General features: G+C 65.9%; 101 protein-coding genes, 1 tRNA gene, 1 pseudogene and 3 riboswitches (2 of these 106 only partly in view). Of the genes and pseudogenes, 73 read left to right on the forward strand and 30 right to left on the reverse strand.

The genetic code is table 11. The features are described 5' to 3' along the window. Positions 1-95: the 5' end (the start) of an MFS transporter gene (locus ACTAQI_RS20815; protein ID WP_457948426.1), read on the reverse strand. 1462 nt of this gene lie to the left of the window's left edge; the window shows 95 of its 1557 coding nt (coding positions 1-95); the start codon lies at positions 93-95; its stop codon lies beyond the left edge, outside the window. A gap of 84 nt (positions 96-179) precedes the next feature. Here ACTAQI_RS20815 and ACTAQI_RS20820 point away from each other — a divergent pair, with 84 nt between their 5' ends. From ACTAQI_RS20820 to ACTAQI_RS20835, 4 genes are all read left to right on the forward strand, one after another. Then, positions 180-716, forward strand: a complete 537-nt coding sequence (locus tag ACTAQI_RS20820; protein ID WP_457948428.1) for a TetR/AcrR family transcriptional regulator — start codon at positions 180-182, stop codon at positions 714-716. 94 nt (positions 717-810) lie between these two features. Next, positions 811-908: riboswitch (glycine riboswitch) on the forward strand. 190 nt (positions 909-1098) lie between these two features. Next, a complete protein-coding gene (gene gcvP / locus ACTAQI_RS20825) occupies positions 1099-3957 on the forward strand; it encodes an aminomethyl-transferring glycine dehydrogenase (protein ID WP_457948429.1) in 2859 nt (952 codons plus the stop codon). 12 nt (positions 3958-3969) lie between these two features. Continuing rightward, positions 3970-5118 carry a glycine cleavage system aminomethyltransferase GcvT gene (gene gcvT, locus ACTAQI_RS20830; protein ID WP_457948431.1) on the forward strand — a complete coding sequence of 383 codons (1149 nt, stop codon included), beginning with the start codon at positions 3970-3972 and terminating at the stop codon, positions 5116-5118. Positions 5119-5607: 489 nt separating this feature from the next. Beyond that, on the forward strand, positions 5608-7047 hold the full coding sequence (locus ACTAQI_RS20835) for an L-serine ammonia-lyase (protein ID WP_457948432.1): 1440 nt from the start codon (positions 5608-5610) through the stop codon (positions 7045-7047). A 50-nt stretch (positions 7048-7097) separates the two neighbouring features. Here the strand turns inward: ACTAQI_RS20835 and ACTAQI_RS20840 are convergent, their stop codons facing one another. Then, a complete protein-coding gene (locus ACTAQI_RS20840) occupies positions 7098-7643 on the reverse strand; it encodes a TspO/MBR family protein (protein WP_457948433.1) in 546 nt (181 codons plus the stop codon). A 120-nt stretch (positions 7644-7763) separates the two neighbouring features. Between ACTAQI_RS20840 and ACTAQI_RS20845 the strand changes: the two genes are divergently transcribed. The 3 genes from ACTAQI_RS20845 (at position 7764) to ACTAQI_RS20855 (ending at position 11868) form a co-directional block, all read left to right on the forward strand. Continuing rightward, the gene (locus ACTAQI_RS20845; protein WP_457948435.1) at positions 7764-8897 is read left to right on the forward strand and encodes a lipid II:glycine glycyltransferase FemX; all 1134 of its coding nucleotides are present in this window, start codon (positions 7764-7766) and stop codon (positions 8895-8897) included. 132 nt (positions 8898-9029) lie between these two features. Beyond that, positions 9030-10346: a peptidoglycan bridge formation glycyltransferase FemA/FemB family protein gene (locus ACTAQI_RS20850; RefSeq protein WP_457948437.1), complete on the forward strand. Its 1317-nt coding sequence runs from the start codon at positions 9030-9032 to the stop codon at positions 10344-10346. A gap of 34 nt (positions 10347-10380) precedes the next feature. Continuing rightward, positions 10381-11868, forward strand: coding sequence for a threonine/serine ThrE exporter family protein (locus ACTAQI_RS20855; protein ID WP_457948438.1), 1488 nt, complete (start codon positions 10381-10383; stop codon positions 11866-11868). 25 nt (positions 11869-11893) lie between these two features. Here the strand turns inward: ACTAQI_RS20855 and ACTAQI_RS20860 are convergent, their stop codons facing one another. Beyond that, positions 11894-12733, reverse strand: a complete 840-nt coding sequence (locus ACTAQI_RS20860) for a siderophore-interacting protein (RefSeq protein ID WP_457948439.1) — start codon at positions 12731-12733, stop codon at positions 11894-11896. Between the two features lie 13 nt (positions 12734-12746). Next, positions 12747-13517, reverse strand: coding sequence for a uracil-DNA glycosylase (locus ACTAQI_RS20865; RefSeq protein ID WP_457948441.1), 771 nt, complete (start codon positions 13515-13517; stop codon positions 12747-12749). Between the two features lie 137 nt (positions 13518-13654). On the opposite strand from ACTAQI_RS20865, the gene ACTAQI_RS20870 reads away from it, so the two are divergent. The 5 genes from ACTAQI_RS20870 to groL all read left to right on the forward strand — a co-directional run bounded on the left by ACTAQI_RS20870 (position 13655) and on the right by groL (position 18130). Then, entirely contained in the window at positions 13655-13984 is a 330-nt protein-coding gene (locus ACTAQI_RS20870; protein ID WP_307430469.1) for a DUF3263 domain-containing protein, read from the forward strand. Positions 13985-14035: 51 nt separating this feature from the next. Then, positions 14036-14680 carry a LytR C-terminal domain-containing protein gene (locus ACTAQI_RS20875; RefSeq protein ID WP_457948442.1) on the forward strand — a complete coding sequence of 215 codons (645 nt, stop codon included), beginning with the start codon at positions 14036-14038 and terminating at the stop codon, positions 14678-14680. Positions 14681-14745: 65 nt separating this feature from the next. Then, positions 14746-14952 carry a cold-shock protein gene (locus ACTAQI_RS20880; protein ID WP_457948444.1) on the forward strand — a complete coding sequence of 69 codons (207 nt, stop codon included), beginning with the start codon at positions 14746-14748 and terminating at the stop codon, positions 14950-14952. After that, complete coding sequence (locus tag ACTAQI_RS20885; RefSeq protein ID WP_457948445.1) at positions 14952-16205, forward strand: ABC transporter substrate-binding protein; 1254 nt, start codon at positions 14952-14954, stop codon at positions 16203-16205. The genes ACTAQI_RS20880 and ACTAQI_RS20885 overlap by 1 nt, the downstream gene beginning before the upstream one ends. Before the next feature lie 290 nt (positions 16206-16495). Continuing rightward, the gene (gene groL, locus ACTAQI_RS20890) at positions 16496-18130 is read left to right on the forward strand and encodes a chaperonin GroEL (RefSeq protein ID WP_015936112.1); all 1635 of its coding nucleotides are present in this window, start codon (positions 16496-16498) and stop codon (positions 18128-18130) included. A 101-nt stretch (positions 18131-18231) separates the two neighbouring features. Here the strand turns inward: groL and ACTAQI_RS20895 are convergent, their stop codons facing one another. Beyond that, a complete protein-coding gene (locus ACTAQI_RS20895) occupies positions 18232-19542 on the reverse strand; it encodes an ABC transporter substrate-binding protein (RefSeq protein ID WP_457948446.1) in 1311 nt (436 codons plus the stop codon). A gap of 191 nt (positions 19543-19733) precedes the next feature. Between ACTAQI_RS20895 and ACTAQI_RS20900 the strand changes: the two genes are divergently transcribed. Continuing rightward, a complete protein-coding gene (locus ACTAQI_RS20900) occupies positions 19734-20798 on the forward strand; it encodes an RNase H family protein (RefSeq protein ID WP_457948448.1) in 1065 nt (354 codons plus the stop codon). A gap of 9 nt (positions 20799-20807) precedes the next feature. Here the strand turns inward: ACTAQI_RS20900 and ACTAQI_RS20905 are convergent, their stop codons facing one another. The 7 genes from ACTAQI_RS20905 to ACTAQI_RS20935 all read right to left on the reverse strand — a co-directional run bounded on the left by ACTAQI_RS20905 (position 20808) and on the right by ACTAQI_RS20935 (position 28422). After that, positions 20808-21095, reverse strand: a complete 288-nt coding sequence (locus ACTAQI_RS20905) for a WXG100 family type VII secretion target (RefSeq protein ID WP_457948449.1) — start codon at positions 21093-21095, stop codon at positions 20808-20810. A gap of 107 nt (positions 21096-21202) precedes the next feature. Further along, complete coding sequence (locus ACTAQI_RS20910; protein ID WP_457948450.1) at positions 21203-22714, reverse strand: sensor histidine kinase; 1512 nt, start codon at positions 22712-22714, stop codon at positions 21203-21205. Between the two features lie 2 nt (positions 22715-22716). Further along, the gene (locus ACTAQI_RS20915; RefSeq protein WP_457948452.1) at positions 22717-23427 is read right to left on the reverse strand and encodes a response regulator transcription factor; all 711 of its coding nucleotides are present in this window, start codon (positions 23425-23427) and stop codon (positions 22717-22719) included. 73 nt (positions 23428-23500) lie between these two features. Then, positions 23501-24001, reverse strand: coding sequence for a DUF427 domain-containing protein (locus ACTAQI_RS20920; RefSeq protein ID WP_457948453.1), 501 nt, complete (start codon positions 23999-24001; stop codon positions 23501-23503). 42 nt (positions 24002-24043) lie between these two features. Beyond that, the gene (locus ACTAQI_RS20925) at positions 24044-25690 is read right to left on the reverse strand and encodes a DNA repair helicase XPB (protein ID WP_457948455.1); all 1647 of its coding nucleotides are present in this window, start codon (positions 25688-25690) and stop codon (positions 24044-24046) included. Between the two features lie 13 nt (positions 25691-25703). Next, complete coding sequence (locus ACTAQI_RS20930; RefSeq protein ID WP_457948457.1) at positions 25704-28178, reverse strand: helicase-associated domain-containing protein; 2475 nt, start codon at positions 28176-28178, stop codon at positions 25704-25706. 10 nt (positions 28179-28188) lie between these two features. Next, complete coding sequence (locus ACTAQI_RS20935; protein WP_457948458.1) at positions 28189-28422, reverse strand: hypothetical protein; 234 nt, start codon at positions 28420-28422, stop codon at positions 28189-28191. Between the two features lie 224 nt (positions 28423-28646). Here ACTAQI_RS20935 and ACTAQI_RS20940 point away from each other — a divergent pair, with 224 nt between their 5' ends. Both ACTAQI_RS20940 and ACTAQI_RS20945 read left to right on the forward strand, forming a co-directional pair. Then, positions 28647-29030 (forward strand): cold-shock protein, encoded by a 384-nt coding sequence (locus ACTAQI_RS20940; RefSeq protein WP_142131045.1) that lies wholly within the window; start codon positions 28647-28649, stop codon positions 29028-29030. A gap of 6 nt (positions 29031-29036) precedes the next feature. Continuing rightward, the gene (locus tag ACTAQI_RS20945; RefSeq protein ID WP_457948459.1) at positions 29037-29549 is read left to right on the forward strand and encodes a DUF3027 domain-containing protein; all 513 of its coding nucleotides are present in this window, start codon (positions 29037-29039) and stop codon (positions 29547-29549) included. Between the two features lie 99 nt (positions 29550-29648). Here the strand turns inward: ACTAQI_RS20945 and serC are convergent, their stop codons facing one another. After that, positions 29649-30779 (reverse strand): phosphoserine transaminase, encoded by a 1131-nt coding sequence (serC, locus tag ACTAQI_RS20950; protein ID WP_457948460.1) that lies wholly within the window; start codon positions 30777-30779, stop codon positions 29649-29651. Positions 30780-31073: 294 nt separating this feature from the next. Here serC and ACTAQI_RS20955 point away from each other — a divergent pair, with 294 nt between their 5' ends. From ACTAQI_RS20955 to ACTAQI_RS21000, 10 genes are all read left to right on the forward strand, one after another. Next, positions 31074-31775, forward strand: a complete 702-nt coding sequence (locus ACTAQI_RS20955) for a metal-dependent transcriptional regulator (RefSeq protein ID WP_457948461.1) — start codon at positions 31074-31076, stop codon at positions 31773-31775. A 138-nt stretch (positions 31776-31913) separates the two neighbouring features. Then, positions 31914-32124, forward strand: a riboswitch (cyclic di-AMP (ydaO/yuaA leader). A gap of 10 nt (positions 32125-32134) precedes the next feature. After that, positions 32135-32956 (forward strand): M23 family metallopeptidase, encoded by an 822-nt coding sequence (locus ACTAQI_RS20960; protein ID WP_457951120.1) that lies wholly within the window; start codon positions 32135-32137, stop codon positions 32954-32956. Between the two features lie 128 nt (positions 32957-33084). Then, a riboswitch (cyclic di-AMP (ydaO/yuaA leader) is annotated at positions 33085-33263 on the forward strand. 70 nt (positions 33264-33333) lie between these two features. Beyond that, positions 33334-34014: a C40 family peptidase gene (locus ACTAQI_RS20965; RefSeq protein ID WP_457951121.1), complete on the forward strand. Its 681-nt coding sequence runs from the start codon at positions 33334-33336 to the stop codon at positions 34012-34014. Positions 34015-34176: 162 nt separating this feature from the next. Beyond that, complete coding sequence (locus ACTAQI_RS20970) at positions 34177-34944, forward strand: NlpC/P60 family protein (protein ID WP_457948463.1); 768 nt, start codon at positions 34177-34179, stop codon at positions 34942-34944. A gap of 260 nt (positions 34945-35204) precedes the next feature. Further along, positions 35205-35705 (forward strand): HNH endonuclease, encoded by a 501-nt coding sequence (locus tag ACTAQI_RS20975; protein WP_056331149.1) that lies wholly within the window; start codon positions 35205-35207, stop codon positions 35703-35705. A gap of 54 nt (positions 35706-35759) precedes the next feature. Next, positions 35760-36473, forward strand: a complete 714-nt coding sequence (gene mobA, locus ACTAQI_RS20980) for a molybdenum cofactor guanylyltransferase (protein WP_457948464.1) — start codon at positions 35760-35762, stop codon at positions 36471-36473. Further along, positions 36470-36763 carry a DUF6457 domain-containing protein gene (locus tag ACTAQI_RS20985; RefSeq protein ID WP_457948465.1) on the forward strand — a complete coding sequence of 98 codons (294 nt, stop codon included), beginning with the start codon at positions 36470-36472 and terminating at the stop codon, positions 36761-36763. The genes mobA and ACTAQI_RS20985 overlap by 4 nt, the downstream gene beginning before the upstream one ends. Then, positions 36760-38178 carry a molybdopterin molybdotransferase MoeA gene (locus tag ACTAQI_RS20990; protein WP_457948467.1) on the forward strand — a complete coding sequence of 473 codons (1419 nt, stop codon included), beginning with the start codon at positions 36760-36762 and terminating at the stop codon, positions 38176-38178. Before ACTAQI_RS20985 ends, ACTAQI_RS20990 begins: the two co-directional genes overlap by 4 nt. 81 nt (positions 38179-38259) lie before the next feature. Further along, entirely contained in the window at positions 38260-39138 is an 879-nt protein-coding gene (gene fdhD / locus ACTAQI_RS20995) for a formate dehydrogenase accessory sulfurtransferase FdhD (protein WP_457948469.1), read from the forward strand. Positions 39139-39263: 125 nt separating this feature from the next. After that, positions 39264-42296 carry an alpha-mannosidase gene (locus ACTAQI_RS21000; protein WP_457948470.1) on the forward strand — a complete coding sequence of 1011 codons (3033 nt, stop codon included), beginning with the start codon at positions 39264-39266 and terminating at the stop codon, positions 42294-42296. A gap of 216 nt (positions 42297-42512) precedes the next feature. Here ACTAQI_RS21000 and ACTAQI_RS21005 read toward each other — a convergent pair whose 3' ends face one another. Together ACTAQI_RS21005 and ACTAQI_RS21010 are read right to left on the reverse strand one after the other, a co-directional pair. Further along, entirely contained in the window at positions 42513-43250 is a 738-nt protein-coding gene (locus tag ACTAQI_RS21005) for a hypothetical protein (protein ID WP_457948471.1), read from the reverse strand. Then, positions 43247-43978 carry a hypothetical protein gene (locus tag ACTAQI_RS21010; protein ID WP_457948472.1) on the reverse strand — a complete coding sequence of 244 codons (732 nt, stop codon included), beginning with the start codon at positions 43976-43978 and terminating at the stop codon, positions 43247-43249. The genes ACTAQI_RS21005 and ACTAQI_RS21010 overlap by 4 nt, the downstream gene beginning before the upstream one ends. A 251-nt stretch (positions 43979-44229) precedes the next feature. Between ACTAQI_RS21010 and ACTAQI_RS21015 the strand changes: the two genes are divergently transcribed. Beyond that, the gene (locus ACTAQI_RS21015) at positions 44230-45891 is read left to right on the forward strand and encodes an ABC-F family ATP-binding cassette domain-containing protein (RefSeq protein WP_457948473.1); all 1662 of its coding nucleotides are present in this window, start codon (positions 44230-44232) and stop codon (positions 45889-45891) included. A gap of 2 nt (positions 45892-45893) precedes the next feature. Next, the gene (locus ACTAQI_RS21020) at positions 45894-47807 is read left to right on the forward strand and encodes an ABC transporter ATP-binding protein (RefSeq protein ID WP_457948475.1); all 1914 of its coding nucleotides are present in this window, start codon (positions 45894-45896) and stop codon (positions 47805-47807) included. A 22-nt stretch (positions 47808-47829) separates the two neighbouring features. On the opposite strand, the gene ACTAQI_RS21025 is transcribed toward ACTAQI_RS21020, so the two are convergent. From ACTAQI_RS21025 to ACTAQI_RS21035, 3 genes are all read right to left on the reverse strand, one after another. Then, entirely contained in the window at positions 47830-48246 is a 417-nt protein-coding gene (locus ACTAQI_RS21025; protein ID WP_457948477.1) for an NUDIX hydrolase, read from the reverse strand. After that, a complete protein-coding gene (locus ACTAQI_RS21030) occupies positions 48243-48731 on the reverse strand; it encodes a DUF6314 family protein (protein ID WP_457948479.1) in 489 nt (162 codons plus the stop codon). The genes ACTAQI_RS21025 and ACTAQI_RS21030 overlap by 4 nt, the downstream gene beginning before the upstream one ends. A 1-nt stretch (position 48732) precedes the next feature. After that, positions 48733-48805 (reverse strand) — tRNA-Arg (locus tag ACTAQI_RS21035). Between the two features lie 85 nt (positions 48806-48890). Between ACTAQI_RS21035 and ACTAQI_RS21040 the strand changes: the two genes are divergently transcribed. From ACTAQI_RS21040 to ACTAQI_RS21050, 3 genes are all read left to right on the forward strand, one after another. Then, a complete protein-coding gene (locus tag ACTAQI_RS21040; protein ID WP_457948480.1) occupies positions 48891-49679 on the forward strand; it encodes a DUF998 domain-containing protein in 789 nt (262 codons plus the stop codon). Positions 49680-49875: 196 nt separating this feature from the next. After that, positions 49876-51234, forward strand: a complete 1359-nt coding sequence (locus ACTAQI_RS21045; protein WP_457948482.1) for an SWIM zinc finger family protein — start codon at positions 49876-49878, stop codon at positions 51232-51234. Next, positions 51224-53893, forward strand: coding sequence for a hypothetical protein (locus ACTAQI_RS21050; protein WP_457948483.1), 2670 nt, complete (start codon positions 51224-51226; stop codon positions 53891-53893). Before ACTAQI_RS21045 ends, ACTAQI_RS21050 begins: the two co-directional genes overlap by 11 nt. On the opposite strand, the gene ACTAQI_RS21055 is transcribed toward ACTAQI_RS21050, so the two are convergent. Next, the gene (locus ACTAQI_RS21055; RefSeq protein WP_457948484.1) at positions 53883-54518 is read right to left on the reverse strand and encodes a hypothetical protein; all 636 of its coding nucleotides are present in this window, start codon (positions 54516-54518) and stop codon (positions 53883-53885) included. The two genes, ACTAQI_RS21050 and ACTAQI_RS21055, sit on opposite strands and share 11 nt — an antisense overlap. A gap of 32 nt (positions 54519-54550) precedes the next feature. Between ACTAQI_RS21055 and ACTAQI_RS21060 the strand changes: the two genes are divergently transcribed. The 16 genes from ACTAQI_RS21060 (at position 54551) to ACTAQI_RS21135 (ending at position 72581) form a co-directional block, all read left to right on the forward strand. After that, positions 54551-55381, forward strand: a complete 831-nt coding sequence (locus ACTAQI_RS21060) for an inositol monophosphatase family protein (RefSeq protein ID WP_457948485.1) — start codon at positions 54551-54553, stop codon at positions 55379-55381. Between the two features lie 93 nt (positions 55382-55474). After that, positions 55475-58036, forward strand: a complete 2562-nt coding sequence (gene pcrA, locus ACTAQI_RS21065) for a DNA helicase PcrA (RefSeq protein WP_457951122.1) — start codon at positions 55475-55477, stop codon at positions 58034-58036. 20 nt (positions 58037-58056) lie between these two features. Further along, positions 58057-58764, forward strand: coding sequence for a hypothetical protein (locus tag ACTAQI_RS21070; protein ID WP_457948487.1), 708 nt, complete (start codon positions 58057-58059; stop codon positions 58762-58764). A 225-nt stretch (positions 58765-58989) separates the two neighbouring features. Next, the gene (gene sucC / locus ACTAQI_RS21075) at positions 58990-60159 is read left to right on the forward strand and encodes an ADP-forming succinate--CoA ligase subunit beta (protein WP_457948489.1); all 1170 of its coding nucleotides are present in this window, start codon (positions 58990-58992) and stop codon (positions 60157-60159) included. 10 nt (positions 60160-60169) lie between these two features. Next, complete coding sequence (gene sucD, locus ACTAQI_RS21080; RefSeq protein ID WP_457948491.1) at positions 60170-61072, forward strand: succinate--CoA ligase subunit alpha; 903 nt, start codon at positions 60170-60172, stop codon at positions 61070-61072. Between the two features lie 179 nt (positions 61073-61251). After that, entirely contained in the window at positions 61252-61983 is a 732-nt protein-coding gene (locus ACTAQI_RS21085) for a FadR/GntR family transcriptional regulator (RefSeq protein ID WP_457951123.1), read from the forward strand. 218 nt (positions 61984-62201) lie between these two features. Then, on the forward strand, positions 62202-63551 hold the full coding sequence (locus tag ACTAQI_RS21090) for an MFS transporter (RefSeq protein WP_457948493.1): 1350 nt from the start codon (positions 62202-62204) through the stop codon (positions 63549-63551). A 9-nt stretch (positions 63552-63560) separates the two neighbouring features. Then, positions 63561-64337 (forward strand): SDR family NAD(P)-dependent oxidoreductase, encoded by a 777-nt coding sequence (locus ACTAQI_RS21095; RefSeq protein ID WP_457948495.1) that lies wholly within the window; start codon positions 63561-63563, stop codon positions 64335-64337. A 110-nt stretch (positions 64338-64447) separates the two neighbouring features. Then, the gene (locus ACTAQI_RS21100; RefSeq protein WP_457948497.1) at positions 64448-65137 is read left to right on the forward strand and encodes a GntR family transcriptional regulator; all 690 of its coding nucleotides are present in this window, start codon (positions 64448-64450) and stop codon (positions 65135-65137) included. Between the two features lie 140 nt (positions 65138-65277). Further along, positions 65278-66276, forward strand: a complete 999-nt coding sequence (locus tag ACTAQI_RS21105) for a sugar phosphate isomerase/epimerase family protein (RefSeq protein WP_457948499.1) — start codon at positions 65278-65280, stop codon at positions 66274-66276. 44 nt (positions 66277-66320) lie between these two features. Beyond that, positions 66321-68042, forward strand: a complete 1722-nt coding sequence (locus tag ACTAQI_RS21110) for a dihydroxyacetone kinase family protein (RefSeq protein ID WP_457948501.1) — start codon at positions 66321-66323, stop codon at positions 68040-68042. A 10-nt stretch (positions 68043-68052) separates the two neighbouring features. After that, on the forward strand, positions 68053-68547 hold the full coding sequence (locus tag ACTAQI_RS21115) for a ribose-5-phosphate isomerase (RefSeq protein WP_457948503.1): 495 nt from the start codon (positions 68053-68055) through the stop codon (positions 68545-68547). Next, complete coding sequence (locus ACTAQI_RS21120; RefSeq protein WP_457948505.1) at positions 68544-69497, forward strand: 3-hydroxyacyl-CoA dehydrogenase family protein; 954 nt, start codon at positions 68544-68546, stop codon at positions 69495-69497. Before ACTAQI_RS21115 ends, ACTAQI_RS21120 begins: the two co-directional genes overlap by 4 nt. A 33-nt stretch (positions 69498-69530) precedes the next feature. Continuing rightward, positions 69531-70298, forward strand: coding sequence for an SDR family NAD(P)-dependent oxidoreductase (locus ACTAQI_RS21125; protein WP_457948507.1), 768 nt, complete (start codon positions 69531-69533; stop codon positions 70296-70298). A gap of 87 nt (positions 70299-70385) precedes the next feature. Next, positions 70386-71732 (forward strand): MFS transporter, encoded by a 1347-nt coding sequence (locus ACTAQI_RS21130; protein WP_457948509.1) that lies wholly within the window; start codon positions 70386-70388, stop codon positions 71730-71732. A gap of 30 nt (positions 71733-71762) precedes the next feature. Then, positions 71763-72581: a triose-phosphate isomerase family protein gene (locus tag ACTAQI_RS21135; RefSeq protein WP_457948511.1), complete on the forward strand. Its 819-nt coding sequence runs from the start codon at positions 71763-71765 to the stop codon at positions 72579-72581. On the opposite strand, the gene ACTAQI_RS21140 is transcribed toward ACTAQI_RS21135, so the two are convergent. Further along, positions 72539-73021, reverse strand: coding sequence for an SRPBCC family protein (locus ACTAQI_RS21140; RefSeq protein WP_457951124.1), 483 nt, complete (start codon positions 73019-73021; stop codon positions 72539-72541). The genes ACTAQI_RS21135 and ACTAQI_RS21140 overlap by 43 nt on opposite strands. After that, positions 72990-73343 (reverse strand): ArsR/SmtB family transcription factor, encoded by a 354-nt coding sequence (locus ACTAQI_RS21145; RefSeq protein ID WP_457951125.1) that lies wholly within the window; start codon positions 73341-73343, stop codon positions 72990-72992. Before ACTAQI_RS21145 ends, ACTAQI_RS21140 begins: the two co-directional genes overlap by 32 nt. 182 nt (positions 73344-73525) lie before the next feature. Between ACTAQI_RS21145 and ACTAQI_RS21150 the strand changes: the two genes are divergently transcribed. From ACTAQI_RS21150 to ACTAQI_RS21190, 9 genes and pseudogenes are all read left to right on the forward strand, one after another. Then, positions 73526-73930, forward strand: coding sequence for a tautomerase family protein (locus ACTAQI_RS21150; protein WP_457948513.1), 405 nt, complete (start codon positions 73526-73528; stop codon positions 73928-73930). 188 nt (positions 73931-74118) lie between these two features. Next, positions 74119-75123, forward strand: a complete 1005-nt coding sequence (gene iolC, locus ACTAQI_RS21155; RefSeq protein WP_457948515.1) for a 5-dehydro-2-deoxygluconokinase — start codon at positions 74119-74121, stop codon at positions 75121-75123. Further along, positions 75120-76058 (forward strand): Cgl0159 family (beta/alpha)8-fold protein, encoded by a 939-nt coding sequence (locus tag ACTAQI_RS21160; RefSeq protein ID WP_457948517.1) that lies wholly within the window; start codon positions 75120-75122, stop codon positions 76056-76058. Before iolC ends, ACTAQI_RS21160 begins: the two co-directional genes overlap by 4 nt. A 29-nt stretch (positions 76059-76087) precedes the next feature. After that, a complete protein-coding gene (gene iolD, locus ACTAQI_RS21165) occupies positions 76088-78037 on the forward strand; it encodes a 3D-(3,5/4)-trihydroxycyclohexane-1,2-dione acylhydrolase (decyclizing) (protein ID WP_457948518.1) in 1950 nt (649 codons plus the stop codon). Positions 78038-78068: 31 nt separating this feature from the next. Beyond that, positions 78069-79583: a CoA-acylating methylmalonate-semialdehyde dehydrogenase gene (locus ACTAQI_RS21170; protein WP_457948520.1), complete on the forward strand. Its 1515-nt coding sequence runs from the start codon at positions 78069-78071 to the stop codon at positions 79581-79583. 84 nt (positions 79584-79667) lie between these two features. Continuing rightward, a complete protein-coding gene (locus tag ACTAQI_RS21175; protein ID WP_457948522.1) occupies positions 79668-80579 on the forward strand; it encodes a sugar phosphate isomerase/epimerase family protein in 912 nt (303 codons plus the stop codon). A gap of 28 nt (positions 80580-80607) precedes the next feature. After that, positions 80608-81621, forward strand: a complete 1014-nt coding sequence (locus tag ACTAQI_RS21180) for a Gfo/Idh/MocA family protein (RefSeq protein ID WP_457948523.1) — start codon at positions 80608-80610, stop codon at positions 81619-81621. Between the two features lie 5 nt (positions 81622-81626). Beyond that, a pseudogene (locus ACTAQI_RS21185) lies at positions 81627-81976 on the forward strand (hypothetical protein); the annotation flags it as partial. Next, on the forward strand, positions 81973-83412 hold the full coding sequence (locus ACTAQI_RS21190; protein ID WP_457948525.1) for a sugar porter family MFS transporter: 1440 nt from the start codon (positions 81973-81975) through the stop codon (positions 83410-83412). The pseudogene ACTAQI_RS21185 and the gene ACTAQI_RS21190, both read left to right, overlap by 4 nt. A gap of 58 nt (positions 83413-83470) precedes the next feature. Here the strand turns inward: ACTAQI_RS21190 and ACTAQI_RS21195 are convergent, their stop codons facing one another. After that, positions 83471-83920, reverse strand: coding sequence for a MarR family winged helix-turn-helix transcriptional regulator (locus ACTAQI_RS21195; protein WP_457948527.1), 450 nt, complete (start codon positions 83918-83920; stop codon positions 83471-83473). A 168-nt stretch (positions 83921-84088) separates the two neighbouring features. Here ACTAQI_RS21195 and ACTAQI_RS21200 point away from each other — a divergent pair, with 168 nt between their 5' ends. After that, positions 84089-85291 (forward strand): MFS transporter, encoded by a 1203-nt coding sequence (locus tag ACTAQI_RS21200; protein WP_457948529.1) that lies wholly within the window; start codon positions 84089-84091, stop codon positions 85289-85291. A 38-nt stretch (positions 85292-85329) separates the two neighbouring features. On the opposite strand, the gene iolB is transcribed toward ACTAQI_RS21200, so the two are convergent. Beyond that, positions 85330-86223: a 5-deoxy-glucuronate isomerase gene (gene iolB / locus ACTAQI_RS21205; RefSeq protein ID WP_457948531.1), complete on the reverse strand. Its 894-nt coding sequence runs from the start codon at positions 86221-86223 to the stop codon at positions 85330-85332. A gap of 16 nt (positions 86224-86239) precedes the next feature. Then, the gene (locus ACTAQI_RS21210; protein ID WP_457948533.1) at positions 86240-86980 is read right to left on the reverse strand and encodes a GntR family transcriptional regulator; all 741 of its coding nucleotides are present in this window, start codon (positions 86978-86980) and stop codon (positions 86240-86242) included. A 281-nt stretch (positions 86981-87261) separates the two neighbouring features. Here ACTAQI_RS21210 and ACTAQI_RS21215 point away from each other — a divergent pair, with 281 nt between their 5' ends. Beyond that, positions 87262-88398 carry an LOG family protein gene (locus tag ACTAQI_RS21215; RefSeq protein WP_457951126.1) on the forward strand — a complete coding sequence of 379 codons (1137 nt, stop codon included), beginning with the start codon at positions 87262-87264 and terminating at the stop codon, positions 88396-88398. Between the two features lie 40 nt (positions 88399-88438). Here ACTAQI_RS21215 and ACTAQI_RS21220 read toward each other — a convergent pair whose 3' ends face one another. After that, the gene (locus tag ACTAQI_RS21220) at positions 88439-89584 is read right to left on the reverse strand and encodes a VIT1/CCC1 transporter family protein (protein WP_457948535.1); all 1146 of its coding nucleotides are present in this window, start codon (positions 89582-89584) and stop codon (positions 88439-88441) included. Positions 89585-89849: 265 nt separating this feature from the next. Here ACTAQI_RS21220 and ACTAQI_RS21225 point away from each other — a divergent pair, with 265 nt between their 5' ends. Together ACTAQI_RS21225 and ACTAQI_RS21230 are read left to right on the forward strand one after the other, a co-directional pair. Continuing rightward, the gene (locus ACTAQI_RS21225; protein WP_457948537.1) at positions 89850-90074 is read left to right on the forward strand and encodes a hypothetical protein; all 225 of its coding nucleotides are present in this window, start codon (positions 89850-89852) and stop codon (positions 90072-90074) included. A gap of 144 nt (positions 90075-90218) precedes the next feature. Continuing rightward, positions 90219-90794, forward strand: coding sequence for a cupin domain-containing protein (locus ACTAQI_RS21230; protein WP_457948539.1), 576 nt, complete (start codon positions 90219-90221; stop codon positions 90792-90794). A gap of 114 nt (positions 90795-90908) precedes the next feature. On the opposite strand, the gene ACTAQI_RS21235 is transcribed toward ACTAQI_RS21230, so the two are convergent. After that, a complete protein-coding gene (locus ACTAQI_RS21235; protein WP_457948541.1) occupies positions 90909-91736 on the reverse strand; it encodes a DUF559 domain-containing protein in 828 nt (275 codons plus the stop codon). Between the two features lie 297 nt (positions 91737-92033). On the opposite strand from ACTAQI_RS21235, the gene speB reads away from it, so the two are divergent. The 10 genes from speB (at position 92034) to ACTAQI_RS21285 (ending at position 105952) form a co-directional block, all read left to right on the forward strand. After that, positions 92034-93098 carry an agmatinase gene (gene speB / locus ACTAQI_RS21240; RefSeq protein ID WP_457948543.1) on the forward strand — a complete coding sequence of 355 codons (1065 nt, stop codon included), beginning with the start codon at positions 92034-92036 and terminating at the stop codon, positions 93096-93098. 3 nt (positions 93099-93101) lie between these two features. After that, a complete protein-coding gene (locus ACTAQI_RS21245) occupies positions 93102-94790 on the forward strand; it encodes a thiamine pyrophosphate-binding protein (RefSeq protein WP_457948545.1) in 1689 nt (562 codons plus the stop codon). A 155-nt stretch (positions 94791-94945) separates the two neighbouring features. Beyond that, complete coding sequence (locus tag ACTAQI_RS21250) at positions 94946-95428, forward strand: MarR family winged helix-turn-helix transcriptional regulator (protein WP_457948546.1); 483 nt, start codon at positions 94946-94948, stop codon at positions 95426-95428. Continuing rightward, positions 95429-97624, forward strand: a complete 2196-nt coding sequence (locus ACTAQI_RS21255; protein WP_457948548.1) for an MDR family MFS transporter — start codon at positions 95429-95431, stop codon at positions 97622-97624. 188 nt (positions 97625-97812) lie between these two features. Continuing rightward, positions 97813-99546, forward strand: a complete 1734-nt coding sequence (locus ACTAQI_RS21260) for an ABC transporter ATP-binding protein (protein ID WP_457948549.1) — start codon at positions 97813-97815, stop codon at positions 99544-99546. Beyond that, positions 99543-101618: an ABC transporter ATP-binding protein gene (locus ACTAQI_RS21265; RefSeq protein ID WP_457948551.1), complete on the forward strand. Its 2076-nt coding sequence runs from the start codon at positions 99543-99545 to the stop codon at positions 101616-101618. The genes ACTAQI_RS21260 and ACTAQI_RS21265 overlap by 4 nt, the downstream gene beginning before the upstream one ends. A gap of 38 nt (positions 101619-101656) precedes the next feature. Beyond that, positions 101657-102073 (forward strand): acyl-CoA thioesterase, encoded by a 417-nt coding sequence (locus ACTAQI_RS21270; RefSeq protein WP_457948553.1) that lies wholly within the window; start codon positions 101657-101659, stop codon positions 102071-102073. A gap of 100 nt (positions 102074-102173) precedes the next feature. Next, the gene (locus tag ACTAQI_RS21275; protein ID WP_457948555.1) at positions 102174-102431 is read left to right on the forward strand and encodes a PLD nuclease N-terminal domain-containing protein; all 258 of its coding nucleotides are present in this window, start codon (positions 102174-102176) and stop codon (positions 102429-102431) included. Positions 102432-102501: 70 nt separating this feature from the next. Beyond that, complete coding sequence (locus ACTAQI_RS21280; protein WP_457948557.1) at positions 102502-104733, forward strand: McrB family protein; 2232 nt, start codon at positions 102502-102504, stop codon at positions 104731-104733. Further along, positions 104720-105952: a 5-methylcytosine restriction system specificity protein McrC gene (locus tag ACTAQI_RS21285; RefSeq protein ID WP_457948559.1), complete on the forward strand. Its 1233-nt coding sequence runs from the start codon at positions 104720-104722 to the stop codon at positions 105950-105952. Before ACTAQI_RS21280 ends, ACTAQI_RS21285 begins: the two co-directional genes overlap by 14 nt. Before the next feature lie 12 nt (positions 105953-105964). Here ACTAQI_RS21285 and ACTAQI_RS21290 read toward each other — a convergent pair whose 3' ends face one another. Next, on the reverse strand, positions 105965-107620 hold the full coding sequence (locus tag ACTAQI_RS21290; protein ID WP_457948561.1) for a sensor histidine kinase: 1656 nt from the start codon (positions 107618-107620) through the stop codon (positions 105965-105967). A gap of 94 nt (positions 107621-107714) precedes the next feature. Between ACTAQI_RS21290 and ACTAQI_RS21295 the strand changes: the two genes are divergently transcribed. After that, positions 107715-108479, forward strand: a complete 765-nt coding sequence (locus tag ACTAQI_RS21295) for a response regulator transcription factor (RefSeq protein WP_457948562.1) — start codon at positions 107715-107717, stop codon at positions 108477-108479. On the opposite strand, the gene ACTAQI_RS21300 is transcribed toward ACTAQI_RS21295, so the two are convergent. Further along, the gene (locus tag ACTAQI_RS21300; protein WP_457948564.1) at positions 108452-108862 is read right to left on the reverse strand and encodes an Hpt domain-containing protein; all 411 of its coding nucleotides are present in this window, start codon (positions 108860-108862) and stop codon (positions 108452-108454) included. The two genes, ACTAQI_RS21295 and ACTAQI_RS21300, sit on opposite strands and share 28 nt — an antisense overlap. 290 nt (positions 108863-109152) lie before the next feature. Here ACTAQI_RS21300 and ACTAQI_RS21305 point away from each other — a divergent pair, with 290 nt between their 5' ends. Next, positions 109153-110334 carry a glycosyl hydrolase gene (locus ACTAQI_RS21305; protein WP_457948566.1) on the forward strand — a complete coding sequence of 394 codons (1182 nt, stop codon included), beginning with the start codon at positions 109153-109155 and terminating at the stop codon, positions 110332-110334. 136 nt (positions 110335-110470) lie between these two features. Here the strand turns inward: ACTAQI_RS21305 and ACTAQI_RS21310 are convergent, their stop codons facing one another. Further along, positions 110471-110914 carry a very short patch repair endonuclease gene (locus ACTAQI_RS21310; RefSeq protein ID WP_457948568.1) on the reverse strand — a complete coding sequence of 148 codons (444 nt, stop codon included), beginning with the start codon at positions 110912-110914 and terminating at the stop codon, positions 110471-110473. Positions 110915-110933: 19 nt separating this feature from the next. Further along, entirely contained in the window at positions 110934-111368 is a 435-nt protein-coding gene (locus ACTAQI_RS21315) for a pyridoxamine 5'-phosphate oxidase family protein (RefSeq protein ID WP_457948570.1), read from the reverse strand. Positions 111369-111553: 185 nt separating this feature from the next. Here ACTAQI_RS21315 and ACTAQI_RS21320 point away from each other — a divergent pair, with 185 nt between their 5' ends. Both ACTAQI_RS21320 and ACTAQI_RS21325 read left to right on the forward strand, forming a co-directional pair. Beyond that, positions 111554-113281 (forward strand): purine-cytosine permease family protein, encoded by a 1728-nt coding sequence (locus ACTAQI_RS21320; protein ID WP_457948572.1) that lies wholly within the window; start codon positions 111554-111556, stop codon positions 113279-113281. A gap of 193 nt (positions 113282-113474) precedes the next feature. Then, on the forward strand, positions 113475-113658 hold the beginning of the coding sequence (locus ACTAQI_RS21325; protein ID WP_457948573.1) for a DUF6318 family protein. The gene runs 500 nt beyond the window's last position; the window shows 184 of its 684 coding nt (coding positions 1-184); it begins with the start codon at positions 113475-113477; its stop codon lies off the right edge, out of view.

The following is a 113658-nucleotide window of genomic DNA, read 5'->3' on the forward strand; positions in this document are numbered from 1 at the left end:
AACATCAGGATCCCCAGCGCAAGCCAGTCGCGCCACGGGCGGCGTGTAGCGGCGCTGTCCGCGTGGGCCGGTGTGTAGCGGATGGAAGTTGTCATGCAATAACTGTACCGTCTGGACGGTATAGTTTGAAACTCGAGCGCATTCCGGTTTCCCACCCGGTGAAGGGCATGATGGAAGGCATGCCCCGAAAGCCTGTAGCCCGTGACGCGGTCCTTGACGCCTTCGAGTCCCTGCTGATCGAAGTGGGGGAGCGCGCCGCAACCCTTGATGCCGTAGCCCGGAAGGCCGGGGTGTCCAAGGGTGGCCTCCTCTACCACTTTCCCAACAAGGAAGCCCTCATAGCGGTGCTGCTTGACCGGTTGGAGGGCCTGGCCCGGGAAGACGCCGACGCTATGGCTGCGGCTACTGAAGGCGCCGCTGCCTACTTCATCCGTTCCTCCGTCTGGGCTGACACTGCGCTGGACCGTGTCATCGTGGCCGCCACCAGGCTTGCCGAAGTGGCGCACGAAGAGACGCGGCGCCGGTTCGCAGCCATCCAGCAGCGATGGCTGGACGAGATTGCGGCCGATGTGGGGCCGGGCCTGGCCAAGGCGGTCCTCTACATGGGGGACGGGTTGTACTTCAACGCCATGTTGTCGGTGGGCCCTGCGCCGGAAGGGGGAGCGGCCGCCGACGTGGAGGAACTCCTGGCCGCTTTGGAGCGGCTCCGGAGGTAGTCCCGGCCATTTGCCGGGAGGGGCTGCGGCGTAGGACAATGGAGAGTTGTGAGGGCTGTCACCGGCCGTCATGATCCAACAAATGAATAGCCTTTGATCTGCGGCGGGAGAGTTCTGCCGGAAGTACAGGCAGGCGCCGTAGGAGCAAATCCTCCCCAGGAATCTCGCAGGCCCCCGTACCGCCGCGGCGAGGCACCTCTGGAAAGCAGCAGGCAGTTTCCTGCCTCCCTTTAGGGAGCGAAAAGACTGTTGTGCTCACCGACGGTGCAAGCGGGTCCTGCCCAGGCAGGCCACGCGGAAACTCTCAGGTCCAATACAGAGTGGGGAGGGACCCGAATAGCTGTGGCGTACCCTGCGCCGCCTGAATAATTGGAGTTCCTTCGTGTCGGTTACCCCAGCCTCCACCACCTTCGTAGACCGCCACATTGGCGCGCGCCGCCAGGACGACGTCGACACCATGCTCAAGGCCGTAGGCTACGACACGGTCGACTCCCTGGTTGACACCGCCGTTCCCAAGGTCATCCGCCAGGAAACCGCCCTCCGACTGCAGGATGCGCTCAGCGAGGTTGAAGTCCTCACCGAGCTGAGGAAGCTGGCCGCCAAGAACAAGACCGCCGTACAGATGATCGGCCAGGGCTACTACGACACCATCACCCCCGCCGTAATCCGCCGGAACATCCTGGAGGCCCCGGCCTGGTACACCGCGTACACCCCGTACCAGCCGGAAATTTCCCAGGGCCGGCTGGAGGCGCTGCTGAACTTCCAGACCATGGTCCAGGACCTGGTGGGGCTGCCCATTGCCAACGCATCGCTGCTGGATGAAGCCACCGCCGTGGCCGAGGCCGTGCTGTTGATGCGCCGCGCCAACAAGGCCAAGCCCGCCGCCGATGGCAAGACCGTCCTGGACATCGACGTGCTCCCGCAGACCATCGCCATCGTCAAGGGCCGCGCCGAGGCGCTCGGCTTCGAAGTTGAGGTCGCGGACCTGTCCAAGGGCCTGCCCGAGGGCGACATCAACGGCATCGTGCTCCAGCAGCCCGGCGCTTCCGGCCGGGTCTGGGACCAGTCCGGCGTCATCGCCGCTGCGAAGGAGCGTGGCGCACTGGTCACGGTGGCCGCTGACCTGCTGGCCCTGACCCTCATCACCCCTCCGGGCGAACAGGGCGCCGACATCGCCGTCGGTTCAGCCCAGCGCTTTGGTGTTCCGCTGTTCTTCGGCGGCCCGCACGCTGCCTACATGGCTGTCCGCAAGGGGCTGGAGCGCTCGCTTCCGGGGCGCCTGGTGGGCGTGTCCAAGGACGACGCCGGCGTTCCCGCCTACCGCCTGGCCCTGCAGACCCGCGAACAGCACATCCGCCGCGAAAAGGCCACCTCCAACATCTGCACCGCGCAGGCGCTGCTGGCCATCGTCGCCTCCATGTACGCGGCGTACCACGGCCCCGACGGGCTCAAGGCGATCGCCGCAACTGCACACGGCCACGCCCGTGCCCTGGCGACCTCGCTTGCCGCTGCCGGCGTTGAGGTCCTGCACAACAGCTTCTTCGATACCCTGACCGTCCGGGTCCCCGGACGGGCTGCAGGCATCATTGCCGACGCCGAGGCGCGGGGCATCAACCTCCGCAGCGTCGACGCCGACACCGTCGGCATCGCCCTCGATGAAACCACGACGCCGGTTATCGTCGCCCAGGTTGCCGACGTCTTTGGCGCCAAGGTTGCCGACAGCCGGGGTGAAGACCAGGGCTTCGGGCTGGAGGCCGCCGTCGAGCGTTCCTCCGACTACCTGCAGCACCCGGTGTTCAACACACACCGGTCCGAAACCCAGCTGCTGCGCTACATCCGCAAGCTTTCGGACCGTGACCTGGCCCTGGACCGCACCATGATCCCCCTGGGCTCATGCACCATGAAGCTGAACGCCACGGCCGAGATGGAGGCCATCTCCTGGCCGGAATTCGCCTCCATCCACCCGTTCGCACCGGACTCCCAGACCGAAGGCTGGCGTGAACTCATCGCCGACCTCGAGGCGGACCTGACCACGATCACTGGTTACGACCAGGTGTCCATCCAGCCGAACGCCGGTTCCCAGGGCGAACTCGCCGGACTCCTGGCGATCCGCGGCTACCACCACTCCCGCGGGGAGCAGCAGCGCAACGTCTGCCTGATCCCGGCCTCGGCCCACGGCACCAATGCCGCCTCCGCAGTGCTCGCCGGCATGAAAGTCGTGGTCGTGGCCACGGCTTCTGACGGCACGATCGACCACGATGACCTGACGGCCAAGATCGAGGCCAACAAGGACGTCCTGTCCTGCATCATGATCACCTACCCGTCCACCCACGGCGTGTACGACGGGGATGTCCGCGAGGTCTGCGATGCTGTGCATGCTGCCGGCGGCCAGGTCTACATCGACGGCGCCAACCTGAACGCCCTGGTGGGGCTGGCGCAGCCGGGCCAGTTCGGCGGGGATGTGTCCCACCTGAACCTGCACAAGACCTTCTGCATCCCGCACGGCGGCGGCGGACCCGGCGTCGGACCCGTGGCTGCCAAGGCCCACCTGGCACCGTTCATGCCGGGCGATGCGAACAAGGCCGCCCACGAGGACGGGCACGGGGTTGCGATTTCCGCGTCCCGCTTCGGTTCCGCGGGCGTGCTGCCGATTTCCTGGGCGTACGTGAAGCTTATGGGCGGTGAGGGCCTGACCGAAGCCACCAAGTCCGCGCTGCTGGCAGCGAACTACGTCGCGTCCCGCCTGAACGAGTACTTCCCGGTGCTCTACACCGGTGAAGGCGGGCTGGTGGCGCACGAGTGCATCCTGGACCTGCGCGAACTGACGGCCAGGACCGGGGTTACCGCCGAGGATGTGGCCAAGCGCCTCATCGACTTCGGCTTCCACGCACCCACCCTTTCGTTCCCGGTTGCGGGCACCCTCATGGTGGAGCCCACTGAGTCCGAGGACCTGGCCGAGATCGACCGGTTCATCGAGGCCATGATCACCATCCGCAAGGAAATCGACCAGGTGGCCAACGGCGACTTCTCTGTCCAGGACTCCCCGCTGCGCAACGCACCCCACACGGCAGCCGCCGTCGTCAGCTCTGACTGGGACCGCGCCTACCCGCGGGAGCAGGCGGCCTTCCCTGCCCATCACAAGCAGGACAAGTACTTCCCGCCGGTGGGCCGGATCGACGGTGCCGCCGGGGACCGGAACCTGATCTGCTCCTGCCCGCCCCTGGAAGACTTCGAAAACTAAGGACCGGCACCAATGACCGAGAAATACACCGCGCTTTACGACGAGCACAAAAAGCTTGGCGCTTCCTTCACGGACTTCGGCGGCTGGCAGATGCCGTTGAAGTACAGCTCCGAACTGGCCGAACACCACGCCGTCCGCAAGTCGGCCGGGCTGTTCGACCTCTCCCACATGGGCGAGGTCTGGGTGACCGGCCCGGATGCCGCCGCCTTCCTGGACTACGCCCTGGTGGGAAAGATCTCCGCCATGGCCGTGGGCAAGGCCAAGTACTCGCTGATCTGCAATGAGGAGGGCGGCATCATCGACGACCTCATCACCTACCGCCGCCCCGCCGCACAGGACGGTACAGACGTCTTCCTGGTGGTGCCTAACGCGGGCAACGCCGCTGTGGTCGCGGCAGCCCTCCAGGACCGGGCCGCGCGATTCAATGTTGTGGTGGATGATGCCTCAGCCCGGACCTCACTGATTGCCGTCCAGGGCCCCAAAGCCCAGGAACTCCTGCTGCGCCTGGTCCCGGCCGCGCAACACTCCCTGGTGACGGAGCTGAAGTACTACGCCGCCGTCGAGGTTCCGTTCCTGGTGGGTGGCGCCGGAAAGGAACTCCTGCTCGCGCGCACCGGCTACACCGGGGAAGACGGGTTCGAGATCTTCGTGGACAACGAAGACGCCCCCGGGCTGTGGCAGGCACTTATCGCCATCGCCGACGACGGGGAACTGACCCCCGCCGGCCTCGCGTCCCGGGACTCCCTCAGGCTCGAAGCGGGGATGCCCCTGTACGGCAACGAACTGTCGCTGCAGGGCGACCCGTTCGCTGCAGGCCTGGGCCCCGTCGTCGCGCTCTCCAAGGAAGGCGACTTTGTTGGCAAGGCCGCGCTGGCCGCCAAAAAGGAAGCCGGCGCCGGCAGCACCTCCGGCCGCCGCCTCGTGGGCCTCAAAGGCAAGGGCCGGCGCGCAGGCCGCGCCCACTACCCCGTCCTCAAGGACGGCGCCACCGTCGGCGAAGTCACCTCCGGCCAGCCCTCGCCCACCCTCGGCTACCCCATCGCCATGGCCTACGTCGACGTCGAGCATTCGGCACCCGGCACCGCCTTGGACATCGATCTCCGCGGCAAGGCCGAACCGTTCGAAGTCGTCGGCCTCCCGTTCTACCGCCGCGCCAAGTAAGGTTTGTGCCTCGCTGTGCCTGGCTGCGGCACCGACGGACCGGACATTTTCGCGCGTGCTGGTCCCTGGTCGCCTTTGTCCCGGTGGGAGCGGCATCCTCCGCGTGCTGCCCCGTGGTCACCTTCGCGACGGCGGACCGGACATTTTCACGCGTGCTGCTCGTTCCTCGCTTTGACGCACGCTTTCGAAAAGTCCGGCTCCGCCGACGCTCGTGGGCATGTCGCCACGGTGCATGGGGCCAAGGTGAGGGCCACGAACAGGAAGAGGGAGGGCGAGGACTAGGTGTGTTTTTCTTTTCCCGGCACTCACCATCGTCGGCCTGCTCGTTGCCTGCTTGCCCTGTCGCTTTGGTGACGGACCCCTGGGTGGCTGGGGGATTCCGGAAGCGTGCGTCAGAGGCGAGGAACGAGCCAGCACGCGGAGGAATTCCGCAGCCGCCCACCCAAGCCGGCCACGCACCTCACCACAGTTTTCAGTAAGGATTTAGTTATGGCAGTCGGAGTTTTTGATCTGTTTTCGATTGGGATTGGGCCCTCTAGTTCGCATACTGTGGGGCCGATGCGGGCTGCTGCTGTGTTCGCGGAGGAGTTGAAGGCCTCGGGGGTGCTGGCTGAGGTGGCTGGGTTGCGGGTGGATTTGTATGGGTCGTTGGCGGCGACGGGTCATGGGCATGGGACGATGACCGCTGTCTTGTTGGGGTTGGAGGGGTTCCATCCGGAGCTGATCCTGCCTGATGAGGTGGAGGAGCGGTTGGCCTCGATCGCGGAGACCGGGACCCTGAACCTGGCCGGCAGTGTGGCGTTGCCGTATGGGGTGAAGGACATGGTGTTGCGGCCGTTGACGGTGTTGCCGCGGCACACGAACGGGATGACGTTCACGGTGTCGGACGCCGGCGGTGCGGTGGTGCATGCGGCGACGTTTTTCTCGGTCGGTGGCGGGTTCATTGTCCGGGAGGGTGAGGAGGACGCGGCGCAGCAGGAACTGGACGCGTCCAAGCAGGAGTTGCCGTTGCCGTTCCGGACCGCGGCGGAGTTGCTGGAGCACTGCGCGGTGACCGGGCTGGGCATCGCCGATGTCATGTTCGTGAATGAGAAGGCGTCCCGGACGGAGGAGCAGATCCGGGAGGGTTTGCTGCATATCTGGTCCGTGATGGAGAACTGCGTGCAGACGTCGTTGAAGCGGGAGGGGGTGCTGCCGGGCGGGTTGAAGGTCCGCCGCCGCGCCCCGGACTGGTACGAGCGGCTGAAGAAAGAAACCGCCCGCCCCGAAGACACCGAACAGGACGGGCAGGACGGGCGGGACCATTACGACCCCAGGTATTGGCAGGAGTGGGTTAACTTGGTGGCGTTGGCGGTGAACGAGGAGAACGCCTCCGGCGGGCGGGTGGTCACCGCGCCCACGAACGGGGCGGCCGGGATCATCCCGGCGGTGTTGTTCTATGCGCTGCACTTCGCCCCGGGCATGGACCAGGCCACCCAGGCCGACCGGGATGCCGTGGTGGTCAAGTTCCTGCTCGCCGCGGGCGCGGTGGGGGTGCTCTACAAGGAACAGGCCTCGATCTCCGGGGCTGAGGTGGGCTGCCAGGGCGAGGTGGGGTCCGCGTCCTCGATGGCGGCCGCTGGCCTGGCCGAGGTCATGGGCGGCACCCCGGCGCAGGTGGAGAACGCCGCGGAAATCGCGATGGAACACAACCTGGGCCTGACGTGTGACCCGATCGGCGGGCTGGTCCAGGTCCCCTGCATCGAACGGAACGCGATCGCTGCGGCGAAGGCCATCAACGCCGCGAAAATGGCGCTCTGGGGCGACGGCACCCACCGCGTCTCCTTGGACGAAGTCATCATTACCATGCGCGAAACCGGCAAAGACATGTCCTCCAAATACAAGGAAACCGCCATGGGCGGCCTCGCCGTCAACGTCGTCGAATGCTGACCGGCTGCTGATGCACCGGCTGCAGGGCCGGCTGACCGGTCTCCGTTCGCCTAGTTGTGCACTGCCGCCCACCAGTTAAGGCTGGCAGCGAACACCAGCCATGAGACGTAGGGCAGCAGGAGCAGTCCTGCCGTCCGGCTGATGGGACCGAAATGCAGCACCGTCACCGTAACCGCAGCAACCAGGGCAACGATAATGGCCAGCCCCAACCACAGGGCTGCCGTGCCAAAGGCGGGGTAGAGGGCGAAAAACACCGGGGTCCAGGCAAGGTTGAGGGCCAGTTGGATGGCGTAGGCCACCATGGCCTGTCGTGTCCCGACTGTACGTTTGCGCCACACGAGCCATGCTGCGAGGGCCATTGCGGCGTAGAGGATGGTCCAGACCGGGCCGAACACGCCGTTGGGCGGGGACCATGGGGCTTTGTCAGCGGTGGCGTACCAGCCCGTGACATTGGCCGCCGATGCCAGCCCGCCCAGCGCCGCCACCAGCAGGGACGCCAACAGGAACCCGGCAAGTGCGGCTGCTTGGACCCCCGCACTGTACGGCTGGTTGCCTCTTCCCTTAGGAGCGGTGCCCTGTTCCCCATCCGGCGTCATACCCCAACCCTTGTAGAACATCCTGAGCTCCGTCAAGGTGGCGCTCCGCAACCGGGCGATCCCGTTCCGGGCGCGCTGGAGAAAAGCCGGGAGCACCTGAGGCTTTAGACTTGAGGCTGCATGTCCGCACGCATCCAGAAGTACCGAAACCGCGCACAAACCCGATTGGACACGGCCCCTTTGCGAGAATTCACCGCACGTTTTGCCACAGCCGAGGAAATTGAGAACTGGGACAAGCACGTCACGGCCAACCCGAACGGCGGCAACATGCTGCAGTCGGCCGCCTATGCATCCGTCAAGAACGGAAGCGGCTGGAAAGTCCGGTTCCTGGTGCTGGAGAGCGGCGGACACTCCAGCTACAACCTGGTGCTGGAGAAGAGCTTCCCCGTCCTGGGACGGTTGTGGTACCTGATCAAGGGTCCTGACCTGGCGGCTGCAGCGGACCTTGGAGCCGCCCTTGAAGCCTGTGCATCCTTTGTCCGCAGCAGCAAGCTGAACGTCTTCACCATCAAAGTGGAGCCGGACATTGTCGATTCCGACGAGGCACAGATGGAACTGCGCGAAGCCGGCCTGGTCAAGGCACCCAATATCCAGTCCAACGACTCCACGGCCCTGCTGGACATCTCGGGCTCCGAGGAGGAAGTCTTCAAGGCCATCTCCTCGCGCGCCCGCAACGCCATCCGGCGCGCCGAGCGCGAGGGCTGCCAGGTGGTCCGGCAGGAACAGGGACCTGAAACCTACCGCGCCCTGTACGACCTCATGGCCAACACCGTCAACGCCAAGGGGTCCATGCCCCTGCGCAGCTACGACTACTACGCACGGTTCTGGGACGGGTTCTGCAACCGCGGCCAGGGAAATTTCTTCTTCACCTATGAGGACGGAAAGCCCAGCGTTGGCGCATTCGTCATCAACTACGGCGCCAAGGCAACGTACAAGGACGGCGGTTCCACCCAGAACCGCAAGCAGTACGGTGACTCGCACTTGGTGCAGTGGGCAGCCATCCGGCGGATGCAGGAACTTGGCTGCACTGAGTACGACTTCTGCGGCACTCCGCCTGCCGCGCGCATCAAGGACAAGACCCACAACCTCTACGGAATGGGCATGTTCAAGACCAGCTTTACCAAGACGGTTACCGACTTTGTGGGCTGCCACGACTACGTCCTGTCCCCGCTTCGGCACAAGCTCTGGGTCAGCGGCGGGGAAAAGGTGTTCCGCCGGATCGAAACCGCACGGACCGGCCAGCAGTTCTACTGACGTGCAGCCGCCGGGGGCCCGTCAAACCACAAGTACCCCGCCGGGCGCGCACGCATCTGTGCTGCCCGGCCCCAACACCGTCCGCCCACCGCGTGCCCACAGGCCGCGACGAGTCCAGAAGAAGGTCACCCCTTGAATCCAGTTTCCGCCGCTACCGGGCTTGAATACGCCAACCTCAGCGACGCCGAATTTGAGGCCTTCGCCCTGAAGCACCCGCAGAACAGCTTCCTGCAGTCCACCGATTTTGCCCGTTTCCAGCGGTCCCGGGGCCAGCAGGTGGAACTCTTCGGGGTCCGCCGCGACGGGGAACTCGTGGCGGCAGGAAAGCTCAACTACAGCACCACCCGCCTGGGCTACACCGTCTGCGAATGCGCCAAGGGCCCCCTCATGGACTACACGGACCGTGAACTGGTCAGTGCCGTCGTCGAGCTTCTCCGCAAGCAGGCGGCAGGACGCAAAGCCGCCGAACTGCGGATCTCGCCGAACATCAGGTACATCGCACGTGACGCCGACGGCGCCGAGCACCCCGAGACCGAGGACAACCGGCCGCTGGTGGCCGACCTGGAACGGCTGGGATTCCGGCACCAGGGCCTGGACATGAACTTCGTCAACGTCAACTGGATGTTCATCAAGAACCTGGTGGGCATCCAGGATGCCGAAGAACTGATCATGAGCACCAGCTACCGGACCCGCAAAGCGATCCGCAAGGCGGAAAAGAACGGCGTCTTCCTGGAACAGGCCACCCTGGAAACCCTGGACGTTTTCTACGGCGCCCTGAGCCGGGCCGGTGACGAAAAAGGATTCGTCTACCGCGAACGCGAATACTACGAACACCTGCTCCGCACCACCTCAGCGGAATTCACCAAGCTGATGATGGCCAAGATCGACATCCCGGCCTACCGGAAGTCCATCACCGAACGCCTGGCGGCGGAGTCAGCCACCGCAGCAGACCTCCGCCGTGAGGTTGAGGAGACCGGCAGCAAGAAAAAAGCCAACCGGCTCAAGGTGGTCCAGGACCTGGTGGACAGCTACGAGCGGAGCCTGAAGGACATCGAGCGGTTCCCTGATTCCGTGGGGACCGCCACCGTGGCAGCCATCCACTTTGTCTGCTATGGCGATGAGGTGGTGTGCGTCATCGGCGGCACCGTCCAGGACTACATCTACTTCAACGGCGCAACCTCCCTTTATTGGGGCATGATGCTGCATGCCCTGGAGAAGGGCTACCCGCGGTACAACTTCTACGGCACGTTCGGCATTTCGGGACAGGACGAAGAAGGCCACGGCGGCTACGAATTCAAGAAGGGGTTCGGCGGGGAGGTGGTCCAGCTGGTGGGAGACTTCGTCCTGCCGGTGCGGCCCGCAGTCTTCCACGCCAACCGGCTCGCCCGGTCCGCTGCCGCGGCGGCCCGCACACTGCTGGGCAAGCTGCCGCTGAAGCGCGCATCCTGACAGACCATTAACCGCGCACAGGGAGGAAACGGGCATGACCAACCGGCCCGAACGGCCAGGGTCCAGGCCGAAAACTGACGGCCTGCCCAAGACCGAACCGCTGACCCCTGCGCAGCTTCGGCAGGATGCTGCCGCCAAGAGAATGCTGCGCCGCCTGGTGCAGGGTGAGAATCCTCCCACCGCTCCCTTGAGCATCGTGGACCGGCTGGCGGGCAGCCCATATGCCAACCCCACCATCCAGGTGGGCGGCGTAGACACGTCCGCCCGCAAGACTCTGGACTTCGCCCTGCATCTGGCTGAGACCATGTTCCGCTATGGCGCCGGCGCCCTGGAGGTGGAGACCAGCATCATTGCCGTCACCGCGGCGCTGGGGCTGAAGAACATTGAGGTGGACATCACCAACCAGTCCGTGGGCATCAACTATGCCCCCAAGGACCAGACACCCATCGCTCTGCTGCGTGTGGTGCGCTCCTGGACCAACAACTACGCCGGCCTGGCCAAGGTGCACCAGCTGGTCACGGAGATCGTGGCCGGCGGTGTGGGCCGTGATGAAGCGATCCGCAGGCTCAACGAGGCCATCACCAGCCCCAAGCCATACCCGCGCTGGATGGTCACGGCGGCGTTCGGTGTTTTCGCGGCAGTGTTCGTCGGAGTGCTGGGCGGCGGTGTCGTATCTTCGGCGATTGCCTTCGTGGCCAATATCGGCATCAGCCTGCTGGCACGGCAGCTGGGACGCTGGCGGGTACCGGACTTCTTCATCACGGCCAGCTGCTCCTTTGTGGTCACCATCCTGGCCCTGCTGCTCTGGCAGTTCGGCCTCACCGCTTCGCCATCCATCGTGGTGGTGGGCGGCATCCTGCTGCTCCTGCCCACCGGCCGCCTGGTGTCCTCGGTGCAGGACGCCATCAACGGCTTCCCGGTGACGGCGGCCGGGCGGTTCCTGTCCACGCTGCTGACCTTCGGCGCGATCGTGGCAGGAATCGCTGTTGCGTTCGTGGTGGGGGAGCTGACCGGGCTGCAGCGGATCGACGTCACGCAGACCTTCCCGCCCGCCTACGATCTGTGGGTCCTGATCGTCTTCGTTGCCGCTGCGGTGATGGCCATCGGCATCACGGAACAGACCACCTGGAAGCTCCTGGTGCCCACGGCAGCCGTTGGCGTGGCAGGCTACCTGGTGCTGCTCGGCTGCGGCCTGCTGGGAATCGGGGACCGTTTTGCCCCTGCCATTGCCGCCGTCGTCATCGGCCTGCTGGCACGGGTGGTGGCCCTGCGGATGGGTGCGCCGCAGCTGGTGGTGGCAGTTCCCGCGGCACTGATCCTGCTGCCGGGCCTGACGATCTTCCGGTCCATGTACGTGCTCACTGTTGAAGAATCCGAAATCCTGGCAGGCGCCGGAGGGATGCTCAGTGCCGGGGCTATTGTGCTGGGCACGGCCGGCGGGATCGTCCTGGGCGACGTGCTGGCCCGTCCGCTGACCCGCAGCCTGGCGAGCAACGAGCGGCGCCGGGCCCGGCGCCGCTAGGCCCGGCCCCCAAGCGCCAGCCCGACTAGATCTGGCCCACCGGGAGTTTCTTTTCGGCCTGGAACATGTCCTCTACCCGGCCCTGCGCCCAGTACCCGGAGAGGGACACCTGCCGGCGTTCCAGGCCCCGCTGCTTGAACAGGATTTCGCGCAGTGCCTTCATGTAGCCGCGTTCGCCGTGGGCAAAGACATCCACGGTGCCGCCGGGCCATTCTGCGTCCGCCACTGCGTTGACCAGCAGGTCGCTGGATCCCGCCGGAGCGCCGTTGCGCGGCAGCCAGGTGATGTCCAGCCCTGCCGGGGCGGAGATGGGCTGGATATCGGCCTCGGAGCCCACCTCCAGGAAGGCCAGCCCGGTTGCCCCTGCCGGCAGGGCCTCGATGCACGCGGCGATGGCGGGCAGCGCCGCCTCATCACCGGCAAACAGGTACCAGTCCGCTTCCGGGTTCGGGTTGAACGCGCCGCCCGGACCGGTGAACGTGAGCGTCTCACCGGGCTGGGCCCTGGCCGCCCATGGACCTGCGAGGCCTTCGTCGCCATGGACCACGAAGTCGATAGCGAGCTCCCGGGCCTCCGGGTCCACCCAGCGCAGCGTATAGGTGCGGGTGAAGGGCCACTGCTCGCGCGGCATGGTTTCCCGGACCGTCCAAAGGTCCAAGGGGGAGGGGTACTCCACGCCGGGCTGCGGAAAGACGATTTTCACGTAGCGGTCCACGAACCCGTTATTCACGAAATCGCTGAAGCCCTCCCCGCCGGCCACGATCCGGACCATGTGCGGGGACAACTGCTCCTTGCGCAGCACGGTGAGGTTGACCTGCGGGCGGCTCTTCTTGGTTGCGCTGGTGTCGGCGGGGACAGTGCTCATAAGGCAAGCCTAGCTAGGGCGACGGCGGGAGTTCCCACGTTACGTCCGGCGCACCTTGATCCCGGAGTAACTGGTTCACGCGGCTGAACGGCCTGGAACCAAAGAACCCGCGGGAGGCGGACAACGGACTGGGGTGAGGGCTGGAGACGGCGGGGGTACCGGCCAGCAGCGGCCGGACAGCCTCAGCCTCCTTGCCCCACAGCACGGCCACCAGGGGTACTCCTGACCCGTCCGGGGACTTGCGGCCGGCCAGTGCGGTGATTGCCGCCGTCGTAATTTCCTCCCAGCCCTTGCCGCGGTGTGAGCCAGCCGCCCCGGCCCTGACCGTGAGCACCCGGTTCAGGAGCAGCACGCCCTGCTCCGCCCACGGGGACAGGTCGCCATGGACGCGCGGGGGGATGCCCAGGTCCGATTCCAGCTCCCGGTAGATATTCACCAGGCTGCGGGGGATGGGGCGGGTGTGCGGGTCGACGGAAAAGGACAGGCCGACCGCGTGTCCCGGCGTGGGATAAGGGTCCTGCCCGACAATGAGGACCTTCACGCCGGCCAGCGGCTGGCGGAAGGCCCGCAGGACGTTCGACGGCGGCGGCAGGAGCTGGTGCCCTGCCGCCTCCTCAGCAGCCAGGAAGGCCAGGACGGAGCGGAGCTTGCCTTCCACACCCTGCAGTGCCGCGGCCCAGTCCGGAGCCATCAGCTCTTCCATCGGCATCTCCGCCAGGTCAGCGAAGCGGAGGGTGTCCGCCGGGTCCTGCTGCAGCTCAAACAGCGCATCCGATTCAAACATCGTTCCATTCTTGCAGGAGCCCGGCGCGAACCGGCCCCGCGTCCCTGGCGGCTGCGGACCAGCGCAAATGACACTGCTGTTATTCGGCGGCTAGCATAGGGGTGAGACATTTACCGTAACCAGCGAAGGAGTGCGCCGTGGCGGAACCGGCCCGGGAACACCTGCCGGAGCAGGATCCACGGAAGTCCCTCCTGGCGGATTTCAGCCTTCGTGAGTCCTCCCTTTCCGAGCGCGAACAGCAGATGCTGGCACTGGAACGGCAGTGGTGGAAGTACGCAGGGGCCAAGGAACAGGCCATCAGGGACTTGTTTGACCTCTCCGCAACCCACTATTACCAGCTCCTCAATGCACTGATTGACCGCGAGGATGCCCTGGCCCACGATCCCATGCTGGTCAAGAGATTGCGTAGACTACGTACGTCGCGCCACCGTGCACGTACTGCCCGGCGCCTGGGATCCGACGCTTAAGACGCCCCAGGCCGGGACAACAGCCGCAATCAACAAGGATGTCCTTCCACCATGACCAGATACGCCCGCGATGAATTCGACAAGGTCCCGGAGGCCGCGTCGCGACAAGGTGTCCACCGGACGGCTTCGGCCCCGTCCCGCGTGCGGCTGTGGCCAATCCTGGCGGTGGGTATGGCAGCCCTCGCCATTGGGTTGGTGTCCTTCCTGATACTCCCCAAACTTGGCTTCAACACCACCGCCAGCCAGGTATCGGCAAGCGTGGAGTCAGCTCCGCTGGCCGGAACCGGGTCCACGCCTTCGGCCACGCAGGCTGCGGCTTCCACCCCTACTGATGCCCCGGCTCCGTCCGCCTCTGCCGGCCCCACCCAGAGCGACGAGCCCGGGTCCGCACCTACGGCCTCTGCCACGCAGCAGGCCGCGGCCGACAGGACCCAGGCAGTTGCCATCTACAACGCCGCCGGCACTGCGGGGCTGGCCAGCCGGGTAGGCGGAACTGTCCAGGTTGACGGCTGGCGGCTCGGGCAGGTGGGCAACTGGTCCGGGGCCCCGCAAAAATCCTCCGTGATTTTCTACGCCGGCCCCCAGCAGCTGGCAAGTGCCCAGGCGCTCGCCGGGCTGCTGAACATCCCCACCGTGGTGAGCAGCACCGAATTCCAGGCACCGCTGGTAGTGGTCCTGGGCCCAGGTTACCGGTAGCCGTACGCCGTCCAGTCACGCCGGTCCGGTCTCCACCTGGCCCCCAACGGAAAGAGTTGTTCATCATGGCACTGGGAACCGTCAAATGGTTCAACGCCGAAAAGGGCTACGGCTTCATCACCGTTGACGGCTCCGGTGAGGATGTCTTTGTCCACTGGTCCGCCATCGAGGGAGAGGGGTACCGCGCCCTGGACGAGGGCCAGCGGGTACAACTGGACGTCGGCGAGGGCGAAAAAGGCCCGCAGGCAGAAAACGTCCGGCCCGCGCAGTGATGCCGGTTCACCGCCCCGGAGCCCGCGTCCTTGCCGTTTCCCTGGCTGCGGTTCTTTCGATGACGGCATGTGCCGGCACCGGCGGCAACGCCCGGGTGGAGCCGGCGGAGGCCTCCGGCGACGGCGTCCTCCGGGTGGGCCTGATCATGGACAACACCGGGGACAACGCCTTCCTTACTGCACCCCAGCTGGCCGCCGCCAAGCTGGCCGTCCAGGAAATCAACGCCGCCGGCGGGCACAAGGGCCGGCCGGTGGAACTGCTCCCGGTGCATGCTGAACGGGAAGCCGCAGGACAGGCGAATGACTTGGTTGCCGCCAAAGCGGACGTGGTCATCGGACCCACCGATTCCAGCCACGCGACCGCCGCTGTGGACGTCCTGTCCCACGCGCGCATACCGCTGATCTCGCCGGCCAACACCGCTGCCGCCCTCTCCGGAATTGCCAGCGGAGGCTACTATTTCCGCACCGCCCCGGCCGACGTCGCACAAGGCCCCGTGCTGGCAAAACTCGCCAAGGACGGCGGCGCTGCCACCATCAGCGTGCTGTACCAGGAAGGCTCCTACGGCAAGGACCTCTCGGCCGCCGTCACGGAGGCTGCGAAAAAATCCGGGCTCACGGTCCTGCCCGGAGCCGCTTTCAAGTCCGGCGCCGCCGCCGAAGCCGCACGCTCCGCCGGAAAAGCCAGACCGGATGCGGTGGTCCTGATCGCCCGCGAAGGCGCGCAGGGCGCCCTGGCCGAGCTGAACAATGCCGGCGTCAGCGGCTCGAAGATCATCCTCAGCGACGGCGCCTTCGCCCGCTACGGATCCGGGCTCGCGTCCAGGGTCCTGGAGGGCGCCCGCGCCGTCGTCCCCGGACAGCTGCCCACTGCCGCCTTCCAGGGAAAACTGCTGGCCGTGGACCCTGCCCTGAAGGACGTTTCGTACGCTGCTGAAACCTATGACGCCGTCACGCTGGCCGCCCTCGCGGCGGCACGTGCCCAGGACGACGCCGGGCGCTCCATTGCCGCCAACCTGGTTGCCGTCTCCGGAGGGACGGCAGGCTCCGGGGCCGGAGCGCCCCCGTGCCTCAGCTACAAGGAGTGCCTCGGCGGCCTTGCGGCCGGCCCGGACATCAATTACGACGGCGAATCAGGCCCGGTTGCCTTCGATTCCAACGGAGACATCACCACAGCGGTCTTCTCCGTATACACGTATGGAGCGGACAACAACCCAACTCTGTCCGGCCGGGAGACGGCTGGACACTCCGGCTGATCGCCCTTAGCGAAGCCGCCGCTTCCTGCGGCCCATCCGCGTCTTTTCGCTTGCACTCTCACCTGGGGAGTGCTAATTATTGACTTAGCACTCTGACGCACCGACTGCTAAAGCAACGCCTGGTTCCACCCGGCGGCGCGCGGCACCGGTCGAGGAGCGAAAGAAACACCTCACTTCAGTGAGATCCCCACCCGGAGGCATACAGAGGCTGCCGGCAAAAGGATCGTCCGTCGCGGGCACTGCAGCGAAGGTTCATTCTTAACGACTGTCCCGAAAGGACTACTGCCGTTATGGCCAAGATCATTGCATTTGATGAAGAGGCACGCCGCGGCCTTGAGCGTGGCCTGAACACCCTCGCCGACGCCGTTAAGGTCACCCTCGGCCCGCGTGGACGCAACGTCGTCCTCGAAAAGAAGTGGGGCGCCCCCACGATCACCAACGATGGTGTTTCCATCGCCAAGGAGATCGAGCTGGACGATCCTTACGAGAAGATCGGCGCAGAGCTGGTCAAGGAAGTTGCCAAGAAGACCGATGACGTTGCCGGTGACGGCACCACCACGGCAACCGTCCTGGCCCAGGCCCTGGTCAAGGAAGGCCTGCGCAACGTTGCAGCCGGCGCCGACCCGCTGTCCCTCAAGCGCGGCATCGAGAAGGCTGTTGACGCCGTCACCGCCGAGCTGCTGAACTCCGCCAAGGAAATCGAAACCAAGGAAGAGATCGCGGCCACCGCCTCCATCTCCGCCGGTGACGACGAGATCGGTGCCCTCATCGCCGAAGCCCTGGACAAGGTGGGCAAGGAAGGCGTCATTACGGTCGAGGAGTCCAACACCTTCGGCCTGGAACTGGAACTCACCGAAGGCATGCGCTTCGACAAGGGTTACATCTCCGCCTACTTCGTCACCGACGCTGAGCGCCAGGAAACGGTCCTCGAGGATCCGTACATCCTGATCGTCAACTCCAAAATCTCCAACGTCAAGGAACTGGTTGCTGTCCTGGAAAAGGTCATGCAGTCCAACAAGCCGCTGCTGATCATCGCCGAAGACATCGAGGGTGAGGCCCTGGCCACCCTGATCGTCAACAAGATCCGTGGCACCTTCAAGTCCGTCGCCGTCAAGGCTCCGGGCTTCGGTGACCGCCGCAAGGCCCAGCTCGCCGACATCGCCGTCCTCACCGGCGGCCAGGTCATCTCCGAGGAAGTCGGCCTGAAGCTGGAAACGGCTGGGCTGGAACTCCTGGGCCAGGCACGCAAGGTTGTTGTCACCAAGGACGAGACCACCATCGTCGAGGGTGCCGGCGACGCCGACCAGATCGCAGGCCGCGTTTCCCAGATCCGCGCCGAGATCGAAAACTCCGACTCCGACTACGACCGCGAGAAGCTGCAGGAGCGCCTGGCCAAGCTGGCCGGCGGCGTTGCAGTCATCAAGGCCGGTGCCGCAACCGAGGTTGAGCTCAAGGAGCGCAAGCACCGCATCGAAGACGCAGTGCGCAACGCCAAGGCTGCCGTTGAGGAAGGCATCGTCGCCGGTGGCGGCGTGGCCCTGATCCAGGCCGGCGCCAAGGCGTTCGCCAACCTGCAGCTGTCCGGCGACGAAGCAACCGGTGCGAACATCGTCCGCGTTGCCATCGACGCTCCGCTGAAGCAGATCGCCTTCAACGCCGGCCTCGAGCCCGGCGTCGTCGTCGACAAGGTCCGCGGCCTGCCCGCCGGCCACGGCCTGAACGCAGCCACCGGCGAGTACGTCGACCTGCTGGCCGCCGGCGTCAACGATCCCGTCAAGGTGACCCGCTCTGCCCTGCAGAACGCGGCCTCCATTGCCGGCCTCTTCCTCACCACCGAGGCAGTTGTTGCTGACAAGCCGGAGAAGAACGCTGCTCCTGCAGGCGGCGACGACATGGGTGGCATGGGCGGAATGGGCGGCTTCTAGCCCTTCCACCCGGGACCTGTCCCGCTGACATAGAGAATGCGGCCCCCTCGTTGCGAGGGGGCCGCATTCTTTGTATGCCTGCCAGGAGCCTGCCCGGGGAGTTACTTCCGCGCCGAATCCAGCATCCCTTGGACTTCCTTCTTGAAGGCTTCGGCCGCAGCCTGGGGGGTCAACCGGTCGTACAGCACTTCATCCGTGTAGCGCTTGATGACGTTCTGGACGCTTCCCGCACCCACCGGAGGAACCGGCGGCGCGTCCTTGATATCCGGTGCAATGTCTTTCAGGAACCCGACCACGGTGGTGTCGGCCGGCTTCAGCGAGGACGTGATGCCGGAAACGATTTCGCTGTTTGTGGGTACACCCCTGTCCGTCATCAGGATGGCGCCGGCCTCCGGGCTGTTGGTCAGATAGTTGATGAACTCCGCGGCCTCCTTGGGATGCTTTGAACGGGAGGAAGCGGACCAGAACATGGTGGGCTTGTAGTACATGCCGTTACTGGCCGATGCGCCGTCGACGCTCGGAGCCCGCAGCATCTTGATGCTGCTGCCGGTGGTGGCCTCGAGCGACCCAAGCTGGTTGGTCCACCACCAGGCCATGCCCACCCGGTTTGTGCCGAACAGGCTTTCCTCCAGTCCTGCCCCCGAGTCCTCGGTGGCCACGGTGGCAGGTGGGCTCGCCTTGGAATCGCGTTGTTCCTTGAGCCGTTCCCAGAAGGACGCGGCCGTGGCGGCCTCGAAGTCGAGCTTGCCGTCCCCGGAGTAGAGATTTTCCCCGTGCTGGCGCAACCAGATGATCAGGTCGGCCTCGTTGCTGCCATAAGCGGCGCCATAGGTCTTCCCATCACCTGCCGCGCTGATCTTCGCAGCGGTGTCCACGAACTCCTTCCACGTCCACGTCTTATCATTCGGGACGGGTACGCCCGCGGCCTGGAACACCTTGGTGTTGGCCATGATGACGTAGGCGTTCTGGCCCGTGCTCAGGCCGTACTGTGCGCCGTCGTACTGGCCGGAGGCGAGTGCTTCCTTGTCCAGTTTTGAAGTGTCGATGCCGCCCTGCTTGGACAGGTCCATGAGAGCGCCGCGGCCGCCGTACTCGGCGATGTATTTCTGGTCCATCTGGATGACGTCAGGGGCATCATTGGCAGCAGTTTTTGTTGCCAGCTTGTCCCAGTAGCTCGACCATTCGCCCGGCTCTGCCTTGATCTTGACGTTCGGGTGCGACGCTTCAAAGGCCGCGATGACCTTGTCCGTCTGTCCGTTCAGGTATTCGTTGCCCCACCATGCGAACCGCAGGGTCACCTGCCCGTTGTCGCCGGAGCCGCCGGCGGCACCGCAGCCCGTGGCCAGGATGGACAGGGCCAGGGCCGCAGCGCCAAGCTGGAACCTGCGCCGGCTTATGACTGGAATCGTCATTGATGTTCCTTCCGGTTGATTTCCAGCACCGCGGCGGTGCGGTTACCCGAACACTCCGCAGCGCAGAAAACGTTTTCTTAAGTAATGCTGTGATTGTTTCGCGCGTTCGGCATCCCCGTCAAGAACTTTCGGTAAACGTTTTCCCAGCCAGTTGACGGCCGAGTGTCAGTTGCTTCTGGCAGGATGGACCGGTGACGATTACTGCAGCGGCTGACGGTTCAGCCTTGGGAAACCCTGGCCCCGCCGGCTGGGCCTGGTATGTGAATGACGATTGCTGGAGAGCCGGCGGCTGGCCGCACGGGACCAACAACCAGGGGGAGCTGATGGCTGTCCTTGACCTCCTGCGTGCCACGGCGCATTTGCCCGGGGAAGACCTGCGCATTCTTTGCGACAGCCAGTACGTGATCAACTCCATTACCAAATGGATGCCGGGATGGAAGCGCAAGGGCTGGCGCAAGGCCGATGGAAAGCCCGTTTTGAACGTGGAAATCCTGAAGGAACTCGACCGCGAGCTGGCCGGAAGGACCTACACCTTCGAGTGGGTCAAGGGGCACGCAGGCCATGACCTGAATGAGGCAGCCGACGAGCGGGCCAGGGCCGCTGCGACCGCATACCAGCAAGGGGTGGCAGCAAGGTCCGGGCCCGGATTTCCCGGTGCCCACCACCCGGCCACCTCCGCGCGCCCCGCGGCCGCGCAGCCTGCCTCCGGCGTCGGCCTTCCGCCCGCCACATTGGATATCCCGGCCGCTGCGCCCGCGCGCCCCGCGGCGGCACCTGCCGGCAAATCGCCTGCGCCCGGCAACGCACCCAAGGCCACTCCCGCACCCGTCTCAGCCTTCGAAGAGCTCGACCTGTTCAGCGAACTGGACAACGAAGCCCTTGAAGTGGCCGAGGCAACCCAGCAGGCTGGGTCCATCCCGCCCGAGGCGCTGGTGGAAGAGCTCGAACGTGAGCTGTTGGGCCCCCTGGTGCGGGGGGACATCGGCCGGACCGCCGTCCTTCTCCACCCGGACTTCATGGAGATCGGCAGTTCGGGAAGGGTATGGACCCGGGACGCCATGATGATGGCGCTCGAAGAGGATCCGGGTGAACGGACCGACATTGAAATCCTGGGCGCCGAGCGGATCGGCACCGGCGCGGTGCTGCTGACGTACCGAAGCTTCGCGCGGTCCGGCACTACGCTCCGCAGCTCCCTGTGGGTCCTTGACGGAGGCAGGTGGCGGCTGCGGTTCCACCAGGGGACTCCGGAGGCCTGACCCGGGGCGTCAGCTGAACCGCTGCGCGTTCCCCTGCTCCGCCTGGGCGTAGGTAGCGGCGGCAGAGGCCAGCGCCCCGTTGATGGACGCCAGCGAAGCCTCCACCCGGCCCTGGGTGATGGTCCATTCGGTGACGAGCGCCTGGAAGTTTGTGGCCGCGGAACCGCGCCATGAACCCTGCAGCTCGTCCAGTCCGCGCTTCATGGTTTGCACGTCAGCGCTGATCCGGTCCACGGTGGCCTGCACGTTGGCAGACTTCAGTTGCAGTAATTCTGTGTCGACGGAAATGATGGTCATGGCTGTGCCTTTCGGATACGCCGGGCGCAGTGCCCCCAAGCCCGGCGCTTCCGGGCTGCTGGGACGAGCCTACGGACCAGTGCCCTGCGGGAGCCATGGCCGGACGGCTATATGTGGATAACCGATCCGTCGCTGCCCTTGGCCCCGGTGGCACTGCCGGCCGCTGCTTCCAGCCCGTCTCCGCCGCCACCGCGGGGTGCGTCCTCACGCCGCGGAAGGCTAACCACCAAGGTGGCGCCGCCGCCGTCGGTCTTTTCCACCCGGACTGAGCCGCCGTGGGACCCCACGATCGCCGCCACGATGGCGAGCCCAAGGCCGCTGCCGCCTGTTTCCCTGGTGCGGGAGGTGTCAGCCCGGTAGAAGCGTTCAAACACCTTGGCTGCGTCCTCTTCCGAAATGCCCGGCCCATGGTCCCGTACTTCGATGACGGACCGCTCTTCGCCATCGGTCGCGCGGACTCCGACCGCGAGTTCGATGGGGCTGCCCTCGGGGGTGTAGCGCAGGGCGTTGCCCACAAGGTTGCCCACTACCTGGCGCAGCTTGGCCTCATCGCCGAGCACCGGCGCAGGGGCCGCCGGTCCGCCGTCGAGCCCGGTCAGCGAGATGACCCTGGAACGGTCGCTGGCCTGGGTATCCACCGCGGCGTCGTGGGCAATCAGCTGCAGGTCCACCGGCTTTTGCTGCAGGGGGCGCTGCTCGTCGAGGCGTGCCAGCAGGAGCAGGTCCTCAACCATGGACCCCATGCGCTTGGCTTCGCTTTCGATCCGGCCCATGGCCGTGGCCACGTCTTCGTCCGTGGCAAGGGCGCCGTGGCGGTACAGCTCGGAGAACCCGCGGATGGTCACCAGGGGAGTGCGCAACTCGTGGGAGGCGTCGGCGGCGAAGCGGCGCATCCTTGCCTCCGAGGCCGTCCGCGCTGCGAACGCGGTCTCGATATGCGCCAGCATGGCGTTCAGGGAGCTGCTCAGCCGGCCCAGCTCGGTGGTGGGGTTCTCCACTTCCACGCGGCGGGAGAGGTCACCGGCGGCAATGGCCGCCGCCGTCTTCTCCACCCTGGCAAGGGGCCGGAAGGACCGTGACACGGTCCAGCTGGCAATGAGCGAGGCCAGCAGCAGGGTCAGCAGGCCGACGCCGGTGACCACCAGGGTGGCATGCTTGAGGACGTCGTCCACGCTCTCCAAGGGCAGCCCGATGACCACCACGGCGGTGGTTGGGCCGTTTTGGACCGTGACGGCCACAACGCGCCAGTTTTCCCCATCAGTCCCGCGCACCTGAAAGGGGGCCAGCCCGCGGGCCTGGGCCTGCTCCACCGTGATGTTGCTGATGTCCGGGTGGTCGTCAGGGTCCCCGCCGAATGTGTACGGCTGCTCGCCCTGGGTAAAGAGCATCAGCGAATAGTCCGTGGGAATGGAGCTGGGCGCCTGCAGCTGCGTGAACGAGCGTTGTTTCCGGGCGGAGTCGACGGCGGCGTTCAGCTTGTCATCCACCTGGCCCTGGAGATAGCTGTGCAGCAGCGTCAGGGTGACCGCGCCGGTCACCGTCAGGGCCACGATCAGCAGGGCCATGATCATGGCCACCAGCTGCGACCTGAGCGAGGCCGACTTCCACCGCTTAAGCAAGGTCAGCGCTTTTCAGCCGTCCGCAGGACGTAGCCCACGCCGCGCTTGGTCTGGATCAGGGCCGGCGCCTCGGGGTCGATGTCCACTTTCCGCCGCAGGTAGGAGATGTAGGACTCCACGATGGACGCGTCGCCGTTGAAGTTGTACTCCCAGACGTGGTCCAGGATCTGGGACTTGGACAGGACCCGGTTGGGGTTGAGCATGAGGTAGCGCAGCAGCTTGAATTCCGTGGGGGAGAGCTCGATGACAGTGCCGCCGCGCCGCACCTCGTGGGCGTCATCGTCCAGTTCCAGGTCGTCCACGCGGATGACCGCGTCATCGTCCAGCAGGGGCTGCGTGCGCCGGAGCACGGCCCGGATCCTGGCCACCACTTCGTCGAGGCTGAAGGGCTTGGTGACGTAGTCGTCGCCGCCCACGGTCAGGCCGGTGACCTTGTCCTCGGTGTCGTCCTTGGCGGTCAGGAAGAGGACGGGGAAATGCTTGCCGGAGGCACGAAGCCGCCGGGTCACGGTGAAGCCGTCCATGTCAGGGAGCATGACGTCCAGCACGGCCAGGTCAGGGGCGTGGGCGTCGGCGGCTGCAAGGGCATCGCGTCCGTTCGCGGCGGAGACCACTTCAAAGCCGGCAAACCGCAGCGACGTGGAGAGGAGCTCGCGGATGTTGGGTTCATCATCGACGACGAGCAGCCTGGCTTCTGGACCGTTCTTGTTCATGCTCCCATCATGCTCCCAGTCTCTGGGAGTTGTCTGGATATTCGTTGTGAGCATGATGAGGGCGGCCTCGCGGTTACCAGTCCATTGTCCCCGGCTCACCCTTGAACGGGCCCACCACGCGGCTGGTGATCCATCCGCCATAGAAGCGGCCCGGCTGTGCCTGCACCCGCTCTCCATCCACTTCGCAGTAATCCATCCGGCCCGGGTAGACGGCCACCCGGTCAGCGAGCGCCTCGAACCCTGACGCAGGCTCGGGATAGGACCATGCGGCGCTGTCCGCTTCCTTGCCGCCGCCGCGTACGGTCAGGTACTTCGCCGAGCCTTTGAACTCGCAGAAGCTGCTGCCAGAGGCAGGTTCCAGCGCACCGGATGCGAATGCTGACTGGAGGACGTAGTACACCGGCGGATGGCTGGTCTCGAGAACGCGGAGCGAATCGGTGGTGTCAAGGATCAGTTCCCCGCCTAAAACGATGCGTATCCGTTCACTGCTGGGCTCGATCCGCGGCGGCCGGGGATAATCCCAGACCGACTCCTGGCCGGGCCCGGGCACGGCGGGAATGATTCGTATGCTCATGCCTCCAGTGTGCGCGCAACGGGTGCTGCGCGCACGGTGCGGCTAATCCGCCGCGTGTACGTCCTTGGCGTCCATGATCCGGTAGGCATACCCCTGCTCGGCAAGGAACCGTTGGCGCTTCGCGGCGAAGTCCTGGTCAAGGGTGTCCCGTGCCACCAGGGAGTAGAAGCGGGCAGCGCGTCCGTCCTTCTTGGGCCGCAGGAGCCGGCCCAGCCGCTGCGCTTCCTCCTGCCGGGACCCGAAGGAGCCGGAGACCTGGATGGCGACGGAGGCCTCAGGCAGGTCGATGGAGAAGTTGGCCACCTTGGACACCACCAGGGTCTGCAACTCCCCGGATCGGAACGCGTCAAAGAGCTTCTGCCGTACCTTGACGGAGGTGTCGCCCTTGATCACCGGTGCCTGCAGGCGCTCGCCGAGTTCGTCCAGCTGGTCGATGTACTGGCCAATCACCAGCAGCTGCTCCCCGGCGTGCCGTGCCACCAGCTGCTCCACCACGTGGGTCTTGGACTCGGACGTGGCGCACAGCCGGTACTTGTCCGCGTCGTCGGCCATGGCGTAGGCAACGCGTTCGTCCTTTGGCAGGTCCACGCGGACCTCCACGCAGTCTGCGGGCGCGATGTAGCCCTGGGCCTCTATGTCCTTCCAGGGCGCGTCATACCGCTTGGGCCCGATCAGGCTGAAGACCTCTCCCTCGCGCCCATCCTCCCGGACCAGCGTGGCGGTGAGCCCCAGGCGCCGGCGGGCCTGCAGGTCGGCGGTCATCCTGAAGATCGGTGCGGGCAGGAGGTGGACCTCGTCGTAGATGATCAGGCCCCAGTCGTGGCCGTCCACCAGTTCCAGGTGGGGGTAGATGCCGCCGCGTTTGGTGGTCAGTACCTGGTAGGTGGCGATGGTCACCGGCCGGACCTCCTTCAGGGCGCCGGAGTATTCGCCCACTTCCTCCTCCGTGAGGGAGGTGCGCCTGAGCAGTTCGTCCTTCCACTGCCGGGCTGCCACGGTGTTGGTGACCAGGATCAGTGTGGTGGTGGAGCCGGTGGCCATGGCCGCGGCCCCCACCAGGGTCTTGCCCGCGCCGCAGGGCAGCACCACCACGCCGCTGCCGCCCGCCCAGAAGTTTTCGCTGGCCAGGCGCTGGTAGGGCCGGAGTTCCCAGCCGTCCTCATTGAGTGAAATCAGGTGCGGGGTGCCGTCCACATAGCCGGCCAGGTCCTCGGCCGGCCAGCCGATCTTCAGCAGCAGTTGCTTGAGCTGGCCGCGCTGGGAGGCGTGCACCACCACCGTTTCTCCGTCGATCCGCGGCCCCAGCAGCGGCGCGATCTTCTTGGCCCGGATCACTTCCTCCAGGACGGGATAGTCGTCCGTCCGCATGACCAGCCCGTGGCGCGGGTCTTTTTCGAGGCGCAGCCGGCCGTACCGGGACATGGTTTCCTCGACGTCGATCAACAGGGAATGCGGTACCGGGAAGCGTGAGTACTTCAGCAGGGCGTCCAGCACCTTCTCGGCGTCCAGCCCGGCGGCACGGGCGTTCCACAGCCCCAGCGGGGTCAGCCGGTAGCTGTGCATATGCTCAGGTGCCCGTTCCAGCTCCGCGAAAGGCGCGATGGCATGCCGAGCCTCGGTGGCCAGCTCGTGGTCCACCTCGAGGAGGATGGTCTTGTCGCTTTGGACGATCAGGGGTCCGTCGGTCACGCGGGGGAATCCTTCACTGGCGCAGTTCCTCTGCGGCCTCGATGTCGATAATGCGGTGCACGGACAGGACCCGCTCAGTGTCCTTGGCAGGATCGAACACGCGCACCCTGCCCCCGCTCACAGATAGCGGAACAACCACTTCCAGGCTGGCATTCCCCAGGCTGTCCACCACGTTCATATGGATCCGCTGCTTCAGCCGGATGGCCCTTTGCAGCGCCTCAAGCCCCAGCTGGGTGGCTGCCTCGCTGCCCGCAGCGGTGCCGGGGTGGTGTCCGACGCCGGGGCCGGCCTGCCGCAGGACGCCCAGTTGGGCTTCAACGTCCTCCGCCGGGGGCGCCATCCGCGGGGCGGTATAGACGGGGCGGGAGCTTTCCTGCGGGGCCGGGGGCCGGCGGAGGTGCGCGGCGGGCTCGGCGCCGTCCACGGACGGGGACAGGCCCAGGCTGCGGAGGGCGGCGGCGAGCTCACGGGGCGGCGACGAGGACGTTACAACCGTGGGGGACAGGCTGGCCAGGCCGAGCTGGGCTGCCTTGGGTCCTGCCAGCAGTTCCCGGAGGGCCGCTTCATCGTCGCTTTGGATAAAGCTGGCGGCCTGGCCCACGCGGAGGCTGCCATGCCGGGATGCGGTGTCCTCCACCAGGTACGCCAGCGGCTGCGGTACGGCGGTGGCGGAGTGTTCCCGAAGAAATGCCAACAGGCCGGCGGCGTCGTAGCCGTCATCGAGTGCCCGCTTGATGGACTCCGCGGAGAACCGGTAGATGGTGGCCGGGCCCTGGCCCTCGGCGTCGGCCATGACCAGGAGTTTTTCGGTGAGTGCAGGAGTGAGGTAGCCCGGGGCAACGGCTGTCAGGTCTGCCTGCAGCAACACGTGGTTCAGGGCTGCCGGCAGGTGCTCGCCCAGGATGGCAAGGGCGGCATCGGGGTTGTCTTCGGCGAAAGCGCTCCCCAACTGGCTCAGGGCCCCCGACCCCACCAGGCCCAGCATCTCCGCCTCTGCGAGGACTCCCCGGATGAGGGAGCTGAACCGCCGGGCCATCCGCGGCTGTGACCATTCCGCGCGCTGCAGGACCGCGGCGGCATCGAGAACGGGCGCGGTGCCGTCCGGCCCTGAGGCTTCGACCGTAAGTTCGTGCAGGATCTCGAGGATCCGCTTGCGGACCACCGGAGCGTCGGGCCGCTGCGCCCCGGCGGACAACGCCGCGATGGTGTTTCCGGACGCGCCCCGGGCCGGGGCGCCCGGTGCCGTGTTCATGGGCTGGCCCACCATCGAGGGCACGCGCTCGCTGGCCAGCCAGGCGTTCACCAGCCACAGCCATTGTTCCTGCCGCGGAAGCACCAGCCACTCCAGCTGCGGCGGCTGCACCCAGGACGACGAATCGACGTCGAGGCGGATCAGGCCGGCCAGTCCGCACAGCTCCAGCAGCTGGCCCGCCGCACCCTGGTCAATGCGCAGTTGGTCGGACAGGCGGCGCATCTCGCGGACCCCCACGCCTCCGCTGCGCAGCGTGGCCAGCGGGTTCTCCCTGATGGCATGCAGCAGTTCGGAAACCAGCCGGAGGGTTTCTGAGATCGCGCTGAGCGCTGCATTCCTGCGCAGGGCCGCGGTGGTCCGGCCGAGCTCCGGGAGCGGCGGCGACAGGGTGAAGTCATTGATGATCGCGCCGCCGCGCAGGGCCAGCCCCACGCTGTGCGGCAGCTCCACATGGGCGGCGTCGAGCGGAACCAGGAGCCCGCGCGCAAGGAGCCAGTCGACCGGCCCGACGTCGGCACCCTCGGTCGTGACCGACGCCTTCCGTTGCGCCTGGGGGACGGCACCCATGGCCCAGTTGCGGAACCTGGCGAGCAGCGCCGTCGTCCGTTCCGGTGCAGTGGCGAGGATGTCCTGCAGTGCCTCGGGGGAGGAAGTCCAGTGCTGGAGCGCCAGCGCAGCCTCCATGGGCGTGGTGGCGCCGTGGATTACGAACCCGCTGCGGTGCAGTTCGGAGACCAGCTGCACCGCCCGCTGGGCGAAGGACGGCTGCAGGCGGACCAGCTCTGTGTAGCTGCGTCCCAGCCCCGCCGGGTAAATCCCCACCACGTCCTTGAGGGAGCCCACCGGCAGGTAGAACGGCTGGTCGGCGGCCGGGGAAGGAGTGCCGTGCGGGGGAGCAGCGTGGTGCACCAGGGCAAGTTCCTGCAGGGTGCCCAGGATCTGGGTCACCGTGGCCAGGCCCGCGCCGTGGATCAGCGTGTGCACTCCCTCGGCGGAGGCGCTGTGCCCGGTGTCGGTGTTGGTGCACAGATGCAGGGTCTCCAGGACCTGCATCTGGGGCCGGTTGAGCCGCTCCAGGGCGCGCTGGACGCTGACACGGGAGCTGGCACGTGCCGCCAGCGCAGCGAAGTCCGGAACAGAAGGGGAAATGAGGTCCGGCCGCGCGGCGAACAACGCCCGCAACGAATCGTCGCTGCGTGCCTCCAGGTCCTTGCCAAGCGCGCGAATGAGGGACATCAGTCCAACGTTACCGCTGCTGGGCCCTTCCCGCCCGCCGCCGGGCGGCAACGCCGTCCAGGACCAGCAGGAGCATCAGGATGAAGGCCGCCGGCAGGCCGTACAGCGCGGTATAGGTGATCCAGGCGGGAGCTACGGAACCGGCGAAGGCGAGCGCCATGACAGCAGCCACGGCTATCAGGGACAGCACGGCAACAACTGCGGCGAGGACCATCAGCGGCCGCCGGTAACGCGAGGGAGTCATGGATGCAACGCTACCGCGCCCGGAGCGGAGCGGGTAAAAGCCGGGGCCTTGCGCCTGCGGCGGAACAGTGCTGCCCAAAGCATCAATAGGCCATGCGGCAGGATAACCTTGAAGCATACAGACCAACACGGTTTGCGTTTGCCATACCCTGAACCCGCACAACAATGCGGATGCGGTGGCAGCCGGCCGTGTCTCATGACAGCAGAACGAAGAAGGTTGATTACGTGCCTACCGGCAAGGTCAAGTGGTATGACAAGGACAAGGGCTTTGGGTTCCTCGCGGGCGAAGACGGCCAGGAGGTCTTCCTGCCCAAGTCGTCGCTGCCCGAGGGCGTAACGGAGCTGAAAGCCGGCACGCGCGTGGAGTTTGGCGTGGCGGACGGACGCAAGGGTGCCCAGGCGCTGGGGCTGCGGGTGCTGGACAAGACCCCGTCCATCGCCAAGGCCAAGCGTCCCAGCGCGAAGGATCTTGCCCCGCTGGTGCAGGACCTGGTGACCGTCCTGGACAACCTGTCCGGGACCCTGTCCAAGGGCAAGTACCCGGAGGGCAACAAGGGTAAGGCCATCGCTGCCGCCCTGCGCAAGGTCGCCGACGAGCTGGACGTTTAAGCGCCTATGGATCCCCAATCTGAACAGCCGGGCACGCCAGTGCAGGAGCAGGCTGCCAAGAACCCGCCCAAGCGCAAGGCAGGCGTGCCGGTATGGCGTACGGGCAAGCCTGACGCTTTCCTGGCTGCTGCCGTGGACACCGCCCGGACCGCAGTGGAGGGCATCACCCCCGCCGCCACCATCGGGCCGCACCTGGCAGCCAAGAGCGAGGGCGACCGGTTGGTCACGCACCTGTTCGAGTCCCGGCTGCCCGGCTACGCAGGCTGGCAGTGGTACGCGGTACTGACCCGCAACTCCCGCTCCAAGGTAGTAACGGTCAACGAGCTGGGCCTGCTGCCCTCGGGGGACGCCATCCTGGCCCCGGAGTGGGTGCCGTGGGCCGAACGCGTCCGACCCGAGGACCAGCAGGAACCCGAAGCGGACGGCCAGGAAACAGCCGCGGCTGAACCGGATGGCCAGGTGACCGCGGAAGCCGCGGAGGATTCCAAGGACGACGCCGGCACGCAGGCAGGAGCCTGACCGCACTTTATGCCGGGAAACCGGCTACCCCTGCGTGGGGCAACGAAAACGGCGCCGTCCGGGAAGAACCCGGGCGGCGCCGTCGTGCGTTGACTGTGGTTACTTGCGCAGCTCGCCAACCACGTAGTCGATGCTGGACAGCAGGGCCGAGACATCGCTCGGATCGATGGCCACGAAGGTGGCGATGCGCAGCTGGTTGCGGCCCAGCTTCCGGTAGGGCTCGGTATCCACGATGCCGTTGGCGCGCAGCACCTTGGCCACTGTGGCGGCATCGACCGATTCGTCGAAGTCGATGGTGGCGATGACGTTGGAGCGTTCCTCGGGCTTGGCCACGAACGGGGTAGCGAACCCGGAGGCGTCGGCCCAGCTGTAGATGCGCCCGGCGGAGTCGGCGGTGCGTGCGGCGGCAAAGTCCAGGCCTCCGTTGGAGTTCAGCCACTGGACCTGGGCGTCAAGGGTGACCAGCGTGGACAGCGAGGGCGTGTTGTACGTCTGGTTCAGGCGGGAGTTGTCGATGGCGGTCTGGAGGTCCAGGAAGTCAGGAATCCAGCGGCCGCTGGCCTTGATCCGCGCGGCACGTTCAATGGCAGCGGGGGAGAACAGGCCAAGCCAGAGGCCGCCGTCGGAGGCGAAGTTCTTCTGCGGGGCGAAGTAGTAGACATCGCTCTGGGCAACGTCCACGTCCAGGCCACCGGCCGCCGAGGTGGCATCCACCAGGACCAGCGATCCCTCGTCGGCTCCGGAGACGCGGGTGACCGGGGCTGCTACACCGGTGGAGGTCTCATTCTGCGGCCAGGCGTAGACGTCCACGCCCGCCTCGGCCTGCGCCGCCGGACGGGTGCCCGGCTCGGACTTGATAATGGAGGAGGCTCCCAGGAAGGGCGCCTTATTGGTGGCCGCGGCGAACTTCGACCCGAACTCGCCGAAGGACAGGTGCTGGGCCTTCTTTTCCACGAGCCCGAAGCTGGCGATGTCCCAGAAAGCCGTGGAGCCGCCGACGCCCAGGACCACCTCATAGCCCTCCGGGGCGCGGAAGAACTGGCTCAGTCCTTCGCGGACCGACCCCACCAGGTTCTTGACCGGCGCCTGCCGGTGGGAGGTGCCGAGGATGGTTTTGGACGCTGCTGCCAGGGCATCGATCTGTTCCTGGCGGACCTTCGACGGGCCGGCGCCGAACCGCCCGTCCTTGGGCAGGAGGTCGGCGGGGATCGTGATGCTGGTGTCGCTCACAGGTGCTCCAATTCGGCGGGGACGAAAGCTTTGGTCCGGACGGGCGGGTAAAAGGTGGCCGGCAGTGCGCGGTGGCTGCGCAACGGGCCCTACCCATTCTGCCTGAACGGCAGTGGGGGCGGCAGCCGGAGGGGCCAAAGTCCAGACAATGAGACGGTCCCGGCACGTGCGGCTGTTCGAAGCGCGGCTATTCGGACAAAGTCAAAATAGGCTAAGCTTTCCCCCGGACTACCTCGCGGGAAGAGGCGATACGGTGGGACAACGCAAGGTACTGCGCTCGAGGAGCTGAGCTGGATGACGGATCTGATCGACACAACGGAGATGTACCTCAGGACCATCCTGGAGCTTGAGGAAGAAAACATCGTTGCCCTTCGGGCCCGTATCGCCGAGCGCCTGCGCCACTCCGGCCCCACCGTGTCCCAGACCATCGGCAGGATGGAACGCGACGGGCTCGTTGTCGTCTCCGGCGACCGGCACCTGGAACTCACTGACACGGGCCGCAAGCGGGCCACGGAGGTCATGCGCAAGCACCGGCTGGCCGAACGCCTGCTGGCCGACGTCATCGGCCTGGACTGGGCCTACGTGCACGACGAAGCCTGCCGCTGGGAACATGTGATGAGCGAGCGGGTGGAACGGCGGATCTACGAGATGCTGGACCACCCCACCGAGTCGCCGTACGGCAACCCCATCCCCGGCCTGGCCGCCCTGGGCGGACAACCGGCGAGCAGTTTCGCTGACGGGGCCATCAGCCTGGTGGAGGCCATGAAGAGCTACGCGCCCGCTTCAGCGGTGACCATCAGCCGGCTGGCCGAACCGATCCAGGTGGAGCCGGAACTGCTGACGCAGCTGGACGAAGGCGGAATCCGGCCCGGCGCTTCAGTGGCCCTGGAGCGCGTGGGCGACTACATCTCCGTGCGAGTGCAGGGAATCGAAGGGGCGCTGGAGCTGCCGCCTGAGGTGGCCGCCCATGTTTTCGTCGCCCTCAGCCAGCCCTGAGCGGCTCCGCATACCCCAAAGCGAAGCTTCCACGCAAAGATAACGGAATTGTTACCTAGGGTCTTAAGGCCCTATAGTGGTAACAATCGTCGATACTTGAGCGTTACCCGATCCGGAGCCGAGCTCTGCCAGCGGATCGGGTGCATGAAGTCGTTACTGGCAGAGGCGGGGGAACCACAACCGGCAGCGGGGGACTGCCTTGGGGTGAAGTCCGTCAGCAGCGAGCCTCTCCAGTGAAGGATTCTTCCGGGAATACCCCTGTGCAGAAGCTTGCCCATGACGGGCCGGGTCTTTGATCTCTCTGACCCGAATCCGACAGCTAACTCCGCAGGCTTTCCAGAGAGGAACCCTTCTTGACCATGCAGACCTCCCGGGGCCGCCGCCGCGCGGCCGGCCCCCCTTTGGCACCCCGGGTTGTCGAGGATGTCGCAGCGGAGCGCCCCCGCGATCTGCATCGCGACGCACGCCGCCGCAGGGGCCCGTTCCGGCAGGTGACGGAGTTTGCCGCCGCCAGCGGCATTGGCCAGAAAGCCGGAATCGCCTTGGCCGCCACCGGCCTGGTGCTCACAGTCACAGTGCCGGCCACCAGTCCCGTCATGGCCACGGACGCGTCGGGCAATACGCCCCTGGCAGCTTCCGCCGTCAGCCCGCAGCCCCAGATTTCCGCCGATATTGGTGCCCAGATCGACTTCAGCCGCTCGGCCGTGGTGACCCAGGCCGACCCGGATGGGAAGCTGAAGCAACTCCTGAGCGCCCAGTCCGCCGGCTCCGTCACGCGCGCCGCATCCGCCGGCACCCTGGCCGCGCCGCTCGCATCCCTCACTACCGCCTCGCCCTTTGGCTACCGGGTCAGCCCCATTACCGGTGGCTCCGGGGACTTCCACCGCGGCCAGGACTTTGTGGCGCAGTGCGGGACCTCCGTCCTGGCGGCCGCGACGGGCACCGTGACCTTCGCGGGCTGGCATCAGTTCGGTGGCGGTAACCGGGTGGTCATCGACCACGGCAACGGGCTGGAAACCACGTACAACCACCTGTCGTCGTTCAACGTCAAGGTGGGCCAGACAGTTTCCCGTGGCGACGTTGTTGCGCTCAGCGGGACCACGGGCGCGTCCACCGGCTGCCACCTGCACTTCGAGGTGCAGGTCAACGGCGAAGTGGTTGATCCGATGGGTTGGCTTTAACTGTGTGATTGCTCACTCTCAGATTGTGGCGACCTGCCGTGACCTGAATGTGACATTGAAACAAAACTGCTGTACCGTCTAACTCGCGTCAACTTTTCCGAAGTTGACGCTCTTGAGTGGATTGCCTAACTCTGCCACCGCTCAAGGTCCGTTCGCATTTCATCGTCTGGCAGGGGCGGGGGAACCAATTTTGGCCTTCTTTCCAGAAGGCCTTGGGGTTAAGTCACGTGCTTCCCAGGAAGCAGTGTGGCCGGGTGACTCCCATCCGAATCCGACAGCTCACCTCGCAGGCATTGGGAGAGGCTACCTTCGTGTCTTCACGCCATCATTCTGCGCGCCACCGTGCGCAAACGGTTCGCACCAACCCCCTGGACGCAGTGTCCAAGGCCGTGAGCGCAAATGCCGGGACCGTAGGCCGCCAGGCTGCCGTCGTGGCAGCGGCGTCGGGCCTCATCCTGAGCATGGGCCTGCCGGCCACCGCAGCTGACACCACCGCTGGTGTCTCTGCCTCCACCGAGTCCGGTTCGGCCCAGACGGCCCTCGCTGTCACCGCCGCCCCCACGGCCACGGTTTCCTTCGAACGTCCCGTCGTCAAGACCACCGCTGCTCCTAAGGTGGAAGCGGTGCGTCCGCAGTCCACCGCGCCGGCCGAACGCACGGCCACGGCCACTGCAGGCCAGGACGCTGCCCCCGCCGCCAAGGCCGTCGAGACCGTTTCCGCGGCGACTTCGGGCATTGCGGCCATCGCCTACACCGGCATCGGCCACTCCTACGTGTGGGGCGGCACCAGCCCCGTCACCGGCTGGGACTGCTCCGGGTTCGTTCAGTGGGTCTACGCCCAGGCCGGAATCAGCATCCCGCGTACCAACGCGTGGAGCATCATGACCCCCACCTCCACCCCCCAGCCGGGCGACCTGGTGGTCCAGAACGGCGGCGCGCACGTGGGCATCTACGTCGGCAACGGCATGATGGTCAGCGCACTCAACCCGTCCCAGGGCACGCTGCTGCACTCGCCTGCAGCCACCGGTACCTCGTCGTACTACCACCTCAACAAGTAGTTCTTGGGCTCCACGCTCCAAGGGCTATTTCTTTGCCCAAAGCTTTTCGCTAGAAACCACATCCCCGTTCGGGATGCGCCGGCGTACCCCCAAGATGCCGGCGCATCCAATTCCCTGCGTCTGCCTACAAGCGGTTCGAAGGAACAACGAAAGAGAGAACTGATGACGACTCGTGCTACCGCACGGCACCGCGCCGAGGCCACCAAAACCAACTCGATCGCTGTCATTGCCAAAGCTGTAAGCGACAACGCCGGCGGCATGGGCCGCCAGGCTGCGGTTATCGCTGCCGCTTCCGGCCTGGTCCTGACCAGCGGCATCGCAGCGAACGCTGCTGACGCCAACGTCAAGCGCGATTCCGCTCCCGCGTCCCAGCTGGAAGTCGAATCCGCCGTCGATGCCCCGATTTCCGCGGCTTCCACCATTGCCATCAGCTACGAGAAGCCGGCCGTGACCACCACGCCGGCCCCCGTCGCGGAGCCTGAGCCCCAGGTTGAGGTGCAGGAAGCTGCTCCTGCTGCCCAGCCCGTTGCTGCCCCCAAGGTCACGGCCAAGGTTGCCACCGCTGCTGCTCCGGCTGCTCCCGCAGCCCAGGCTTCGGCCAGCGGCAAGGGCGCTGCCATCCTGTCCGCAGCCTATGCACAGCTCGGCGTCATGCAGGACTGCACCATGCTGGTGACCAACTCCCTGGCCGCCGTGGGCATCCACTTCCACGACTGGCCCGCAGGCTACCTGTCCCTGGGCCGCACCGTGAGTGCAGCCGAGGCGCAGCCGGGCGACCTTATCTACTACGCCAACGGCGGTTCGGGCATGGCCCACATTGCTGTGTACGCCGGAAACGGCATGGCCGTCCACGGCGGCTACAACGGGAACCAGACCGTGGTCTTCAGCGCCAACGTGGGTTCCGGCCCCGTCTTCATCCGCGTCAACTAAGCATTCCAGCGCCGGCCTGAACGGCCGCCGGGAAATGTTACAGGGGACCCCCGCCAGTGAGGCGGGGGTCCCCTGCGGTTTAAGGGTTGGCGACGGCATCGGTGCCGTGCCCTTCTCACGGCCCGAATGGGCTCCGGGGCGGCGATTACCTGATTCTGCATTTCTTTGTTTACTCTTGTGATGTCGATCCATAGCCCGGACATGCCGAGGGCAGCCGGCCCTCGTGCCCCTGACGGGTGCGGCCGTGAAGAGGTAAGTGCATGCGCACTCTCGTTCTGAATGCTGGATATGAACCGCTGGCGGTTATCACTTTCCGCCGGGCGCTGGTGCTTGTGCTCACGGGCAAGGCGAGCGTGGTGGCCGAAGGGGATGACCCTGTGGTGGGCCCCACCGACGTCCTGGGCCGCCCGTCCGTGATCCTCCTCAACCGCTACATCCGGCCCCGGTACAACCACTCAACGGCCGTCAGCCGCAGGGGTGTGCTCCGTCGCGACGGGCATAAGTGTGCGTATTGCGGTAAGGCGGCGCACACAATCGACCATGTGCACCCGAAGTCCCGGGGCGGCGCCGATTCATGGGAGAACCTGGTGGCCGCCTGCCTGCGGTGCAACAACGTCAAGGGCGACCACACTCCCGCCGAGATGGGATGGACCCTGCGGTTCGTCCCCGAGCCGCCCCACGGAACCATCTGGCAGATCAAGGAGCTGGAGAAGCCGACGCCGGCCTGGGATCCGTTCCTGCTCCCGGAGCGCGCTGCCTGACCAACCGTGCCCTGCACCCGGAGCCTTGCTGATCGCTAGGCTGGGGGAGTGCAAGTGAACAGGTTGGCCTTCGATGCCCTGATCCTGGCGGGAGGGCGGTCATCCCGGCTGGGCGGCGTACCCAAGCAATCGCTGGTTTTCCGCGGCCAGACCCTCCTGGAACGCTCCGTTGCCGCGGCCGCTGGTGCCCGGCGCATTGTGGTTGTTGGCGACACGGGTTCCCTTCCAAACGATGCCCAGGCCGGACGCCCGCTGCCTCAGCCAGCCTTGCCTCACACCCTGCTGATGTGCCGGGAGGAGCCGCAGTTCGCCGGCCCCGCGGCCGCAATTTCCGCGGGGCTGGACGCCTTGGCCAGGAATGGTGGAGAAGCTGCCTACACCCTGGTGCTGGCGTGCGACATGCCCCTGGCTTCCCGGGCGGTGACGGTGCTGCGGGATGCCCTGGCGCAATCCGCTGCCGTTGCAGGCGGCGGGGACGGCGTCATGGCCTGTGCCGCAGACGGCAGGGCCCAGCCGCTGGCTGGTTTTTATCGCACAGCCGGGTTAACAAAGGCGTGCAGCGACCTGGCTGCACGCAACGCCCTGGTCAACGGCTCTGTCCGGGCGCTCCTTGCTAGTCTGGACGTGCAGCTTGTCACGGTCCCCGCCGGGTCCACTTCCGATGTGGATACCTGGGACGATGCTGCCGCGCTGGGGGTTGCCGCCGGGAACCAGCGCGCAGGCCAGGACCGGCACCCGGGCGGAGCTAATGTGGGAGGCAATTCGTGAAAAGCCAGGACGAAACGCTGGAAGAGTGGTGCAGGGCACTTCTGCAGGCGTACAAGCTTGAGAATGTCCAGGTGGATGTCAACGCCGTGCTGGCGCTTGCAGGCGTTGCCGCCCATGCCGTTGTCCGGCCGGCCGCTCCGCTCACCACCTTTATCGCCGGGTTCGCCGCGGGACTGGCTGCCGCTCCCGGCAGGGAGATGGATGCAGCATCCATGGACGCGGCGCTGGCCGTCGCCCGTTCCCTGGCGGAAGACTACGACGCTGAAGCCGCCGGGGCTCCCGGCGAATGACGGCAGAACCCCAAGGCGATCCGGAGGCGCACGCGGACAGTGAAACAGGGGCGCACCCGGGCAAAACTGAACACGTGCCTGCTGCACACCATCATGCGGCCCACACCTGGCAAGAGGCCCGGCAGGCAGCGTTCGATGCAGCCACTCCCATTCCCCCCGGGCCGGTGGCGCTGCGGATAGCCCTGGGCCGCAAACTTGAGCGCGACATCGTGGCACTTCAGGACATGCCCCACTATGCGTCCTCAGCCATGGACGGTTGGGCAGTCAATGGAAGCGGCCCGTGGATCCCCGTGGAGGCTGGAACGCGGCTGGCACCGCACCAGGCGAGCCCGATTGCCACGGGAGGCCTCATCCCGCCCGGAGCCAAGGCGGTTCTTCGCACCGAGAGTGCTGTCCTTGGCCAGGACGATGAGGGGCTCCCCGTCCTGATGATCGGCGGCAAGGCGCGCCCCGGCGAGCCCCGCGCGGGAGAGCACATCAGGAAGGCCGGGGAGGAAGCACTGGAAGGGGACACCCTGGTTAAGGCGGGGGTGGAGCTCAACCCGGCACACCTGGCCCTGGCAGCCCTGGCCGGTTATGACGAGGTGCAGGTCCAGGGGAAGCCGGTGGTCCGCCTGGTGCTGACGGGGTCAGAGGTGGTTGAACAGGGCAGGCCTGAGCCTGGCCAGGTGCGCGACACGTTCGGTCCGCAGTTACCCGACGTCGTAGCCATGCTGGGCGGCATCGCCGGCGGGCAGCAGCGGATCGGTGACTCCTACGCCGAATGGCTGGCGGCGCTTGAGGACGTGCTGCCGGAGGTGCCTGACGCACCGGACCTGCCTGCCGACGTCGTCATCACCACCGGGGGTACCGGACGCTCGGGAACGGACCACCTCCGGCGGGCGGTGGCTGAACTCGGCGGCCGGCTCATCATCGACGGTGTGGCAATGCGGCCGGGCCACCCTGCGGTTCTCGCGGAACTGCCGGACGGCCGCTTTGTCCTGGGACTTCCCGGAAACCCGCTGGCGGCCATGATGGCCCTCTCCACCGTGGGGGCTCCGCTGCTGGCCGCACTGGGGCACCGACCCATGCCGGCGGTGCAGGAAGTACCGTGCGGGACCATGATCGAGCCGGACCCCGGACGGACCCGGCTGATGCCGTTCCGGCTGCTGTACGGCATGGCGTCTCCGGCGCAGCATACGGGGCCGGGAATGATGCGCGGGCTGGCCGCTGCTGACGGGGTCCTGGTGGTGCCGCCGCACGGAGTGCAGCTGGGCGAGTTGGTGCCCGCCTTCGCCCTGCCGTGGGGGGCGCCCATTCCGCGCCCGGTGGACGGTGAAGCCAAAGCCAAGACGCGGAGCAGTGCCCGTACCGGCCAACCCAAGGGCAAAGCGGCACCCAGCGGACCCGTGGACTGGAGCGCCCTCCTGGGCTGAGTCGCTTCAGTACTGCGCCTTTTGGGCCAGGGCAGGCCCCTGTTGGTGCCATGATGGAGTAATGAACAGGCAGGGTGGAACATGGGACGGGTAACCCAGCGCCGCAAGGTGCACAAGTATCTCCTGGACGGTTCTCCGGGCGCCCTGGAGTACCCGGTCCGCCACCGCGAAGACGTCCTCGCCGTCGAGGAGCCGCTGGAAATCCGGCTGGGCAGGCTTTCCTACTCGGTCACCATGCGGACGCCCGGCGACGACTTTGACCTGGTGGCCGGATTCCTGGTGTCCGAGGGCGTTATTTGGGACCAGGGCCAGCTCGTGTCGCTGCGGTTCTGCGCGGGCGAGGACGAGAACGGGGTCCAGACGTTCAACGTGGTGGAGGCCCAGCTGCGGCCTGACGTTCCACTTCCCGACACCGGCCGCAGGGTCTACACGTCCAGCTCCTGCGGCATCTGCGGGACGGACTCCATCGAAGCCGTCCAGAAGTCCTCCCACCACAGCCCGCAGGGGGACCCGCTGACGGTGGATGCCAAGGTCCTGGCCTCCCTGCCGGGCCTGCTGCGGGAGTCCCAGCGCGTCTTTGACGATACCGGCGGAGTGCATGCGGCGGGTCTGTTCAGGATTGAGGACGACGGCGAGCCGCGCCTCCTGTGCCTGCGCGAGGACGTGGGGCGGCACAACGCCGTGGACAAGGTAGTGGGATGGGCGCTGCGCGAAGGCCTCCTGCCGCTGGCAGGGACCGTCCTCCAGGTGTCGGGCAGGGCGTCCTTTGAACTGGTGCAAAAAGCCTCGCTTGCCGGAATTCCCGTCCTGGCTGCCGTCAGTGCCCCTTCCAGCCTTGCCGTGGAACTGGCGGAGGCGAACGGGCTGACCGTGGCGGGATTCAGCCGGGGCAGCAGTTTCAATATCTATGCCGGCGATTCCCGGATACTGCGGCCCGAACCTGCCATGCCAGGAACATAGGGCCGCCGATGGCTGGAACAGGCGGCGCATTGGTTAAAAAGGGGTTGGTTGCAATGCTGCCAGCGGGTAGATTTGTCCATCGAATGGACGCGATGATCCAGTCTCCCGCTTAAAGAGGATTTATATTGCATGACGACCGCAGGATCACGGAAGTCCGCCTGACGAGGTTTGTGCGTGAGCGCATTGCCCCTGCTGTTTACAGCAGGACGGTCCCGCTTACCCTGAGCAGTTGGGAAGTGCCCGACGAACCGGTCTCCGCGCTCGAGGCGATGCGGCAGGAGTTCCAGCCGCAGGAGCCTGGAGCCCCTTGGGGACGGCCGTGGGGCACCACATGGTTGCGGCTCCAGGGGGAGGTGCCCGAATCCTGGGGCGGCGGCCCGGACACCACGGTAGAGGTGGTAGTGGACCTGGGGTTCACCACTGAAGCCCCAGGGTTCCAGTGCGAGGGCATCGCCTGGCGGTCGGATGGCAGCATCATTAAGGCAATTTCGCCCCGCAACCAGTACATCCCGCTCAAGCTGCTGGGAAGCGGCATGGCAGTGGACTTCTACGTGGAAGCGGCCGCGAATCCGGACATGGCGCAGGGCTGGACCTTTGCCCCCACCCCCCTGGGTGACAAGGCGACCGCCGGCGGAGCTCCTCAGTACCGGCTGGGGAATATTGCCATCGCTGAACTGAACCAGTGCGTATGGGAACTCCAGCAGGACATCTGGACCCTGGCAGGCCTTATGGAACAGCTCCCGCTGGAACTCCCGCGCCGCCATGAGATCCTCCGGGCCCTCGAACACATGATGGATGTGATGGACCCCGACGACGTTGCAGGGACTGCGGCGGCAGGGCGGCAGGCGCTCGCCGGCGTCCTGGCCAGGCCCGCCTATGCATCCGCACACCAGCTGGTTGCCACGGGGCATGCGCACATCGACTCCGCCTGGCTCTGGCCGGTCCGGGAAACCATCCGCAAATGTGCCAGGACGTTCTCCAACGTGGTGGCCCTGATGGATGAAGACCCTGGCTTTGTCTTCTCCTGTTCTTCCGCGCAGCAGCTGGCATGGATCAAGGAGCTCTACCCGGACCTGTTCGGCAGGATCCGGGAAAAGGTGCGCGCGGGGCAGTTCGTCCCCGTCGGCGGCATGTGGGTGGAATCGGACACCAACATGCCCGGCGGCGAGGCCATGGCCCGGCAGTTCGTGGAGGGTAAGGGCTTCTTCCTGGAGGAATTCGGCATCGAGTGCAGGGAGGCGTGGCTCCCGGACTCGTTCGGCTACAGCGCGGCCCTGCCCCAGATCGTCAAGTCTGCGGGCAGCCGCTGGTTCCTCACGCAGAAGATTTCCTGGAACCAGACCAACAGGATGCCCCACCACACCTTCAACTGGGAGGGAATAGACGGCACCCGGCTGTTCACCCACTTCCCGCCCGTGGACACCTACAACTCGGATCTCAGCGCCAGGGACCTGGCCCATGCCGAGCGCAACTACCGCGACCACGGCCGCGGGACTGTGTCGCTGGTTCCGTTCGGTTACGGCGACGGCGGCGGCGGTCCCACCCGCGAAATGCTTGCCGCTGCTGCACGCACGGCGGACCTGGAAGGGTCGCCCAGGGTCCGGATTGGATCCGCGGAGAGCTTCTTCCGGCAGGCCGAGGAAGAGTACTCGCCCCTGCAGGTCTGGGTGGGCGAGATGTACCTGGAGCTGCACCGCGGCACGTATACCAGCCAGGCGCGCACCAAGAAAGGCAACCGGCGCAGCGAGCATCTGCTGCGTGAAGCGGAGCTGTGGTGCGCCACGGCTGCTGTCCGCGCCGGTGGTGCCTACGCCTACCCCGGGGCCGAGCTCAAGCGCCTTTGGCAGCTGGTGCTGCTGCAGCAGTTCCATGACATCCTCCCCGGCAGCGCCATTGCCTGGGTGCATCAGGACGCCGAGCGGAACTACCAGGCCATCGAAACCGCGCTTGAAGCACTCATCAGCGATGCGGCCGGGGCCATGCTGGGCTCCGGCGACAGGCAGTTCCTGCTCAACGCCGCACCTCATGCCAGGGACGGGGTCCCGGCGCTGGCTGCGGGTGAACCGGAGGCCCGTCCGGAACCGGCGCGGGCTACGGAGCACGACGGTGGTTACATCCTGGACAACGGGATCATCCGCGCCGTGATCGACGCCGACGGTCTGCTGGCCTCGCTGCTGGACTACGCCACCGGCCGTGAAGCGATCGCACCCGGCCAGCGCGGCAACCTGCTGGAGCTCCACCGGGACACCCCCAATGAGTGGGACGCCTGGGACATCGACGAGTTCTACCGGCGCAATGTCACGCCGCTGGTCCACGCAGAATCGGTCCGGCTTGCCACTGACGGGGCGAGCGCCGTCGTCGTCGTGGATCGGCTGGCTGGCACCTCGCCGCTCACGCAGCGCATCACCCTTGCACCCGGGAGCCCGTCACTGGAAATCAGCACCTCCGTGGACTGGCAGGAGCGCGAGAAGCTGCTCAAGCTGGGCTTCGCCCTGGATGTGAGGGCCGACCGGTCGGCGGCGGAAACGCAGTTCGGCCACGTCTTTCGTCCCACCCACACCAACACCTCATGGGAGGCCGCGAAGTTCGAAATCTGCGCCCACCGGTGGATCCATGTGGGTGAACCCGGCTACGGCGTGGCCGTGTCCAATTCATCCACCTACGGTCACGACGTGGGCAGGAGCATCAGGGAATCCGACGGCGGAACCACCACCACCGTGCGCCTGTCCCTGCTGCGGGCGCCTAAGTTCCCCGACCCGGACGCAGACCGGGGGCGCCACGAGTTGACGGTGGCCATCCGCCCTGGCGCTGATATTGCCGATGCCGTCCAGGAAGGGTACCGGACCAACCTGGCGCCCCGGCTGGTCAGCGGCGCCGGCCCAGTGGAGGCGCTCTTCTCGGTCAGCAACCCGGCCCTGGTCATCGAAGCGGTGAAACTGGCGCAGGACGGTTCCGGGGACGTGGTGGTCCGGCTGTATGAGTCGCTGGGGCAGCGTTCCTCAGGGAACATAACGGCGAACTTCCTAGTGCAGGACGTTGTGCCCACGGACCTTCTGGAGCGTGCCACCGAGGCCCCCGGAGTTGAGCCTAGTGGCACCGGTGCCGTGCTCACGCTCCGGCCGTTCCAGCTGGTGACGTTGAGGTTTGCCCGGAAGTAGGTGTTCGGCGGGCTGCAGCCGGCAAAAGGCGCCTTAAACAGGCTGAGTGGGGGCGGTCCCCAACGATCCGCCACCACTCATCCCCCCAATGTGTGCAAAGGCCCCCGGGGCGGCTGGCGCTTTGGAATTTATCCCCGTTCGAAAACGCTTGCCGGCCCCGCCTTCACACATTCATGATTGTGTCACACTCTAATGATTTTGTGAAAGCGGGAAAGGTTACGTTTCGGTAGATGTCTTTCGAGTGCGTGTGGTGCGCCTATTGACCACCCGGGCCGCCCAGATCAGGGCCAGTCCAATGACGTAGCAGAGCACCGCCGTGTAATTAACGATGAACTCCAAGGTGTCCATGGATGGCGGCACCACCGGAAAGAGCAGAGTGAGGGCAACGGCGACTCCGCCCAGGGCAAGCAAAGCGGAACCTGCCCGCACCAGGACCGGTAGCCGGTCCTGCACCGCACGAACCATTGCTGGCACCAAGGCCAGCCCCACATACGCCGGGTAGGCCCTGCCCGCCGCACCGTAAAACTCCACAAGCGCGAAGTTCCGGGCATCCTTGTCGGATATAGCCTTGAGCCCTGCGGAGGAACCGGCGGTATCCATCATGAAGAAGAGAGCCACCATGACGATCGAAATGACCGCGAGGACTCCAACGCCCACCCGGCCGGTGATCAGCCGGTAAGCGTCTTTGGCGTCGAAGCCCCTGGAGACCCGGACGCCCAGGAAAAAGATGGCCGCGAAGATCACGAACCGCAGCAGCAGGTTGGCGATATTGGTGCCGCCCAAGGCTCGGTCAATGACGAGGTAGGGTTCCTGGATACTCAGCAGGATGGCCAGGGTCATCATGGTGAAGATGCCAAACAGGGAGCGGTTCTCGCCGCGGAGGGTGCTGGGGATGCGGGCCACCGCAATGACTGCGCAAATGGCCAGCGTGGTCCATTGGAGGGTCTCGATCATCCCAGGTTCTCCCAAATCTTTTCTGTCTGCGCCTTGTCCTGCTCCTGCCGGCGCAATACTTTGCCCAGTGCCTGGAGCCTGTCCCCTGCAAGCGTGGTGAGTTCTCCGTCGGAGAGGCTGTCCAGCGCCGCTCGCCGTGCCCCGGAAGGCCATCCGGCCTCCTCCTCCGTGATAAGTCCGGTGGCCACCAGGCCGCTGGCCGCGCCCACCCCGGCAGCCAACGCCGTGGCCATGGCAAGCTCGGGGGACAGCCGGTTGGCGGTCAGCTGGGCGGAATAGTTCTGCGGGGCCACCCCGGTGGACGTCGAAACGCGGTGCCGGAGCTCGCCGTCGTCGATCGCGTCAACCCAGTTCTTCACGGACGTGGCGTGCGGGGCAGGGCTGAGGGCGGGAGCGGCTGCTCCGCGGGCGGCGTCCATAGCCGGACGGGCCAGGAGGGCCCGGAGGAGGTCTGCGTTGGAAACCTGGCTTACCAGCTCGTCCCTGGTGGGTGGGCGGGGCGGACCCGCCAGGGCGCTGTAGGCGTCGAATCCGGCCAGCGCTGCGACGGGGTTGATCCCGTAGGCGCGGCTGATGCTGACCACCGTGCTCACCGAGACCTTGCCCCGGACCAGCTGCTGTGCCAGCGTGGTGCGCTTGATTCCGGAGACCCTGCAGACGTCTGCGGTGCTGGCATCTGGTGCGATGCTTTGCAGCCAGCGCTGGAACGCCTTGGCGGAAAGGGTCATGAAGTGCTCTCTGCAGAACGGGTGGTGATCACGATTTTACCGTGCCTGCCCGCGCGCGTTTTGTGCCGCGGATTTTGCCCGTGACCCATATTCGTCTATAGTTGTTGGTCGAGCCCGCTGGTCCGTACACCCCCCAAGTCCGGACCAGCGGGTTCTTCTATGTCCTGCAGCCCCAGCGGCGCCGCGGCCCGGTTTTCGCCGCCTCTGCCGGCCGTCAACGGCTGTCCGGGCAGCGGCGAAAGGACGAATCGATGCCTGCAACCCTTGTTGCCAAGGACGTCTCCGGCGGCCATGGGCACCGCATGCTTTTTTCCGGGCTCTCGCTGACAGTGGCCCCCGGCGATGTGGTGGGCGTCGTGGGCGCAAACGGCGCCGGAAAATCCACGCTGTTGCGTCTCCTTGCCGGTGTTGACCAGCCGCAGCAGGGCGCCGTCAGCCTTGCCCCGGCCGATGCGTTCGTTGGCTGGCTGCCGCAGGAGCATGAACGCGTTCCGGGTGAAACAGTGGCAGGCTACATTGCCCGCCGGACCGGCTGCGCGGAGGCGACCCTTGAAATGGAATCCACCGCGGAGGGTTTGGGATCGGGTGCTCCCGGGGCAGATGATGCCTACGCCCGTGCCTTTGACCGCTGGATGGCCTCCGGTGCCGCCGATCTGGATGACCGCATCCCTGCCGTGCTTGCAGAGTTGGGGCTGGACGCCGGCCCTGAAGCGCTGATGACAGGGCTTTCCGGCGGCCAGGCGGCCCGGGTGGCGCTGGCTGCCCTGCTGCTGAGCCGCTTCGACGTGGTGCTGCTGGACGAGCCCACCAACGACCTTGACCTCGCGGGCCTTGCCACCCTTGAAAACTTCGTGACGGGGTTGCGCGGCGGCGTGGTGCTGGTCAGCCACGACCGCGAGTTCCTGGCCCGCTGCGTGACCCGCGTGGTGGAGCTGGACCTGGCCCAGAACAGCGTGGCCGTTTACGACGGCGGCTACGACGCCTTCCTCGAGGAACGCGCGGTGGTTCGGCGGCACGCACGCGAGAAGTACGAGGAGTTCGCCGCCACCAAGGCAGACCTGGTGTCCCGGGCCCGGACCCAGCGGGAGTGGAGCTCCCAAGGTGTCCGGAACGCCATGAAGAAGAACCCGGACAACGACAAAATCCGGCGCGCCGCCAGCACTGAGTCCTCCGAGAAGCAGGCGCAGAAAGTCCGGCAGATGGAATCACGCATCGCCAGGCTGGACGTGGTGGAGGAGCCCCGGAAGGAATGGCAGCTCCAGTTCAGCATTGGCCAGGCGCCGCGCTCCAGCGCTGTCGTGGCCACCTTGCGCAACGCGGTGGCACGCCAGGGCAGCTTCACGCTGGGGCCGGTCAACCTGCAGCTCAATGGTGGCGAGCGCATCGGGATCACCGGGCCGAACGGCGCCGGGAAGTCCACCCTGCTGCGCCTGCTACTGGGAACGCAGGCACCGGACGACGGCGACGCCTCCATGGGTGCCAACGTTGCCGTGGGCGAAATTGACCAGGCCCGCGGGCTGCTGGACGGCGCCTTGCCGCTGGGCGACGCCGTCGAAGCCGTGCTGGCCGACTGGAACAGCGCCGACGTCCGCACCCTCCTGGCCAAGTTTGGCCTCAAGGCGGACCACACGTCGCGGACCGTGGATTCGTTGTCCCCGGGGGAGCGGACGCGGGCAGCCCTGGCGCTGCTCCAGGCGCGCGGCGTGAACCTGCTGGTGCTGGACGAACCCACCAACCACCTCGACCTGCCGGCCATTGAGCAGCTGGAAGAGGCCCTTGAAAGCTATGACGGGGCCCTGCTGCTGGTCACCCACGACCGTCGGCTGCTCGAAAATGTCCGACTCGACTACCGGTGGCGCCTGGAAAACGGAACGGTCCAGGAGCTCCACCACACTGCAAGCCAGGAGAAATAACCATGAGCATGGACCGCGTGGCGTGGAGCTCGCTCTACAACATCAGCACCGCCAAGAGCGGCTCCAAGCCGTTCTCCAAGGAAACCCTGAAGCGGGTCCTGGCCTTCGCCGCTCCGCACAAGGGCAAGCTCATCGCCTTTGTGCTCTCTTCCATCGCGGCGGCCTTCCTGGCCGTCGCCACCCCGGTGCTTGCCGGCCAGGTGGTTGACGCCATCATCGCCAAGACGGATGCCGGTACCGTGATCTGGCTGGCCGTGCTGATCGCCATCGTGGCGGTGGGCGAGGCGGGGGTGGGGCTGTTGACCCGCTGGCTGTCCTCGACCATCGGCGAAGGCGTCATCGTTGACTTGCGCACCCGGGTGTTCGACCACGTGCAGCGCATGCCCATTGCCTTCTTCACCCGCACCCGGACGGGAGCCTTGGTCAGCCGACTCAACAACGACGTCATTGGAGCGCAGTCCGCCTTCGCCGGCACGCTCTCCGGCGTGGTGAGCAACTCCGTGGCGCTGGCCCTGACCCTAATCGTGATGCTCAACAAGTCCTGGCTGGTCACCGTGCTCGCCATGGTCCTTCTGCCGATCTTCCTGATCCCTGCCCGGCGCATGGGCTCCAAACTGGCGGACCTGCGCCGCGAAGCTGCCGCGCACAACGCCGCCATGGGCACCCAGATGACGGAGCGGTTCTCCGCGCCCGGCGCCACGCTGGTGAAGCTGTTCGGCCGCCCGGATGAGGAATCCCGCGAGTTCGCTGCCCGCGCGGGCCGCGTCCGCGACATCGGCGTCCGCATGGCGATGCTGCAGTTCACGTTTGTCACGGCACTGACCCTGGTCTCCGCGCTCGCCCTGGCGCTGGTGTATGGCCTGGGCGGCTGGCTCGCCCTGGGCGGCCAGCTCGCGCCCGGTGATGTGGTGGTCCTGGCGCTGCTCCTGACCCGGCTCTACGCCCCGCTCACGGCGCTGTCCAACGCCCGCGTGGAAGTCATGAGCGCGCTGGTCAGCTTTGAACGGGTGTTTGAAATCCTGGATTTGAAGCCGCTCATCCAGCAGAAGCCGGATGCTGTGCCCGTTCCTGCCGGGCCCGTGTCCGTGGAGTTCGATAACGTCCGCTTCGCCTATCCCTCCGCGGACAAGGTCTCTTTGGCCTCGTTGGAGGAGGTCTCCACCCTGGGCACGCGGGGCGGCGAGGAAGTGCTGCACGGCGTCAGCTTCCGGGTTGAGCCAGGCCAGACGGTGGCGCTGGTGGGTTCCTCCGGGGCCGGCAAGTCCACCATTGCCCAGCTGCTGTCGAGGCTTTACGACGTCGACTCGGGCGCCGTGCGTCTTGGGGGCACCGCGCCGGGGACGGGGCTGGACGTCCGGGATGCCACCTTCGATTCGCTGCGGGACACTCTGGGCATGGTCACCCAGGACGGCCACCTGTTCCACGAGACCATCGCCTCCAACCTCCGGCTGGCCCGGCCCGACGCCACGGACGAAGACATGTGGGACGTCCTGCGCCAGGCGCGCCTGGAGACGATGATCAGGTCCCTGCCGGACGGCCTGGAGACGGTGGTGGGGGAGCGCGGCTACCGGCTTTCCGGCGGTGAACGCCAACGGCTCACCATTGCCCGGCTCCTCATTGCCCAGCCGCGGGTTGTCATCCTCGATGAGGCCACTGCCGCGCTCGACTCCACGAACGAAGCCGCCGTGCAGGCAGCCCTGGGCGCCGCACTCGAGGGGCGTACCGCCGTCGTAATTGCGCACCGGCTCTCCACCGTCCGCGCGGCGGACGCCATCCTGGTGGTGGAGGGCGGCCAGATCGTGGAACGCGGAACCCACACCGAACTGCTGGCGGCGGACGGCCGCTACGCCGAGCTGTACCGGACGCAGTTTGCGGAAGCCACCGCTGTGGCGCACGAGGCCGTTCCCGAGTTCTAAGGGCTGGAAGCCCGGCCGCTGCCTAGAGGGCCCGCGAGGCCAGCAGGGGCAGGATGTGGTCCGTCAGCAGCGGCGCGAGGTCCTGGGGGAGGGCTGCGTCCGCCGGCCTGCTGATGTCCAGCCACCGGATCTCGGCGATTTCAGCCGCGGGAGTGGCCTGCCACGTGCCCGGGGCGATGAAGACGGTTGCTTCGATATCGGTGGCGGCCTCGTTCGCGGCGTCGGCGATCCACACCCCCATCAGTTCAAGCTCCTGGGGGCGGACCACGATCCCGACCTCCTCGGCGAGTTCCCTCGCAGCTGCCTGCACAGCGGTTTCTCCCGGCTCCGGCTTGCCGCCGGGGTGCATGAACATGCCGGTCCCGCGCTTCCGCACGGTCAGGAGGCGCCCGGCGTCGTCAAACACGCAGACGGCGGAGACCACGATCCGGTCCTTCATGCGGTGATCCTTGCCAGGCGCGAGACCAGCAGCAGATCCTTGCGGGGACCGGTGACGTCCCAGCTGTAACTGAACGCGTCCGGGCCTTGGCGGGTGTAGGACACCCGGTAGGTGTCGGGGTCGCACCAGTGGGTGTCCAGGCTGGCGTCCGGGGTGAAGCTCATCAGGTGGAACGGCCTGCCGTCGGGAAAGAACACGTCCAGCGCATCGGGCCGCGCCGCGGGTTTCAGCACGTACTCCCGCGAGGCGGGGCCGGTGAAAGCAGGCCAGCGCATGGTGCCTTCCTCGCGAAGGGCCAGGCCGCCGTCGTCCATTGGAGTGAAAATCACGACGCCGGAAAAGGTTCCGCGGGTGCCGTCCGACCTGTCCAGCAGGTCCCGCTCCACCCGCCAGCGGCCCGGCTGCCCTGCGCGGCTGGTGGCGCTGGCTGGCTGGCTGCCCAGGAGGTAGGCGCGGAGGCTTGGCTCCGGGGAAGGAGAGTTCAAGTGCCCTCGATTGGAATCGAACCAACGACACCGGCTTTAGGAGAGCCGTGCTCTATCCACTGAGCTACGAGGGCGGGTGTCCGGTGGAGGTCGGCGGGGCCGGTCCGTTCGGACACGGTTACAAGCATACAAGGTGCCGGGCCGTACTACGCTCAAGGCATGAGTCCAGCCCCAACTGCCGCTCCCGCCACTGCCTTCACACCGGACATAGCGTCAACCCGGCAATACATCGGGGCCTGGGCAGTGCTGAGCGTGCTGCAGTATTTCGCCGCTGAGGCAGCCGTGGCCATGGCGTGGACCGGACCGCGCTCCTACGACCTGCGGACCGGGTATATCAGTGACCTTGGTGCGCTCCACTGCGGAATCTATGGCGGCCGGGATGTCTGCTCGCCGTTGAACTGGCTGATGAATGCGTCGTTCGTGATCCAGGGCCTTGGGCTGCTGGTGGGGGCGGTGCTGCTGACCTCGGGACTGCTGCGCGTGGCCGCCCGTCCAGGTACCCGCGTGGATTGGGCCCGCAGGGAGCCCTGGCTCGCGGCCTCCGCGGTCCGGCTGCTCACCGGAGCCGCAGGGGCCGGAACTGTGGTGGTGGGGCTGGTCCCGGAGGATGCGGGCTCGCCCTGGCACTACGCCGGCGCCATCACCTACTTCATAGCTGGCGGGGCGGCCCTCCTGGTGCTGGGAGTCCTCTGGCTCCGGAAGACCGGGATGTCATGGTTCCTCCTGGTGTGCGGCGGCGTCTCACTGGCGGCAGTGGCGACCGGCGGGCTTACCCGCATGAACGTACCTGAGCCCGGCACGCTGGAACGGCTGATGGGATATCCCGTGACTGTGGGCATGGCCGCCGCGGGGCTTGTCATTGCGCAGCGGGTGCACCGGCACCGGAAGCAGCGGGCAGCTGCCCGCGCTGCGGCGCTGGCCGTCAACAACGGAGTATCCGGTACATAGGATCCACAGATCGCCCCGCACGGCTTGGCAGTTCTTGACCATAAATTGAGCCCTTCTTTGTGTGGGCCGGCCGGGTACCGGCTTAGGCTAACGCCATGTCGATGCCGTCTGCGGCCTCGCCGGTGGGGGACCGGTCCCAGCACCGTCGTTTGGCTGTCTCCCCTCCTTCAGCACCTGCGCGCCCTGGGACGCTTCCATGAGCACCTACCTGGCGGAATCAACGCTTCGGGAGGCCGACGGCGGGAGCCGGCTTCTGCTCGAATCTGCACTGGGAGCCACCCCGAACGGTTTGGTGCAGAATCCGAGTTTCTTCCGCGGATTTGCTGCCCGTCCGGACGTAGTGGCGAACGCCCTCCTTGCCGTGGCAGACGTCGCGGCGTCGAGATACTTCGATGCGGCGTTCCGTCTCAGCGACGTCCTGGACCCCGTAATGACAGCCAGCGGAGACCGGCTGCGGTGCGAGTCGTTCTCTGCCTGCAATGGTGTCTATGCGCGGCTCGACCTCCTGGCGGCAAGCTTTGACGGCGGCGATATTGGCTTCGGAACAACCAATGTGGACATCAACAGTGCCCTGCGGTCTGCACTGGCGAATGTCCACCGGAACGAGCTGCTGCACTTGGCTGTCGGCCGTGATGGGCTGTTGGTTTCCACTCCGGCAGAGAGCCACCTGGAACGGCAAGTCGAACTCCCGGACCGGTGGGTGAGGGGTTTCGCCGAGACCCCCGGCATCGCTGCGGGAATGTCCCACCTGGCCACTATGGGCGGACCCGCCATTGCCCAGTTCCTGTCGTCCCTTCCGGCAGCGCGGCCTGGCCGCACACTTGTATTGCTGCCATCTGCACGAGGGTTCCGTGAAGTGACAACCGCAAGGCCGCACTCAGTAACCTTGGCCGGGACCGGACGGCTGGCTGCGGCACGACGTGTCGCCCGGTTTGCCACCTGCGTGGACATCTTCAAGCATGGCAGCGGTTCCAGTGCCTGGGTGTTCCAATTGCCTGGAGCCAACTTCACGCTGCTGCTTTCTCCTGCCGCGGCGCGGGGTTTTTCCGGGGAAGGCGGGATCCTTGAGTCGCTTGCGGCGCCCGGGGCGGAGGCTGACGGGGAGACTGTGCTGAAGTTCCTGTCATGGCAGTCAGTCGTTTCCGCCGGTGAGCTCCAGGTGAAGACAGGGTTGGCTGCGCCCCGGATTAACCATGGACTTGCCTATTTGGGCGCCTCCGGCAAAGTCGGATTCGATCTGCTTGAGGGGGAGTACTTCCACCGGGAACTGCCGCTGGACCGGCAACGCACGGTGAAGGACTACCCAAGGCTTGCGGCTGCCCGCAGCATCCTTGCCGGCGGAGGCGTGGTACGCAGGGACAACTGGTGGGAAGTCCGCAGTACTGCAGGAACCTACGCGTACCGGATCACCGGGTCTGACGGGTCCTACCGGTGTACGTGCCCCTGGTGGATGGACAACCGGGGGTCCAGGGGACCCTGCAAGCACGTGCTGGCCGTCCAGCTGCGCCTGCTGGACGCCGGCGGAGACCAGGCAGGTGATCTCCATGGCGATTGAGGAGCGCGCCGATCCGGCAGCGGTGCAGGTGATTCGTCGTCTAGTCACAGGGGATGACCGCAAAGCGGTGCCGGAGTTCATCAGGAAACTTTCTCCGTCCGACCTGAAGGATGCCAGCGCCTGGTTTGCAAAAGGCGGCCGCCACCTGCTGCGGGATGACACGGACTACCGCTCTGTGGGCAACATGACCATGGAGAACCTTTACGCCAACCTCAGCATCAGGGACGTGGTCACGGTTATGGCCAGTTCTCCGCGAAATGCTGCGCGGCTCCTGCCCTGGCGAAGTCTGGCTTCGAGCAAGAGCCAAGCTGTCCTGCTGCTGGTCGATGCCATGGTGGCGAAGGGCGAAGCATGGTGCCGGGAATTTGTGGCAGCAGCGATCGTCCGGAATGCAAAAGCGGAACGGGAAACGGCCGCTGCCGTCATCCGCCACTGCCTGCCGCTAATTCTCCATTTCAAAATTCCCACCACGGATTTGGAGGCATATCCCCGCCTGTGGGCTTTCTACTATGGCTGCCTCCGGCAGGTCCACGAGGTTTGGGACGAGGATGCTGCCCGGACGTACGAATATCCCAGCTGGGGAGGGCTCCAATTCCGTATCGGTCCGGCAGGATGCTGCGAGGTTCTGCCACGTACCCAGACACAGCTCTTGGAGCTTTTCGACCTCGATGACACTGCACCCGACGCCTTGATTCGCTGTTTCGACACTGCCGACGCGCTCGCCCCTTTGAAGGATTCCGGGGTTGGCGCCGCCCTTTGTGGCTATGTGCAAAGGGGAACGCTGACCCGCGCCGACGTACTTTGCCGCGTTGAAACGGCGCTGTCACGCTGCGACGGAACCCCCAACCAACGCCTGCTGGCCGAAGTCCTGACCGCCTTGAAACCGACGCAGGAAGAAACAGGCAGGATCATCCCCCTCCTGCTCTCGGTGGTGGCAACGGCGCCCGGATTCATGTCTTTCCTGGCGTTGGAACTCCTCTTGGGGGCCCCGCTGAGCGGAAGTGACCTGCAGGAACTCAGCAGCGCAGTGTTTGCAAGAAGCGAGAAAAAGCCGCAGGTACTTTTGGTCCGGCATCTAAAGGCACTCCAGCCAGCCGAAGGTTGCGACGGCGTTCTGCGGATGTGCTGGGAGGCCGCTGCCGGATCCGCTGACCTCAAAATCCGGTCAATGGCGGAAAAGGTGCTGGGTGTTCCCGCCATTGTCATCCGGGAAGACCCACGTTCAGTGCAGTCGCTGTGGGCTCCGGATACCGTGGAGCAGCCGTTCATTCCACCGTACGTGGCGCCCGAGGTGAACCTTGAATTCCCGCTTCCCTGGTGGGACCGGCAATCACGGCACACGGTGGTTGAGGAGCAGTACCTGGACCGGTTCCTTCGTTCGGCCTTTCATGCTCCCCGGGAAGTACGCGAGTGGTACGGTCGCCGTCATCCGCTGACCGACCCGCAATTCGTGGGCCCTGCCCCGCGGCTGCCGGATCAACTCGCATACCCGGACCCGGAAACTGTTGTGAAGCTGTGGGCGTCAAATGGGTGGGACGTGGCCGCTCATCATTTTCTTACCGCCAAAGTGCGGGGTGCGCGCTCCGGGCCTTTCGACCCGTTTGACTGGTTCTCCCGTCTCGACGCTCTCTCCGCAATCCGCGTCTTCCGCCATAGCGAACTGGCCCTCCAGGCCGGCAGCGTCCCGTATTCCCTCGCTACGCCCAGCTACTCCGATTTCCGCGTCGACCTGGGCAGACTGGTGTCGGTGCTCAATCTCTATGCGCGCGAAGGTTGGCAGTACGGAGAAGCGGACTTCTTCCAGGCACTCCTGCGTCTGGGGCCAACGGACGGGGAACTGGCATCGAGCCTTCCCGACATCCCAGTGGGCCCCCTCGGCGGCTCCGAGAACCCGGAACGGCAGGCCGGAAGAATACTCCGGGATTGGGTCGCAGGAGGCGGCTTTACGCCTCCGGCCGTGAACAAAGCACTGGTCCTGCCAGTTCCGCTGGACCGGTTCCCGTCCCTTCCCCAGGAGCTGCTGTCACCAGACCTATGGGGCGGTGGCAAGGAGTGGCCACGGGGCAGTTGGCTGGAGGTCGCCACCATTGTGCCCTTCTGGCCGGACCTGGGCGCCGTCTGGCACCGCGAACGGGCAGTCTACGAAGGGCTGGTATGCCGGCGTAATGGGGAACTGGCAGGCGCAACCGCTGGTGGAATCGGTCTCTTGACCCACGAGTGGCTGATTACGCAACTCGCTGCCAGCGAGCCGACGGATGCCGTTGGCACTGCACTGGAGCTGGCAAAGAGGGGACTGCTGCTCGCAGACCAGCTGGCCCACGGGGCCCGAAACCAGTTGACTGCCGGCGGTCTCGCCATGGGGCGGCTTACCCGCAATCTGGCGTTGGTGGCGTACGAAGGGCATCTGGAGAGGGTCTGGCCGGCGCTGACTGCCTTGGCGGTGGCTGCCGCGGCACGGCCACGGCTGCCTACTGGTACCGACGAGCTGTTGGCCACCTGCACCGAGTTGTGGGCAGCAATTCCGCACGGGCAGAGGATACCGGCAAATGTGCCGGCGGAATTTGTCACTGCCGTGCTGAAGGTGGCGGGAGCTAAAGGCGGAACGAAAAGCGCGCTGGAGGCGAAACGGCTTTCCGTTCACATCGGAACTATGCGCTAGCTGCTCTGCCCGCCGTCCGGTGCCGAAGGAACACAGCCGCCGCCCCGGCGAGGAGGCTTAGGACCAGCAGCACCCAGCCAGCCACGGTGAGGCCGGACGCCAAAGCCACCTGGCCGGCGTCGGGACCCGCCGTGCCCATCATTGCGTCAATGGCCACGTTCCCCCACAGCCGGACCACCACGAACAGCATCGGCAGTGCCCACAAGGCCCAGCGCAGCGCCTTCCGTGCCACGTTGGTGCCGATAAGCAGCAGCCATGTGAAGCCGAAGATCAGCGGGAAGAGCGTTCCGGCGGTCTTGTGGACATAGTTCAGCTGTCCCAGGGCATCGCTGTTCATGACCCCCTGCAGGCGTCCGATGTAGCCGGCATCGAATCCGCCCACCAGCGAATCAGGCATTGCCATTTCCTGGGAGAGTTGCGTGAGCTGGGTAAGGGTCAGCAGGTGCAGGTACCAGAACAGGAACAGGCTGGCCACCACGCCGGCGATCACAATCAGGTTGCTGTTGCCTTGCGCCTTCTCCGGTGTGCGCGCCGTGGTGGGGTTGACCACCGGTGGCAGGTGATGCTGCGGCACAGCCGCGTTGGCGCCATGCTTCTTGATCCGCTGGGCGGGGGTTTTGGCCATGGCACCATTATCCCGCCCCATAAACTGAACCCATGACCACTGGCCGACACAGCGCAGCTGTACTTGACCCCTCACTGGACGACTACGAACTGGCGTCCGCGCTGGTCCGCGAAGCCGGACAGCTGGCGCTCCTCATGCGCATGGCCGGCCTGCAGTCTGAACAAAAGACCTCCGTCTCCGATGTGGTGACCGCGGCCGACCACGCCGCCGAGGCATACGTCCTGGAGCAGTTGCAGCGCTGCCGGCCGGAAGACGGCATCCTCGGCGAGGAAGGCGCGTCCGTCCAGGGAACCAGCGGCCGGACCTGGGTGATCGACCCCGTGGACGGCACCTACAACTTCCTGCACGGCTCCACATACTGGTGTTCCGCCATTGCGCTGAAGAACCGCGATGATGTGTTGCTGGGTGCCGTCTTCCAGCCCGAGGAGGACAAGCTGTGGCTCGGCGGCCATGACCGGGCCGCCACGCTCAACGGTGATCCGCTGACGGCGTTCAGCGACGACGGCGGCAGGCGCAACGCCGCCGATGTTGCCGAACTTGGCGCGGCCACCTACATCCACCCCACGTGGCTGATGGATCCCATGTGCGCCATGCCGTGGCATGCTGCGGCCACCTCCGCCGCGTCCCTCCGCATGCTGGGGTCCGGATCCTGCGACCTGGGCCGTGTGGCGAATGGGCAGCTGGGGTGCTGGTTCCAGCACAGCTGCCCGGAATGGGACTGGCTGCCGGGAAAGGCGATTGTCCGTGCCGCCGGGGGCACAGTGGACACCGTCCGGGTCAACGGGCTGGAGTGGTTCCTCGCTGGAGGGACGACGGCGGTGCGCCAGTTGCGTGCCGCCCTTCAGTCAGGCTCCGTCGGCTAGGAATCACCACAGCCCCATGTGGATAAGTGCCCGCAATCCACAGGCTGGAAGGCGTTGTCGGTCCCACCGCCTAGACTTGTAGGCACCATGGATATGTTGTTTGACCCGTACTCTGACGGACCGTTCAAGGCCGCTCCTGCCGCCACCGCCCGCACCAGGACGGGGCCGGAGGGCGTTGCCACCGCGGCAGGGCCGGGCGGAATGCCGGACCCGCACGTCGACGGGGAACACCCGTCCGGGGGATGGCAGCATGGCAACCAGCCCCACGGCAGCCAGCATGACGGGAATGCGGACGACGCCGGCAGGCACCATGGCAGCCGCCGTCCCGACGCTGCCCAGTTGCTGGAGGGCCTGAACCCGCAGCAGGAGGAAGCGGTCAAGCATGCCGGGTCTGCGCTGTTGATCGTCGCGGGTGCCGGATCCGGCAAGACCCGCGTCCTCAGCAATAGGATCGCGTACCTGATCGCCACCGGCCGCGCCCACCACGGGGAAATCCTGGCCATCACCTTTACCAACAAGGCGGCCGCGGAAATGCGGGAGCGCATTGAGGCGCTGGTGGGTGGCCGCGCAAAGATCATGTGGATCTCCACGTTCCACTCGTCCTGCGTCCGGATCCTGCGGCAGGAAGCAGCCAACGTCGGACTGAAATCCAACTTCTCCATCTACGACTCCGCCGACTCCCTGCGCCTGGTCACCCAGGTATCCAAAACCCTGGACCTGGACCCCAAGAAGTTTGCGCCCAAGGCCATCCAGCACAAGATTTCGGCCCTGAAGAACGAGTTGATCGACGCCGAGTCCTTTGCCTCGGCCGCCAACTACAACGACCCCTTCGAACATGCGGTCGCGGACGTCTACAAGGGCTACACGCAGCGGTTGCGCCAAGCCAACGCCATGGACTTCGACGACCTCATCGCCGAGACCGTCTACATGTTCCGCGCCTTCCCATCGTTGGCAGAGTCCTACCGCCGCCGGTTCCGCCACGTCCTGGTGGACGAATACCAGGACACCAACCACGCCCAGTACGCCCTGGTCCGGGAGATCGTGGGCGAGGGCCCGGGCGCCTCCGAACTGACAGTGGTGGGCGACTCGGACCAGTCCATCTACGCCTTCCGGGGCGCGGACATCCGGAACATCGTGGAGTTCGAAAAGGACTACCCGGAGGCCCGCACCATCAAGCTGGAGCAGAACTACCGCTCCACCCAGAACATCCTGAGCGCCGCCAACTCGGTGATCTCCCGCAACCCCAACCGGCCGGAGAAGCGGCTGTGGACCGCCGAGGGCGAAGGCCACAAGATCATCGGGTACGTCGGCGAAAACGAACATGACGAAGCGCAGTTCATCGCCAAGGAGATCGACCGGCTCCAGGACGAGGAGAACCTCCGCCCTGGAGATGTCGCCATTTTCTACCGGACCAACGCCCAGTCCCGCTCCATCGAGGACGTGCTGGTGCGCGTGGGTTTGCCGTACAAGGTGGTGGGCGGCACCCGCTTCTACGAGCGCAAGGAAATCAAGGACGCCCTGGCTTACCTGCGCGTCCTGGTGAACCCGGACGACGACGTCAACCTCCGCCGGGTGCTCAACGAACCAAAGCGCGGCATCGGAGATCGCGCGGAGGGCGCCGTGGCGGCACTCGCCAGCCGTGAGCGCACTTCCTTCATGGCGGCCGCACGCCGCGCGGACCAGGCTCCAGGCATGGCCACCCGCTCAGTCAACGCTGTCCTGGGCTTCGTGAAAATGCTGGACGACCTCGCTGAAGTGGCCGCCGGGTCCGGCGCTGCCGCTGCACTTGAAGCGGTTCTGGAACAGACCGGCTACCTCGCCGCGCTGCGCTCCAGCACCGACCCCCAGGACGAGTCCCGTGTGGAAAACCTCGCTGAACTCGTGGCCGTGGTGCGGGAGTACGAGCAGGAGAATCCCGAGGGCAGCCTTGGCGCGTTCCTGGAGCAGGTTTCCCTGGTGGCAGACGCCGATCAGATCCCGGACGCCCCTGGCGCGGACATTGACGCCGCAGTTGCGGAGGCCAAGCGGCTGGGCGTGGTGACACTGATGACCCTGCACACGGCCAAGGGCCTGGAATTTCCCGTGGTCTTCCTCACCGGCATGGAGCACGGTCTTTTCCCCCACCAGCGCTCCGCCACCGACCCCAAGGAACTGGCCGAGGAACGCCGGCTGGCCTATGTGGGCCTCACCCGTGCACGGAGGCGGCTGTACGTCACCCGGTCCGAGGTGCGCAGCATGTGGGGCCAGAGCCAGTACAACCCTGCCAGCCAGTTCCTGGAAGAAATCCCGGCAGAGCTGCTGGAATGGAAGCGGGAAGGAACCAGCCGGCAATCGTGGGGAGGCGGCGGCTCGATTGGCTCAGGCCGCTACAGCGGATCGTTCTGGGGTGCCGGCACAGCCCGCGGCGCCGCGGCAGACTCTTCCGCCGGTTTCAATGCCGACGTCCCAGCGTTCATCGCCAAGAACCGGGTGCAGCCGCAGAAGGAAATTATCGCCGTCAGCGTGGGGGACAAGGTCAACCACACCAGTTTTGGCAACGGAACCGTCCTGGCCCTGGAAGGGGCAGGAGACAAGACCGTGGCAAAGGTGAAGTTCGACGTCGGCGAAAAGCGCCTGCTCCTGCGGTACGCGCCGCTCACCAAGCTGGACGCCTAAGCAGGCCCTTGGCGGGCATAATGGAGGCCATGCGACGGACTGTTGGGGGGATGCTCGCCGCCCTTTTCCTTATCACTGCCACGGGGTGCACGGTGACCACCCAGGACCCTTCGTATGTTCCGCCGGCCCCGCTCCCACCCATGGAGCAGCTGGTAAAAGCGCCCCTGGCGGACGCGAAGACCTACTCCAGCGGCGAAGACGTTCTCTCTTTCATCACCGCGGACCGAACCGTCGCGTGCTCGCTCACGTCCGCCCGCGGGGAACACCTGAACCTGCCCTACGAGCAGAACCGCTACAGCGACGCCGCCAACAACAAGCTGCCCATCGTCCCGGTAGCCCACTGCGAGCTCGCCTCCTATCCGGCGCCCGAGCCAGGCGATATCAAGGACGACTGCGCCGGAACCCACCTTGGCTACCTGGGCGGTGTGGCCCTCCTGTCGCCGGACACCGCCCGCTACGGGGAATGCCGTTCCGGCGTCACATCCATGGAAGGAACGTACGGGCCCAAGGGGAACAAAGCGGGGCCCCTGACGCAATTGCCTGTGCTTGCGGACGGGCAAAACCTCGAACGCAACGGGCTGCGCTGCTCCGCTTACAACGGCGGCGTGGCATGCGGAAACGTGTCAGCGGGTGTCGGATTCTTCGTTTCCCCGCAACGTTACGAGCTGATTCCGGGCCCCAATAAAAGCAGCGAGCCTGTACCGCCGGAGGGCCAAAAAACCCCGTAAATCCGCGGTTTTTCTACGCTCAATAGAATAGTGTGCTTACTCACATAAGAGGTAGTCTGGGACGGCCCGGTCCCTCCAAAGGACTAGAGTTCCCAATGGAGCATTACGCCGCGTGGCTCGTTTCCAGACAGGCCGCCGGTGCGTGCAATCCGCAGCCCGGTCATCGTCCTTTTCGATGGTGTCCGACTGTACAGAAACTACTTCGACGTAGAAGGACACTAAACCGTGGACCTGTTTGAATACCAGGCGCGCGATATGTTCGAGGCGCACGGTGTACCCGTGCTTGCCGGCATCGTGGCGTACACCCCAGAAGAAGCAAAGGCAGCTGCCGAGAAGATCGGCGGCGTAACCGTTGTCAAGGCACAGGTCAAGGCAGGCGGCCGTGGCAAGGCCGGCGGCGTCAAGGTCGCAAAGTCCGCGGATGAGGCGTTTGAGCACGCCACCAACATCCTGGGCATGGACATCAAGGGCCACACCGTCAACAAGGTGATGATCGCACAGGGTGCTGACATCGCCGAGGAGTTCTACTTCTCCGTCCTGCTGGACCGGGCCAACCGCAACTACCTGGCCATGTGCTCGGTTGAAGGCGGCATGGAAATCGAACAGCTCGCCGTCGAACGTCCCGAAGCGCTGGCCAAGATCGCCATCGACCCCGCCGTGGGCATCGACCAGGCCAAGGCCGACGAAATCGTCGCAGCCGCCGGCTTCGCCGAGGAACTGCGCGGCAAGGTCGCCGCCGTGATCCTCAAGCTCTGGGATGTCTTCAAGAAGGAAGACGCCACCCTGGTGGAGGTCAACCCGCTGGTCAAGACCGGTGCCGGCGACATCGTCGCCCTGGACGGCAAGGTCTCCCTCGACGAGAACGCCGACTTCCGCCACGCCAAGCACGCGCAGCTCGAGGACAAGGACGCTGCAGACCCGCTTGAGGCCAAGGCAAAGGCGCAGGACCTCAACTACGTCAAGCTCGACGGCGAAGTGGGCATCATCGGTAACGGTGCAGGCCTGGTCATGTCCACCCTCGACGTGGTGGCCTACGCCGGTGAGAACCACGGCAACGTCAAGCCCGCCAACTTCCTGGACATCGGTGGCGGAGCCTCGGCAGAGGTCATGGCCGCAGGTCTGGACGTCATCCTGGGTGACGAGCAGGTCAAGTCCGTGTTCGTGAACGTCTTCGGCGGCATCACCGCGTGTGACGCCGTCGCCAAGGGCATCGTCGGCGCACTCGCCGAACTGGGCAGCTCCGCCAACAAGCCGCTGGTAGTCCGCCTCGACGGCAACAACGTCGAGGAAGGCCGCCGCATCCTCACCGAGGCCAACCACCCGCTGGTTACCTTGGCCGCCACCATGGACGAGGGCGCCGACAAGGCCGCCGAGCTCGCCAACGCAGCGAAGTAAGGGACGCACCATGTCTATCTATCTGAACAAGGACTCCAAGGTCATCGTCCAGGGCATCACCGGCGGCGAAGGCACCAAGCACACCGCCCTGATGCTCAAGGCCGGCACCAACATCGTTGGCGGCGTCAACGCCCGCAAGGCCGGCACCACGGTCCTGCACGGCGACAAGGAAATCAACGTCTACGGCACCGTCAAGGAAGCCATGGCTGAAACCGGCGCCGACGTCTCCATCGTCTTCGTTCCGCCGGCATTCACCAAGAACGCCGTGGTCGAAGCCATCGAGGCGGGCATCGGCCTGGTCGTGGTCATCACCGAAGGCGTTCCCGTCCAGGACTCCGCCGAATTCTGGGCCCTGGCCCAGTCCAAGGTTGACGCCGACGGCAACCAGGTCACCCGCATCATTGGCCCGAACTGCCCCGGCATCATCACCCCCGGTGAAGCACTGGTTGGCATCACCCCCGCCAACATCACCGGCAAGGGCCCCATCGGCCTGGTTTCCAAGTCCGGCACGCTGACCTACCAGATGATGTACGAACTGCGCGACCTGGGCTTCTCCACCGCCATCGGCATCGGCGGCGACCCCATCATCGGCACCACCCACATCGACGCCCTGGCCGCGTTCGAGGCAGACCCCGAGACCAAGGCCATCGTCATGATCGGTGAAATCGGCGGCGACGCCGAAGAGCGCGCAGCCGACTACATCAAGGCCAACGTCACCAAGCCGGTCGTCGGCTACGTTGCCGGCTTTACCGCCCCCGAAGGCAAGACCATGGGCCACGCAGGCGCTATCGTCTCCGGCTCCGCCGGTACCGCGCAGGCCAAGAAGGAAGCCCTCGAGGCAGCCGGCGTGAAGGTTGGCAAGACGCCTTCCGAGACCGCCAAGCTGCTCCGCGAGGTCTACTCAGCCCTCTAGGCAGAACCGCACAACGCGGGGTCACTCCCTGCCGTCCCATGCAGTGGGACGGCAGGGAGTGGCCCCGCGTTTGGTATTTAACCTACGACGACGGTCCGGCGGCGGTTGCACAGGTGCGTCTAGTAATGTTTAGGGAAGGAAATCGCGGCGCCGCGGGCGCGCAGGCAGGGGAAATGACGATGGCAGAGAAGCGGCCCACCCTGGTCGACGCCGTCGTGGACAAGGTCCTCGAATACATCCTGAGCGGCCAGATCAAGGCCGACGACGCCCTTCCGCCGGAAGCGGACATTGCCAAGGAATCAGGGGTCAGCCGCCTCACTGCGCGTGAAGCCATGAAGGCCCTTAAGGCGCAGGACGTGGTGTACGTGAAACGCGGCCTGGGCACGTTCGTCAATCCGCCCGAGCGCTGGACGGGGCTGGATGCCATCATGCGGGCAGCGTCCAGGGGCGTGGCCTCGGACCAGGTGGCCCTTCGGCTCTTGGAGGTCCGCCGCATGGTGGAGACCGGGGCCGCCGAACTTGCAGCCTCCCGCCACAGGCCGGCTGACCTCACTGCACTGCAGGACAGCGTGGACCAAATGGAAGCGGCGCACCACGCGGGCGACGTGGATGCGCTGACGGTGGCCGACATTGCTTTCCATGACACCGTCCTGCGGGCGTCCGGCAACCCGTTCGTGCCGGCCCTGCTGGGCCAGTTGTCCACCCTGCTTTACGCCATGCGGCGCGAGACCTCGGCGTTCCCCGACGTGCAGCGCCACGCCATCCACCATCACAAAATGGTCCTGGCAGCGATCGCCGCCGGCGATCCGGCCACCGCGCGCTCCACGATGGACGCGCACATCACCCAGACCTTCGAGGACTACGAGCAGTTCCTTGCCATGTCCACCCGCACTGGAGCCACAGCAGGCTAACGCTCCTGCCTGCCGTTTGCCGCAGCGGGTAGCCGGAAACGGCGGCGTTCTTCCACACCTTCCGCTCATGTTGACGCCCTTTCACGCCTGTGACTAGAATCTCATACAGACATCAGACATCTGATATCAAGCCCCCTCACAATGCCGCCAGCCAAAGGAGTCTTCATGCGCGCGCATTCCCTTTTCAAGGGTCCCCAAACTCAAACTGGAGGCCTGCGATGACCTCTCGCGCTGTTACCCCTGCCCTCAGCGACCTGGGGGAGACCACCCTCCGCAAGGTACGCCGGCGGCTCATGCCCCTGATCGTCCTTCTCTATTTCATCGCCTACCTGGACCGGAACAATGTGGGCTTTGCCAAGCTCGGCATGCAGGGTGACATCGGCCTGACCGAAGCCGCCTACGGCCTGGGTGCCGGCATCTTCTTCCTGGGCTACGCCCTGCTAGAGATCCCATCCAACGGCGGCATGTACCGCTACGGCGCCCGGAAGTGGATCGCCCGCATCCTCATCAGCTGGGGCATCTTCGCCACCGCGATGTTCCTGGTCAACGGCGAGACCACGTTCTACATCATCCGCTTCCTGCTCGGGGCGGCGGAAGCAGGCTTCTTCCCGGCGATCCTCTTCTACCTGACCCTCTGGTTCCCCGCCGCGCAGCGCGTCACGGTGCTGGGCATCTTCATCCTGGCCCAGCCCATCTCCAACGCCCTCGGCGCCCCGGTATCCGGCATGCTCCTGAACCTGGAAGGTGTCGCCGGACTGCACGGCTGGCAGTGGCTCTACATCCTCGAAGGCATCCCCGCAATCATCCTGGGCATCATCACGCCCTTCGTCATGACGGACCGCCCGGAACACGCCAAGTGGCTCAAGCCGGAAGAACGCGAATGGCTCTCCACCACCATGAGCAAGGAACTGGCCGACAAGCAGAAGAGCGGCAACCACAACTTCCTCGCCGGCCTGAAGGACCCGCGCACGCTGGCGTACTCGGCCCTGTACTTCGGCCTGGTCTGCGGCATCTACGGCCTGGGCCTCTGGCTGCCGACCATCGTCAAGGCGCTCGGCACGTTCGACTCAACACAGGTCGGGTTCATCGTCTTCATTCCATATGCCATCGCCGCGGTGTTCGTCTACTTCTGGAGCAAGCGCTCGGACCGCACCGGCAACCGGGTGTGGCACGCCAGCGTCAGCATGGTGCTTGCCGCCGTCGGCCTCCTGGGCGCCGGCTTCCTCCTGCCCGTCAACGCCGTGCTTGCCATGGTCTTCCTGACCCTCGCCGCGATGGGCATCTATTCCGCGATTGCGCCCTTCCTGGCCATGCCCTCCGCAGCGCTCACCGGCGCCGCGGCCGCAGCCGGGCTGGCCATGGTCAACTCGCTCGGCAACCTGGGCGGCTTCGTAGCCCCCTACATCGTGGGCATCCTCAAGGACGCCACCGGAAACAGCCAGACCGGCCTGATTTTCCTCGCCGCCTGCCTGGCCGTGACCGCCGTCGCCACCTACCTTTACGCACACAAGCGGCCCGAAGGTGTCTCCGCCCCCGGGGCCACCGTTCCTGCCGCCGAAACCCACTAGGAAACAGCAATGACTACAGAGCACGCATTCCCCACAGAACGTACCGCGGTCCTGACCGGGGCGGCATCGGCCCGCGGCATTGGCCGCGCAACCGCGGACCGATTGGCCAGCCAGGGCTGGTCCATCGCCATCCTGGACATCAACGCCGAAGACGCCCAAGCCGCCGCGGCGGAAATTGGCTCCAGCCGTGCCGTCAAGGCCATCGGCGTGGGAGCCGACGTGTCGGACGAGGCATCGGTGGACCGGGCCATCACGGAGATCGAGCAGGCTCTTCCGCCCATCGTGGGACTGGTGAACCTGGCCGGAATCAGTTCGCCCACCCCCTTCATGGAAACCACCGTGGCGGAATGGGACAAGGTCTTCGCCATCAACATGCGCGGTACCTTCGTTGTTTCCCAGCGCGTCCTCAAGGGCATGATCGAGCGGAAGCTGGGGCGGATCGTCAGCATCTCCTCCATCTCCGCCCAGCGCGGCGGCGGCACCTACTCCAAGGTGGCCTACAGTGCCTCCAAGGCCGGCATCCTGGGGTTCACCCGCGCGCTGGCCCGGGAAGTTGGCGAACACAACATCACCGTGAACGCCATCGCGCCGGGCCCGATCGACACGGACATCATGGGCGGGACGCTCAGCGATGAGCGCAAGGCGCAGATGTCCGAGGGGATCATGATGGGCCGGGTGGGAACCCGCGAGGAAGTGGGGGCCCTGATCGCGTTCCTCCTCAGCGCGGACGCCGGCTACATCACGGCCGCCACCTATGACATCAACGGCGGCCTGCAGGTTTCCTGACATCCTCCAGGCACCGGTGCCGTGCGGCGGCTTAGTGGCCGCGCGGCACCGTTGCCAGGGGCGCCGCCATCCGCAACCTCCCGCCCCTTTACCGGCTATAGGATTTCTACATGGCAACCAAGAACCAGGCGTCCGGCGGCGTGAGCAGGCAGGTCCTCGCCGACCACGTTTATGAAGCGCTTCTGGTTGCCCTGATGGATGGCAGGCTGGAAGCCGGCACCCCGGTCAGTATCGACGGGATGGCCCGGGAACTGGACGTCTCACCGACGCCGGTGCGGGAGGCGCTCGCCCGGCTGGAGGCCACCGGAATGGTCCGGAGGATGGCCCTGCGCGGGTACCGGGTGGCCCCGCTGTTCTCTCCGGAAGAGCTGGCAGACCTGATGGACGCCCGGCTGGTGATCGAGCCGGCCAACGCCTTCATGGCCTGTAAGCACGCGGACCCGAAGCTCACGGCGCAGCTGGAGCAGGCCATCGAGGACCTGAAGGCGGCACCGCGGGGTCCGTCGTTCGCCGAGTTCCGTGCCTACTGGGAGGCTGACGAACGTTTCCACCGCCTCATCGCTGAATCCGCGGACAACCAGTTCCTGCTGTCCGCCTACAACGCGCTGGGCGGCCAGGTGCAGCGCTTCCGTTTCTTCGGCGGTTTGGGTGTCACTGACGCCGACTATGCCATCGCGGAACATACCGAGATCCTGAGGGCCTTCGAAGCCGGCGATGCCGGGCTGGCCCGGCAAAAAATGATCGACCACATCGAGGGCGTCAAGCAGCGCTCGCAGCACGACAGCGAAGTGCGCAGCTAGCCCTGCCGCCCGGCGCGCCGGGGGAACCTGAGCGCCCCGATATCCCGCCCCTCACATTGAGAAGGCACCACCGAGCCCTTGACAGGGACGCACAATGCCGTAGATCCTATAGGAAATGCGATTCATGATCTGGAGTGACAATGCCGTACACCGCTGAAAACTGGCCCATCGCCGCTGCCCTGCTGCAGTTCCCCGGTACCAAGCCGAACGGAACCACCGTCCAGGACGCCCCTGCCGGCGACTGGCAGCAGGTCTTCGAGGAAGTGGCCGACGCCGGCTTCACCAACGCCGACCTCACGGACAGCTGGGTACGCCCCGGCGACCTGTCCAGCGCCCGGCTGGATGAGCTGAAGGCCGCCGCCGCCGCCGCCGGCCTTGGCCTTCCCTCCATCTCGGCCATCCGCCGCAGCGTGATCGAGGAAGGCCACTGGGAAGACAACCTGGCCTACACCCACCGCACCCTCGAAGCAGCAGCGCAGCTTGGCTGCGAGGTTGTCTCGATCGGCCTGCACCAGGCCATAACCCCTGAGCAGCGGAAGCAGCTGTGGTTCTGGACCGTCGAAGGCCACAAGGACCCCGTGGGGGACAAGGAAAGCTGGAACAGCGCCGTCACCCGCATCCGTGAAGTAGGCAAGCACGCCGCTGAACTTGGCCTCCTGGTATCACTGGAGATGTACGAGGACACGTACCTGGGTACGGGCGACTCTTCCGTACAGCTGGTCCAGGACATCGACCTGCCCAACGTCGGGCTGAACCCGGACCTGGGCAACCTGATCCGCCTGCACCGCCCCATCGAGGACTGGCGTGAACTGGTCCAGAAGACGCTGCCCTACTCCAACTACTGGCACGTCAAGAACTACATCCGCGACGAGGACCAGGCGCGGGACCAGTACGTTGCCATGCCGGCCCCCATGGAATCCGGACTCATCAGCTACCGCGAGGCCTTCCAGTTCGCCATCTCGGTGGGCTTCCAGGGCGTCATCTGCACCGAGCACTACGGCGGCGACGGCCTGAGCGTCACTGCCGCCAACCAGGAATACCTGCGCCGGCAGGTGCTGCCCAAGCGGGACGGCTATGCACTGGGCACCAGCCTGGTGGCCCAGGGGCGGCAGACCCCTGCGGCAGTTCCTGCACGCTAGGCCGGCAGGCATCCCAACCGACCCAACCGGTTCAACGAGGAATCATGACAAAGATATTTGACGATCCAGCGCAGTTCGCAGACGACGCCCTCGACGGCTTCGTCGCCGCCAACCGACAGTACGTGGCGCGCGTTGACGGCGGCGTGGTCCGCTCCACCGAATCACCGGAGGGGCAGGTGGCACTGGTCATCGGCGGCGGATCCGGCCACTACCCGGCCTTCGCCGGCCTGGTGGGCGCCGGGCTGGCCGCCGGAAGCGCCTGCGGCAACATGTTTGCCTCCCCCTCCGCGGGGCAGGTGTACCGGGTGGCCAAAGCGTCACAAGCGGGCGGCGGTGTCCTCCTCAGCTACGGCAACTACGCAGGCGACGTCCTGCACTTTGGCCAGGCTCAGGAAAAGCTGAACGCCGAGGGCATCGAAACCCGCACAGTGCTGGTGACCGATGACATCGCCAGCGCACCGCTCGAAGAAATCGGCAAGCGCCGTGGCATCGCCGGCGACCTCACGGTGTTCAAGGTGGCCGGGGCGGCAGCAGAAGCGGGCCTGGACCTGGACGAGGTGGAGCGGCTTGCCATCAAGGCCAACCACCACACCCGCTCGCTCGGTGTTGCCTTTGCCGGCTGCACCCTGCCCGGAGCTGCCGAGCCGCTGTTCACAGTGCCCGACGGCATGATGTCGGTGGGGCTCGGCATCCACGGCGAGCCGGGCATCTCGGAGCAACCCCTTCCCACCGCCAGCGAGCTCGCAACGCTGCTGGTGGATGGGCTGCTGGCGGACAAGCCGGAAACGGCAGGCCACCGGGTGGTGCCGATCCTGAACGGCCTGGGAACGGTCAAGTACGACGAACTCTTCCTGCTGTTCGGCAGGATCGAGGCGCTGCTCACCCAGGCCGGGCTGGAGATCGTAGAGCCGGAATGCGGTGAACTGGTCACGAGCCTGGACATGTCCGGGCTGTCCCTGACGTTGTTCTGGCTGGATGCGGAACTAGAGAAGTTCTGGGCCGCACCGGCTGACACCCCCGCGTTCCGCAAGGGCAACCTGGCGCCGCGCCGTGCACGGTCCGTCGCATCCCTCGCCGAGGCGGAAACGGCGCCGGCGCTGGCCGCCACGCCAGCTTCGACGGCTTTGGCTGCCACGGCGGTGGGTGTGTTGAAGGAAGCCCGGTCCGTCGTCGTCGAACACGAGGACGCACTGGGGAAACTGGACGCCATCGCCGGGGACGGCGATCACGGCATCGGCATGCGGCGCGGCGTGGACGCTGCCGTGGCGGCCGCCGAGAAATCCCACGCCGGCGGTGCCGGACTGGAGGAAGTCCTTGCGGCGGCCGGTGAGCAGTGGGCCGAACGCGCCGGCGGTACCTCCGGGGCCCTGTGGGGCGCGGCCGTCACCGCCGTCGGCAGGACCCTGGGCAGCAAGGACGCCTACACCGCCGCAGACGCAGCCGCAGCCGTCAACGCCCTCCGCGACGCCATCATCACCCTGGGCAAGGCTGAAGCAGGGGACAAGACCATGGTGGACGCGCTGCTTCCGTTCGCCGACACCTTCAACAAAGCAATTGACGACGGCGGCAGCCTGGCCGGCAGCCTTCGTGCAGCAGCGGAGGCGGCAGCAAAAGCCGCCGACGAGACCGCCGGGCTCAGCCCGAAGAAGGGCCGGGCCCGCCCCCTGGCGGAAAAGAGCCTGGGCCACCCGGACCCCGGTGCCGTGTCCTTCGGCCTCATCGCCCGCAGGGTGGCCGACTACGCCGCCACCATCGAAAGCCACTAAGGAGAACCGCATGACCGAGAACAACCAGCCAGGCTGGCGCATCGTCGTCGGCAATGACGAGGCCGGTGTCGAATACAAGAACGCCCTGCGCGAACTGCTGGAGGCCGACCCCCGCGTCGCCTCCGTGGAGGACGTGGGAGTAGGCGCCGACGACACCACTGCCTACCCGCACCTGGCCGTCGCCGCTGCCCGCAAAGTGGCCGCCGGTGAAGCGGACCGCGCCCTGCTCATCTGCGGAACGGGCCTTGGGGTCGCGATTTCCGCCAACAAGGTACCGGGCATCAGGGCCGTCACCGCCCACGACAGCTACTCCGTGGAACGCTCCGTGCTGTCCAACAACGCCCAGGTCCTGACCATGGGCCAGCGCGTCATCGGCCTTGAACTGGCCAAGAAGCTTGTGGGCGAGTGGCTGGACCACCGCTTCGATGAAAACTCCGCATCCGCGGCCAAAGTAGACGTCATCTCCTCCTACGAGGACGCGTCGGAAGGACTTGAGGACAAATGAGCACTCGCACCATCGCCGTCGTCGGCTCGGGCTACATGGGCGGCGGAATCGCCCAGGTCCTGGCACTGGCCGGAGCCCGCGTGGCGCTGGCAGATGTCTCCGCCGAAATCGCCCAAAGCAACTACGAACGGCTCCTGAAGGAGTCCGACGAGTTCGTGGCAGCCGGCCTCTTCCCGGCCAACGCCACGGACCTGCTCAAGGAAAACCTCTGGGCGGCCAAAGACATTGAAGAAGCGGTGGCCGACGCCGAGTACATCGAGGAGGCGGTGCCGGAGGTCCTGGAGATCAAGCACGCCACCCTGGGCAGGATCAGCGCCGCAGCCCGCCCCGACGCCATCATCGGCTCCAACACCTCCACCATTTCCATCGCCAAGCTGGCTGAGGTAGTGGACAACCCGGAGCGTTTCCTGGGCGTCCACTTCTCCAACCCCGCACCCTTCATCCCCGGCGTGGAAGTCATCCCGCACGAAGGCACCTCGGAGGCCACTGTCCAGGCCGCCCGCACCATCGTGGGGGAGACCGGCAAGGAAACGGCCACCGTCAAGGACGTCACCGGCTTTGTGCTGAACCGGCTCCAGTACGCCCTCTTCCACGAGGCCGCCCAGGTGGTCGAGGAAGGCATCGCCACCGCCGAGGACGTGGACACCCTGGTGCGCACCACCTTCGGCTTCCGGCTGCCGTTCTTCGGCCCCTTCGCCATCGCCGACATGGCAGGCCTGGACGTCTACGCCTTCTGCTACAAGTCTCTCCAGACCGGCTTCCCGGAGCGCTTCGCCACCCCGCAGATCCTGCAGGAAAAGGTGGACGCCGGCCAGCTCGGCACCAAGACCGGTTCCGGTTTCCTCGACGTGCCCGCAGACCGGACCGCAGCCCTCGTTGCCTACCGGAACAAGGCCTACGTCGCCATGCAGAAGCTCATCGAGGACCTGGGGCCCGCGCCGCTGTCCTGACCCGCGCCTGACCTCAACCAGAAGGAACACTTCATGACAGCATTTCCCGCAGACCGCACGGTGATCGTCACCGGCGCTGTTTCTGAACGCGGCATCGGCCGGGCCACCGCCGACTACCTCGCCGAGCGCGGCTGGAACATCGGCGTGATCGACCTCGACGACGCCGCCAGCAAGAACCTGGCCACGGAACTGGCCGAAAAGCACGGCGTCAAGGCCCATGGCGCCGGGGCCAACATTGGCGACGAGGCCTCGGTCCGGGCCGCCATCGACGAGATCGAAGCCGAACTTCCCCAGTTGGTGGCCCTGGCGAACATCGCCGGCGTCAGCTCCCCGGTCCCCTACCTTGAGCTCGACGGCGCCGAATGGGACCGCGTGGTGAACATCAACATGAACGGTGTCCACTACGCCACCCGCCGGGTGGCCGAATCGATGGTGAAGAACCGGCTGGGACGGATCGTCAACATCTCGTCCGTTTCCGCCCAGCGCGGCGGCGGGACCTTCAGCAAGACCCCGTACTCCGTGGCCAAGGCCGGCGTCATCGGCCTGACCCGCGCCACCGCCCGCGAACTGGGGGAGTACGACATCACCGTCAACGCCATCTCACCGGGACCGATCGACACCGACATCATGGGCGGCACCCTCAGCGAGGAACGCAAGGATGAGCTGGTCAAGGACCTGGTGGTGAACCGCGTGGGCAGCCCCCGTGATGTCGCGGCCGCCATCCATTTCCTGATTGGTGAGGACGCCGGCTACATCTCGGGCCAGACGCTGAACGTCGACGGCGGCCTGTACATGCACTGACGGCACCCGGACCAGGGCGCCACCACAAGCCCCGCGGGCCGCCGGCCCGCGGGGAACCACCAACGTCACCACTCGAAGGAGAGTGTTGTGTCCGAAACCACCGCAACATCCAAGGAACTCCTGGCCCGTCCGGTCCTGAAGTCCGCCATTTCCAAGGCGGCCCGCCGGCTCATGCCGATGCTGGTCATCCTGTACGTCGTTTCATTCCTGGACCGCACCAACGTCGGCTTCGCCGAGGCCGCCCTGGGGGCGGACAAGGGGGTGTCCGCCGCGGCCTTCGCCCTCGGCGCCGGCATCTTCTTCATTGGCTACGCGATCTTCGAGATCCCCAGCAACCTGCTGCTGAAGAAGGTCGGCGCCAAGATCTGGCTGGCGCGCATCGCGATCACCTGGGGCATCGTCTCCGCATGCTTCGCCTTCGTGCAGGGCGAGACCTCGTTCGTGATCCTGCGTTTCCTCCTGGGCGTGACGGAAGCCGGGCTGTTCCCGGGCGTGATCATGTACCTCGCCGAATGGTTCCCCAACAAGGTGCGCGTCCAGATGTTCGCCATCTTCTACCTGGCCCAGCCGTTCTCCCAAATGATCGGCAACCCGCTGTCGGGCTGGCTGATCAACATCGGCGACCAGGTGCCCGGCCTGCGCGGCTGGCAGGTCATGTTCTTCGTCGAAGGCATGCTGGCCGTCCTGGCAGGCATCGCGGCCTTCTTCTTCCTGATCAACGGCCCGGCAAAGGCCAAGTTCCTTAACAGCGAGGAAAAGTACGCGCTGAAGGAAGTCATGGCCCTTGAGGACACCATCAAGGACGAGCACGGTCCGCGCGGCATCCTCGCCGCCATGCGCAACGGCCGCGTCTGGTACTTCACCGTGATCTACTTCTGCCTGCAGGTCGCCGTCTATGGTGTGACGTTCTTCCTGCCGCAGCAGGTGTCCTCCCTGACCGGGCAGAAGGTGGGACTCGCCGTCGGCCTGCTGATCGCCGTCCCATGGTTCTTCGGCATCTTCGCCTGCTACTTCATCGGCAAGGCCGCAGATACCGTGGCCAAGCGCCGCAAGTTCGGCACCATCCTGTTCATCTCCACGGGCCTATGCATCTTCGGTTCGGCCTGGGCGGGAACCAACCACCAGCCGGTCCTGGGCATGATCTTCATAACCCTGGCGGTCTGCAGCTTCCTGGCCGTTGGTCCCGTGGTGTGGTCCTATCCCACCGCATTCCTTGCCGGTTCCGCCGCCGCGGCAGGCATTGGACTGATCAACTCCCTTGGCAACCTGGGCGGCTTCGTGGCGCCCATCCTGCGGACCGCAGTCAACGAGGCCACACAGTCGCCAACCGGGTCCATGGGCGTCTATGCCCTGGGTGTCCTGCCGTTCGTGGCGGCAGCGATGATGTTCGCCACCAGGCGGTTCAAGAACAAGGCCGACGACCTGCTCGACTGAGCACACCGCCACCATCCAGGCAAGGAAACCATGAGCACCTCCGGCAGCAGCACAGGCAAGGGCCCCCTCTACATCGGTGTCAGCACCAAGATGTACCTGGGCTACCAGGCAAGCCTGCGCTGGCTGTCGGAGGTGCGTTCCATCGTGGATGACAGGCCCGGACTGGCCATGGATTCCGCCGAGGAGTCCCCGGTCCGGGTCTTCGTCATCCCGTCCTTCCCTGTCCTGGAGCCCGCCGCGCGGATCCTCGCAGGTTCGCCCGTACTCCTCGGCGCGCAGAACTGCGCCTGGGGGGACGGGGCACTGACCGGGGAAGTCAGCCCCGGCATGCTGGCCGAACTCGGCGTCTCACTCGTCGAGATCGGCCATGCTGAACGCCGCCGGCTGTTTGGTGAGGACGACGCCGTGGTGGCACGCAAGGTGCGTGCCGCCGTCGGCCATTCCCTGACCCCGCTGCTTTGCATCGGCGAGCCGGAAAGGCTCGACGCCGGAGCTGCCGCCGCCTTCTGCGTGCAGCAGGTCCGTGCCGCCACGGACGGCGACCCGGCCCTGCTGAACCGCCTGGTCCTGGCCTACGAGCCGGTCTGGGCCATCGGCGCGCAGGAGCCCGCCCCACCGCACCACGTCAACGCCGTCCTGGCGCAGATCCGCGCAGCCCTTGGCCCTGCCTGCCCGCTTATCTACGGCGGCAGCGCCGGGCCCGGACTGCTTCCCCGGCTGCCGGCCGCGGACGGACTCTTCCTGGGCCGCTTCGCCCACGATGCCGCCAACCTTGGCCGCGTGCTGGACGAAGCCCTCCTCCTGCGTCAGACCGACGCGCCCGCCAACAGTTCGTCCAGCCGCTCATAGCCTTCGGACATGCCGCCCTCCATGCCGGACTGGGCCATACCGTCGCGCGCCTCCTGGCTCGGGTAGACAGAGTGGCCCCGCAGGCGGGTCCGCCCGTTGCCCAGGTCCTCAAACGTCATGAACTCCAGGCTGACCACATCAGGGTATCCGCCGAACTCAAAGGTCTGGATGGCGAATTCGTTGTCCCGGACTGTGTGGAAGATGCCCTTGAACTCGTAGGCTACGCCGTCACGTCCCGTATGCAGGTAGCTGTAGCTGCCTCCGGTGCGGAAGTCGTAGTGGTCGATGTCCATCTTCATGCCCCGCGGGCCCAGCCACTGGACAATGAGGTCCGGTTCTTTGTGGGCGCGGAACACGTCCGCCACCGGGAAATCGAACTCGCGTTCGTAATCGATGAAGGGGAGGCCTTCAGGAACGCTGAGTTTCAGGGAATTGCTCATCATGACTCCTTGGAGATTGATCGCCGCTGTCCGCAGCGTTTGATCTAAGAACGGCGTCGAGGCTGCGGAACTGCCCTTCCCGGACCAGCCGGTACTGGTCGATCCATGCGGTCAGGGCTTCAAGCCGCGCCGGGTTCAGGTGGACGGGCCGGCGCTGGGCGTCCCTGCTGCGGGTGACCAACTGCGCCTGCTCCAGTACCTGGATGTGTTTCGAGACCGCCTGCTTGGAGATCTCGAAGGGTTCAGCCAATTCGTTCACTGTTGCCGGGCCCCTGCTGAGCCTGGCGATGATGCTTCGACGGACAGGATCAGCCAGGGCCATGAAGGCCGAATCCAGACCCGCGTTCTCGGAGATCAATGTCATTCCTTGCGTAATCAACTTTAATGTTTATCAACCTTTCGGTTGATTAATGATAGGCGCCTGGTGTGGCGGAGCGCAAGGGTTGTTGTGTACGTTCTATGTTTGTTAGTATGTAAGGACAAACTAGACGAAGGATAATGTTCATGCCACTGGTTCGCATCGACGTCAATGAAGGCCGCACTGCCGAGGATCTACAGCAGCTCAGCCGGGGCATCCACGATGCCATCCTCGCCGAGTACGGCATCCCGGAGCGGGACTACTTCCATATCCTCACCGAGCACCCGCAGGGGCAAATCTTCGCCCAGGATGCAGGGCTGGGCTTTGAGCGCACCAGGGGAGTGGCGATGATCCAGATCTTCACCCAGGGTGGACGCTCCCAGGAGGCCAAGCAGCGGCTGTTTGCCGCCGTGGCCGACAAGCTTGCCGGCGTGGGGGTTGCCGGCGAGGACGTCTTCATCGGCTACGTCGAAAATGGCGCCGGTGACTGGTCCTTCGGCTTCGGCCGCGCGCAGTACGTGACGGGCGAGTTGGCGGTCCCCAAGGAGTAGCCTGCGCGCCCGCGCCCCGGGAATCGGGCGCAGAGAAAGCGCTGTTGTAAGTATGTCAGTACAAACTTTTGACAGGACATTCGATCTAGGGCAAAGTAGTGCCTGTGGCCCACGCCACGGCCTGCCAGTCCCGGAGTTCCTGCCCCTCAAAGGACTCGAGTTCCACACCAGAAAGGTCCACGATTACCGTGACCCACGAGCTTCTTACGATCGGGCGCATCAGCGTTGATATCTACCCGAACGACATCGGGGTTGGCCTGGAGGACGTCAGTTCCTTCGGTAAGTACTTGGGCGGTTCACCGTCGAACGTGGCTGTTGCTGCTGCCCGGCATGGCCGCCGGACCGGCGTCATTACCCGCACCGGTGACGACCCGTTCGGCGAGTACCTGCACCGCGAGCTGCGCAGGTTCAACATTGACGACTCCTTCGTCACGCCGGTGAAGGACTGGCCCACGGCGGTGACGTTCTGCGCGATCAAGCCGGCAACGGACGAGTTCCCCCTGTACTTCTACGGCCGTTTCCCCACCGCTCCGGACCTGCAGATCAAGGCTGAAGAGCTGGAACTGGACGCGATCCGCGGGGCCGGTATCTTCTGGTCCACCGTGACCGGCCTGTGCCAGGAGCCCTCCCGGTCAGCGCACATTGCCGCGCACGAGGCCCGCCCCCGGACCGAGCTGACCGAGGGCCAGTTCACCATCCTGGACCTGGACTACCGGCCCATGTTCTGGGCTTCCGAAGCGGAAGCCCGCGCCGAGGTCGCCAAGATTCTCCCGCACGTTACCGTGGCAATCGGCAATGACAAGGAATGCGCCGTCGCCGTCGGCGAGGGTACCCCTGACGAGCAGGCAGACCGCTTGCTGGCCGCCGGCGTGGAAATCGCCGTCGTCAAGCTCGGCCCCGAAGGCGTGATGGCCAAGACCCGGACCGAGCGCGTGGTCTCCGCCCCCGTCCCCGTGGAAACCCTCAACGGCCTGGGTGCCGGCGACTCCTTCGGCGGCGCGTTCTGCCATGGCCTGCTCTCGGGCTGGCCGCTGGCACAGGTCCTTGACTACGCCAACGCCGCCGGCGCGATTGTCGCATCCCGCCTGTCCTGCGCCGATGCCATGCCGACGCCGGACGAGGTCACCTCGCTGCTGGCAGAACGCGGCCGCCAGGTCCCCGGCGCTTCCATTCCTGAAGGAGCAGCACTGTGACCCTCACCCCCGTAAGCCCTGACAGCGCAGTGGATGCTGATCCCCGCCGCTACGAGCACCTGAGCACCATCCGGCTGGAGGACCCGGAAGCCGTGGCCCGTGCCGCCAAGTCCCGGCGCCGCCACCCGGGCCTGAAGTCCGGCCGGCAGAACTTCATCGTCGCCGCCGACCACCCGGCCCGCGGCGCCCTTGCCGTCGGCAACGATCCGGTCGCCATGGCTGACCGCCGGCAGTTGCTGGACCGGCTGCAGATCGCGCTGGCCAATCCCGCCGTCGACGGCGTCCTGGCCTCCCCGGACATCATGGACGACCTTCTGCTGCTCGGCGCCCTGGATGGCAAGCTGGTGTTCGGCTCGATGAACCGGGGCGGCCTGTCCGGACTGGTCAACGAGATCGACGACCGCTTCACCGGCCACACCGCGGCCGCCCTGGAAGCCCTGGGGGCGGACGGCGGGAAGATGCTGACCCGCATCTGCCTGGGCGACCCGGACACCGTGGCCACCCTGGAAGCGACCGCGAAGGCCATTGACTCCCTTGCCGAGCGGAAACTGATCGCCATGGTGGAGCCTTTCCTGTCCGTCCGTGAAAACGGCAGGGTCCGCAACGACCTGTCCACCAACGCGGTGATCAAGTCCATCGCGATCGCCGAGGGCCTGGGTTCCACCAGCGCCTACACGTGGATGAAGCTTCCCGTGGTGGCGGAGATGGAACGTGTCATGGCCGCCACCACCATGCCCACGGTCCTGCTCGGCGGCGACCCGGACGGCACCCAGGACGAGGTGTTCGCCACCTGGGAAGCCGCACTCGCCCTTCCCGGCGTCCGGGGCCTCACCGTGGGCCGCACCCTGCTCTACCCCGCAGACGGAGACGTCGCGGGTGCCGTCGCCGCGGCCGCCTCGCTCCTGCACCACACCACTGAAATCCCGGAGAACTAGCAATGGGTACAACAACAGGAACGCGCAGAATGACGGTGGCGCAGGCCGTCGTCGAATACCTTTCCAAGCAGTACACCGTGGACTCGGTGAACGGTGTTGAGTACCGTGAGCGGCTCATTCCGGGCACGTTCGGTATTTTCGGGCACGGCAATGTGGCCGGTGTGGGCCAGGCCCTGAAGCAGTACCAGCAACTGGACCCGGCCATCATGCCGTATTACCAGGGCCGGAACGAACAGGCCCAGGTCCACCAGGCCGTCGGGTATGCCCGGCACACCCGCCGCCGCCAGACGTTCGCGATCAGCACCTCGATCGGCCCGGGGTCCTCGAACCTGCTGACCGGTGCGGCGCTGGCCACCACCAACCGGCTTCCGGTGCTGCTGCTGCCCAGCGACACGTTCGCCACCCGTGCGGCAGATCCGGTGCTGCAGCAGCTCGAACAGCCCTACGCCTACGACCTCACTGTCAACGACGCGTTCCGGCCGCTGTCCAAGTTCTTCGACCGCGTGTCCCGGCCCGAGCAGTTGTTCTCCGCGTTCCACCATGGCCTGCGCGTGTTGACCGACCCGGCCGAAACCGGCGCCGTGACCATCTCCCTGCCGCAGGACGTCCAGGCCGAGGCCTTCGACGTGCCGGCGGAATTCCTGGCCGAGCGTGAGTGGCGGATCCGCCGCCCCGAGGCGGACGACGACGACATCGCCCGCGCCGCGGCCGCCATCCGGGCCGCCAAGCGCCCGCTGATCATCGCCGGCGGCGGCGTCCTGTACGCCTACGCCAACGACGAACTCGCCAGGTTCGTGGAACTGACCGGAATCCCGGTGGGCAACACCCAGGCCGGCGTCGGCGTCCTGCCCTGGGACCACCAGCACTCCCTGGGCGCCATCGGCTCCACCGGCACGACGGCGGCCAACGCCATCGCGGCCGAGGCGGACCTGATCATCGGCATCGGCACCCGCTACGAGGACTTCACCACCGCGTCCCGGACCGCGTTCCAGAACCCCGACGTGAAGTTCATCAACATCAACGTGGCCCCGCTCGACGCCTACAAGCACGGCACCAGCCTGCCGATCGTTGCTGACGCCCGCAAGGCACTGGTGAAGCTTAACGCAGCGCTGGGCGGCTACCGGGTCGGGGCCGACCTGGAGCAGAAGGTCGCGGCCGAGAAGAAGCGCTGGGACGCCACCGTGGACGAGTCCTTCGATATCCGGTTCACCCCGCTGCCGGCGCAGAACGAGATCATCGGCGCCACCAACCGGGCTATGGACGCCCGCGACGTGGTCATTTGTGCGGCGGGTTCGCTGCCCGGGGACCTGCACAAGATGTGGCGGGTCCGGGACCCGTTCGGCTACCACGTTGAATATGCCTACTCCTGCATGGGCTACGAGATCCCCGGCGGCCTCGGCGTCAAGCGTGCAGTGCTCGCCGAAGCGGCAAGTACGACGGCGGCAGGCAGCTCACGCGCGGAGGTGCGGGACGTCGTCGTGATGGTGGGGGACGGCTCCTACCTGATGATGCACACCGAACTCGTCACCGCCGTCGCCGAACGCATCAAGCTGATCGTGGTCCTGATCCAGAACCACGGCTACGCGTCCATCGGTTCCCTCTCCGAATCGTTGGGTTCGCAGCGGTTCGGCACCCGCTACCGGGCGTTGGACGAAGAGGCGCACAGCTTCGATGAGGGCGAGACGCTGCCGGTGGACCTGGCCCTGAACGCCGAGTCCCTGGGCGTGAAGGTCATCCGGATCGAGCCGGGGGAGAAAGTCATCGCCGAACTCGAACAGGCCATCCGCGACGCCAAGGCCGCACCCGAGCGCAGCGGACCCATCCTGATCCACGTGGAATCCGACCCCCTCCTGGACGCCCCGTCCTCCGAGTCCTGGTGGGACGTCCCCGTCTCCCAGGTCTCCGAACTCGACTCCACCAGGCAGGCCTTCCAGACCTACGTCGACCACAAGTCACGCCAGCGCAAACTGCTCGGCTGACCACACTTTCCACCACTCAAGGAAGAGTCCCATGACTGCCACCACCACTGAAACAACCGTCATCAACCACTTTCTCAACGGTGCCGAGACCGCCGGCGAAGGCGACCGCACTACTCCCGTGTACAACCCGGCCACCGGCGCCGTGTCCGGTGAACTTCGGCTAGCCAACCGGGCCGACCTGGACACCGCCGTCGCGGCAGCCCGCAAGGCCGCCGACACCTGGGGCGACATCTCCCTGGCCAAGCGCACCGCGGTGCTGTTCAAGTTCCGCGAGCTTGTCGCCGCCCACGTGGATGAGCTCGCCGAGCTGGTCACCGCCGAGCACGGCAAGGTCCTCTCCGACGCCAAGGGCGAGATCGGCCGCGGTCTGGAAGTCGTCGAATTCGCCTGCGGCATCCCCACCCTGCTCAAGGGCGACTACTCCGACCAGGTCTCCACCGGTATCGACGTCTTCTCCTTCCGTGAACCCCTTGGTGTGGTCGCCGGCATCACCCCGTTCAACTTCCCTGTCATGGTGCCGCTGTGGATGGCGCCGATGGCCATCGCCACCGGCAACGCCTTCATCCTCAAGCCCTCCGAGCGCGACCCCTCCGCCTCGCTGCTGCTGGCCAAGCTCTGGAAGGAAGCCGGCCTGCCCGACGGCGTCTTCCAGGTCCTCCACGGCGACAAGGAAACCGTCGACGGGCTGTTGACCCACCCGGACGTGGACGGCATCTCCTTCGTCGGCTCCACTCCCATCGCCCAGTACGTCCACGAGACCGCCACCAAGCACGGCAAGCGCGTCCAGGCCCTGGGCGGGGCGAAGAACCACGCCGTCATCCTGTCCGACGCCGACCTGGACAACGCCGCCGACCACCTCGCCGCTGCCGCCTTCGGCTCCGCCGGGGAACGCTGCATGGCCATCTCCGTCGCCGTCGCCGTCGGGGACGCCGCCGACACCCTGGTAGCGAAAGTCCAGGAACGCGCCGAGGCCGTCAAGGTCCACAACGGCACCGAACCCGACGCCGAAATGGGCCCGGTCATCACCCCTGCCTCCAAGGAACGCATCGTCAGGATCGTCACCGATGCCGAAACCGCCGGCGCTGCCATGGTGGTCGACGGCCGCGACCTGGTGGTCCCCGGCCACGAAAACGGCTTCTGGGTTGGCCCCACCGTCCTTGACCACGTCAAGACCGAAATGACCGCCTACACCGAGGAAATCTTTGGTCCCGTCCTCGTGGTGGTCCGCGTGGACACCCTCGAAGAGGGCATCTCGCTGATCAACGCCAACCCCTACGGCAACGGCACCGCCATCTTCACGTCCTCCGGCGCCGCCGCCCGCAAGTTCCAGCGCTCGGTGACCGTCGGCATGATCGGCATCAACGTGCCCCTCCCGGTCCCGGTGGCCTACCACTCCTTCGGCGGCTGGAAAGCATCCCTCTTCGGCGACAAGCACATCTACGGCCCCGAAGGCGTCTCCTTCTACACCCGCGGCAAGGTGGTCACCTCCCGCTGGCCCGAAACCCACCACGCCTCCGGCGCCTCCTACAACTTCCCCTCCAACTGACGCCCACTGTCGATTGCTCCGTACGTGTCGTTTTGAACGACCAAAACGACATCTGCGGAGCAATCGATGCAAAGGAACAGACAAATGACTGAGAACAAGCTGATCATCGGCACTGCGCCGGACTCCTGGGGCGTCTGGTTCGCGGACGACCCCAAGCAGACCCCGTGGGAACGCTTCCTGGACGAGGTGGCCGAATCCGGCTACAAGTGGATCGAACTGGGCCCCTACGGCTACCTTCCGAACGATCCCACGCGCCTGGCGGAGGAACTCAAGCAGCGCGACCTCAAGGTCACCGCCGGTACCGTGTTCACTGCCTTCCACCGCGGGCTGGACCAGTGGGAAACCGCCTGGGAGCCCGCCCGCAAGGTGGCTGAACTGACGGCGGCCATGGGCGGCGAGCACATCGTGGTCATTCCAGCCATGTGGCGCGACGACGTCACCGGCGAAGCCGTGGAGAGCGGCACGCTGGGCGAGAAGGCCTGGAGCGACCTGTTCGCCGGCCACAACCGCCTGGGCAAGACCCTGCTTGAGGACTTCGGCCTGAAGCAGCAGTTCCACTCGCACGCCGACTCCCACGTGGGCGCGCAGCAGGACATCGAAACGCTGCTGGCCGCCACGGACCCGCAATACCTCAACCTGTGCCTGGACACCGGCCACGCCGAATACTGCGGCGCCTCCAGCCTGGACCTGATCAAGAACTACCCGGACCGGATCGGCTACCTGCACCTGAAGCAGGTCAATCCGGACATCCTCAGGCAAGTCAACGAGGAAAACATGACCTGGGCCGCTGCCAACTTGGCCGGCGTTATGACCGAACCGCCGAACGGCCTGCCGGACCTCCGCGCGGTCATCGAAGCCGTGGAAGCACTCAACCGGCCCATCTTCGGCATCGTGGAACAGGACATGTATCCCGTGGCCTTCGATGTGCCCATGCCCATTGCCAAGCGCACGCGCAACTACCTGCTGTCCTGCGGCTCCCGCACCGCCGTCAGCTAACCCCCATCGACACCAAAAGGACAAGACAATGACTGAAAACCTCCGCGTCGCCGTCATCGGCGCAGGCCGCATGGGTACCGACCACATCCAGCGCCTCAACAAGCGCATCCACGGAGCCGAAGTTGCCGCCGTCGTCGACGTCGACCTTGCCCGCGCCCAGGCCGCCATCGAAGGCATTCCGGGCGCCGTGGCGCTGGCTGACGCCGAGGAAGCCCTCAACAACGGCGACGTCAACGCCGTCCTGATCGCCACCCCCGGCTTCCTGCACGAGGACACCCTGCTCAAGGCGATCGCCAAGGACATCCCGATCCTCTGCGAAAAGCCGCTCACCCCGGACGCCGAATCCGCCTGGAAGATTGTCCAGGCCGAGGTGGCCCTGGGCCACAAGCGCATCCAGGTGGGCTTCATGCGCCGCTTCGACGCCGAATACGCCTCGCTGGGCAAGATCATCCGCGACCACGAACTGGGCGAGCTGCTCATGCTCCACCACCAGCACCGCAACCCGAGCACCCCCGAGGGCTTCACCAACGAGATGCTGATCAACGATTCCGTGGTCCACGAGTTCGACGCCATCCGGTTCTTCACCGGCGAAGAAATCACCAGCGTCCAGGTTCGCCTGGGCAAGGCCACCCGGAATGCCCCGAACGGCCAGCACGATCCCCAGCACGTCCTGCTCGAGACTGAGTCCGGCGTCCTGGCGGACGTCGAAATCTACGTCAACGCCAAGTTCGGCTACGAGGTTGCCACCCAGGCCTCCTTCGAGGACGGCATCGTCAGCATCGGCGGCGACAGGGGACCCTACACCCGCAGTTCCGGCCGCTGGGGCGGCAACGTCACCCCCGGTTTCGAGGAGCGTTTCGGGGCAGCGTACGACGTCGAAATCCAGTCATGGGCGGACGCGGCACTTAAGGGCGAAATCGGCGGCCCCTCCGCCTGGGACGGGTACGCCACCGCAGCGTGCTGCGAAGCAGGCGTCGAGGCGCAGAAGAACGGCGAAAAGGTCGCAGTGAAGCTGGCGGCAAAGCCCGACCTCTACAAGTAGGACAGGAGCTGGTGGGCCGGCTAAAGAAGGCCTGCAAGGACGCCGGAATCGAGATCGCGTCCGTGCTGCCGGTGCTCCGCTGGTCCGGCCCGGACGAGGATGTCCGTGAGGCAGCGGGCTGCGCTACATCACCAACCTGCCAGGCAACCCGGTCCGCGTCCATCAGCACCTGAAAATCGGCGACGGCGACGTCAACTGGGACGAGTTTTTCGGCGGCCTGAAGGAGATCGGCTTCCTGGACCGGGAGAATACTGTGATGGTCTCCAGCGTCTTTGCCGAAAACAAGCATGCCGATGAGGTCTCCCGCTACCAGCTGGAGACCATGAAGCAGTACGTCCAGAAGGTCAGCGCATGAGTTCGCGTGTTTCCCGGAAGGCAACCGTCAAGCAGCCCGGCAACCACAAGCGCGCCCTGCGGACCGTCACCATCATCTCCACGTTCGGCGGCCTGCTCTTCGGCTACGACACCGGCGTGATCAACGGCGCCCTGCCGTACATGCAGGAGGACCTGGGCCTCACTCCACTGACCGAAGGCCTGGTCACCTCATCCCTGCTGTTCGGTGCCGCCTTTGGCGCCCTGTTTGGCGGACGGCTGGCGGACCGCAACGGCCGGCGTCGGATGATCATGGTGCTCGCCGTCATCTTCCTGATGGGCACCCTGGGCTGCACGTTTGCGCCCAGCACCGAAGTGATGATCGCCGCCCGGTTCGTGCTGGGGCTCGCCGTGGGCGGGGCGTCGGTAACCGTTCCTGTGTACCTGGCCGAGGCTTCCCCGAGCAACCGGCGCGGCCGGATTGTCACCCAGAACGAGCTCATGATCGTTACCGGGCAGCTGCTCGCCTTCATCTTCAACGCCTACCTGGGCAACTCGTTCGGCGAGTCCCACGGCATCTGGCGCTGGATGCTGGTCATCGCTACCCTGCCGGCCATCGTCCTGTGGATCGGGATGAACTTCATGCCGGAGAGCCCCCGCTGGCTGGCCTCCGTTGGGAGCTTCGGCGAGACGCTGAGCGTGCTGCAGCGGATCCGTTCGCAGGAGGAAGCACGCAGGGAGTTCGAAGAAGTCAAAGCCATGGCGGTGGAGGACTACAAGTCCAAGATGGGCTCCTGGAAGGACCTGGGCATCCCGTGGCTGCGCCGGATCTTCGTGGTCGGCCTGGGCCTTGCGGTGATCCAGCAAATCACCGGCGTCAACTCGATCATGTACTACGGAACCCAGATCCTGTCGCAGTCCGGTTTTGCCCGGGAAGCAGCCCTGACGGCCAACATCGCAAACGGCGTCATCTCGGTGCTGGCCACGTTTGTCGGCATCTGGCTGCTGGGCAAGGTGGGGCGGCGCAGGATGCTGATCACAGGACAGGTGGGAACCACCACGGCGCTGCTGCTGATTGGTTTCTTCTCCCTGATCCTGCCGGAAGGCTCCGCCCGTGGCTTCGTCATCCTGGCACTTACCGTGACGTTCCTGGCCTTCCAGCAGGGTGCCATCTCCCCGGTGACCTGGCTGATGCTCTCGGAGATCTTCCCACTGAAGATCCGCGGCCTGGGCATTGGCGCTTCGGCCTTCCTGCTGTGGATCGTGAACTTCCTGATCGGATTCGGGTTCCCGCAGCTGCTGGCGGCCATCGGCATCTCCAACACGTTCTTCGTGTTCGCAGTCCTTGGCATGGGCGCCATTGCCTTCGCCGCGAAATACGTTCCCGAGACCAAGGACAAGAGCCTTGAAGACCTGGAGCACTACTTCAAGAACGTGGCCGGCGGCAATGCTGAGGCGGCCGCGGCAAGGGTTTCCTAACCGGACCGGCCTCACGCAACAAGGCCCCCTTGAGGATCCTCAAGGGGGCCTTGTTGTCTTAGGCCGGTGCGTGCAGCCTGGGCAGCGCATCCACCAGCGGTGCCAGCTCCGGGATGGACGTTGCCTCGTCCAGGGCACGCTCCAGCGTGGCATCGTGGACCGGCCGTGCTTCCACGAGGAGGCTGCTTCCGCTGGCGGTGAGTTCGGTATAGATGCCGCGGCGGTCGTCGTCGCACAGGATCCTGGTCAGGAGTCCGCGGTCCTCCAGCCGATTCACCAGGCGGGTAGTGGCGCTGGGGCTCAACGCAGTGGCGCGCGCCAGCTGCTGCATCCGCATGTGCCACCCGTCCTGCCGGCTGAGGGCGTCCAGGACCGTGTATTCCACCACGGAGAGCTTCGACTCTGCCTGGAGGGAGCGCTCCAGCTCGCCTTCAATTAGCCCGTGCAGGGCCGCCAGGGTGCGCCACCCCTGGGCGCGCACCTCGACGGCGTCGTCCTTGATGCCCATGCTTGCTCCTTCACAGAACGGCTCCGCAAAGAGGCCATCCGTAGCTCGAATCAGAGATAGTTGCTTGCGCGGTATATTTGCATGTGCAACAATAAATACCGCGCCTGCAACTATCTTAGGCGCCTCCCATCCTTGGAACAACCACACGCAGCTCAAAGGAGCATTCGCATGCCTGTTGGCCTGATAGCACTCGCCCTTGGCGGGTTTGGCATTGGACTCACCGAATTCGTCATCGCCGGTCTCCTCCCGGAGGTAGCGGCGGACTTCAGGGTGAGTGAAGCGTCGGCCGGCTGGTTTATCTCCGGCTACGCACTCTCCGTGGTGGTCGGGGCACTGGGCCTGACGGCCGCCGTGACACGGTTCCCGCGCAAACCCGTGCTGGCCGCCCTGCTGGTCCTGTTCATCGCCGGGAACCTGCTCTCCGCCACGGCGGACGGCTACTGGGCCATGATGCTGGGCCGCGTTGTAGCCGCCCTCTCGCACGGCGCCTTCTTCGGGATCGGGGCCGTAGTGGCGGCCGGGATGGTCCCGCCGAGCAAGAAGGCAGGAGCCATCGCGCTCATGTTCACGGGACTTACCGCAGCAAACGTCCTGGGCGTGCCGTTCGGGACGCTGCTGGGCCAGGCCGCCGGCTGGCGTGCCACCTTTTGGGCCATCACGGTCATCGGTGTGGCCGCGCTCGCAGGCATCCTTGCGCTCGTTCCCAAGTCGGCCGGTGATGCCGAAGAAGCCGGCAGTCTCCGCTCAGAGCTCCGTGCCTTCCGGTCCGGGCAGGTATGGCTGTCCATCCTGGTGACCATCCTAGGGTTCGGCGGCATGTTCGGCGCGTTCACCTACATCGCCTACACCCTCACCGAAGTCTCAGGGTTCGGAGCCTCCACCGTGCCGTGGCTGCTCATTGTCTTCGGCGTGGGCCTCTTCGCCGGCAACACCCTGGGCGGTAAGGCCGCCGACCGCAACGTGGACAGGACGCTCCTCGTGGTGCTCGCCGCGCTGACCGTGGTCCTGGTGGCGTTCGCCCTGACAGCCGCCAATCCTGTCCTGACGGTCATCTCGCTGGTCCTGATGGGAGGCTTCGGCTTTGCCACCGTGCCGGGCCTGCAGATGCGCGTGATGAAGTACGCCTCGGGGGCGCCCACACTCGCCTCCGGCGCCAACATCGGAGCCTTCAACGTGGGCAACGCCCTGGGCGCCTGGCTGGGCGGCGTCACCATCACAGCAGGGCTCGGCTACACCTCACCCATCTGGGCCGGCGCGGCCATCACGCTTGCGGGCCTGGGGGTCATGGCACTCGCCGCCGCTGGCGCCAAGCGGAGCGAAAAGCACGCGGAGGGCCAGGTCCAGGCGGCGGAGGAGCTGGTCAGCCGCTAAGCGGCGGGACCCGAGGAGGTGCGCACCCTCAGTGCGGGTCAGGCGCCGAATGGCAGCCGGGGATCGATGTTTTGGTTCTCCCAGGTCTGCCGCACCCAGCCGTGGTGTGGGTCGTCGCTGATCAGCCATTCGCGCACCGGTCCCGGGCCCGCCATGACGTTCAGGTAGTAGAGGTCGTACCCTGGTGCGGCCATGGCGGGGCCGTGCCAGCCGTAGGGCACAAGGACAACATCGCCGGTACGGACCTCGGCGGAGACGTCGATGGGCCGTTCGTCTGAGGCGTACACGCGCTGGTAGCCGATGGCATCGGCATCGGTTGGGGCCGCCCCGGCCGCCGATACCTGCGTCTCGAAGTAGTAGATCTCCTCGAGGGAGGTTTCGCCGTCTTTTTCCTCGTCGTGCTTGTGTGGAGGGTAGGAGGACCAGTTCCCGGCGGGCGTGAGGACCTCGCAGACGATGAACCGGTCGGCCTCGAGTGCTGCGGGCGTGCCGAAGTTGTGGACCTGCCGGGAGCAGTTTCCGGCGCCCCGCAACTCCACGGGGGTTTCTGCGGCGGACACCAGCCGGGTGGGGTAGGAGGCCTGCGCCGGTGCCGTGGCCACCGCCACCCTGCCGCCCTCGGCTGAGCTGATGCTTACGGCGCGCCCGGTGCCGGAGTAGAGCACATCGGTAGGGCCCTTAAACACCGAGTGGCGGCCCTTCAGCGGGTAGTCCAGGCCGTCCACGGTCACGGTGAAGGATCCGTTGAGGGGCACCACGATCCGTTCCTCGTCTGCGGCGGGAAGTTCGACGGCGGCGCCCGCCGGCAGGGTGGCCACCTTCAGTCCGGTGTGCGCCCAGCCGTCCACGGCCAGGGAGGAATCGGAGGTTCCGATGGAAACGTCCCATTTGCCGTCAGCGGCGGTACCCAGGGGGTAGACCCAGTTGCTCATGGAGTTGCTCCTTGGATTATCGCTGTACGAGTGTCATTTCGAAGCTGTAGGAATCGGCGCGGTACACGTGGTGGCCGGTTTCAACCCGGCGGCCGGTATCGTCAACGGCGGTACGTTCCATCGTGACCAAGGCTGACCCGGCAGCGGTGTCCAGCATGGAAGCCTGGTAATCGTTGGCGTTCACGGCGCCGATGCGCTGGTTGGCCAGCCGGAAGTTCACGCCTCCGCGGCGGAGGATCGAATAGAGGCCTTCGGCCTTCAGCATGGCCTCATCCATCTCGGCAATGTCGTCGCGCACCCAGTTCTCCATGAGGGCCAAGGGCTTGCCGCCCACCTTCCGCAGCCGGGTGAAGTGGTACACCTTCGAGCCTGCGGGAAGTTGCAGCGTGGTGATGGTGGCGTCGTCCGCCTCCAGATGCGAGAAGCTCAGGACCTCGGTGGTGGGCTTCTTGCCGTTGTTGGTGAGGTCATCGTAGAGGCTGGAAAGCTCCAGCGGCCGGCGCACTTGGCTCGAAACCACCTGCGTTCCGACGCCCCGCTTGCGCACCAGCAGGCCGGAGCGGACCAGCTCATCCATGGCCTTGCGCATGGTGGGCCGGGACAGGTTGAGCTGGGCGGCCAGGTCGATCTCGTTGTCCAGCCGGCTGCCGGGCTCCAGCACCCCGCTGTAGATCGCCGCTTCGATGCCCTGGACCACCTGGTGGTACAAGGGCACGGGGGAAGAGCGGTCAATGTTGAGTCCCAGGTTGTTCGCCACGGTGCGTTCCCTCGTCTTCGGTAACTGCGCAGCTATCCGGTCCGGACAACGTGCCGGCGGACCCATTGCCGCTATATGTTCTCTTGATAGGACATACTTTCTTCCTCGATCGTAGCAGGCGGCTTCCCGGGGTCAAGGAACGTGGCCGCTGATGGCCGGAAGGGCCCTGCCCGGCGGCCAAGCCGGGACCGGCGGTTTGTGCTCGGACAAGCCTGGTCCAGCCCGCGTTTGCGTCTGGTGGCCTAGGCTGGCCCCATGACGTGGACCGCCGGGCAGCAGCCGTGAATTTCGCCGGAAGCCTTGGTCCACGCCCCCGCAACCTGGAAGTCCAGGACCTGGCCAGCTTCGACCGGTTGGTGGCAGGCGGCGCCGTCAACCTGCACGGCTGGCATGCGCAGTCGCTTGACCTGCGGGGCCGGGCGGCTGCCCTGAACAGCGTCAGCGTCGAGGGCGCGATGTTCCTGGGCTGCATCTTCGACGAGGGCATGGAGGGCAGCCTCCGCAGCCGTGGTGCCTTGATCTTTCCGAGGCTTGAAGGCGTCCCCTTCGACCCCTACCGGGCCTCGCTGTATTCGCCCGCCGAACTGTACGCGGGCCTGGCAACGTCCCCCTACGAGGAACTGCCGGACGCCCGCATCTACCACTGGAGCATCCAGCCGGGCCAGCGGCACCGGGTGGACGCAACCCTGGCCTCCGCCCTGCACGACCACGCGATCGGGGACGCGCTGGATGAGCTGACCCGGTCCGCGGCCTGGCCCCGCCGGTCCATCGTCGGAGTGATGGGCGGCCACGCAGCGCCGCGCGGCAGCCTGGAGTTTGCGGAGGCGGCGCGGCTGGGCCGGCTACTGACCCTCGGGGGCCTTTCGGTGGCCACCGGCGGCGGGCCCGGGGCCATGGAGGCGGCGAATCTCGGGGCGTACCTGAGTCAGGCGTCCGACGGCGACGTGCAGGCAGCGCTGGCCACGCTCGCCGCTGTTCCGGGGTTCCGGCCCTCGGTGTCGGCGTGGGCACGTGCTGCAGCCGCCGTCGTCGAACGCCATCCGGACGGGACTCCGTCGCTGGGGATCCCCACCTGGTTCTACGGTCACGAACCGCCCAACTACTTCGCCACCCACATTGCCAAGTACTTCGCCAACGCCATCCGCGAGGCCATCCTGCTGGAACTGTGCCACGGCGGAATCGTCTTCCTGCCGGGAGCCGCAGGAACGGTCCAGGAGATCTTCCAGGATGCCTGCGAAAACTATTACGGCGCCCGCGAAAAGGTGGCCCCCATGGTGCTGGTGGGGCGGCGCCACTGGGAGCAGGAGTACCCGGCCTGGCCCATGCTCCGCAGCCTTGCCGCCGGCCGGGCCATGGCGGACTACATCCACCTGGTGGACACGGTGGATGAAGCAGTGGAGGTCCTCCGGGGACGGTGAACCGCTCCGGAGGACCTCCACGAATTGACGTTGCCGGGTGCTAGCCGACGGCCGTGCCGAAGAGCAGGCCCAGCAGGTACGTGATGGCTGCCGCGCCCAGGCCGATGGCAAGCTGCCGCAGGCCGCGGGTCAGCGGGGAAGTGCCGGACAGCAGGCCGACGGCGGCACCGGTCGCCAGGAGCGCGATGCCCACCAGGGCGCCTGCGACCACGAGGGCAGCGACGCCGGTGAGGCCGAACAGGAACGGCAGGATGGGGACGATGGCGCCGGAGGCAAAGAAGCAGAAGCTGGACAGCGCCGCGCCCCAAGCCGTGCCCACTGCCTCATGCTGGTCCTCTTCCTCCGGCAGGTCCGGCTGCAGGGACAGGCTGGGATCGCAGTCGCAGGGCAGCAGCCCCATGCGCTCGGCCACCCGGTGCTCCGCCGCTTCCCGGGACATGCCGCGGGCCAGGTACACCAGGAGCAGTTCGTTGTGTTCGAGGTCGAGCTTGGGTGCGGCCGCAAGCGTGACCTGCGTGGGCCGGGTGGCCGCCAGCAGTTCGCGCTGGGAGCGGACGGAAATGAATTCGCCCGCGCCCATGGACATGGCGCCGGCCAGGAGGCCGGCGATGCCGCTGAGGAGCACCACGCTGCTGGCCACGCCGGACGCGGCCATGCCCATCACCAGGGAGAGGTTGCTGACCAGGCCGTCGTTCGCGCCGAAGACTGCGGCGCGGAAGGTGCCGGCCAGGCGGTTGCGCCCACGGGTGGCCAGGCCCCGCACCACCTCCTCATGGATCTGCTCATCAGCGGCCATGGCGGCGGTGGCGTTGGGGTCCTTGGCGTAGGGGGAGCGACCCTCGGCGCGCTGGGCCAGTGCAAGGACAAACACCGAGCCGAAGTGCCGGGCCAGGAAGCCGACGAAGCGGCTCCGGGCGGAAGCCCTTTTTGGCTTGCCCGCATGCTCGCCGAGCAGGGCCAGCCAGTGGGCCTCGTGCCGGCCTTCGGCCTCCGCCAGGGCCAGGAGGATGGCCCGTTCCTCGCCCTCGCGGTTCTGGGCCAGGTCCCGGTAGACGGCGGCTTCGGCGCGCTCATCGGCCAGGTACTGGCGCCACCGCTTGATGTTCGACGGCGAGGGCTGGGTTTGCACGGTGTGGACGGCCTCCGGGGGCATGGCATGGGAACTGGACGGGGCGTGCTGCGACACGGGTACTCCTGGGCTGGAAAGGGCATGTTTTCGCGCCTTTGCCCTGCCAGCGTACTGCGGATTTGAGCGGTTTTTTGGCTGGCAAACCTCGCTGGGAAGTTTCGGTTTGCCTTAAAGCCGGGGGTCTTACCGCCGTGATTGTGCGTTGTTCCAGGGACCGCCGCGGCTATTGACCCGTCTGCCCGGCCGGTGCTGTGATGAGGGTGTGGCGCAGGCTGCGCCCTCCCTGAAAGAGCACGTCAGGCGAATATACGGAGGTTGAATCATGAGCACCACCGGACAGCACCCGGACATGCCGCACCTGGACGCCGTAGAAGCGGACCCCGCCTACGATTACGCCGAGGATGCACCGGTAGACGATGCGGACTGGGACACGGAGGATGAGTTCCTCGACCAGGAGGAGCCGGTGGTCCAGCCGGCACCGGTAGTCATCGACGCCGAGGACCGTGAGGTCCCGCTGGATGACGACGAACGCGACACAGGGGAGTAGGGCTTACCACCGCGGCACCTCCTTTCGCCGAAAAGCGAAAGGAGGTGCCGCCGTCGTGCTTATCGCCTTCCCGCGTCACGGAAGCGGCGCCGATTAGGATGGCTCGAGAGTGGAGCCGGGCATCCGGCCGTGAAAGGTTCGTAGATGAAGGCACTGCCAGTTGAGCCCAGCAATGTCCCTGTTGCCATAGGATCCAGGATCCGGGCCGCCCGGCAGTCCCAGCGGCTCACTATCGAGCAGGTTGCCGACGCCACCGGGCTGACCAAAGGGTTCCTTAGCCGGGTGGAGCGGGATCTGACCTCTCCGTCGGTCGCCTCCCTGGTGACGCTCTGCCAGGTGCTGTCCATTTCCATCGGTGACCTTTTCGCGGCTCCGGAGACACATCTGACCAGGCGGAATGACGGCCCGCGCATCTCGCTCGGCGGCCAGGGCATCGTGGAACGGCTCCTGACGGCACGTTCGGAACGCCGGGTCCAGATCATCCAGGCCGTCATCGAGCCGCACGGCCGGGGCGAGTCCGAGCTCTACGCTGTGGACTGCGATGTAGATGTGCTCCACGTCATCAAGGGGTCCATCACGCTGATCCTCACCAACGAGGAATACCACCTCGATACCGGCGACACCGTGACCTTCCCGGGCCGCGAGCCCCACACCTGGGTGAACCCGACGGACAAGCCGGTCGAGGTGCTCTGGGTCCTGGTGCCGGCCGCCAGCCGCTAACTGTGCGTTCCTCCCCGGTTACTTTCCGCGGCCTGCGGCGACCGGCGCCGTTTCCGGGGAGGTTGTCCCCGCCGCGTGGCCAGGGGCCGGGGTAACTGGGCTGGAATGGACACCTCAGCAAGCCGGCCTGCGGCGGTCCGCCAATACTGCCCGGATGTCAGCCAGCACCTGCTGTTGGTTGAACCAGATGTGCTCCGGCATATAGCGCAGGACGGCAAAGCCCTTGACCGTTGATGAATTATTCCGGTCCCTGTCCCGGATCATGTCAGCCCTTTGTGAATGGAATGCGAAGCCGTCGATTTCAACAATGAGGAAGTCGTCCAGCAGGAAATCCACCCTCCCAATGCCCGGCAGAAACACTTGTGCCTCGTAGGAAATCCCGTTCGTGCGGAACAGGTGCTGCGCATCGACCTCAACGATAGACTCGGCGCGCAGGTCGAGTTCCCGCAGCATCCGAAGTGCCGTGCCCGAGCGGTCCGCGCGCAGTTGCTCCGCCAAAAGTTCCCGCGGCACGCCGTGCAGGCGGATGGCCGACGTTGCCAGTGCGGTGGAGGCCGGAGGGGTAAGGCATCCCAGCGCATGCAGTGCCACGTCCTCGACCGCTGCAACTGGCACCCAGGCTTGCCCCTGGAATCTGACGGTGCGGTGACGGACAAAGCCGGTTCCATGACCATGGTTGCAGGCCAGATGAAGCCGCGTTGGTGGTCTTCTTAGCCAGAGACCGTAATGGGAGGCAGCGCTCGCGCAGCTGAGCCGGCCATTGTGCTCGATTGCAGCCCGAAAGTCCTCGTCGCCACCCGGCAGCACAAAGACCCCGCGCCTGGGTTGGGTGGCACCGACGTCCTTGAGATGCAACAGGTCCCGGCGGGAGAATCCGGCCTCAAGGAGTTGGGCCGACCGGGCAACCCCGCCAGCCTTATGAAGATACTCAAGAATTTCCACGCCGCCATTTGATCTCCCCGGCCGCCGTAGCGGAATCCCACGGCCGCCCTATGTGGACAAGCCCTCGGGCTCTGGCGTGCGCTCCTTCCCGGTTGCCTGCCGAGCCCGCATTTCCTCGCGGCGCGAAGTCCTGGAATTACGGGGGATAAGACTCGGGCCAAGGGTGGGCATCGGGAGTAACTGGGCAGGAAGGTACGGGACCAACGCTGCCAAGTAAACAGCTGATGCTCATTGGAAAACAGGGGTGTATGATGGCAGTCACATCAGTCCCTCAACTCCTCGAAGGAGAGGCCCCCATTGGAAGAGCTGCGCATTGAAGCCAACGGCAACCTTGGCCCCATCGATTCCTCCCGGATTCCCCGCTATGCCGGAGCTGCCACCTATGCCCGCCTTCCCCGCCTTGATCGGGTGGACAAGGCTGACGTGACCGTGGTGGGGGTGCCCTTCGATTCAGGCGTTTCCTACCGGCCAGGAGCGCGCTTCGGCGCCAACCATGTCCGCGAGGCCAGCCGGCTGCTGCGCCCCTACAACCCTGCCTGGGACGTCAGCCCGTTCGAAAACATCCAGGTGGCCGACGCCGGGGATATGGCGGTCAACCCGTTCAATATCCACGAGGCCATCGAAACCATCCAGCAGAACGCCCTCGACCTCACGGCCGCCGGGAGCAAGCTGCTGACCCTGGGCGGGGACCACACCATCGCCCTGCCGCTGCTCCGTGCCGCCGCCGAACGCGCCGGCGGACCCGTCGCCATGCTCCACTTCGATGCCCACCTGGACACCTGGGACACCTACTTCGGCGCCGAATACACCCACGGCACGCCCTTCCGCCGAGCCGTAGAGGAGGGCATCCTGGACACCGAGGCCATCAGCCACATCGGCACCCGCGGCCCGCTGTACGGCAAGAAGGATCTCGACGACGACCATCGCTTTGGGTTCGGCATCGTCACCTCCGCGGACGTCTACTACCAGGGCGTGCTGGAAACCGTAGCCAAGGTCCGCGACCGGATTGGCAACCGCCCGCTGTACATCTCCGTGGACATCGACGTCCTGGATCCGGCACACGCACCGGGCACCGGAACCCCCGAGGCCGGCGGCATCACCAGCCGCGAACTCCTCGAGATCATCCGGGGCTTCCGCGGCATGAACCTGGTGGGCGCCGACGTCGTTGAGGTGGCTCCCGCTTACGACCACGCCGAAATCACCGGCGTTGCCGCCAGCCATGTCGCATACGAACTCGTGACCCTCATGGCTGACAATGCCATGACCGGAAACCGCTTTGGAGCGGAAACCGGCTACCAGGCACAGGCCCTGGGCCAGAAACTCCGCCGCCCCGCAGGTTTCTATGCCGCCACCAAGGAGTAGGCCATGACCGCAGTGGACGCGCCCGTCCGGGCGCAAACAAGCAGCGTCCGCAACGGCGGGGACCTCGTGGTCGAAACCCTCGAAGCACTTGGCGCGAAGACCGTGTTCGGCATCCCGGGCCAGCATGCCCTGGGACTGTTCGACGCCATGGGCCGCGGCAACCTTAACTTCGTCTCGTCCCGGGTGGAGAACAACAGCGCCTTTGCAGCGGACGGGTACTCCCGCGCCACCGGCGAGGTGGGTGTCCTTTTCCTGTCCACCGGCCCCGGCGCGCTGACGTCCCTGGCCGGCCTTCAGGAGGCATACGCCACGGGTGTGCCCATGGTGGTGGTGGCCAGCCAGATTCCGCTGGAGGGCCTGGGCGCCAGGCGCAAGGGCATGCTGCACCAGCTTGATGACCAGAAGGCGTCCGCGGCGAACGTCACCAAGAGCCAGCGTCTGATCCAGCACGCCTCGGGCATCCCGTCCGCAATCCAGGATGCGTGGACCGAGGCCATCTCCTCGCCGCAGGGCCCGGTGTGGCTGGAAATTCCGCAAAACGTGCTGCTTGACCCGATTATGGTCCCGCCCGTGGAGGACGCCCTGGCCGAGGCAGCGGACAACCCGCCGCGGATCGAACTGGTGCGGGAGGCCGTGAAGTGGCTGGAAGCAGCCAAGCGCCCGGCCATCATCGCCGGCGGCGGAACCCGCCGCGGCAAGGCGGAGAAACCGCTGCTCTCGATTGCGGAAAAGCTGCGCGCACCCGTGATCTGCACTCCGGGCGGCAACGGAGCGTTCCCCTGGAACCACGAACTCTCCCTGCAGTCCTGGATCGAGGACCGCTACATGACCGACCTGCTCGAGGATGCGGACGTCCTGGTGGTGATCGGGTCGTCCCTGGGCGAGGTCACCTCCAACTACTTCACCTTTGAACCGCGTGGCAGGATCATCCAGATCGACGCCGAGCCCCGGGTCCTGGAGTCCAACCGGCCAGGTTTGGGGATCCGCGCCGACGCCGGCCAGGCACTGGCCGCGCTGGATGCCGCCCTGGGTAGGCCTGTTGGACCCGGGCCCGACTGGCACGGCAGCACCCCGGGAGAGCTGGTCAAGGACTCACTCGCCAAGGTCCGTGCCCGGCTGGAATCCCAGGACCTGGGCAAGGAGCTGACGTTCATGGCCGACATCCGTGAGGCCGTGCCGGCGGACATGCAGACGTTCTGGGACATGACCATCGCGGCGTACTGGGGCTGGTCCTGCTGGGACGCGCGGCAGGGGCAGTTCCATTCTGCCCAGGGCGCTGGCGGCCTGGGCTTCGCGTTTCCCGGTGCCATCGGTGCGGCCGTGGGTCTGGAAACCACGGGCAAACCGGGACGAGTCCTGGCCGTCTCCGGCGACGGCTCCTCGATGTATTCCATCGCCGAACTGGCCACGGCGAAGCAGCACAACGTGCCGGTCACCTGGCTGATTGTGGACGACGGCGGCTACGGCATCCTGCGCGAGTACATGGTGGGTGCATTTGGCACGGCAACCGCCACCGAGCTCGCGGGCCCGGACTTCGTCAAGCTCGCCGAAGCGTTTGGCGTCCCCGCCAGCAGGGTTGACCCCGGGGATGTGGGGGACGCGCTCAAGGCGGGATTCGCTGCGGACGGGCCCAACGTCGTCGTGGTTGAAACCCTCCTGAAGATGTTCGGCCCCACCCACTTAGCCCCCTGACGCGGCCTTCACCCGCACGCTCCCTCGCTTGCCGGACACCGTCCGGCTGAAGCGGGGGAGCGTGGGCGTTTATGGACCAGCGCAACAACTTCGTTTCCCTAAGCAACCTTTTCCTGATACAGTTGCTTGCAGCAACTAATTCTTTAGGGAGCATCATGTCTGTCGCACCGGCCACTGCAGCCGACCTGGTCAGCAACATCTATGACCTCCAGCGCGCACTGCGCTGCGTCACCATGATCAACATCAAGGGCCAGGACACCGGCATCGCCCTCCAAGGCGTGCTCAAGTTCATTGGCGAAGGGGAGACCCGCGCCGCGCACCTGGCCGAGCGCCTGGGGGTCAGCCCCCCGGTGCTCAGCCGGCACGTGGCCGAGCTGGCGGACGCGGGCCTGGTGGTCCGCACCCCGGACCCGGACGATGGCCGGGCCCAACTGCTGGCACTTTCTCCGCGCGGGAAGGCAAAGCTCGCAGAGCTCGTGCGGCACCGGGCGGAAACGCTGCAGGCCTACCTCGCCGACTGGAACGAGGACGACGCCGTTGCAACAGCCGCGATGCTGAGCAAGCTCACCGCATCCCTGAAGAATTCCATCCGGGCAAGGGCGGCCGGAACCACCAACGAACACGCAGGAGTCCAATAAATGGCCAACGTCACCGCCGCCGCGGACCAGGAGCAGGAGCGCCAGCGCCAACGCTCCGCTAAACAGGAATCGCGGCAATCCAAGCGCCACGAACCGGGCGCGCCCATGAACCACCGGCAGATCATGGAGGCCCTCACCGGCCTCCTTGCCGCCTTCTTCACCGCCATCCTCAGCAGCACCATCGTTGCCAATGCGCTGCCCACCATCATGTCCGAGCTCAAGGGCACCCAGACGGACTTCGCGTGGGTCATCACGGCCGCGCTGCTGGCCAACGCAGCCACCACCCCCATCTGGGGCAAGCTCGCCGACCTCTTCGACAAGAAAGTCCTGGTCCAGCTGAGCATCGTAATCTTCGTTGCCGGCTCGGTCATGGCAGGCTTCTCGGAAAACATCCCGTTCCTGCTCACCGCCCGCGTGATCCAGGGCATCGCCATGGGTGGCCTCACCGCCCTGGCGCAGGCAATCATTGGCTCCATCATCCCGCCGCGCGAACGCGGCAAATACTCCGGCTACATGGGTGCCGTCATGGCTGTCGGTACCGCCGGCGGTCCGCTGCTCGGTGGCTTCATCGTGGACAGCTCGCTCGGCTGGCGCTGGACCTTCTTCGTCTGCGTGCCGCTGGCCGTCGTCGCCCTGATCCTGCTCCAGGTCACGCTGAAGATCCCGCACGTCAAGCGCCCTGCCAAGATTGACTGGCTCGGTGCCATCCTGCTCACCTCCGGCGTCAGCCTGCTCCTGATCTGGGTTTCGTTCGCCGGCAAGGCCGACTACTACGACTGGTGGTCTTGGCAGTCCGCCGTCATGGTGGGCGGCGGCGTGCTTCTGCTGGCACTGCTGGTGCTGGTTGAGTCAAAGGTGTCTGCGCCGATCATCCCGCTGAAGATCATCTCCGACCGCACCACCGCCCTTGCCATCGTTGCATCCGTGGCTGTTGGCGTTGCCATGTTCGGTTCCTCCACCTTCCTGGGCCAGTACTACCAGGTGGCCCGCGGCGCCACGCCCACCGAGGCCGGCCTGCTGACCCTGCCCATGATCGCCGGCAACCTCATCGGTTCGGTGGTCTCCGGCCAGCTGATCAGCCGCTACGGCAAGTGGAAGCGCTTCCTGATCGGCGGCACCATCCTGCTGATCGGCGGCCTGGCGCTCGCCGGCACCATGGACCACACCACCGAACTCTGGCTGACCGGCCTTTACACCGGCATCTTCGGCATCGGGTTGGGCATGCTGATGCAGAACCTGGTGCTCGCCGTGCAGAACACCGTCCAGGCTAAGGACATCGGTTCCGCCAGCGCTTCCGTTGCCTTCTTCCGCTCAGTGGGCGGTGCCATCGGCGTGTCCGTCCTGGGCGCCGTCATGGCCAACCACGTCAAGGACCTGGCCACCGACGGACTCGCAAAGCTGGGCATCCCGGCCGGCGGAAACAGCGGTGCCACGCTGGACCTCAAGGACCTGCCCGCGCCGATTGCCGACGTCATGCGCGCCGCCTACGGTGACGCCACGGCCGGCATCTTCATGATCTCCGCCATCGTCAGCGCGGTGGCCCTCATCGCCGTGATCTTCATCAAGGAAGTGCCGCTGCGCAAGACTGTTGACATCACCCCCGAGGCCACGCTGCAGGCCAACGCCGCCGGTGAAGCGGGCATGACCGCCATGACCGGCCAGTTGCCCATGGTCTCCGGCCCTACGTCGGACGGGGACGTTCCCGCCGGTGCCATGACCGCCCGGAGCGCTGCGCATGCGGCCGCAGCACCGGCAAAGATGTACGACGGCGGTGCTGCCGCTGCCGCAGCAGCGTCCGGCAGGGTTGCCACGGATGACTTCGAGGAAGCCTTCGCACGGAGCTTCCGCTCCGAAGAGCTGGACCTGCGGTCCGTTGACAACGTGGACAAGGCTGCCAACGCGATTTCCAGCGCAGCCGCCACCCTGCAGAAGCTGCAGGACACCCAGCACCTGCTGGCCCGCCAGCAGGCCGAACTGGGCACCTTGGTCCTGGATATCCAGGAACAGTTGCGCTCCCAGCAGGAGGTGGCTGCCAAACAGGCAGCCACTGCGGCAGAGCTCAGCAGGCTTCAGCGCAAGCTGCTGAAAGAACGCAAGGTCCAGGCAGCAGCTGCGCTGTACCTGGCCGGCCACGGCAAGCACAGCGCGGCAGCCCCGCCGGCCGCCGATGGTTCGGAGCCGTCGCCGGGACGGTAAGCCCTGGACGGAAATACCAAAAGCCGCAGCCCGCACCCGGAGATCGTTCCGCGTGCGGGCTGCGGCTTTCCTGCATGCCGGGGTCCCGTGTTTCGCACCAGTGTCCCCCCACTGTCCAGCAATAGGTTCCGGCGGGAAAAATGCGTCAGGGGGACCAATTGTCGGTGGGCATTACTAGAGTTGAGTCCATGCTCCTCACCCTCATACGGCGCTACTCCAAACCGTATTTGCCGCACATCGCGGCTGTCGTCATTTTCCAGCTCGCATCCACCATCGCGGCGCTGTACCTGCCCAGCCTGAATGCCCAAATCATCGATGAAGGCGTGGCGCGCGGAGACACCGATTTCATCTGGCGCACCGGCGGCGTGATGCTGCTGGTTGCCTTCGTCCAGGTGGGCACCGCCATTGCAGGGGTGTACTACGGCTCTAAAACTGCCATGGCGGTGGGCCGGGACCTCCGCCGCGGCGTGTTCCGCAAGGTCACCAGTTTCTCCGCCAAGGACGTGAACACCTTCGGCGCCCCCACGCTCATCACCCGGGGCACGAATGACGTCCAGCAGGTCCAGATGCTGGTGCTGATGGGCCTGAACTTCATGGTGGCCACGCCCATCATGTGCATCGGCGGCATCATCATGGCCCTCCGTGAGGATCTCAGCCTGTCCTGGCTGGTGTGGGTGTCCGTGCCGGTGCTGCTGGTGGTGGTGGGCTACTTGGTAGCGCGGCTGATGCCCCTGTTCCGCGCAATGCAGAAGAAGATTGACCGCATCAATGCCGTCCTGCGCGAGCAGATTATCGGCATCCGGGTGGTCCGCGCGTTTGTCCGCGAACCCTTCGAAACCGGGCGCTTCGGTGTGGCCAACAAGGACCTGACCGATGTTTCCCTGAAGATCGGCGCCCTTTTTGTGCTGATGTTCCCTGCCATCGGCATGATCCTGCACCTGTCCACCGCCGCCGTGCTCTGGTTTGGCGGGCAGCGGGTGGACGCCGGCGCCATGCAGGTGGGGTCGCTGACCGCCTTCCTGCAGTACCTGCTGCAGATCCTGATGGCCGTCATGATGGGCACCTTCATGGCCATGATGATCCCGCGCGCCTCGGTTTGCGCGGACCGCATCGGTGAAGTGCTCGACGTCGAACCCTCAATCCACGATCCTGAACGTCCCGTTACACCCGCCACCCTCGCGGGTGTGGTGGAATACCGGAACGTCACCTTTGCCTACCCCGGTGCCGAATCGCCGGTGCTGAGCAACATCAGCTTCACTGCCAAGCCGGGCGAGACCGTGGCCATCATCGGGTCCACCGGTGCAGGCAAGACCTCCCTGCTGTCCCTGCTGCCACGCCTGTACGACATCGCCGAGGGTGAGGTCCTGCTGGACGGCGTCTCTGTCAACAACCTGGACCGGGCCGAGATCACCAAACGCGTTGCCCTGGTCCCGCAGCGGCCGTATCTCTTCTCTGGCACCATTGAGCACAACCTGCGTTTCGGCAGGACCGAAGCCACGGACCAGGAGTTGTGGGATGCGCTGCACATCGCCCAGGGCGAGGACTTTGTCCGGGCTAAAAAGAACGGCCTGAACTCCCGTATCGCCCAGGGCGGCACCAACGTTTCGGGCGGCCAGCGGCAGCGGCTGTGCATCGCCCGCGCCCTGGTCACCAAGCCCAAGGTGTTCCTCTTTGACGACTCCTTTTCGGCCTTGGACGTGGCCACGGATGCCAGGCTCCGCGCCGCGCTTAAACGGACCACCGCCGATGCCACTGTGATCATCGTGGCCCAGCGCATCACCACCATCACCGATGCCGACCAAATCCTCGTCCTGGACAACGGCAGGATCGTTGACCGGGGAACGCACCAGGAACTCCTGGAAACCTCGCCCACTTACCAGGAAATCGTTGAATCCCAGCTGAGTGTGGAGGAAATGGCATGAGCGGCGCCAAGAAGGACTCGACACTGGCCGGGAACCAGGGCGCGGAAGTATCCCCGGGCACAGCGGCAACCCCGGAAAGCCTCTTGGAGGACGACGAATTCTTCGAGGAGGAATTCAAGCCATCCGAGGCTGACGGCGATATGTTCGGCGGAATGCCGGCCAAGAAGGCTGAGCACTTCTGGCCTTCAGCCAAGCGATTGATGGGGCTCCTAAAACCTGAAGCACTGGGCATCTACGCGGTGGTGGGCCTGGTGGTCGTTTCCGTGGTCCTGAACGTCATCGCCCCCAAGATCCTGGGCCAGGCCATGGACGTGATCTTCGGCGGCGTGGTGGGCAAACAACTGCCCGCCGGGGTCAGCAAGGAACAGTTCGTTGAAGGACTGCGCCAGCAGGGCCAGGACAACTTCGCGGACATGATCGCGAAAATGGAACTGGTGCCGGGCACCGGAATCAACTTCCAAAAGTTGTCAGTCCTCATCGCGATCGTGCTGCTGATGTACTTTGTGGCCAACATCTTCCTGTGGCTGCAGGGCTACGTGCTGAACCGCATCGTGATGAAGGTGATCCGCAGGCTTCGTGACGATACCGAAAAGAAGCTGAACCGGCTCCCGCTGAACTACTTCGACACCCGCCAGCGCGGCGACGTGCTGTCCCGGGTGACGAACGACGTCGACAACGTCCAGCAGGCGTTGCAGCAGGCCTTCGCGCAGCTGATCAGCTCCCTCCTGACGGTCATCGGCATTGTCATCATGATGTTCATCGTGTCGTGGCAGCTCGCCTTGATCGCCCTGATCGCGCTTCCGCTGTCGGGTGTTGCCGCCGGGCTGATTGGTTCGCGCAGCCAGAAGCTCTTTGCCGCCCAATGGAAGAACACGGGTGAGCTGAACGGCCAGATTGAAGAGTCCTTTTCCGGTCACGACCTGGTCCGGGTCTTCGGCCGTGACGCCGACATGCTGGAACGCTTTGAAGAGCGGAACGAGGCCCTTTACAAGGCCAGCTTCGGGGCCCAGTTCGTCTCAGGCATGATCTTCCCGGTCATGCAGTTCGTTTCCTACCTCAGCTATGTGGGCATCGCCGTGGTGGGCGGGCTGCGGGTGGCGTCTGGCTCGATGTCCCTGGGTGACGCGACGGCGTTCATCCAGTACTCCCGCGAGTTCACCCAGCCGCTGGGGCAGATGGCGGGCATGGCCAACATGCTCCAGTCCGGCGTGGCCTCTTCCGAGCGGGTGTTTGAATTCCTCGACGCCGATGAGCAGGATGCCGAGACCGCCTCCGATCACCTGCCGGCCAAGACCGACGGGCACGTGGACTTCCGGGACGTTACGTTCAGCTACACCACGGACAAGCCGCTCATCGAGAATCTGTCCTTCACGGCTGAACCGGGGCACACGGTAGCCATCGTCGGCCCTACCGGCGCGGGCAAGACCACCCTGGTCAACCTGGTGATGCGCTTCTACGAGCTCAACTCCGGCTCCATCATGCTGGACGGCGTGGACATCACCCACCTCAGCCGGTCCGAGCTACGGTCCAAGGTGGGCATGGTGCTCCAGGATGCCTGGCTGTTCGGCGGCTCCATCTACGACAACATCCGCTACGGCAACCTCCAAGCCACAGAAGAGCAGGTCATGGCGGCGGCGAAGGCCACGTTCGTGGACCGGTTTGTGCGCGCCCTGCCGGATGGATACGACACCGTGATCGACGAAGAAGGCAACAACGTCAGCGCCGGCGAGAAACAGCTGATCACCATTGCCCGTGCCTTCGTGGCGAACCCGTCGCTGTTGATCCTGGATGAGGCCACCAGCTCCGTGGATACCCGCACCGAGCTCCTGTTGCAGAAGGCCATGGCGGCGCTGCGCTCGGACCGGACCAGCTTCGTCATCGCGCACCGGCTCTCCACCATCCGTGATGCCGATACGATCCTGGTTATGGAGAACGGCAAGATCGTGGAGCAGGGCAATCACAAGGTTCTGCTGGCAGCCGAAGGCGCCTACTACCGGCTCTACATGTCGCAGTTCGCGGGTGCGGACGCCGGGGAAGTGCCGGTTGATGGTTCGACGGCGGTGCACAGCTGAGCGCGCACGGTGGCCAGCGCATCGAGGTCCTGGTCCCGATGCGCTGGGGCGACATGGACGCCTACGGCCACATCAACAACGTGCAGATCGTGAGGATGCTGGAGGAGGCCAGGATCGCAGCCTTCGGGCCGCCGCAGGGCACGGGCTTTCCCGGCGTTGAGCCCCCGGTCTCCCTGTTCAATGATGTCCCGGACGGCACCCTTGCCCTGGTGGTGGACCACAAGATCCGCTACGTCCGGACACTGGAGTATCGCAACGTTCCGGCGGTGGTTCAGCTTTGGATCGGTGCCGTTAAAGGTGCCAGCTTTGACATCCACTACCTGCTCCAGGATCCCGTCACCCGGGAGGACTGCGTGAAGGCGAGCAGTCATCTGGCCTTCGTGGATGCAGCGACGGGCCGCGTGCAGCGGCTCACCCAGGAACAAAAAGACCGGATGGCCCCGTACCGGCACTGAGACCCGTACACGCAGGACCCCTGCAGGCACTAAGACTCTGGACAGGACTGCGCGGGACGCACTGGACTGGAACCACGTTTTACAGCGAAAGGAAGCCCTCATGGCCAGCAACAAGAACCGTACGGCCCGGAAGGAGAAGACCTGGAAGGAAATGTCACCCTCCGCCAAGGTGGGCACCATTGTGACGGCGTTCGTGCAGCTGTCACTGCTGGTTGCCGCGCAGCGGGATATTTCGAGGCGGCCGGCAGAGCTCATCAATGGGCCCAAGGCTGCATGGCGGGCGGCGTCCTTCGTTAACTTCATTGGGCCCATGGGGTACTTCATCTTCGGCCGGAAGCATACCGCCACTGGCAAGTAGCACCGCCTGGCGGGAGGGCGGCCGGGCGGCTTGGAGCGGCCGCCCAGCTTGACCCTGTAAATTTGGGGGCATGACCCCCACTGCCACTGTTGCCATGACCCGTGCCCTCGGCATCTCCAAGGAGATTGAGGACGCTGCGTGGTTCGTGTTGGGTCCGGGCCTTCAGGGCAAGGCCTCGCCCTTGGATGGCCGGACCAGGACGTGGTCGGTTCCGGCGGCAGCGGAGTTGCTGGACCGGCTGGATCGTGGCATCGCGGACCCCAAGGCGCCCATGATGACCAACCTCCGGGAAAACCTGGAGGGTGCCACCCGCGGCGCCAAGCAGCTGGCCGTGGAGCTGCTCTTCCTGCAGTCACTTCCGCTGGCTCACGAGGTGAAGTCCCTGAAGGTCAAGCGCGCCCGCGTGGCGGAGGCCGCCGGCTGGCTGGAGCCGCCGCTGGAGCTTCCCGAGGAGCTGTACGCGGGGATGACTGACCACGGCGTCATCCGGGACCGGACCGCCGAATTCAACTGGACCATCTGGGACCACCTCAAGTGGCTGTGCCGGTTCGTCCGGAACGTCGCCCAGCGGCCAGCGGCCGTCGTGCAGGCGGCCATCAAGGACCCCTTGCAGTTCCACCGCCTGGCGGCATCCACCCCCGATGACCAGCCCGCCATCCGCCGCAGCATCGAATTCCTGGCGTGGCCCAGCTACTTCGAGCCCGTGGTGGCGGACGTGGAGCGGCAGGAGATCCGCGACGCTTTCGCCTCGCTCGTGGGCGGGGCGAAAGGCGACGGGGAAGAGGACATCACCGCGGACATCCACCGCATCCGGCTGCACCTGGACGAGCAGGCGGGCCAGCGGATCGACTGGTACTCCCGCCAGCTGGTCAGCCAGTGGCGCAAAGTGGGCGACCCCGGCCGGCGCGCCTGGCTGCTCCGGACGCACAGCGACCACGCCGAGCTGCTCAGCGCCTGGCACGGCGAGGAAAAGGTGACCCTCGACGTCGAACATCTCCGCACGCTTGACCCCGGCGTGACCGCCGGCCTGGTGCAGCACGCCGTGGACGAGGACTACAAGCATCTTGGGTATGTGGAGCGCGAGGACACCAAGACCGCGGTTTTTGCCTTCCTGACCGTCATGAAGCCCGGGGACCTGGTGCTCTACCAGCACGCCGGAACCGTGCGGCTGGGCGGCGTGCTGGGGGAGCCCGAGTACAACGATGACAACCGGCGCCTGCGCCGCAAGGTGCGCTGGTTCGACGACGGCCACACCGCCACCAGCCTTCCCCGGCACGTCCAGCGCCAGCTCGCCACCCCCGGCATCGTGGTGGACGTGACCCGGGTGGTCCAGGCGCTGCAGGCGCTGCTGCCTGCCGAGGCGGAAACCGAGCCCGACGGCGATACTGACGGTGCCGCCGTCGTGCTTCCTGTGCAGGAGGGCTTCCGCCCGCTGACGCAGGAATTCGCGGCGTCGCTGCACATGGAACTGGAACCCCTCCAGGAGATCGCCGACCTGCTGGAGGAGAACCGCCAGCTGGTCCTGTACGGCCCTCCCGGCACCGGAAAGACCTACCTGGCCAAGCACCTCGCCGCGGAACTGGCGGACGACACCACTGACGAGCGCGTCAAGCTGGTCCAGTTCCACCCGTCCTACGCCTACGAGGACTTTTTCGAGGGCTACCGGCCGGACAAGACGGATGAGGGCCAGGTGTCCTTCAAGCTGGTGGCCGGACCGCTGCGCCGGCTTGCCGAAGAGGCCGCCAAACCCGGGAACGAGAAGAAGCCGTACTTCCTGATCATCGACGAGATGAACCGCGCCAACCTGGCCAAGGTCTTCGGCGAGCTGTACTTCCTGCTGGAATACCGCGACGACCGCATCTACCTGCAGTACAGCCCCAACGAGCCGTTCACCCTGCCGGACAACCTCTACATCATCGGCACCATGAACACCGCGGACCGGTCCATCGCCATGATGGACGCGGCCATCCGCCGGCGTTTCTCCTTCATTGAGCTGCACCCGCAGACGGAGCCGGTCAAGGGCTCCCTGCTCCGGTTCCTGCAGGCCAGGCAGCTGGACGCCACCCCGGCGCTGCTGCTGGACGCGCTGAACGGGGCCATCGATGAGTGGGACCGGGACCTGATGATCGGGCCGTCCTACTTCATGAAGCCGGCCGCCCAGACCCCGGCGGGGCTGCGCAGGATCTGGAAGTACGAGCTCATGCCGCTGCTGGAGGAGCACTACCACGGCCAGCTGACGCGGGCTCAGCTGGAGGAGCGGTTCGGGCTGGACCAGCTGCTGGGACGCATTGCAGCGCGCTGACCCCCGTGCGTCCGTGCGGCACCTGGTCCTGGATGAGCTGTCCGGCGGCCTGGTGGAACGGCTGGACGCGCCAACTGCTTCCTTCCTGAACTCGAGCGGGCTGGCCAAGGCGTCCCCCATGGGGCTGGGGCTGTACCGGATCGAGCCGGTGGGCAAGGTGGGTTCGGTGCGTACAGCCACGGTCCAGCTTGACGTCCGGCCCAAGGACCGGCTGGGCCTCAGCCGGCTCCTGTTCCTGCTTAGTTACGCGGGGGAGCAGGGGTTCCGGCCGGACCTGGTGGCCGCTGACGAAGACCGGGACCTGTGGAGTGCGCTGGCTGAGTCCCTGGCCCAGTTGGCCGAGCGGGCCCTGGGCCGCGGCGTCCTGCAGGGCTACCTCACCGTGGATGAGTCGCTGCGGACCGTCAAGGGGCGGATCCGGATTTCGGACCAGATTTCCCGCCGTCCCGGCATGCTGGTTCCGCTGGAGGTCTCCTACGACGAGTTCACCGAGGACATTGCCGAAAACCGGATCCTGCGCGCCGCCCTGGAACGGATGGGGCAGGTGCCGGGGGTCCGGTCCGAGGTGCTGGGCCGGTTGCGCCAGCTGAAGGGAAAGCTCGACGCCGTCACGCGCCTTCCAGCCGGCGCGCCGGTGCCGCCGTGGAAGCCCACCAGGATGAACCTGCGCTATCACGCAGTACTGCGCCTGGCTGAGCTGGTCCTGCGCAACGCATCCGCGGAAGCGGGCGAGGGCAAGCAGCAGACGGCCTCATTCGTGGTGGACATGGCGCAGGTTTTCGAGGATTTCGTGGGCACCGCACTGCGCAGCGCCATGGCTTCATATCCAGGGGAGCTGCGGTTGCGGTACAACGCACTCCTCAGCGAGGCGGTGCGCGATTCCGACCGCCTGTCCGTGCGCCCGGATGCGGTCCACATGCTCGGCGGCCGCCCGGTGGTGGCCTACAACGCCAAGTACCGTGCGGCATCGGATTCCGGCGCTTCCCTGACCGCCGACCACTACCAAATGCTGGCCCACTGCACCGCGCTGGCTGTACCCACCGCCTGGCTCGTCTACGCGGGCAGGGGCGAAATGAAACTCCGCCGGATCCTGAACACCGACATTGACATTGTGGAGTTCCCCTTGGACCTCAGCCAGCCGCCGTCGGCCATCCTGGCCTCGATCAAGGAACTTGCCTCTCAGTCCTGGGGCGAGGTGCTCCGGACAGCCGGAGATTGAGCCTGTCGAAATTTAGACCGGCACCCGGAACGTAAAGGTGGTCCCCTGGCCCAGCATGCTGTCGACGCCGATGGTTCCGCCGTGTGCCTCCACGATCGCCTTGCTGATGGGCAGCCCCAGCCCCACGCCCGGAATGGCCGTGCGCCGGACGTTGCTGGTGCGGAAGAACTTGGCGAACACCTCGGAGGCGTCCTCCGGGCTCATGCCCATCCCGGTGTCCGTGACCCGGCAGGCCAGGTGCCCGTCTTCCTGGGCCAGCGAAACCACCACCTCGCCGCCGTCCGGTGAGTATTTGATGGCGTTGGACACCAGGTTGTCCAGGACCTGGGAGATCCGGGCGCTGTCCACGCGGGCCTCCAGCCGCTCCGGGGTTTCCGCGCGCAGTTCAATGCCGGCGGCGGCTGCGCGGGGCATGGCCGAGGACACGCTGCTGCGCACCAGGTCGGCAACATCCACAGCGTCCGGCGAGACAATCAGTTGGCCGTTCCGGCTGGACAGCAGGTCAGACACCAAAGTCAGGAGCCGCTCGGAATTCCGGCGAATGATCTCCAGCATGTCGCGTTGCGGCTCATCCAGTTCATCGGCCAGCAGGATCTCCACGTAGCCCAGGATGGACGTCAGCGGGGTACGGAATTCGTGGGAAACGCTGGAGACGAAGTCATCCTTGGCGGTGAGTGCATTCACCAGGTCCGTCACGTCGCTGAAGACGATCACCGAGCCGGTGAAGTTGCCGTCGGAGTCCTTCATGGCCCGTGCCGTGGTCACCAGTGCCCGCTGGTCCTTCCCGTCACCGAGCCACACCAGGTAATCGGTGAAGGTTTCCCCCAGGACGGCGCGGCGGACCGGACGCTCCTGAACGGGGATCAACGTTTTCCGGTCCGGCCCGTAGACCAGCAACTGCGATTCGTTGGGGTCCGCAATGTCCTTGGGCCGGGCCAGTTCGTGGTTGGCCCGCTGCTTCCGGTTCATGAGGACGTCATGGCCGTCGGCATCAACAGCCAAGACCCCGAGGTGCACCGTGTCCAGCACCGTGTTAAGCAGCGACTCCTGGCGCTTGCTGGTGCGGAGGCTGGCCCGCAGCTGCTCGTCCTTTTCCTCAAGCTGCTTCTGCTGGCGCATCATGCTCAGGGTCAGGACGCTCACTGACACACCGATGCCCAGCATCATGACGGGCAGCAGCAGCGACCGCGCAAAGTCCTGGGGAGTGGAGTTGCCCTTCAGGAGCAGGGGCACCCAGATGATGGCCAGCGGTCCCAGGAAGGAGAACCACAGGGCCGCCCGCGGGTAGTACCCGGACGCGCAAAGCCAGATGACCGGAAAAACAGCCAGCAGGCTGATTCCCGTGAGGCTTTCCTGGCCGCCTTCCCTGCCTGCACCGATGGAGATGAAGTCCAACAGGGGGATGGCCAGGAAGCTCGTGTACGGCAGCCGCTCCCAGGGAATGAGGTAGCACAGGGCCATGATCGCCAACTGCGTCACGAGGAATGTGACGAACAGGGAATTGTTCATGGTTTCCGGGAAGAAGGCCCACACCAGGATTGCCGTCAGGATGGTGGTCACGAACAACGGCATCTGGCTCAGCGCCACCCGGTCCGTCAGCCGGTATTCATGGAAGGGCCGTTTGAAAAAACGCAAGTGTCCGGAGGACCAGGCAGTGGGGTTGCTCATGGCGCGGAGGACGCGGACGTGGGGGTGTGCTGGGCCATACCAGCAGGATATCCGCAGCCAGCTATACTTCAGACGTTGGCACTGAGGGGGCTCTATGAGTGAGGCACGTGTGGGTCTGGTCATCGAAGATGACCACGACATTCGGGAACTGGTTCGCACTGTGCTGACCCAGGCCGGATTTGAGGTGACCGTCGCCAGTGGTGGCGCCGAGGGCGTACTCATGGCCAAGAGCCTGAACCCCGATGTCATCACCCTGGACCTGGGGTTGCCGGACATTGACGGCTTTGAGGTCTCCCGGCAGATCCGTGAGTTTTCGGACGCGTACATCGTGATGCTGACTGCGCGCACCGAGGAACTGGACACGCTGATTGGGCTCGAATCGGGGGCCGATGACTACCTCACCAAGCCGTTCCGCCCGCGGGAGCTGCGCGCGCGGGTTGCGGCAATGATGCGCCGGCCGCGGTCCGTTCCTGATCCGCACGAAGTTTCGGTGGATGCCTCCGCGGACAGCACAGCCCATCCGGAGCGCGGAAACTTCAGCCACAACGGCCTGGAGCTCAGCTACGCCTCCCGCACCGTCACCGTGGACGGCAGGGAGATGAACCTGACCCGCACGGAATTCGAACTTCTGTACGCGCTTCTGGAAGCCGGGCGCACGGTCAGGACCAAGTCCGATCTGGTGCGGCGGCTCCGCGATGAGGATTACGACGTCGGCAGTTACATCAGCGAGGCAGACGAACGTTCCGTGGAGGTCCACATGGGGAACCTCCGCAAAAAGCTGGGTGACTCACCGCAGCAGCCACGATGGCTCCAGACCGTGCGCGGGGTGGGTTACCGCTTGGCCCCGGGGCAGCACTGAGCCTGCAGGCGGTGCATGGTTTGCCTGCTGCACTGGGTGATGGGCCGCAGGTACGTCGCGGCCAGCCGCGGCAATGCCACCGCCATGTCGGCATGGCGGGCCTCGGCCCGGATCTCGTTCTCCAACTCCAGCGCCAGTGCGGCCAGGCGTTCGGCTCCCACCATCTGGCTCGAGGTCTTCAGGCTTAGGACGGCGTCCATGGAGCCCTCCAGGTCACCGGTGGTCAGGGCCAGCCGCAAACGGCCCAGCCGCTGTGGCAGGTACTCGATGAAGTTCCCGACGAAGACCCGGCTGTAGCCTTCCTCCTCGTCGAGTTCGTCCCGCAGCCGGTCCAGGACGGACTGGTCTACCAGCGGCTTGGGGGCATCATCTGATGTGCTCATGACACTCCTTTCTGCTGGTTTCTGCTGGATTTGCGGACTCGGTAAACAGGGCGGCTATGCGGGGGGTGCTTGCTCTTTTTCAGGTTAGGACCGTTCCCCTGACCTAGCAGAAGACTCGGCAAGAATTGTGGTTTTCTTGATGGGTGTGCGGTTTTTTGCCCATAGGATCGATGCCAGTACTTTCTGCACTGACGTCACTTGCGGCCCAAAGCCGCTTTTCAATCTGGGGATAGATTGCCGTGTTCCGAACACTTAGGACCTTATTTGTCGCGCTCTTAATCGCGGCTGGATTGGCTGTGTCTGTGATCCAGCCGGCCGGCGCAGCCACATCACCGCAAGTTACGCTCAATCCGGCTTCCGGTCCGGCCGGTTCCGCCGTAACCGTCACTGGAACGGGGTTTAGAACCTCCACCACAGGCACCGTGATCGTGGGTTCCACGACCTTCGCATTCCAAACCACATCGACGGGTGCCTTCAGCACGGGCATCATCATTCCGGCAGCGTCTACCGGAAACCTCACCATCACTGCCAAGACGTCGTCCATCAAGGCATCAGCCACGTTCGTGGTCCAGGCGGCTCCCGCGCCAGCGCCCGCACCGGCGCCAACCATCAGTTCCGCCCCCTTGCGCTTCGGCGTGGCAACCCCCGGGGGACCCCTGGCCAGTGCCGAACTGGACGAGGTGGCCACCCTGGCAGGGGAAGTCCCTTCCCTCGTGATGAGCTACAAGGATTTCCTGCAGGCACCGCCCATAACTGAGCTGGACGCCGTCCGCTCGCGCGGAGCCACGCCTCTGGTCACCTGGGAGCCCTGGGGATGGGGAGGCGGCGTGAACCAGCCGGCTTATTCGCTGGCCCGGATCACGGCCGGCGACTTCGACGGGTACATCAGCCAGTGGGGCCAGTCCCTCGCGGCCTGGGGCAAACCGGTCATGCTGCGCTTTGCCCACGAGATGAACGGCGACTGGTATCCGTGGGCCGAAGGCGTCAACGGCAACCAAGCGGGAGACTACGTGGCCGCCTGGCGGCATGTGCATGACGTGGTTGCCGCCACAGGCGCCGGCAACGTCCAGTGGGTCTGGTCGCCGAACGTACCGTACTGGGGCTCGACGGACCTGGCAGGTCTGTACCCCGGCCCGGGCTACGTGGACATCGTGGCCCTGGACGGCTACAACTGGGGCACTTCGCAAACCTGGAGCAGCTGGGTTTCCCCGGCGGACCTCCTTGGCCCGGGCGTCTCCCAGCTCCGCACCCTGGCGCCCGGTAAACCCGTGCTGATAGCGGAAACGGCGTCCAGCGAGCTGGGTGGCTCCAAGGCGGCCTGGAACACGGACCTGGTGTCGTATCTTGCCGCCCAGCCGGACGTAATGGGCTTCGTTTGGTTCCATATGCAAAAGGAAACGGACTGGCGCATCAACAGCAGCGACTCGTCGGCATCCGCTTTCAAGTCCGCCCTGTTGGCCCGGAGAAGCTAGGGGATAGGGGATAGCTGCTCCGAAACTGTCGGTGGCGGCCTGATCGCGGCAACCCGTTTATCCTGGCGTGCCAGGATCAAGGACGGTGCAGGCAGCAGCTAAAGATTTCCTCAAGAATTTCCTGTTTCAGCCATCGTCACATGCCGGCTTCGAGGAAGTGCACCAACTGGGCTTCGAGGGCTGAGTGGTCCTTCAGCTCGCACTCCCAGACCGTCAGTACTTCCCAGCCGGCGTCTTCCAGCTGCCGGCGCTGGCCGGCGTCGCGCTCACGGGTCCGGCTGCGCTTTGCGGCCCAGAAGTCCGCGTTGGCTTTGGGGGCATGCAGGCCCACCCTGCAGTCATGGAAATGCCAGAAGCAGCCGTTCACGAAGATGACCTTGTGCCTGGCAGCGAATACGAGGTCCGGATTGCCCGGCAGCTTGGTACCGCCGGACCTGCCGTGCAACCGGTACCTGTAGCCCCTGGCGTGGAGGAGCCGGCGCACCAGCAGTTCGGGTTTGGTGTCCTTGCCCCGAATCCGGGACATGTTCCAGCTGCGCTGCTCAGGGGTGAGCTTGTCTGCAGTGGGCTGGTCCGCCATGCCTCCAGTCTAGGAGTGCCTAGATCTCCCGTTCCGGCTGTTCGCCGAACACGAAGTGCCGCCCGCTGACGGACTGCGGCTCGATCTCCACGTAGAAGTCCTTGAGCGTCGGGACCCAGGTCTTCAGGCCCAGTCCCTCGATGGCAGCGAGCTCGTCCGAATTGCTGAGGACCCGGGCCGTCCCGCGCAGGACGACGGACCAGGCCTCCTGCGAGAGGATGCCGTCGGTTTCGAACAGCACCTTGGCGTTAATGGTCAGTTGCGCGAGCTTGTTTCCGGGCGCCGTGCGCAGGTAGACCTTTCTGTTGGAGGTCACGTAATTCACCGGGAATATGTCCGGTTCCCCTGCCACTGAGACCACCAGCCGGCCGTGCTGCGTAGCCGCCAGAAGCCGCCATGACTGCTCATCATCGAGTTCCAGGACAGGATTACCGTCCGCGTGTTCAAACATCATGCGGCCATTCTTCTACCCGGGGTAGAAATGCGCCAGAGGCTTTGTGCCCCAACTCCGACTCGCTGTGACAGGTCCGTCAAGTCTTAACACTTCGGAAACAGGATTGTGACCGTGTTGTCTTTCCTGCTGGATAGCGTCGCACGCAGGGCCACGACGGCTGAATGCAAACGAAAGCGACGCACGCAATGGGCAACGACACAGACACAACGCAACTGCTGGAACCGGCGGCACCCGCTGGTGCCGCCGTCGTCGGACGTTCTCCGGCAATCCCCACGGCTGGCAACACTGCCGCTCTCAACGCCACCAAGGAAAGCCTGGAGGACTATACGCTGCGGTTCGCGCCGCGCTCCTACCGCAAATGGAGCGCAGGGGTGGTGGCCACCAGTGCGCTGGGCGGCATCGCCTACCTGGCGGACTTCTCGATCGGTGCCAACATCGGCATCTCGTATGGGACGGTTAACGCGATCCTGGGAATCCTTGTGGCAGCCGTGGTCATCTTCGCCACGGGTTTTCCCCTGGCGTACTACGCGGCCCGCTACAACATCGACCTGGACTTGATCACCCGCGGCTCCGGATTCGGCTACTACGGCTCGGTGGTCACCAACGTCATCTTCGCCACCTTCACGTTCATCTTCTTTGCGCTGGAGGGGTCCATCATGGCGCAGGGCCTGGAGCTGGGGCTCGGCATTCCGCAGTGGCTGGGGTACGCCGCCTCCACCGTCATCATCATTCCGCTGGTGATCTATGGGATGAACACCTTGGCCAAGCTGCAGGTGTGGACCACTCCGCTGTGGCTGCTGCTGATGGTGGTCCCCGTTGGATACCTGCTGATCTCGCACCCGGAGAGTATCGACAGCTTCTTCGCCTACACGGGCGCATCCGGTGACGGCGGGCCGAACCTGGCGTCCGTGATGCTCGCCGCCGGCGTGTGCCTGTCCCTGATGGCGCAGATCGCCGAGCAGATCGACTACCTCCGGTTCATGCCGCCGCGTACCGATGCCAACCGGGGCGCCTGGTGGCGCGCAGTGATCCTTGCCGGGCCCGGCTGGGTGATTTTCGGGGCGCTCAAGCAGATCGTGGGCCTCTTCATCGCCATCTATCTGATCGCAACGCTGGATCCCGCCGCCTCCGCCACGGCAAATGAGCCGGTGCACCAGTTCCTGGGCGTGTACCAGGAGATGATGCCGGCGTGGCTGGCCATGACGCTGGCCGTGGTGCTGGTGGTCATCTCCCAGATCAAGATCAACGTCACCAACGCCTACTCCGGCTCGCTGGCGTGGACCAACTCCTTCACGCGCATCACCAAGACGTACCCGGGCCGGATGGTGTTCGTGGTGGTGAACCTGCTGATCGCGCTGGTCCTGATGGAAGCGAATATGTTTGACTTCCTCAACACCATCCTCGGGTTCTACGCCAACTGCGCCATGGCCTGGGTGGTCACCGTGGCGTCCGACATCGCCATCAACAAATACCTGCTTAAGATCTCACCGAAGGTGCCTGAATTCCGCCGCGGCATGCTGTACGCCGTGAACCCTGTTGGGTTCGTGTCCATGCTGGTGTCCGCAGGGGTCTCCATCGCAGTGTTCTTCGGGACGTTCGGTGCCGCGATCCAGCCCTACTCACCGATCTTCGCGGTGGGCCTGGCACTGGTCCTGCCGCCGGTGCTGGCCATGTTGACCCGGGGCAAGTTCTACCTGCGGCGTTTTGATGACGGGATCGACCTGCCGATGTTTGACGCCGACGGGAACCCGAGCGACGCGAAGCTCCTGTGCCACGTGACCGGCTTGGAATTCGAACGTCCCGACATGGTGCGTTCCGCACAGGATGCGCCCGACGGCGGCCCGCAGTACGTTTCGTCGCTCGCCTTATCGACCGACAAGACAGGGGAGCTGGTACTGCCCGCCCAGAAGTAGGGATCTGCGTATCAAGGGAAGCCGGCGCACTTTGGTTCGCCGGCTTCCTTTGTGACTTCTTGCTTTCCCGGCCTGGTGGTACAGCGGTGGGCAGTGCCTGTGGATAAGTCTTATCGTCAAATTGTGACCTGGGCTACCCTTAAGGCACTGTTCGGAGCAAGCCGTCTTGAAACTACTGGGGGAATAGCGGCCCATGACATCACAGAACTACTTTTCGTCCCGCGACTTCTTTAGGTCCCGCATTGTGCGGTCCGGCGCGGCAGCCCTGGTTGTCGGTTTTACGCTGGGCTTGTCTGGCTGCGCTGGCGGGAACTCGCCCGGGCCGGGCGGCACTTCGTCCCAGGTAGCTGCCGAAACACCCACTGCCAGTGCCACGG

This window comes from Pseudarthrobacter sp. alpha12b, from assembly GCF_054130495.1.

Excerpts from the sequence above, each read along its gene's own strand:
- ACTAQI_RS21045 (WP_457948482.1), top strand. The coding sequence starts at position 49,876 with ATGAGCACCTACCTGGCGGAATCAACGCTTCGGGAGGCCGACGGCGGG.
- ACTAQI_RS20865 (WP_457948441.1), bottom strand. The coding sequence starts at position 13,517 with ATGTTTGAATCGGATGCGCTGTTTGAGCTGCAGCAGGACCCGGCGGAC.
- ACTAQI_RS21170 (WP_457948520.1), top strand. The coding sequence starts at position 78,069 with ATGACTGCCACCACCACTGAAACAACCGTCATCAACCACTTTCTCAAC.
- ACTAQI_RS21010 (WP_457948472.1), bottom strand. The coding sequence starts at position 43,978 with ATGACCCTTTCCGCCAAGGCGTTCCAGCGCTGGCTGCAAAGCATCGCA.
- ACTAQI_RS21040 (WP_457948480.1), top strand. The coding sequence starts at position 48,891 with ATGAGTCCAGCCCCAACTGCCGCTCCCGCCACTGCCTTCACACCGGAC.
- ACTAQI_RS21020 (WP_457948475.1), top strand. The coding sequence starts at position 45,894 with ATGAGCATGGACCGCGTGGCGTGGAGCTCGCTCTACAACATCAGCACC.
- fdhD (WP_457948469.1), top strand. The coding sequence starts at position 38,260 with ATGGGACGGGTAACCCAGCGCCGCAAGGTGCACAAGTATCTCCTGGAC.
- ACTAQI_RS20835 (WP_457948432.1), top strand. The coding sequence starts at position 5,608 with ATGGCAGTCGGAGTTTTTGATCTGTTTTCGATTGGGATTGGGCCCTCT.
- ACTAQI_RS21055 (WP_457948484.1), bottom strand. The coding sequence starts at position 54,518 with ATGGCCAAAACCCCCGCCCAGCGGATCAAGAAGCATGGCGCCAACGCG.
- ACTAQI_RS21090 (WP_457948493.1), top strand. The coding sequence starts at position 62,202 with ATGACCTCTCGCGCTGTTACCCCTGCCCTCAGCGACCTGGGGGAGACC.
- ACTAQI_RS21310 (WP_457948568.1), bottom strand. The coding sequence starts at position 110,914 with ATGGCGGACCAGCCCACTGCAGACAAGCTCACCCCTGAGCAGCGCAGC.
- ACTAQI_RS21225 (WP_457948537.1), top strand. The coding sequence starts at position 89,850 with ATGAGCACCACCGGACAGCACCCGGACATGCCGCACCTGGACGCCGTA.
- ACTAQI_RS21255 (WP_457948548.1), top strand. The coding sequence starts at position 95,429 with ATGGCCAACGTCACCGCCGCCGCGGACCAGGAGCAGGAGCGCCAGCGC.
- ACTAQI_RS20945 (WP_457948459.1), top strand. The coding sequence starts at position 29,037 with ATGGATCCCCAATCTGAACAGCCGGGCACGCCAGTGCAGGAGCAGGCT.
- ACTAQI_RS21060 (WP_457948485.1), top strand. The coding sequence starts at position 54,551 with ATGACCACTGGCCGACACAGCGCAGCTGTACTTGACCCCTCACTGGAC.
- ACTAQI_RS21085 (WP_457951123.1), top strand. The coding sequence starts at position 61,252 with ATGGCAGAGAAGCGGCCCACCCTGGTCGACGCCGTCGTGGACAAGGTC.
- ACTAQI_RS20820 (WP_457948428.1), top strand. The coding sequence starts at position 180 with ATGCCCCGAAAGCCTGTAGCCCGTGACGCGGTCCTTGACGCCTTCGAG.
- ACTAQI_RS21300 (WP_457948564.1), bottom strand. The coding sequence starts at position 108,862 with ATGAGCACATCAGATGATGCCCCCAAGCCGCTGGTAGACCAGTCCGTC.
- ACTAQI_RS21250 (WP_457948546.1), top strand. The coding sequence starts at position 94,946 with ATGTCTGTCGCACCGGCCACTGCAGCCGACCTGGTCAGCAACATCTAT.
- ACTAQI_RS21270 (WP_457948553.1), top strand. The coding sequence starts at position 101,657 with ATGCGCTGGGGCGACATGGACGCCTACGGCCACATCAACAACGTGCAG.
- ACTAQI_RS21070 (WP_457948487.1), top strand. The coding sequence starts at position 58,057 with ATGGAGGCCATGCGACGGACTGTTGGGGGGATGCTCGCCGCCCTTTTC.
- ACTAQI_RS21200 (WP_457948529.1), top strand. The coding sequence starts at position 84,089 with ATGCCTGTTGGCCTGATAGCACTCGCCCTTGGCGGGTTTGGCATTGGA.
- ACTAQI_RS21120 (WP_457948505.1), top strand. The coding sequence starts at position 68,544 with ATGAGCACTCGCACCATCGCCGTCGTCGGCTCGGGCTACATGGGCGGC.
- ACTAQI_RS21295 (WP_457948562.1), top strand. The coding sequence starts at position 107,715 with ATGAGTGAGGCACGTGTGGGTCTGGTCATCGAAGATGACCACGACATT.
- ACTAQI_RS20990 (WP_457948467.1), top strand. The coding sequence starts at position 36,760 with ATGACGGCAGAACCCCAAGGCGATCCGGAGGCGCACGCGGACAGTGAA.
- ACTAQI_RS21320 (WP_457948572.1), top strand. The coding sequence starts at position 111,554 with ATGGGCAACGACACAGACACAACGCAACTGCTGGAACCGGCGGCACCC.
- ACTAQI_RS21150 (WP_457948513.1), top strand. The coding sequence starts at position 73,526 with ATGCCACTGGTTCGCATCGACGTCAATGAAGGCCGCACTGCCGAGGAT.
- ACTAQI_RS20840 (WP_457948433.1), bottom strand. The coding sequence starts at position 7,643 with ATGACGCCGGATGGGGAACAGGGCACCGCTCCTAAGGGAAGAGGCAAC.
- ACTAQI_RS20875 (WP_457948442.1), top strand. The coding sequence starts at position 14,036 with ATGACCAGATACGCCCGCGATGAATTCGACAAGGTCCCGGAGGCCGCG.
- ACTAQI_RS21025 (WP_457948477.1), bottom strand. The coding sequence starts at position 48,246 with ATGAAGGACCGGATCGTGGTCTCCGCCGTCTGCGTGTTTGACGACGCC.
- ACTAQI_RS20905 (WP_457948449.1), bottom strand. The coding sequence starts at position 21,095 with ATGACCATCATTTCCGTCGACACAGAATTACTGCAACTGAAGTCTGCC.
- ACTAQI_RS21005 (WP_457948471.1), bottom strand. The coding sequence starts at position 43,250 with ATGATCGAGACCCTCCAATGGACCACGCTGGCCATTTGCGCAGTCATT.
- ACTAQI_RS21140 (WP_457951124.1), bottom strand. The coding sequence starts at position 73,021 with ATGAGCAATTCCCTGAAACTCAGCGTTCCTGAAGGCCTCCCCTTCATC.
- groL (WP_015936112.1), top strand. The coding sequence starts at position 16,496 with ATGGCCAAGATCATTGCATTTGATGAAGAGGCACGCCGCGGCCTTGAG.
- ACTAQI_RS21015 (WP_457948473.1), top strand. The coding sequence starts at position 44,230 with ATGCCTGCAACCCTTGTTGCCAAGGACGTCTCCGGCGGCCATGGGCAC.
- ACTAQI_RS20895 (WP_457948446.1), bottom strand. The coding sequence starts at position 19,542 with ATGACGATTCCAGTCATAAGCCGGCGCAGGTTCCAGCTTGGCGCTGCG.
- ACTAQI_RS21105 (WP_457948499.1), top strand. The coding sequence starts at position 65,278 with ATGCCGTACACCGCTGAAAACTGGCCCATCGCCGCTGCCCTGCTGCAG.
- ACTAQI_RS20970 (WP_457948463.1), top strand. The coding sequence starts at position 34,177 with ATGACGACTCGTGCTACCGCACGGCACCGCGCCGAGGCCACCAAAACC.
- ACTAQI_RS20960 (WP_457951120.1), top strand. The coding sequence starts at position 32,135 with ATGCAGACCTCCCGGGGCCGCCGCCGCGCGGCCGGCCCCCCTTTGGCA.
- ACTAQI_RS20845 (WP_457948435.1), top strand. The coding sequence starts at position 7,764 with ATGTCCGCACGCATCCAGAAGTACCGAAACCGCGCACAAACCCGATTG.
- ACTAQI_RS21180 (WP_457948523.1), top strand. The coding sequence starts at position 80,608 with ATGACTGAAAACCTCCGCGTCGCCGTCATCGGCGCAGGCCGCATGGGT.
- ACTAQI_RS21190 (WP_457948525.1), top strand. The coding sequence starts at position 81,973 with ATGAGTTCGCGTGTTTCCCGGAAGGCAACCGTCAAGCAGCCCGGCAAC.
- ACTAQI_RS21110 (WP_457948501.1), top strand. The coding sequence starts at position 66,321 with ATGACAAAGATATTTGACGATCCAGCGCAGTTCGCAGACGACGCCCTC.
- ACTAQI_RS20880 (WP_457948444.1), top strand. The coding sequence starts at position 14,746 with ATGGCACTGGGAACCGTCAAATGGTTCAACGCCGAAAAGGGCTACGGC.
- pcrA (WP_457951122.1), top strand. The coding sequence starts at position 55,475 with ATGTTGTTTGACCCGTACTCTGACGGACCGTTCAAGGCCGCTCCTGCC.
- ACTAQI_RS20975 (WP_056331149.1), top strand. The coding sequence starts at position 35,205 with ATGCGCACTCTCGTTCTGAATGCTGGATATGAACCGCTGGCGGTTATC.
- ACTAQI_RS20935 (WP_457948458.1), bottom strand. The coding sequence starts at position 28,422 with ATGACTCCCTCGCGTTACCGGCGGCCGCTGATGGTCCTCGCCGCAGTT.
- iolD (WP_457948518.1), top strand. The coding sequence starts at position 76,088 with ATGACGGTGGCGCAGGCCGTCGTCGAATACCTTTCCAAGCAGTACACC.
- ACTAQI_RS21275 (WP_457948555.1), top strand. The coding sequence starts at position 102,174 with ATGGCCAGCAACAAGAACCGTACGGCCCGGAAGGAGAAGACCTGGAAG.
- ACTAQI_RS21195 (WP_457948527.1), bottom strand. The coding sequence starts at position 83,920 with ATGGGCATCAAGGACGACGCCGTCGAGGTGCGCGCCCAGGGGTGGCGC.
- ACTAQI_RS21265 (WP_457948551.1), top strand. The coding sequence starts at position 99,543 with ATGAGCGGCGCCAAGAAGGACTCGACACTGGCCGGGAACCAGGGCGCG.
- ACTAQI_RS21095 (WP_457948495.1), top strand. The coding sequence starts at position 63,561 with ATGACTACAGAGCACGCATTCCCCACAGAACGTACCGCGGTCCTGACC.
- sucD (WP_457948491.1), top strand. The coding sequence starts at position 60,170 with ATGTCTATCTATCTGAACAAGGACTCCAAGGTCATCGTCCAGGGCATC.
- ACTAQI_RS21260 (WP_457948549.1), top strand. The coding sequence starts at position 97,813 with ATGCTCCTCACCCTCATACGGCGCTACTCCAAACCGTATTTGCCGCAC.
- ACTAQI_RS21230 (WP_457948539.1), top strand. The coding sequence starts at position 90,219 with ATGAAGGCACTGCCAGTTGAGCCCAGCAATGTCCCTGTTGCCATAGGA.
- ACTAQI_RS21115 (WP_457948503.1), top strand. The coding sequence starts at position 68,053 with ATGACCGAGAACAACCAGCCAGGCTGGCGCATCGTCGTCGGCAATGAC.
- ACTAQI_RS21135 (WP_457948511.1), top strand. The coding sequence starts at position 71,763 with ATGAGCACCTCCGGCAGCAGCACAGGCAAGGGCCCCCTCTACATCGGT.
- ACTAQI_RS21175 (WP_457948522.1), top strand. The coding sequence starts at position 79,668 with ATGACTGAGAACAAGCTGATCATCGGCACTGCGCCGGACTCCTGGGGC.
- ACTAQI_RS20860 (WP_457948439.1), bottom strand. The coding sequence starts at position 12,733 with ATGAGCACTGTCCCCGCCGACACCAGCGCAACCAAGAAGAGCCGCCCG.
- ACTAQI_RS21050 (WP_457948483.1), top strand. The coding sequence starts at position 51,224 with ATGGCGATTGAGGAGCGCGCCGATCCGGCAGCGGTGCAGGTGATTCGT.
- ACTAQI_RS20955 (WP_457948461.1), top strand. The coding sequence starts at position 31,074 with ATGACGGATCTGATCGACACAACGGAGATGTACCTCAGGACCATCCTG.
- ACTAQI_RS21100 (WP_457948497.1), top strand. The coding sequence starts at position 64,448 with ATGGCAACCAAGAACCAGGCGTCCGGCGGCGTGAGCAGGCAGGTCCTC.
- ACTAQI_RS21145 (WP_457951125.1), bottom strand. The coding sequence starts at position 73,343 with ATGGCCCTGGCTGATCCTGTCCGTCGAAGCATCATCGCCAGGCTCAGC.
- ACTAQI_RS20915 (WP_457948452.1), bottom strand. The coding sequence starts at position 23,427 with ATGAACAAGAACGGTCCAGAAGCCAGGCTGCTCGTCGTCGATGATGAA.
- ACTAQI_RS21125 (WP_457948507.1), top strand. The coding sequence starts at position 69,531 with ATGACAGCATTTCCCGCAGACCGCACGGTGATCGTCACCGGCGCTGTT.
- gcvT (WP_457948431.1), top strand. The coding sequence starts at position 3,970 with ATGACCGAGAAATACACCGCGCTTTACGACGAGCACAAAAAGCTTGGC.
- iolB (WP_457948531.1), bottom strand. The coding sequence starts at position 86,223 with ATGAGCAACTGGGTCTACCCCCTGGGTACCGCCGCTGACGGCAAATGG.
- ACTAQI_RS20930 (WP_457948457.1), bottom strand. The coding sequence starts at position 28,178 with ATGTCCCTCATTCGCGCGCTTGGCAAGGACCTGGAGGCACGCAGCGAC.
- ACTAQI_RS20920 (WP_457948453.1), bottom strand. The coding sequence starts at position 24,001 with ATGAGCATACGAATCATTCCCGCCGTGCCCGGGCCCGGCCAGGAGTCG.
- ACTAQI_RS20855 (WP_457948438.1), top strand. The coding sequence starts at position 10,381 with ATGACCAACCGGCCCGAACGGCCAGGGTCCAGGCCGAAAACTGACGGC.
- ACTAQI_RS21280 (WP_457948557.1), top strand. The coding sequence starts at position 102,502 with ATGACCCCCACTGCCACTGTTGCCATGACCCGTGCCCTCGGCATCTCC.
- ACTAQI_RS21290 (WP_457948561.1), bottom strand. The coding sequence starts at position 107,620 with ATGAGCAACCCCACTGCCTGGTCCTCCGGACACTTGCGTTTTTTCAAA.
- ACTAQI_RS21245 (WP_457948545.1), top strand. The coding sequence starts at position 93,102 with ATGACCGCAGTGGACGCGCCCGTCCGGGCGCAAACAAGCAGCGTCCGC.
- ACTAQI_RS21315 (WP_457948570.1), bottom strand. The coding sequence starts at position 111,368 with ATGATGTTTGAACACGCGGACGGTAATCCTGTCCTGGAACTCGATGAT.
- ACTAQI_RS20885 (WP_457948445.1), top strand. The coding sequence starts at position 14,952 with ATGCCGGTTCACCGCCCCGGAGCCCGCGTCCTTGCCGTTTCCCTGGCT.